General features: G+C 58.7%; 92 protein-coding genes and 1 pseudogene (2 of these 93 running past the window's edge). 45 read left to right on the top strand and 48 right to left on the bottom strand.

What is annotated here, in order from left to right; all coding sequences use genetic code 11:
• From peaB to exaC, 3 genes are all read right to left on the bottom strand, one after another.
• Positions 1-836 carry the 5' portion of a quinohemoprotein amine dehydrogenase maturation protein gene (gene peaB, locus AC1RP7_RS14330; RefSeq protein ID WP_493182040.1) on the bottom strand. It extends 607 nt beyond the left edge of the window, so 836 of the gene's 1,443 nt are visible here — the first part of the coding sequence; its start codon is at positions 834-836; the stop codon falls past the left edge of the window.
• 18 nt (positions 837-854) lie between these two features.
• A complete protein-coding gene (gene peaA / locus AC1RP7_RS14325; protein WP_493182038.1) occupies positions 855-2,462 on the bottom strand; it encodes a quinohemoprotein amine dehydrogenase subunit alpha in 1,608 nt (535 codons plus the stop codon).
• A 509-nt stretch (positions 2,463-2,971) separates the two neighbouring features.
• Positions 2,972-4,492, bottom strand: a complete 1,521-nt coding sequence (gene exaC / locus AC1RP7_RS14320) for an acetaldehyde dehydrogenase ExaC (protein WP_493182036.1) — start codon at positions 4,490-4,492, stop codon at positions 2,972-2,974.
• A gap of 400 nt (positions 4,493-4,892) precedes the next feature.
• On the opposite strand from exaC, the gene AC1RP7_RS14315 reads away from it, so the two are divergent.
• The 6 genes from AC1RP7_RS14315 to AC1RP7_RS14290 all read left to right on the top strand — a co-directional run bounded on the left by AC1RP7_RS14315 (position 4,893) and on the right by AC1RP7_RS14290 (position 12,800).
• Positions 4,893-5,912: a helix-turn-helix domain-containing protein gene (locus tag AC1RP7_RS14315; RefSeq protein WP_493182035.1), complete on the top strand. Its 1,020-nt coding sequence runs from the start codon at positions 4,893-4,895 to the stop codon at positions 5,910-5,912.
• Positions 5,913-6,270: 358 nt separating this feature from the next.
• A complete protein-coding gene (locus AC1RP7_RS14310) occupies positions 6,271-7,287 on the top strand; it encodes an AraC family transcriptional regulator (RefSeq protein WP_493182034.1) in 1,017 nt (338 codons plus the stop codon).
• Positions 7,288-7,616: 329 nt separating this feature from the next.
• Entirely contained in the window at positions 7,617-8,963 is a 1,347-nt protein-coding gene (locus tag AC1RP7_RS14305; RefSeq protein ID WP_493182032.1) for an MFS transporter, read from the top strand.
• Positions 8,964-9,025: 62 nt separating this feature from the next.
• Positions 9,026-9,766 (top strand): nitroreductase, encoded by a 741-nt coding sequence (locus tag AC1RP7_RS14300; RefSeq protein ID WP_493182030.1) that lies wholly within the window; start codon positions 9,026-9,028, stop codon positions 9,764-9,766.
• Entirely contained in the window at positions 9,763-11,415 is a 1,653-nt protein-coding gene (locus tag AC1RP7_RS14295) for an AMP-binding protein (RefSeq protein WP_493182028.1), read from the top strand. The genes AC1RP7_RS14300 and AC1RP7_RS14295 overlap by 4 nt, the downstream gene beginning before the upstream one ends.
• Before the next feature lie 122 nt (positions 11,416-11,537).
• The gene (locus tag AC1RP7_RS14290) at positions 11,538-12,800 is read left to right on the top strand and encodes an OprD family porin (protein WP_493182027.1); all 1,263 of its coding nucleotides are present in this window, start codon (positions 11,538-11,540) and stop codon (positions 12,798-12,800) included.
• 133 nt (positions 12,801-12,933) lie between these two features.
• On the opposite strand, the gene AC1RP7_RS14285 is transcribed toward AC1RP7_RS14290, so the two are convergent.
• From AC1RP7_RS14285 to AC1RP7_RS14275, 3 genes are all read right to left on the bottom strand, one after another.
• The gene (locus AC1RP7_RS14285; RefSeq protein ID WP_017337415.1) at positions 12,934-14,577 is read right to left on the bottom strand and encodes an acetolactate synthase large subunit; all 1,644 of its coding nucleotides are present in this window, start codon (positions 14,575-14,577) and stop codon (positions 12,934-12,936) included.
• A 269-nt stretch (positions 14,578-14,846) separates the two neighbouring features.
• Positions 14,847-16,268, bottom strand: a complete 1,422-nt coding sequence (locus tag AC1RP7_RS14280) for an amino acid permease (protein ID WP_493182025.1) — start codon at positions 16,266-16,268, stop codon at positions 14,847-14,849.
• Between the two features lie 397 nt (positions 16,269-16,665).
• A complete protein-coding gene (locus AC1RP7_RS14275; RefSeq protein ID WP_493182024.1) occupies positions 16,666-17,472 on the bottom strand; it encodes a gamma-glutamyl-gamma-aminobutyrate hydrolase family protein in 807 nt (268 codons plus the stop codon).
• Positions 17,473-17,555: 83 nt separating this feature from the next.
• On the opposite strand from AC1RP7_RS14275, the gene AC1RP7_RS14270 reads away from it, so the two are divergent.
• Positions 17,556-18,260: a FadR/GntR family transcriptional regulator gene (locus AC1RP7_RS14270; protein ID WP_493182023.1), complete on the top strand. Its 705-nt coding sequence runs from the start codon at positions 17,556-17,558 to the stop codon at positions 18,258-18,260.
• 648 nt (positions 18,261-18,908) lie between these two features.
• Complete coding sequence (locus AC1RP7_RS14265; RefSeq protein ID WP_493182021.1) at positions 18,909-19,655, top strand: GIY-YIG nuclease family protein; 747 nt, start codon at positions 18,909-18,911, stop codon at positions 19,653-19,655.
• A gap of 243 nt (positions 19,656-19,898) precedes the next feature.
• Here AC1RP7_RS14265 and AC1RP7_RS14260 read toward each other — a convergent pair whose 3' ends face one another.
• Complete coding sequence (locus AC1RP7_RS14260; RefSeq protein ID WP_493182019.1) at positions 19,899-22,991, bottom strand: TrlF family AAA-like ATPase; 3,093 nt, start codon at positions 22,989-22,991, stop codon at positions 19,899-19,901.
• Between the two features lie 357 nt (positions 22,992-23,348).
• On the opposite strand from AC1RP7_RS14260, the gene AC1RP7_RS14255 reads away from it, so the two are divergent.
• A complete protein-coding gene (locus AC1RP7_RS14255) occupies positions 23,349-24,038 on the top strand; it encodes a DUF5677 domain-containing protein (RefSeq protein WP_493182017.1) in 690 nt (229 codons plus the stop codon).
• A 507-nt stretch (positions 24,039-24,545) separates the two neighbouring features.
• Here the strand turns inward: AC1RP7_RS14255 and AC1RP7_RS14250 are convergent.
• The 5 genes from AC1RP7_RS14250 to AC1RP7_RS14230 form a co-directional block, all read right to left on the bottom strand.
• Positions 24,546-27,266: a hypothetical protein gene (locus AC1RP7_RS14250; protein WP_493182015.1), complete on the bottom strand. Its 2,721-nt coding sequence runs from the start codon at positions 27,264-27,266 to the stop codon at positions 24,546-24,548.
• Positions 27,263-28,498, bottom strand: coding sequence for an SIR2 family protein (locus AC1RP7_RS14245; RefSeq protein ID WP_493182013.1), 1,236 nt, complete (start codon positions 28,496-28,498; stop codon positions 27,263-27,265). Before AC1RP7_RS14245 ends, AC1RP7_RS14250 begins: the two co-directional genes overlap by 4 nt.
• 403 nt (positions 28,499-28,901) lie before the next feature.
• On the bottom strand, positions 28,902-29,714 hold the full coding sequence (locus AC1RP7_RS14240) for an inositol monophosphatase family protein (RefSeq protein ID WP_493182012.1): 813 nt from the start codon (positions 29,712-29,714) through the stop codon (positions 28,902-28,904).
• A 735-nt stretch (positions 29,715-30,449) separates the two neighbouring features.
• Complete coding sequence (locus AC1RP7_RS14235) at positions 30,450-31,223, bottom strand: SIR2 family NAD-dependent protein deacylase (protein ID WP_493182010.1); 774 nt, start codon at positions 31,221-31,223, stop codon at positions 30,450-30,452.
• 31 nt (positions 31,224-31,254) lie between these two features.
• Positions 31,255-31,683, bottom strand: coding sequence for a hypothetical protein (locus AC1RP7_RS14230; RefSeq protein WP_493182273.1), 429 nt, complete (start codon positions 31,681-31,683; stop codon positions 31,255-31,257).
• 299 nt (positions 31,684-31,982) lie between these two features.
• On the opposite strand from AC1RP7_RS14230, the gene AC1RP7_RS14225 reads away from it, so the two are divergent.
• On the top strand, positions 31,983-32,438 hold the full coding sequence (locus AC1RP7_RS14225; RefSeq protein ID WP_493182008.1) for a helix-turn-helix domain-containing protein: 456 nt from the start codon (positions 31,983-31,985) through the stop codon (positions 32,436-32,438).
• Positions 32,439-33,136: 698 nt separating this feature from the next.
• Here AC1RP7_RS14225 and AC1RP7_RS14220 read toward each other — a convergent pair.
• Positions 33,137-34,009: pseudogene (locus tag AC1RP7_RS14220) on the bottom strand (cation:proton antiporter); the annotation flags it as partial.
• 150 nt (positions 34,010-34,159) lie between these two features.
• Here AC1RP7_RS14220 and AC1RP7_RS14215 point away from each other — a divergent pair.
• The 4 genes from AC1RP7_RS14215 to AC1RP7_RS14200 all read left to right on the top strand — a co-directional run bounded on the left by AC1RP7_RS14215 (position 34,160) and on the right by AC1RP7_RS14200 (position 37,343).
• Entirely contained in the window at positions 34,160-34,522 is a 363-nt protein-coding gene (locus AC1RP7_RS14215) for an ArsC family reductase (protein ID WP_008052792.1), read from the top strand.
• Between the two features lie 32 nt (positions 34,523-34,554).
• Positions 34,555-35,589, top strand: coding sequence for a 2,3,4,5-tetrahydropyridine-2,6-dicarboxylate N-succinyltransferase (gene dapD, locus AC1RP7_RS14210; RefSeq protein ID WP_102669823.1), 1,035 nt, complete (start codon positions 34,555-34,557; stop codon positions 35,587-35,589).
• 147 nt (positions 35,590-35,736) lie between these two features.
• The gene (locus AC1RP7_RS14205; protein WP_493182005.1) at positions 35,737-36,942 is read left to right on the top strand and encodes an aminotransferase class V-fold PLP-dependent enzyme; all 1,206 of its coding nucleotides are present in this window, start codon (positions 35,737-35,739) and stop codon (positions 36,940-36,942) included.
• The gene (locus AC1RP7_RS14200; RefSeq protein WP_223502395.1) at positions 36,939-37,343 is read left to right on the top strand and encodes a SufE family protein; all 405 of its coding nucleotides are present in this window, start codon (positions 36,939-36,941) and stop codon (positions 37,341-37,343) included. The genes AC1RP7_RS14205 and AC1RP7_RS14200 overlap by 4 nt, the downstream gene beginning before the upstream one ends.
• 117 nt (positions 37,344-37,460) lie before the next feature.
• Here the strand turns inward: AC1RP7_RS14200 and tcdA are convergent, their stop codons facing one another.
• On the bottom strand, positions 37,461-38,279 hold the full coding sequence (tcdA, locus tag AC1RP7_RS14195; protein ID WP_493182003.1) for a tRNA cyclic N6-threonylcarbamoyladenosine(37) synthase TcdA: 819 nt from the start codon (positions 38,277-38,279) through the stop codon (positions 37,461-37,463).
• 264 nt (positions 38,280-38,543) lie between these two features.
• Here tcdA and AC1RP7_RS14190 point away from each other — a divergent pair, with 264 nt between their 5' ends.
• The 4 genes from AC1RP7_RS14190 to AC1RP7_RS14175 all read left to right on the top strand — a co-directional run bounded on the left by AC1RP7_RS14190 (position 38,544) and on the right by AC1RP7_RS14175 (position 43,792).
• The gene (locus AC1RP7_RS14190) at positions 38,544-41,135 is read left to right on the top strand and encodes a glycosyltransferase (protein WP_223502396.1); all 2,592 of its coding nucleotides are present in this window, start codon (positions 38,544-38,546) and stop codon (positions 41,133-41,135) included.
• Between the two features lie 237 nt (positions 41,136-41,372).
• Positions 41,373-42,524, top strand: a complete 1,152-nt coding sequence (gene dapE, locus AC1RP7_RS14185) for a succinyl-diaminopimelate desuccinylase (protein ID WP_057716181.1) — start codon at positions 41,373-41,375, stop codon at positions 42,522-42,524.
• Positions 42,524-43,333: a putative RNA methyltransferase gene (locus AC1RP7_RS14180; protein WP_493182001.1), complete on the top strand. Its 810-nt coding sequence runs from the start codon at positions 42,524-42,526 to the stop codon at positions 43,331-43,333. The genes dapE and AC1RP7_RS14180 overlap by 1 nt, the downstream gene beginning before the upstream one ends.
• An 81-nt stretch (positions 43,334-43,414) precedes the next feature.
• Complete coding sequence (locus AC1RP7_RS14175; protein ID WP_057716183.1) at positions 43,415-43,792, top strand: hypothetical protein; 378 nt, start codon at positions 43,415-43,417, stop codon at positions 43,790-43,792.
• A gap of 136 nt (positions 43,793-43,928) precedes the next feature.
• On the opposite strand, the gene AC1RP7_RS14170 is transcribed toward AC1RP7_RS14175, so the two are convergent.
• Positions 43,929-44,138: a cold shock domain-containing protein gene (locus AC1RP7_RS14170; RefSeq protein ID WP_007954750.1), complete on the bottom strand. Its 210-nt coding sequence runs from the start codon at positions 44,136-44,138 to the stop codon at positions 43,929-43,931.
• 236 nt (positions 44,139-44,374) lie between these two features.
• Here AC1RP7_RS14170 and plsB point away from each other — a divergent pair, with 236 nt between their 5' ends.
• From plsB to AC1RP7_RS14155, 3 genes are read left to right on the top strand one after another with little or no spacing between them, the layout of a single operon-like run.
• On the top strand, positions 44,375-46,867 hold the full coding sequence (gene plsB, locus AC1RP7_RS14165) for a glycerol-3-phosphate 1-O-acyltransferase PlsB (RefSeq protein WP_349733513.1): 2,493 nt from the start codon (positions 44,375-44,377) through the stop codon (positions 46,865-46,867).
• Positions 46,868-46,927: 60 nt separating this feature from the next.
• Positions 46,928-47,326, top strand: a complete 399-nt coding sequence (locus tag AC1RP7_RS14160) for a YbaY family lipoprotein (protein ID WP_493181999.1) — start codon at positions 46,928-46,930, stop codon at positions 47,324-47,326.
• A gap of 27 nt (positions 47,327-47,353) precedes the next feature.
• The gene (locus AC1RP7_RS14155; protein ID WP_493181997.1) at positions 47,354-48,043 is read left to right on the top strand and encodes a DUF4197 domain-containing protein; all 690 of its coding nucleotides are present in this window, start codon (positions 47,354-47,356) and stop codon (positions 48,041-48,043) included.
• A 67-nt stretch (positions 48,044-48,110) separates the two neighbouring features.
• Here the strand turns inward: AC1RP7_RS14155 and AC1RP7_RS14150 are convergent, their stop codons facing one another.
• The 3 genes from AC1RP7_RS14150 to AC1RP7_RS14140 form a co-directional block, all read right to left on the bottom strand.
• Positions 48,111-48,392: a DUF6124 family protein gene (locus tag AC1RP7_RS14150; protein WP_154909610.1), complete on the bottom strand. Its 282-nt coding sequence runs from the start codon at positions 48,390-48,392 to the stop codon at positions 48,111-48,113.
• Between the two features lie 901 nt (positions 48,393-49,293).
• Positions 49,294-52,359, bottom strand: coding sequence for an efflux RND transporter permease subunit (locus AC1RP7_RS14145; RefSeq protein ID WP_057716189.1), 3,066 nt, complete (start codon positions 52,357-52,359; stop codon positions 49,294-49,296).
• A gap of 6 nt (positions 52,360-52,365) precedes the next feature.
• Positions 52,366-53,466 carry an efflux RND transporter periplasmic adaptor subunit gene (locus AC1RP7_RS14140; RefSeq protein WP_057716190.1) on the bottom strand — a complete coding sequence of 367 codons (1,101 nt, stop codon included), beginning with the start codon at positions 53,464-53,466 and terminating at the stop codon, positions 52,366-52,368.
• Between the two features lie 93 nt (positions 53,467-53,559).
• On the opposite strand from AC1RP7_RS14140, the gene AC1RP7_RS14135 reads away from it, so the two are divergent.
• On the top strand, positions 53,560-54,198 hold the full coding sequence (locus tag AC1RP7_RS14135; protein WP_057716191.1) for a TetR/AcrR family transcriptional regulator: 639 nt from the start codon (positions 53,560-53,562) through the stop codon (positions 54,196-54,198).
• A 112-nt stretch (positions 54,199-54,310) separates the two neighbouring features.
• Here AC1RP7_RS14135 and AC1RP7_RS14130 read toward each other — a convergent pair whose 3' ends face one another.
• Positions 54,311-55,093 (bottom strand): class I SAM-dependent methyltransferase, encoded by a 783-nt coding sequence (locus tag AC1RP7_RS14130; RefSeq protein WP_150812883.1) that lies wholly within the window; start codon positions 55,091-55,093, stop codon positions 54,311-54,313.
• 93 nt (positions 55,094-55,186) lie between these two features.
• Between AC1RP7_RS14130 and AC1RP7_RS14125 the strand changes: the two genes are divergently transcribed.
• Complete coding sequence (locus tag AC1RP7_RS14125) at positions 55,187-55,807, top strand: energy transducer TonB (protein WP_349733518.1); 621 nt, start codon at positions 55,187-55,189, stop codon at positions 55,805-55,807.
• A 22-nt stretch (positions 55,808-55,829) separates the two neighbouring features.
• On the opposite strand, the gene AC1RP7_RS14120 is transcribed toward AC1RP7_RS14125, so the two are convergent.
• The 6 genes from AC1RP7_RS14120 to ppc all read right to left on the bottom strand — a co-directional run bounded on the left by AC1RP7_RS14120 (position 55,830) and on the right by ppc (position 62,443).
• Entirely contained in the window at positions 55,830-56,651 is an 822-nt protein-coding gene (locus AC1RP7_RS14120) for an isocitrate lyase/PEP mutase family protein (protein ID WP_493181994.1), read from the bottom strand.
• A 34-nt stretch (positions 56,652-56,685) separates the two neighbouring features.
• A complete protein-coding gene (locus AC1RP7_RS14115; RefSeq protein WP_493181993.1) occupies positions 56,686-57,546 on the bottom strand; it encodes a DUF72 domain-containing protein in 861 nt (286 codons plus the stop codon).
• Positions 57,546-57,851 (bottom strand): hypothetical protein, encoded by a 306-nt coding sequence (locus AC1RP7_RS14110; protein ID WP_057716196.1) that lies wholly within the window; start codon positions 57,849-57,851, stop codon positions 57,546-57,548. The genes AC1RP7_RS14115 and AC1RP7_RS14110 overlap by 1 nt, the downstream gene beginning before the upstream one ends.
• Positions 57,852-58,107: 256 nt before the next feature.
• A complete protein-coding gene (gene tsaB / locus AC1RP7_RS14105) occupies positions 58,108-58,782 on the bottom strand; it encodes a tRNA (adenosine(37)-N6)-threonylcarbamoyltransferase complex dimerization subunit type 1 TsaB (RefSeq protein WP_057716197.1) in 675 nt (224 codons plus the stop codon).
• A 94-nt stretch (positions 58,783-58,876) separates the two neighbouring features.
• Entirely contained in the window at positions 58,877-59,524 is a 648-nt protein-coding gene (gene adk, locus AC1RP7_RS14100; RefSeq protein ID WP_057716198.1) for an adenylate kinase, read from the bottom strand.
• Positions 59,525-59,812: 288 nt separating this feature from the next.
• The gene (gene ppc, locus AC1RP7_RS14095; protein ID WP_493181992.1) at positions 59,813-62,443 is read right to left on the bottom strand and encodes a phosphoenolpyruvate carboxylase; all 2,631 of its coding nucleotides are present in this window, start codon (positions 62,441-62,443) and stop codon (positions 59,813-59,815) included.
• Between the two features lie 202 nt (positions 62,444-62,645).
• Here ppc and AC1RP7_RS14090 point away from each other — a divergent pair, with 202 nt between their 5' ends.
• The 3 genes from AC1RP7_RS14090 to lptF all read left to right on the top strand — a co-directional run bounded on the left by AC1RP7_RS14090 (position 62,646) and on the right by lptF (position 64,576).
• Positions 62,646-62,990, top strand: a complete 345-nt coding sequence (locus tag AC1RP7_RS14090) for a hypothetical protein (protein ID WP_056721034.1) — start codon at positions 62,646-62,648, stop codon at positions 62,988-62,990.
• A gap of 329 nt (positions 62,991-63,319) precedes the next feature.
• The gene (locus AC1RP7_RS14085; RefSeq protein WP_090453344.1) at positions 63,320-63,733 is read left to right on the top strand and encodes a DUF4398 domain-containing protein; all 414 of its coding nucleotides are present in this window, start codon (positions 63,320-63,322) and stop codon (positions 63,731-63,733) included.
• A gap of 45 nt (positions 63,734-63,778) precedes the next feature.
• Positions 63,779-64,576 (top strand): lipotoxin F family OmpA-related lipoprotein LptF, encoded by a 798-nt coding sequence (gene lptF / locus AC1RP7_RS14080; protein WP_349733527.1) that lies wholly within the window; start codon positions 63,779-63,781, stop codon positions 64,574-64,576.
• 138 nt (positions 64,577-64,714) lie between these two features.
• Here the strand turns inward: lptF and AC1RP7_RS14075 are convergent, their stop codons facing one another.
• From AC1RP7_RS14075 to AC1RP7_RS14005, 15 genes are all read right to left on the bottom strand, one after another.
• On the bottom strand, positions 64,715-65,044 hold the full coding sequence (locus AC1RP7_RS14075; RefSeq protein ID WP_102669805.1) for a PA3694 family proteiin: 330 nt from the start codon (positions 65,042-65,044) through the stop codon (positions 64,715-64,717).
• Entirely contained in the window at positions 65,041-65,955 is a 915-nt protein-coding gene (locus AC1RP7_RS14070) for an alpha/beta hydrolase (RefSeq protein WP_218495024.1), read from the bottom strand. The genes AC1RP7_RS14075 and AC1RP7_RS14070 overlap by 4 nt, the downstream gene beginning before the upstream one ends.
• 146 nt (positions 65,956-66,101) lie before the next feature.
• Positions 66,102-67,379, bottom strand: a complete 1,278-nt coding sequence (locus AC1RP7_RS14065; RefSeq protein WP_057716204.1) for a flavohemoglobin expression-modulating QEGLA motif protein — start codon at positions 67,377-67,379, stop codon at positions 66,102-66,104.
• Positions 67,380-67,411: 32 nt separating this feature from the next.
• Positions 67,412-67,966 (bottom strand): hypothetical protein, encoded by a 555-nt coding sequence (locus AC1RP7_RS14060; protein ID WP_349733531.1) that lies wholly within the window; start codon positions 67,964-67,966, stop codon positions 67,412-67,414.
• A 50-nt stretch (positions 67,967-68,016) separates the two neighbouring features.
• Complete coding sequence (locus tag AC1RP7_RS14055) at positions 68,017-68,733, bottom strand: TetR/AcrR family transcriptional regulator (protein WP_090453336.1); 717 nt, start codon at positions 68,731-68,733, stop codon at positions 68,017-68,019.
• Between the two features lie 98 nt (positions 68,734-68,831).
• Complete coding sequence (gene lysS / locus AC1RP7_RS14050; RefSeq protein WP_057716207.1) at positions 68,832-70,334, bottom strand: lysine--tRNA ligase; 1,503 nt, start codon at positions 70,332-70,334, stop codon at positions 68,832-68,834.
• Positions 70,335-70,448: 114 nt separating this feature from the next.
• Positions 70,449-71,544, bottom strand: a protein-coding gene (gene prfB, locus AC1RP7_RS14045) for a peptide chain release factor 2 (protein ID WP_109790603.1) whose coding sequence is annotated in 2 segments (ribosomal slippage) — positions 70,449-71,471 and positions 71,473-71,544 — 1,095 coding nt in all. Because the reading frame shifts where the segments join, the coding sequence is not laid out codon by codon here.
• Between the two features lie 208 nt (positions 71,545-71,752).
• On the bottom strand, positions 71,753-72,754 hold the full coding sequence (locus tag AC1RP7_RS14040; RefSeq protein ID WP_057716208.1) for a response regulator: 1,002 nt from the start codon (positions 72,752-72,754) through the stop codon (positions 71,753-71,755).
• 48 nt (positions 72,755-72,802) lie between these two features.
• Positions 72,803-73,813 (bottom strand): chemotaxis response regulator protein-glutamate methylesterase, encoded by a 1,011-nt coding sequence (locus AC1RP7_RS14035; RefSeq protein WP_218495021.1) that lies wholly within the window; start codon positions 73,811-73,813, stop codon positions 72,803-72,805.
• Positions 73,810-76,089 carry a hybrid sensor histidine kinase/response regulator gene (locus AC1RP7_RS14030; RefSeq protein WP_493181989.1) on the bottom strand — a complete coding sequence of 760 codons (2,280 nt, stop codon included), beginning with the start codon at positions 76,087-76,089 and terminating at the stop codon, positions 73,810-73,812. The genes AC1RP7_RS14035 and AC1RP7_RS14030 overlap by 4 nt, the downstream gene beginning before the upstream one ends.
• The gene (locus AC1RP7_RS14025) at positions 76,086-76,766 is read right to left on the bottom strand and encodes a chemotaxis protein CheW (RefSeq protein ID WP_493181987.1); all 681 of its coding nucleotides are present in this window, start codon (positions 76,764-76,766) and stop codon (positions 76,086-76,088) included. The genes AC1RP7_RS14030 and AC1RP7_RS14025 overlap by 4 nt, the downstream gene beginning before the upstream one ends.
• A complete protein-coding gene (locus AC1RP7_RS14020) occupies positions 76,763-78,040 on the bottom strand; it encodes a CheR family methyltransferase (RefSeq protein WP_057716212.1) in 1,278 nt (425 codons plus the stop codon). The genes AC1RP7_RS14025 and AC1RP7_RS14020 overlap by 4 nt, the downstream gene beginning before the upstream one ends.
• Positions 78,037-78,573, bottom strand: a complete 537-nt coding sequence (locus tag AC1RP7_RS14015) for a chemotaxis protein CheW (RefSeq protein ID WP_493181986.1) — start codon at positions 78,571-78,573, stop codon at positions 78,037-78,039. Before AC1RP7_RS14015 ends, AC1RP7_RS14020 begins: the two co-directional genes overlap by 4 nt.
• Entirely contained in the window at positions 78,573-80,195 is a 1,623-nt protein-coding gene (locus AC1RP7_RS14010) for a methyl-accepting chemotaxis protein (protein ID WP_218495018.1), read from the bottom strand. The genes AC1RP7_RS14015 and AC1RP7_RS14010 overlap by 1 nt, the downstream gene beginning before the upstream one ends.
• 177 nt (positions 80,196-80,372) lie before the next feature.
• Positions 80,373-81,065, bottom strand: a complete 693-nt coding sequence (locus tag AC1RP7_RS14005; RefSeq protein ID WP_057716215.1) for a tellurite resistance TerB family protein — start codon at positions 81,063-81,065, stop codon at positions 80,373-80,375.
• A 195-nt stretch (positions 81,066-81,260) separates the two neighbouring features.
• Here AC1RP7_RS14005 and AC1RP7_RS14000 point away from each other — a divergent pair, with 195 nt between their 5' ends.
• From AC1RP7_RS14000 to AC1RP7_RS13965, 8 genes are all read left to right on the top strand, one after another.
• Positions 81,261-82,175 carry a LysR family transcriptional regulator gene (locus tag AC1RP7_RS14000; protein ID WP_057716216.1) on the top strand — a complete coding sequence of 305 codons (915 nt, stop codon included), beginning with the start codon at positions 81,261-81,263 and terminating at the stop codon, positions 82,173-82,175.
• A 105-nt stretch (positions 82,176-82,280) separates the two neighbouring features.
• Positions 82,281-83,780, top strand: a complete 1,500-nt coding sequence (locus tag AC1RP7_RS13995) for a gamma-aminobutyraldehyde dehydrogenase (RefSeq protein WP_493183989.1) — start codon at positions 82,281-82,283, stop codon at positions 83,778-83,780.
• Between the two features lie 83 nt (positions 83,781-83,863).
• Positions 83,864-85,015 carry a putative ABC transporter substrate-binding protein YdcS gene (gene ydcS, locus AC1RP7_RS13990; protein ID WP_057716218.1) on the top strand — a complete coding sequence of 384 codons (1,152 nt, stop codon included), beginning with the start codon at positions 83,864-83,866 and terminating at the stop codon, positions 85,013-85,015.
• A gap of 256 nt (positions 85,016-85,271) precedes the next feature.
• Positions 85,272-86,309 carry an ABC transporter ATP-binding protein gene (locus AC1RP7_RS13985; RefSeq protein ID WP_057716219.1) on the top strand — a complete coding sequence of 346 codons (1,038 nt, stop codon included), beginning with the start codon at positions 85,272-85,274 and terminating at the stop codon, positions 86,307-86,309.
• Between the two features lies 1 nt (position 86,310).
• On the top strand, positions 86,311-87,258 hold the full coding sequence (locus AC1RP7_RS13980; RefSeq protein ID WP_015093713.1) for an ABC transporter permease: 948 nt from the start codon (positions 86,311-86,313) through the stop codon (positions 87,256-87,258).
• The gene (locus tag AC1RP7_RS13975) at positions 87,248-88,057 is read left to right on the top strand and encodes an ABC transporter permease (RefSeq protein WP_057716221.1); all 810 of its coding nucleotides are present in this window, start codon (positions 87,248-87,250) and stop codon (positions 88,055-88,057) included. The genes AC1RP7_RS13980 and AC1RP7_RS13975 overlap by 11 nt, the downstream gene beginning before the upstream one ends.
• Before the next feature lie 176 nt (positions 88,058-88,233).
• Positions 88,234-89,658 carry a gamma-aminobutyraldehyde dehydrogenase gene (locus AC1RP7_RS13970; RefSeq protein ID WP_493181982.1) on the top strand — a complete coding sequence of 475 codons (1,425 nt, stop codon included), beginning with the start codon at positions 88,234-88,236 and terminating at the stop codon, positions 89,656-89,658.
• 439 nt (positions 89,659-90,097) lie between these two features.
• Positions 90,098-90,604: a BRO-N domain-containing protein gene (locus tag AC1RP7_RS13965; RefSeq protein WP_493181980.1), complete on the top strand. Its 507-nt coding sequence runs from the start codon at positions 90,098-90,100 to the stop codon at positions 90,602-90,604.
• A gap of 150 nt (positions 90,605-90,754) precedes the next feature.
• Here the strand turns inward: AC1RP7_RS13965 and AC1RP7_RS13960 are convergent, their stop codons facing one another.
• The gene (locus AC1RP7_RS13960; RefSeq protein ID WP_046041279.1) at positions 90,755-90,940 is read right to left on the bottom strand and encodes a hypothetical protein; all 186 of its coding nucleotides are present in this window, start codon (positions 90,938-90,940) and stop codon (positions 90,755-90,757) included.
• A 416-nt stretch (positions 90,941-91,356) separates the two neighbouring features.
• Here AC1RP7_RS13960 and AC1RP7_RS13955 point away from each other — a divergent pair, with 416 nt between their 5' ends.
• The 7 genes from AC1RP7_RS13955 to aauR all read left to right on the top strand — a co-directional run bounded on the left by AC1RP7_RS13955 (position 91,357) and on the right by aauR (position 99,968).
• The gene (locus AC1RP7_RS13955; RefSeq protein WP_057716224.1) at positions 91,357-92,985 is read left to right on the top strand and encodes a glucan biosynthesis protein D; all 1,629 of its coding nucleotides are present in this window, start codon (positions 91,357-91,359) and stop codon (positions 92,983-92,985) included.
• Between the two features lie 277 nt (positions 92,986-93,262).
• A complete protein-coding gene (locus AC1RP7_RS13950; protein WP_046041277.1) occupies positions 93,263-94,177 on the top strand; it encodes a glutamate/aspartate ABC transporter substrate-binding protein in 915 nt (304 codons plus the stop codon).
• A gap of 193 nt (positions 94,178-94,370) precedes the next feature.
• Positions 94,371-95,117: an amino acid ABC transporter permease gene (locus AC1RP7_RS13945; protein ID WP_057716225.1), complete on the top strand. Its 747-nt coding sequence runs from the start codon at positions 94,371-94,373 to the stop codon at positions 95,115-95,117.
• Positions 95,117-95,788 carry an amino acid ABC transporter permease gene (locus AC1RP7_RS13940; RefSeq protein ID WP_057716226.1) on the top strand — a complete coding sequence of 224 codons (672 nt, stop codon included), beginning with the start codon at positions 95,117-95,119 and terminating at the stop codon, positions 95,786-95,788. The genes AC1RP7_RS13945 and AC1RP7_RS13940 overlap by 1 nt, the downstream gene beginning before the upstream one ends.
• On the top strand, positions 95,785-96,519 hold the full coding sequence (locus AC1RP7_RS13935; protein ID WP_057716227.1) for an amino acid ABC transporter ATP-binding protein: 735 nt from the start codon (positions 95,785-95,787) through the stop codon (positions 96,517-96,519). Before AC1RP7_RS13940 ends, AC1RP7_RS13935 begins: the two co-directional genes overlap by 4 nt.
• 222 nt (positions 96,520-96,741) lie before the next feature.
• Positions 96,742-98,643 carry a two-component sensor histidine kinase AauS gene (aauS, locus tag AC1RP7_RS13930; protein ID WP_493181978.1) on the top strand — a complete coding sequence of 634 codons (1,902 nt, stop codon included), beginning with the start codon at positions 96,742-96,744 and terminating at the stop codon, positions 98,641-98,643.
• On the top strand, positions 98,640-99,968 hold the full coding sequence (gene aauR / locus AC1RP7_RS13925) for a two-component response regulator AauR (RefSeq protein ID WP_340315431.1): 1,329 nt from the start codon (positions 98,640-98,642) through the stop codon (positions 99,966-99,968). The genes aauS and aauR overlap by 4 nt, the downstream gene beginning before the upstream one ends.
• Positions 99,969-100,098: 130 nt before the next feature.
• Here the strand turns inward: aauR and AC1RP7_RS13920 are convergent, their stop codons facing one another.
• Positions 100,099-101,130: an alpha/beta fold hydrolase gene (locus tag AC1RP7_RS13920; RefSeq protein ID WP_218495014.1), complete on the bottom strand. Its 1,032-nt coding sequence runs from the start codon at positions 101,128-101,130 to the stop codon at positions 100,099-100,101.
• Positions 101,131-101,337: 207 nt separating this feature from the next.
• Here AC1RP7_RS13920 and AC1RP7_RS13915 point away from each other — a divergent pair, with 207 nt between their 5' ends.
• Complete coding sequence (locus AC1RP7_RS13915; protein WP_493181976.1) at positions 101,338-106,554, top strand: dermonecrotic toxin domain-containing protein; 5,217 nt, start codon at positions 101,338-101,340, stop codon at positions 106,552-106,554.
• A gap of 117 nt (positions 106,555-106,671) precedes the next feature.
• A complete protein-coding gene (gene metR / locus AC1RP7_RS13910; protein ID WP_007985733.1) occupies positions 106,672-107,589 on the top strand; it encodes a transcriptional regulator MetR in 918 nt (305 codons plus the stop codon).
• 130 nt (positions 107,590-107,719) lie between these two features.
• Here the strand turns inward: metR and AC1RP7_RS13905 are convergent, their stop codons facing one another.
• The 5 genes from AC1RP7_RS13905 to AC1RP7_RS13885 form a co-directional block, all read right to left on the bottom strand.
• The gene (locus AC1RP7_RS13905) at positions 107,720-108,217 is read right to left on the bottom strand and encodes a GNAT family N-acetyltransferase (RefSeq protein ID WP_090453308.1); all 498 of its coding nucleotides are present in this window, start codon (positions 108,215-108,217) and stop codon (positions 107,720-107,722) included.
• A 2-nt stretch (positions 108,218-108,219) separates the two neighbouring features.
• A complete protein-coding gene (locus tag AC1RP7_RS13900) occupies positions 108,220-108,858 on the bottom strand; it encodes a LysE family translocator (protein ID WP_493181974.1) in 639 nt (212 codons plus the stop codon).
• Positions 108,859-108,881: 23 nt separating this feature from the next.
• The gene (locus AC1RP7_RS13895; RefSeq protein WP_057716233.1) at positions 108,882-109,316 is read right to left on the bottom strand and encodes an NUDIX hydrolase; all 435 of its coding nucleotides are present in this window, start codon (positions 109,314-109,316) and stop codon (positions 108,882-108,884) included.
• Between the two features lie 155 nt (positions 109,317-109,471).
• Complete coding sequence (locus AC1RP7_RS13890) at positions 109,472-110,797, bottom strand: APC family permease (protein WP_489339867.1); 1,326 nt, start codon at positions 110,795-110,797, stop codon at positions 109,472-109,474.
• A 226-nt stretch (positions 110,798-111,023) separates the two neighbouring features.
• Positions 111,024-111,845: a carbon-nitrogen hydrolase family protein gene (locus AC1RP7_RS13885; protein ID WP_493181971.1), complete on the bottom strand. Its 822-nt coding sequence runs from the start codon at positions 111,843-111,845 to the stop codon at positions 111,024-111,026.
• 124 nt (positions 111,846-111,969) lie between these two features.
• Here AC1RP7_RS13885 and AC1RP7_RS13880 point away from each other — a divergent pair, with 124 nt between their 5' ends.
• Together AC1RP7_RS13880 and AC1RP7_RS13875 are read left to right on the top strand one after the other, a co-directional pair.
• On the top strand, positions 111,970-112,770 hold the full coding sequence (locus AC1RP7_RS13880; protein WP_223503236.1) for a helix-turn-helix transcriptional regulator: 801 nt from the start codon (positions 111,970-111,972) through the stop codon (positions 112,768-112,770).
• Between the two features lie 164 nt (positions 112,771-112,934).
• A complete protein-coding gene (locus AC1RP7_RS13875) occupies positions 112,935-114,554 on the top strand; it encodes an FMN-binding glutamate synthase family protein (RefSeq protein WP_493181970.1) in 1,620 nt (539 codons plus the stop codon).
• 27 nt (positions 114,555-114,581) lie between these two features.
• Here AC1RP7_RS13875 and AC1RP7_RS13870 read toward each other — a convergent pair whose 3' ends face one another.
• Positions 114,582-115,343, bottom strand: the 3' portion of a protein-coding gene (locus tag AC1RP7_RS13870; RefSeq protein ID WP_218495010.1) for a glucosyltransferase domain-containing protein. 747 nt of this gene lie beyond the right edge of the window; 762 of the gene's 1,509 nt are visible here — the last part of the coding sequence; its start codon lies off the right edge, out of view; the stop codon is at positions 114,582-114,584.

Genomic DNA, 115,343 nt, shown 5'->3' with positions numbered 1-115,343 from the left:
TCATGAATACCAACGACATCTGTATGACCGGCAGTTAACGTTACTCGTACTCCTACAGGCTTGGATCGGTATCGGCTGAGAAGCATCCGCGCCTTCGCCGCCACTACCTGATACGTGCCCTGGCCACCCACTGTAATTCGACGCCGGTCATGGACGGCCTGTGGGCCGTCCATACTGATTGATATCCCAAATCGATGACTGTCTAGGTAGTCAACCACCTGCTCATTCAATAACGTGGCATTCGTGGTCATAGAGAAGTCAGCTTTTTTCCCCAAATCTGCGCAACGCTTCTCGGTATACTCAACGACTTCCTTAATCAGTTTCAAATTCGTCAGCGGCTCACCGCCGAAGAAGATGACATTGAGTTGCTCACGCGAGTCACCTTGTTCCAACAAAAGCTCAATACTTTTCCTGGCTGTTTCAAAGTTCATCTTCTGGCCCTTTGACGGAATAGCCAGATCTTCTTTATAACAGTACGTACAACTCAAATTACAACCAGTATTTACGTTAAGGATAATTGTACTCAACGGAAATTCTCGGATTTCCACCTTCATTCCCGCATCCGGCTTTGCGGGCTCATCGCCTAGAATGGAAAGTTCTTGGAAGCTACCGATGGTTTCTACAATCTGATCCGGTGATATGACTCCACCAAACCTTTCTCGTAGAGCCTCAAACGAAACCTTTTCGTGATCTTTCAGGTAATCGATTAACGCTGCTCCAACATCATCCAGCTGAAACAATCCGCTAGAGGGAATATGAAACAGCATCCGCCGCCCGTCGACTGCCACATCATGAAAACTGTAGCGATTTACATAAAACATATTGGTTATAGACATCACTGCGTCTCCAACTTGTTAACGGACGGGTGGATCATTCCAGCGCTGGACTGTCACAATCAACGGCTTGGATGCTTTAACTACGCGCCCCGCATCATCAACGCTTGCTGTAACTTCAAGCTCGCCAGCGTTATTGGTGGAGTACTTACGTTTTGGATTTGGGCCTGCATCGCCTGGAATAAATAAACCACCTGACCCCAAGTTCCCGGCGAACTCAAGATCTTTCATTTCCTCAGCACCCGGATTGAGATTGGCTACAGTCCAGATCGCTGGCACATAATCTAGCCGCAAATCATCGTCAGTTCCTTTTTTGCCATCTGGACCTACAGCGTATGCAACAGCTTCGAATTGCACCGGAACTTTCGGTCTCGAGCCTCCTCCGTCTCCAACACGCGCCATAGCTGAATCAGGTTCGATGCTGACATAGTCGATCTTGTTGTAGACCGCGATCCCTCGCTCATCTGTGACACCGCCTACATCAACTCGTCGAATGCCATCTTTCGCACCAACATCTGCCATAACCTCTACAACAACCTTGTCAGAGGATTCTTCAACTACACGCTTCACGGCCAGACCCTGGCCCAGGTTAACCTTGCCACTCAATCCGGTACCATAGATGGTCACTTCCTTAGTCGAACCGGTCTTGATGGCCTTTGGCTCGATCGCAAGGACCTGAGCAGCGACACTTCCATCGATCCGCACCGCCTTGAATTGTCCCCCGATGGAATCCACACCTATTTCATGCCAACGTCCGCTTAAGGACGTTCCATCCTTGGAAAGCTGGAAAACTTGAGCAACCTGCAGTTCACCCTGCTTGATATTGGCGCGCCACTCGTAGCCTGTGTAGACAATCGCCTTTCCGTTGCCCTTCTCGGTTTTGCCGTTGGCATAGTTGATTTGCATATCCAACGTGTAGTGATCGTTCTCCCCAGTGATAGTCGCAACACCTTCGTATGAACCCCAACCTGGACGATGACCCACTACACGCCATTTGCCGGCAGCGCTCGATTTCGCTTCAGCAGCCCATCTGCTCCAGACATCCGACTGATACGAATAGAGATTGCCAAGAGTTTTTGGCATTTCTTGCGAAGCGATTTGCCACCAATCGCGATCACGACCGCCTTGTTGGATTTCAATTGTTGGGTACTGGCCGACATGGAAGTTGGCGAGCTTTTTCCAGTCTTCTGGCGTCCTGCGCTGCAAAGCAATCCGCGCGTATGAGTGGCAACGTGCGCACGTCTCGGCGACTTTCTTGTCATCCGGGTCTTCGATCCGAGTGAAATCCCGCTCGAGGATATAACGACGCTTCTGAGTTTCTTCCGGAGCTAGCCCGTGTGTATCAGCTAGATACTTCACGAGTGTCTGCCTCTCATCGGCTTCCAAACGGACACCATGCGCAGCGATCATTCGACCTATCGTCATGTCCCAACCTTCAGGAGTCCGACGGGACTGGTCTATACGGTTCAGACCGCCTTCTACAGGTAGGTGACACGCCGCACATTTACTCGACAAAAGCGCTTTAGCGTCGGCGGAGGATTCAGCATGAACAACCACAGGCATGAGTGCCAGTGAGATAGCAAGCGCAATGGGTTGCAGAGTTACGGCTAATGCACATTTATCGCGCATTGTTGGCTCCCTAGTTTTTTGTTTATGGGGTAGCACGTACTGACATTTAAAGTCAGCGAAGTTTTCACGGTACTTGGAGGTACGTTTGGACAGGTATCAAAAAACGGCAAGAGGTTGATGAGCTACTATCCAGGTTCGACAAGGTGGTTCGAAGTCATATATCCCCGAACGACTTTAATTTCGGGGAAAACGCTACAAAGCACTACATCTAAAGCCTCTAGACTCGCACCAACCTCACTCAACTCTTTAATGATCCGATTCAACCCCTTGTCATTCGACGGATAGTTCGGCGACTCTTTTTCCATACTCCCCTCACTTATAGAGTTTTGACATAACTGGCTATCAGTAGACATTTAAGCCTCCGAGTCCAAAAGCCAAAGCCAACGCGGTGGCTGTAATCACTGCAACGAGGCTTGCAAGAAAGAAAACGCTAAAGCATAGAGTTGAATAGATCTTATTGTTCATGACTTGCACTTCCCAGATGCGATCTCTAGCGCACCTCTGCCAACTTAGAAGAAACCAAGTGGATTGATGTCGTAGCTCACCAGCAGGTTTTTGGTCTGCTGATAGTGGTCGAGCATCATCTTGTGGGTTTCCCGACCGACGCCGGACTTCTTGTAGCCACCAAACGCCGCGTGCGCCGGGTACAGGTGGTAGCAGTTGGTCCACACGCGCCCGGCCTTGATCGCCCGACCCATGCGGTAGGCGCGGTTGATGTCGCGGGTCCACAGGCCGGCGCCGAGGCCAAACTCGCTGTCGTTGGCGATGGCCAGGGCTTCAGCCTCATCCTTGAAGGTGGTGACACCCACTACCGGGCCGAAGATTTCTTCCTGGAACACACGCATCTTGTTGTGCCCCTTGAGCAGCGTCGGCTGGATGTAGTAACCGCTGGACAGGTCGCCCTCCAGACGTTCCGCCGCGCCACCGGTGAGCAGTTCGGCACCCTCCTCCTGGGCGATGGTCAGGTACGAAAGGATTTTGTCGTATTGCTGCTCGGAAGCCTGGGCGCCGACCATGGTCTCGGTGTCCAGCGGATTGCCGCGCTTGATCTTGACGATCTTCTTCATCACCTCGGCCATGAACGGCTCGTAGATCGACTCCTGCACCAGCGCCCGGGACGGGCAGGTGCAGACTTCGCCCTGGTTGAAGAACGCCAGCACCAGGCCTTCGGCGGCTTTTTCGATGAACGCCGGCTCGGCACTCATGATGTCTTCGAAGAAGATGTTCGGCGACTTGCCGCCCAGTTCGACGGTGCTGGGAATGATGTTCTCGGCGGCGCAATGCATGATGTGCGCGCCCACCGGGGTCGAACCGGTGAAGGCGATCTTGGCGATGCGCTTGCTGGTGGCCAGCGCCTCGCCGGCTTCGCGACCGAAGCCCTGGACGATGTTCAGTACGCCCGCCGGCAGCAGGTCGGCGATGAGCTCAGCGAAGACCATGATCGACAGTGGCGTCTGTTCGGCAGGCTTGAGCACGATGCAGTTGCCCGCCGCCAGGGCCGGGGCGAGTTTCCAGGCGGCCATCAGCAGCGGGAAGTTCCATGGAATGATCTGCCCGACCACGCCCAGCGGCTCATGGAAGTGATACGCCGTGGTCAGCTCGTTGATCTCGGCGGCGCCGCCTTCCTGGGCGCGGATGCAGCCAGCGAAGTAACGGAAGTGGTCGGCCGCCAGCGGCACGTCGGCGTTGAGGGTTTCGCGCACGGCCTTGCCGTTGTCCCAGGTTTCGGTGACGGCCAGCACCTCAAGGTTCTGCTCAATGCGATCGGCGATTTTCAGCAGCACCAGGGAACGATCCTGGGCCGAGGTCTTGCCCCAGGCGTCGGCGGCGGCATGGGCAGCATCGAGGGCCTTGTCGATGTCAGCGGCGCTGGAGCGCGGGAATTCGGCAATCACCTCACCGGTGACCGGCGAGGTGTTGGTGAAGTACTCACCATTGATCGGCGCGACAAACTCGCCACCGATGAAGTTGCCGTAGCGCGGTTTGAAAGAAACGACGGAGCCGGGTGTTCCGGGTCGTGCATAGATCATATGAGCACCTCATTCGTGCCGGAATGCCGTTAAGCGGCAAATTATTGTTAGTAGGAACGAGCCCATCAGGTTTCATCGAAAGGACAGTCACCAGACCGAACCTATAAAGCCAACTGACTGCATACCACGCGTTCCGGCTATAACTGTACTGGCGAGGGACCAATAGCGTTATCAAGGAACGGCAAGCCCGCTCAACCGACTATCAGAAATCGGCAAGATCTGATCAACGCCTCAGCCCAGTGCTTGCGCGCCTAGATTCAATGCCAAATACTGATTTCCAATGACGCGTGCACAAGGCAAATTTCGCCTCTGTAAGATTGGAAGTACCGCGGTGGCTCGCGGAGGCAGAGATGGATTGACCGGGATGAAACTGAGCCACTCGTGGCTGGTGAGGCCGTAAATGAACAGCTATTGCAGTAGCCCCAAAACAAAAAGCATCAAACTTACAGACTCGGTTCGATCGGCAGAAATTTTTCATTTAATTACCCGCGATGTCTTTCAACAGGCTGATGCACTGTCGAAGTGGCAGCAAGACTATGTACAAATAAGTGCAGGACAGTTTTCCGGATCGCTCACAGAAATTTCATTAGGACCCATTCAAATATTTAGGGAAGCCATGAATAAAGCGGTTGATCAGCACGGACGTCCTTGGGAAAACAGCTTTGCTGTCGGTGTTCCGTTAGTGGTTGAAGGTGAAGGATTCTGGTGTGGTGATCGCTTAGAAAAAAACTCTATTTTCTTTCTCAGACCTAATTCAGAACTAAACTTTAAGACGCCAAAAAATTCTGACATTTGTGTCGCGGTTATTGATTCAAGCGTACTCCAACAGTATGCAGAGGAAGTAGAAGAGATCTGCATAGATCACATCTTGCAACTCAATGGAGCCTCAGAAGTACCTGAGTTGATCTGCAACAGCTTTCGCCATACCTTCCTGAAAGTTATCAATGGCATAAACTCAAACCCCAACGCTCTTACTTGCCCCTCGACTCGCTTGACGTTACTTGACGACGTAATGAGCAGTTTTTTCAGTGGCTTCATTTCGCTCAACAAACTACCTAAAATAACTCATGCGCAATTCGTCCATCGACATATCGTCGAAAAGGCTCGCGAATATATCCTTTCACGCAAGAGTGAACCGCCCTCGGTGCTGGAAATATGTGAAGAATTACGCATAAGTCGTAGGACCTTGCACTACGGTTTCATTAAGGTCCTAGGTATAAACCCGGTTACTTTTCTGCGTTATCTTCGCTTGAATGGTGCTCGCCGTGAGTTGCTAACCGCTGACCCTACGCTATCAATGGTAAGTGACATTGCAGCACGCTGGGGCTTCTGGCACATGGGAATGTTCTCGACCTACTATAAAGAGCTTTTTGGCGAGTTGCCTTCATGCACTCTTCGCCTGAAAAAAATAGCCGACTAACGTCTGCGTCCATCGGTTTGTCACGGTAAAAGGCCACGCCATACGCCAGGCTTTTGCCACAGTAAGTTCAGGCCGAATGACCACGGATCGTTTACGTAACCCCCTCACCCGCGAAACCCATCGCGAAGGCCACTTCGCGCGCACACTTTAGCTCGGCGCTTCTGAAGCGTAATTCATTGTTGAGTACCTGATACCTTAGATCCATATGGGCGAGCCCCTCGCGCAACGTGATCCTCGAAATGTACAGTAGGGCCGGCCAGTCTTCGAACGCCGGGTTTGCAAGATGACTGAGTACCCGATATCGATATTTTCGGCACCAGCCACAGATTGCGTACGACCACACATCCCCGGAGAGCTCATGGCTTACACCCTTGACAAAGGAACCACATCAATCGTACTGGTGCATGAGGCCCTTCACAGCGCCAGGCAACGAGGCATAGATCTGGCACCTGCGTTAGTGAATGCAGACATCGACCCTCAATTGCTTGATGCCCCAAGAGCTAGAGTTTCCGCCGTGTCATTTGCTCGGTTGTGGGTAGAGCTGGCAGATTTGCTGGATGACGAGTTTTTCGGCATCGATAGTCATCCGATGCGTCGAGGCAGCTTCAAACTGATGTGTCACGCACTTCTCGATTGCTCAACCTTGGGTCAGGCGTTACCTCGGATGCTCTCGTTCTTGCGGTTGGTACTCGATGACATTCATGGCGAACTACACGTCAAGGAAGATCAGGCGTATATCGTCCTGCGGGATCAGGGAGTCTTGCGACGACTCTTTGCTTACGGCACCTGGTTTATCCTAGTACATGGCCTGTCATGCTGGCTGGTAAACCAACGCATCCCATTACGTGCGCTCAGTTTCCGCCCCCCTAAGCCTGTCGATGAAAGCGACTATCGAATGCGTTTTTGTGAAGACATTCAATATGACGCGCCCATGACTGAAGCCCGCTTCGACAAAAAATTCCTGGACATGACAATTGCACAGACACCTGCCAGCCTCAGCGTATTTTTGAAAGAGTCCCCAGCGAGTCTTTTGGTCAAATACCGCAATGACGACAGTATCAGTGCGCAGATAAGACGACGTTTGCGAGGGTTGAGCCCTGATCAGTGGCCAGAAAGAGACGAGTTGGCACTTGTGCTTTGCATGTCCAACTCGACCTTGCAGCGCCGGTTGCAAGCAGAAGGTACCCATTACCAGAATCTCAAAGATGATTTACGTCGTGATATGGCCATCGACCTGCTCTCGCGCGGTGACCTGACTGTTACCCAAGTCGCGGCAGAAACCGGCTTTCAAGAAACCAGCGCATTTCACCGCGCGTTCAAAAAATGGACGGGAGTCAACCCAGGCGCTTATCGGCGCAACCATTCAGACGAGTAACACCGCTTAATAGATCGACGCGCTCCTCTTCCCCCGCGCCATACAACTCGGCCAGGAACTGTCCTGGCGGTCGCTCTTGCCAACCCTTCGCTATGTCACTGGCGTTCAATTCGCTGGTGCCCCCAGACATGCCCAAACAGCTCACACAAGTTGGTGCCGCCAGGCATGGGCGGCACCAAATCGCCTGCCTAGAATCGCCAACAACCAGCTGTCTTCCGATAAATAAACGGCTAGAGGTCGACGATATCAAGCTGCGGTTTCGGCCTCAGTTTTGATGTAGGCAAGCAAGTGCACTTCACAAACAACAATAAAATCGAAGGAGACACGATATGCAACCAGTGAACGTCTATACGCTCGCAGGCGAATCAAAATTCAACAGTTTCCATCGGCTGATACTTTTCTGGTGTGTGCTGATATTGGTCATCGATGGCTACGACCTTGCCGTTGTCGGGGCAGCATTGCCCGCCATCATGCAGGACATGGGTATCGACCCCACCAGCGCAGGCATCATGGCCGGCTCAGCCCTGTTGGGAACCATGCTAGGCGCGATTTTTCTGGGGACGTTATCCGACCGTATCGGTCGCCCCAAAATGATTGCCATCTGCGTCGCTTTGTTTAGCCTGTTCACAGCGGCTGCGGGGCTAACCAGCGACCCGATCAGCTTCAGCATCGCCCGATTCATCGCAGGGCTTGGAATCGGCGGCGTCCTACCGATCGTGACCGCACAAATGGGCGAGTTTTCACCGGCGAAGCTTCGTACCCGACTTGTCACCTTAGTGTTTGCGGGCTACTCCGTGGGCGGCATTCTAGTTGCACTCACCGGTAAGCAACTGATCGAGAGTCACGGTTGGCAGTCGGTCTTTTACGTCGCCGGCCTCCCTGTGCTGTTGATCCCGTTGATCTTAAAGACCATGCCGGAGTCGATGGCGTTCTTGCTCAAACAAGGACGCCAGCAGGAGTTACGCACCCTCATCAAAAGGATCAGCCCCTCTTATCCAGTGGACGGCCAGACGGTGCTGACCGGAAATCCTGCCGAGAACGATGTCTCGCTCGACACCCCGATCAAAGGACTGTTCAGCGAAGGTCGTGGCTTCAGTACGGTGATGATCTGGGCAGCATTCATGACTGGGCTGTTCATGGTCTACGCGCTCAATTCATGGTTGACCAAACTGATGGCGATGTCAGGCCACAGCCTGGGCTCAGCGCTCAATTTCGTCATCGTTTTCAACGTAGGTGCGATTGTCGGTGCGCTCGGAGGCGGATGGCTTAGCGACAAGTTCAACATCAAGTATGTGCTGGTTTCATTCTATGTGGTGGGCGCGGTGGCGTTGACCGTGATGGGCTTCACACGCTCGACCGAGTTGTTGTTCGTGGTCGTGTTCATTGTTGGCGCCTCCACCCTCGGCACTCAATTGATTGCCTACGCCTATGCAGGCGATTTCTACCCGACTTCAATCCGCTCTACGGGCGTGGGTTTCGCATCCGGTGTCGGTCGCATCGGCGCAATTATCGCGCCAGTTCTGATCGGCTGGCTCGTCTCGCTGGCCTTGCCACTTGAACAGAACTTCATGGTGATCGCTCTCGCGGGTCTTATTGGTGCCTTGGCGGTCACGTGTGTAAACCAAGCACGGGCAGACTCCACACAGGTCAGCAAAGCGCCAGCTTTGTCTCGCTGATCGACCGTCTACAGTCCAGATCCCGTAGTCGTCCGCCTCAAATCAGTTGAAGGATGTGTCCATTGAATCGCTTGTCACTACCGCCGCTGTCAGCGCAAGAACTAAAGCGCACCGTCGACTGGGCAATCGCCTCACGCCGCAGTGTCAGAGCCTTCCTGCCGACGGCCGTGTCGCGTGAAGAAATCGAAGCGATTCTGGATATAGCTCGCTTCAGTGCCTCGGGGGTCAACATGCAGCCGTGGCGCGTTCACGTCGTCACCGGTGATGTGAAGGAGCGTCTATCGATGGCGATCGAAGCCATCGACAACGATCTGCAGCTCAGTAGCGATATGCAAGACCCCTACGAGTACTACCCGCGAGAGTGGGTCACACCTTACATAGATCGCAGGCGTAAAGTTGGCTGGGATCTCTATGGGTTACTGGGGATCGCCAAAGGTGACAAGCAACGCATGCATCAACAGCACGGGCGCAATTACCGGTTCTTCGATGCACCAATAGGCCTGCTGTTTACGATGGACAAAGTGCTTGAGCAGGGCAGCCTCCTGGATTACGGCATGTTCCTGCAAAGCGTGATGGTGGCGGCTCGTGGTCGAGGCTTGCACACATGTCCGCAAGCCGCGTTTCTCAAGTACCACAAAGTCATTTCAGAAATTCTGGGAATTCCAACCGGGCAAATGTTGGTCTGCGGCATGAGCCTAGGCTACGCCGATCCCACGTCCATTGAAAACACGCTGGTCACCGCTCGTGAGCCAGTCAGCGCCTTCACCACTTTTCACCATAATAATAAGGAGACCTGTCCATGATTACCGGCGCATACGCACACGGACTCGATCAAAGTCCGGCGAACCATGTCCCTCTGACCCCTCTCGGTTTTTTGGATAGGGCCGCCTTGGTTCACCCTGAACGTATCGCTATCCTCCATGGCGAGCTACAGCAGACTTGGGCGCAAACTCGCGACCGTTGCTATCAACTCGCTTCGGCGCTGGAGGGAAGAGGCATCCATCCAGGTGATACAGTTTCGATCCTATCGCCTAACACGCCAGCAATGGTCGAGGCACATTTCGGCATTCCGTTGTCAGGAGCCATCCTCAACACGATTAACCATCGCTTGGACGCCGAAGGCATCGCGTTTATTTTGCGCCACAGCGAATGCAAGTTGCTGCTGGTTGATTGTGAATACATGGCCGTTGCCTGTGCGGCAATTGAGCGACTCGAATGCCGCCCAGCATTGATCAACATTCGCGATCACCTAGCCGCCGTGTGTGCTGACTCGCAGGTACTCGACTACGAAGCACTTCTCGCCGAGGGCGACGCGACATTCGAAGGAGTTTGGCCAAGTACCGAGTGGCAACCTATCGCCCTCAATTACACTTCAGGTACCACGGGAGACCCGAAAGGGGTCGTGGTCAGTCACCGTGGTACCTACCTGATGAGCCTGTTGCAGATGACCAATTGGTCGCTCCCTCAAGCACCTCGATACTTGTGGACGTTACCTATGTTCCACGCCAACGGTTGGTGCTTTACATGGGCGATCACTGCTGCGGCTGGGACACATGTGTGCCTGCGCAAGGTATCGGCAGAATCGGTGTTCGACGCAATTGCCAAACACCAGGTTAATCATTTCTGCGCAGCCCCCACTGTGATGGCCATGATCGCCAATGCATCCAATTCCCACGCCCTTCCCCACCCGGTTCGCGTATTGACGGCAGGTTCCCCACCACCTGCAACTGTGCTGGACGCGGTGGTATCCATGGGGTTCCAGGTTGACCATGTGTATGGCATTACTGAAGTAGCGGGCACGCCGATTAGCTGCGTCTGGCAGGACGGATGGGATGACCTCCCCGACCAAGAGAAAGCGAAAATGCGTGTTCGACAAGGTGCACGTGCTGCAGCATTCGAAGGCTTGATGGTCGCTGATGCGCAATCGCTACAACCCGTCCCCCATGATGGCCAGACCACCGGTGAACTGCTGCTGCGAGGCAATACCGTGATGATGGGTTACCTGAAAAACCCGACAGCCACGCAACAGGCATTCGAGGGCGGCTGGTTCCATACCGGTGACGTTGCGGTGGTTCATGCAGATGGCTACATGCAGATCACTGACCGCTGCAAAGACGTCATTATTTCAGGTGGTGAAAACATATCTTCCGTCGAAATCGAAGACATCCTCCATAGTCATACGGCGGTACTTCATGCCGCCGTGGTCGCTCAGCCAGACGATAAATGGGGCGAAGTACCCTGCGCTTTTATCGAACTGAAAAGCGAAGCCATCTCCCCTACGGAAGCCGAACTTATCGCTTATTGCCAGGCACGCTTGGCCCGCTATAAGTGCCCAGGTCGGGTGATCTTCATGGAGCTTCCGAAAACAGCCACCGGGAAAATCCAGAAGTTCATTCTTCGCCAACAAGCGGGAAGTCGTGAAGCAATCATAAGACTGGCTTCAGGCGGCTGATAACCCGCGACAAGATTTCACATTGCACAAGTCTATCAACATGCGGAGCGCGGTCGCGTCATTCCCTCAGGGAGTTGCGCGCGCTGCAAACACCAAAAACAACAACAAATGGTGCATTAGAGATGGCAAAAACAAGTATGACGTCGGTCTCGGCAATCCTGTTCACTTGCGCGGTTCCCAACGCCTTTGCAGACTTTATCAGGGATACGCAAACAAGCCTTGAACTGCGTAACTTCTACTACAACCGTGACTTTCGCAACGACGGGGCCAGCCAATCCAAACGTGATGAGTGGGCTCAAGGCTTTATCTTGAATGTACAGTCTGGCTTCACTGAGGGCACGCTTGGGTTTGGCGTCGATGCGCTCGGACTTCTGGGGGTAAAACTGGACTCCAGCCCAGACCGAACTGGATCGGGCCTACTGTCCTTTGATTCACAGCGCAATGTAGATGACGAGTACAGCAAATTTATTCCAACCGCCAAAGCACGCCTACGCCGCAGTGAACTACGCATTGGTGGCCTCAACCCGGTACTCCCGCTGCTATCCAGCAATAACAGCCGCCTGCTCCCGCAAGTATTTCGCGGCGGTATGCTGGTATCAAAAGACTTGGAGCCTCTAAGCTTCAGCGCCTTGCGAGTTAACGCCGTGAAGCAGCGAAATTCGACGGACTTTGAGTCACTGACTGCTTTTGGGTACAAACCAGTCAAGGCCGATCACTACACCTATCTGGCCTTTGACTACAAAGTGATGCCACAACTTTCGCTCAGCTACCATGTGGCCGAGCTGGAAGACCTCTACCGCTCGAATTTTTTCGGTTTGAAGTTCGAACGTGCGCTGGGCGTCGGCTCGGTGATCTCCGACCTTCGATATTTTTCAGCCAGCGAAACCGGGGATGAGAGCTTGGGCGAAGTGGACAACCGCACACTCAGCACACTGCTCTCCTATCGTCAGAGCGGCCATACGTTCGGTGTTGGCTTCCAGAAAGCCTGGGGTGAAACATCGTTCGCCATGGTTAACGGTGCTGATACCTATCTATTTGGCGAGTCGTTGGTCAGTACTTTTACAGCACCCAACGAGCGTGTCTGGATAGTTCGCTATGATTTCGATTTCGCAGCCACCGGTTTGCCGGGGCTCATTGTGGGGCTGAAATATGTTAAAGGTGATGAGGTCGATCCTACACTTTTGGGATCGACCCAGGCTGCTAATCTGCGATCTCAAGGGCAAGATGGTAAAGAGTGGGAGCGCGTTACCGACATCACATACACCATACAAAGCGGTCTGTTTAAGAACGTGTCAGCCCAGTGGCGCAACTCCACGAATCGCTCCACTTACGCCGATAGCGCCAATGAAAATCGTCTGATTTTTCGATACACGTTCAAATTCTGATGCGGTCGGTCGATGGCCGCACTTAGCGTCTGCGTGCGGTTGAGCCACGATATTTCGGAGTCGCTGTTAATGAGCTAGAACAGAGGTGGCAGTGGATAAGTGCCACCTCTATGACAAGGCGCAACTCGATGTATCAAACCAGCGTGCTTCTCCTCTTGAGCTCGCTGTTCAGTATGAAATCGTTCTCCGAATAATCTACGGGGCAATCGATTACATGCACGCCTGGCTCGCTGATGCAGCGTTCTAGAAGTGGCAGGAAATCTTCGGCACTTTCCACTCGGTACCCCTTGGCACCGTAGCTCCGTGCGTACATTACGAAGTCAGGATTGCCATAGTCCAAGCCGAAATCGGTAAAGCCCATGTTCGACTGTTTCCAGCGGATCATGCCGTACCCATCGTCGCGGAGAATGATGACCGTGAGATTCATCTTCAGGCGCACGGCGGTTTCCAGCTCCTGGCTGTTCATCATGAAGCCACCGTCACCGCACACTGCAACAACCGGCCGGTCTGGGTAGACCAAGTGCGCAGCCATCGCCGAAGGTAAACCCGCGCCCATGGTCGCCAAAGCGTTGTCCAGTAACACCGTGTTCGGTCTATGGGCCTTGTAGTTACGCGCAAACCATATCTTGTAGATACCATTGTCCAAAGCCACGATGCCCTCGGACGGCAGGGCACGACGCACGTCGGCGACAAAGCGTTGTGGATAGATCGGAAAGCGGTTGTCGTTCTCGCCCTCGATCACCTGAGCCTCGTTGGCTTCACGGATCGCCAGCAGCCGACTGAAATCCCAGTGCGACTGAGGCTGTAGAGCCTCCTCGATCTGCCAGACCGCATTGGCGATATCGCCCACCACTTCGATCTGAGGAAAATACACCGGATCAACTTCGGCCGAGCGGAAGTTGATGTGAATCACCTCAGTTCCGCCACGCACCATAAAAAACGGCGGTTTCTCGATAACGTCATGGCCGACATTGACGATCAGGTCCGCTGCCTCAACAGCACGGTGGACGAAGTCACCGGACGAAAGCGCAGCGTTACCGAGGAACCGCGGGTGACGCTCATCGACCACGCCTTTGCCCATTTGGGTGGTTACGAATGGAATACCAGTCTTGTCGATAAGCTGCTTAAGCACCTTGGCGGTCATCTTACGATTAGCACCAGCACCGATCACCAGAATCGGATTACGAGCAGCCTGGAGCTTTTCAACCGCAGCTTCAATCGCTTTATGCTCCGCCAGCGGACGACGGTGGAGGCTCGGAATAATTGGCGTGGTATCGGTTTGCTCGGCAGCGATGTCTTCCGGAAGTTCCAGATGCACAGCACCAGGTTTCTCTTCCTCAGCCAGACGGAAGGCTTCACGTACACGTGAGGGAATATTGTCGGCGGACGCAAGCTGATGAGTGTACTTGGTCAAAGGTTGCATCATGCCGACTACATCAAGGATCTGGAAGCGCCCCTGCTTAGACTTCTTTATGGGCTTCTGGCCGGTAATCATCAACATCGGCATGCCCCCCAAAAAGGCATAGGCACCTGCTGTGACCAGGTTGGTTGCCCCTGGCCCAAGGGTCGATAGGCTGACACCCGTCTTCCCAGTCAGACGACCGTAGGTGGCAGCCATGAAACCAGCCGACTGTTCGTGACGAGTCAGGATCAGTTTGATGTTGGAACGACGCAACGACTCCAGAAGATCTAGGTTTTCCTCTCCCGGAATGCCAAACACGTATTCAACACCCTCGTTTTCCAGGCATTGCACGACGACATCTGCAGCCTTGGCCATTTATCCACCTCGATTTCCGTAAGCGCGTGATCGCGTTTGTACAATTTCTAATTGAATGCGCCGGCCTTTTGATATTCTCGACGCAAAGATAGCTGGCTAGTCGTTATGGGCCGACGCGGCATCAACATTTTTCCTTCTCGATACGAGAAGTGCTCTGAGACATATTGCACTGATCACAAGCTAACAAGATCTACCCCTCTATAATGGTGATCTAGCCAGATTGAAACCTGATCTGATTGCAAACATGTCCTTGACTAGACGCGCGCTCTTCAGGCACATGAGTTGGGTATGGCTTTGCGCGACTTTTCTTTAAACTTCCAACGATAGGCAACAACTAAAAACATAAACCAGAACGGCATCGCAAATAAAGCTTCCCTAGTGTCTGCTTCCAGCGCAAGCAATCCGAGTACAAACATGAGAAACGCTTGAGTGATAATCGCCAGAGGAATGCCCCCTCGGAACTTGAACTCAGATTTCTCGTGCAATTCAGGATTTTTCTTCCTGTATACCACGTAGGAAAGTGTAATCATCGACCAAGTGAAAAGAACGATGATTGCAGACACCGTTGAGACCAGAGTAAAAATAGTCATTACTTCTGGAATGACAAAAAGAAGTGCCAGCCCACCAAGGATAGTGACACCGGTAAACATGATAGCGTTAGCAGGCGTTCCTTGTTTTGTTGCGTGCCCAAGTGAAACAGGAGCATTCATTTTTTTGGACAAGCCAAAAAGCATCCGCGCTCCAGAGTAGATACCACTGTTTGCTGACGAAGCAGCTGACGTGATGACAACGAAGTTGATCATCCCGGCAGCAGCAGGAAACCCTGCGAGAAGAAACAGCTCAACAAATGGACTTTTATTCGCAGGTATCATCCCCCACGAAACCACGCTGATGATACAGGCCAGGGAAAGGACATAAAACAGAACAATCCGAACTGGAATTGTATTTATTGCTTTTTTCAATGTGCGTTCTGGGCTCTTGGCCTCAGCCGCAGTCGTTCCGATTAGCTCGGTTCCGGCGAAAGAGAATATGGCGATTTGAAAACCAGCGAAGAACCCACTAATGCCATGGGGAAGCATGCTGCCTCGTTCAATTAGATGAGACATTGAAGCGGTGACGCCGTTTGGTGAAGTATAAGAAATCGCAATCAATACAAACCCTGTAACAATTAACAGAACGATCGCAACAACCTTTATCAGACCAAACCAGAACTCAACCTCACCAAACACCTTCACAGCAAGCATATTCAAGCCGACGAGCGTGAACAGTGTCAAAATTGCTGGTGCCCAAGTAGGGGCATCTGGATACCAATATTGAAAAAAACCAGCAACCATGACCATATCTGCAATTGCCGCCACGCACCAGCTTAGCCAATAAGACCAACCAAGCACGAAGCCGACTTCTGCTCCAAGGTACGTCGCGACAATATCTGCGAATGACTTAAAGCGAAGATCGGAAAGTAGCATCTCACCCATCGCTCGCATGACACAGAACACAAAAAAACCGATGATCGCATAAACAAGGATGATAGAGGTTCCAGAAAGTGCAATAACCTTTCCTGCCCCCATAAACAACCCAGTACCGATCGCTCCGCTAATAGATATCAGTTGAACGTGGCGATTTTCAAGCCGACGTTTTAATTCATTACCAACACCAGGCTCTTGCGTTGATTCATCGAGAACACAAGCCATAATAACCTCTTATTATTTTTCCAGACAATAAAATGCCGTAGGCACAAATGCGAAACCAAACTGGAAACCCATATGCGCCGTTGTTAAAACCACATAGCCACTGGCATTCAACTATCAAAAGGGATATAGGGCTTTACTCCTACAATCGCCTTATGCGTAACGAAACTGAGAGCGCCTTCCTGAGCTCAATACTCAGCCAAAATGCCAGTTGTAGAGAGCGCAAATCTTAGGCACCAAACCTCCAGCCCCTAAGACAAGTCTCCCCCTGCACAAGATCAAGCTCCTTTGAGAACTACCAAATTGCAGAACCATCCAGCCTTGCTTACAACAAAAAAAACATTGGATATCCAATGATAGGTAACTCATTGAAACGAGCAGTGCCTTCCACTAAAAACCTTTAAACGGTACACGTCTTATTTTTTGTTAGCGTAGATTGAGGTCTATTTTTCTGACGAGCTGCGTTCAAGAACGCGCCCATAAGTAAGTCGAGATCACTTTGTGAGGCCATTGGATCCTCTGGATGCCATTGCACTCCAACAATCCAATTTTTTTCGTTTGCTTCGATAGCTTCTACGACGCCGTCGGCTGCTCGTGCAGTGACTGTTAGCCCTTCACCTACCCGCAAAACGGCCTGGTGATGGCCGGAACGGATCGTGATTTCACAATCCAAGTATATTGACTGCAGCCGCGAACCTAACGTAAGCGTGACGGGGTGAGAAACCATAACCGAGTTATCAACCGTACCACTATGGAGCCCTGCGCCAATATCTTGAATTAGCTCTCCACCAAACGCGATATTGATCAGCTGCATACCTCTGCAGATCCCAAGGATTGGCAGATTTTTAGTACTTCCTTGTCGAATGAGGTCGAGCTCAAATTGGTCTGCTTTTGGGTTGATCGCATACATCGTTTCGACAATTGGGTCTTGACCGTAGCACGCTGGGTCTGCGTCCCCACCTCCTAGAATCAACAGCCCGTCTGCTTGACGGAGCAGCTCTTCTGATGACGAATTCGCCGCAGAAGCATCCACAAAAATATACTCAGCTCCACCTCGATGGATCGATGAGAAGACTCCATCCGAAAGCTCGCGCAGCGTTTTTTTAAGCCATTCGCCTGCATCTGGAGGGGTCAAAGATCCAACGACAAGAATTTTTGCCGAGGCTACTGAGAGGTTCTTATTGGTCGAACTGGCCATTTCAGGCATGATTTCCTCGTCAACTAGCTGAAAATACGGCGCACCAGGCCGCGAAAGCATCACGAGATTAACATCTATACTCTAGAGGTCAAATGAAATTTCTATCCCCTCTTCCCGGATCAGTTCGATCTGCTCCAGACCTCGTGGCGCTGCGCTTACGGGAAGCAATCTTCACGGGCGAGCTTCGCCCAGGGGATCAACTCCCTCCTGAGACCGACCTGGCGCGAGGATTTGGCATTGCCCTAATGACGGTACGTGTGGCTCTCAATGCACTTAAAGATATGGGGCTGCTCGCAACCGTTAGAGGCCGTAATGGCGGCACTTTCGTTACCAATGACGTAGGGGAGCGCATTGCCGAAGCTGCACGTCAGTCACCTCTCACCAAATCAGAACTACGAGACCTGACTGATTGGCGACGAGCAATTTCAGGAGAGGCATGTTTTCTCGCCGCGAGTCGGGCAGCGCCGGAAGAGCTTGTGGCTATACAGACTGCCGGCGACCAATTTGACCAACTGCTACCAAAATTCCCTGATGTGCGTTTTGCCGATGCAAGACTCCATAGCTTGATTGCTGAAACTTCAAAGTCAGACAATCTATTGCGCGGAGAAATTGAGATCCAGCGAATACTTACCGAAGTAATTCTCGCCATAGAAAAACCCCGAGGAAGTAAACATCTAACTAGTTTCAGCCACGACCCAATAATCACCGCTATAGTTCAGGGTAATGGGAATGCCGCTAGAGAGGCCATGCTGAACCATGCTGAAGATACTTTTACCTGGGTTACACTGTTACTATAAACAGAATTAACATAATATTAATATCATGAATAAATGAGCACGTCATAGTGCATCACTTTCCGTATTTAGAATCGGGCTTCGAGCAAGGCCGCAATCACTAACAGAGTCAGTTTTTGACGGCGGCCGGCTGGCAATTCAATCGCCTTTCTAATAACGATGCGCTTTAAGAAATCACAAAATCCATCAGTCCCCCTCCTTGGTCAGATCAGTGCTGATCAAATGGACAGATCAGATACGCGCGCTCGAAACACTGCGTCAAAACTCGAGGCTGCGGGACTTACTCGCCTATAGACGCTTACGGCCAATTGCCACCCGTGGTGAGTGACAGCAATGGGTCGGCTGCCGTCTGTAGCGACAGAGTGGAGCCTATCCACCGCTGGCGGGGAAGTCCGGGCGAAAGAACCCCATCTGACCCGCATTGGCGGGTAACACGCCTAGTACAGAGCAGGACTTAAATTTCTTGAATGTTGTTCGCCAGACCAATGACGTTGTCGAACAGAAAAAGATAACGCAATGATCACAGCCAGATGGAGTATTAATGTTGCCTAGGGGCGTTAAAAAATTTGGCTAGGTTTCTGGTGCTGTACCCCAAGGCTCAACACACCTTGCTACCATTAGGTTCCAATCAGAGCCGAGTGGAAACAAGGGATGGGACAGGATTTTACAGCACTATATCGGCACTTTGATGCCGAAAAGCGACTGCTCTACGTGGGTATATCACTGAGCGCCTCGCGCAGGCTTTCTCAGCACATGCGCGACTCAAAGTGGGCGCGCACTATTACCTCCATCGAGATCGAACACTTTGAGACCAGGAGCCAGGCGGTTGAAGCAGAGCAGCGTGCAATCGTAGACGAAAAGCCGCTGTGGAACGTGCTTCACAACTTGGCCGAAGCTGCCCAAAGCAGCCCTGCCTCCATTGGAAACACTCGAAAGCTCCGACCTGAAGAGGTGATGTTTGATTATGGTAATGTTGCCCGAAACATCGTGACTACCGGAGCGAAGGTCGAACAGATTCTGGAGTTGGTTACGGAGGCAAGAATTGACGGTTTGCTCGAAACCGACCGGTTCATTTCGCTCCGTTTAAAGATGCGTGAGGGGCTTGTCGCTGAAGATGTCGGCCTTGAGGAGCTTTTCAATCTTCGAGCGCCGCGTCCTACCCCCTCCTCGGCTTTCCTGATGGTTACTGGCGTTTCGGCGTTCGAGCCCGGGCAAGTTGTCGATCAGGCCGAAATCACCCTGATTACACCGAAAGGGCTTGCAGACAGCTGCCGAGAATTCCTGAAGAGGAGTGAGCGTTATGCGGCGGTCTACCAGTCAGAAGTGCTCCCGGCAATCCATCAGTTCAAGTATGCGTATCTGAAAATAGAGAAACTGAAATCCTCGAATTTTCTCTGATTGTCGGGTCAAAGCTCGACTCAAACCGAGGTGTCCCGTTCCCATCGTAAGATGCTGGCTCTGGTTCAGCTCGGCGCAACGCAGCTCCTGAGTACACAGAATTTAGTTGTGTTGCATCGACCGGTTGAATCCACAGCCAATAGTCGACATTCGCAAATGGCAGATCACCCGGCCCAAACCTTAGCGTCAACTCCCTCAGGAGCCGAGCAAATTGCAGAATGGACCAAGCGCGGCGACTATTTCTCAGTGGTATTTGAACCTACGGTTATCAAATGCAGGCTTTGTCCCCTCCAGCACCTTGACTACATGGCCGTTGATAGCAGGACTTTCTATGGCGCCTGCTGTGTAAGATATTTTCTGGCCGTTCGCCCGGTCGAAGTGAGACCAAATGATCTGCTCAGCATCGCAGACAACAGCAAGGTTAGGGTTGTGCGTGACCATGATGATTTGTCGACGTTTCTTAGCATCAGTGAGAACAGGCACCAAAAGGCTCACCACCGTCTCGTTGTCCAGGTTCTCTTCCGGCTGATCCAGGATGATGGGGTTACGTCCCTTGTCCACCAACAGGTAGAAAATCAGGAGCAGAGCGCCCCTTTGGCCAGGCGAGAGCTGCTCAATCTCTGCATCCTGAAACAGTAGTGAATACCGAGGCTCAAGATACGAAAGATCGAACAGCAGGTCGTAAACCTCGTTCGCGCTCTTGTCTTTGCGTAGCATTGAGTCGATTCCGTACTCGACTTTTTCTCCAATCGTAGCTGCCGCTGCCGAAATCTTGTCGTGCAGGTCTTGGGCAAACGCGATCGCATCTTCACGGTTGTCAAAGTCCACAGCTTCGCCCAACCGCCTGATCGTATTGAAGCTTTCATCTTCACCTCGGAATTCACCAACGTTCTGCTTCAGCAAGCTAAACAGGCTGGTGGCAAAGGCGTCAATTGAGCCTCCGAGTTTCGCTTTGAACCCCAGCTTGTACTCGTCGCGAATCAGGCTGTTGCTCTGGATGAGTTCCTGAACCGGCTTGAACAAGGCCTCTCTCGCCCGTCGTTGCTCATCAAGAATGTCGTAGACATCACCTGCTAGCTTTTGCCGGTGAGCTCTCTGGGTCTTCAGCAATTCCGGCAGAGCTTGGATCTGCGCGATCCTTGCCTCCAGCCCTTTCACTGTTTCCGGGGCATCTGCGGTACCAACCAGCTCCTGATGCTTTCGCTGCCACTCATCAACCGCGAGCAGATAATTTTGATAAATCAGCTGCGGCTGATCCAGCCGCGCTTTGGCCTCGGTCTGCTGCTCCAACAATTTCTGACGCGCATCTTCTCCCGCTTTGGTGCTAGTGCCTACGGCGGCTTGGTCAGCCAGTACCGCTTCTGCCAATTGCTCCAACGGGTCGTAATTGATCTCGACTTTCACAAGGTCGATAACTGGCACGCCTAACAGGGCGAGGTCTTTACTCGTGTCTGCGACAAACTGGTCATGAGTGCGTTGGAGCATCCGAACCTGCTCTTTCACATCCTTCAAAGCCTTGCTTTTGGCGGCCAGCTGAGAGGCCGCATCATTGGCTGCGGTTCGCTCCTCTTCCAGACGCTTGAGTTCGGCAGCGATCTTTTCAAGAGTCACAGCTGTCACTTGTTGATCAGGTGATAGATCAGCAGATGGCTTTTCCATTTCCGCTGGCTTCACGACTTCGTGATCGGCGAGCTGCCGCAGCTTGAGGCCCAGCTGTTCGACCAGGCTTTTTTTGATCAGTGGATTCAGCTGATTTTCATAACTTGCAATCTCAAGATTGACCCTCTTGAGATCTTTTCGAAATTCGTTTAGTTGAAGGCGGAAGGTGCTTTCTTGCTGCTCGATCAGCTGATTGAAATCCAATGCGCCTAATCGGATGGCGTCGTCGGTATGAGAGAAAATGACCGACCGAAGCTCATCCTCGAAGGCATTGGACTGGCCGGTGACATGGGCATTACAGAGTTCTTCAAAGTGACCTTGTGGGATGTACCTCACCATCTCCACCTTCTCGGCAGGTGGGTCGATGTTTAGATTGGAGATGGTGACGGTCCCGTCATGCCAGACGAGAGAGCCTTCGAACTGGCGGGCAGGCTCGCCACTTTTGCCCCGAAACCTTTCTTTGCGAAGGAAGGAGAAGTGGTTGGTCTGCCGAGAATGGCCCAGAAGAGCCAGAACATCGGCCAGGGCACTTTTACCACTCCCCTTGTTGCCGATGATCGCAACCAGATCGGAACTTAGAGGAAGATGCACATCGCCCAGCCACTGTGAAGCCAAAACAGAGTCCTTCACCTTGTTGATCATGACTTGGTCGATGAAATTCGTTTTGTTTCCGGCAATGTGCTCAAGCTTGGGAGGCGTTAATCCTATGAACGAACGCTTCGCAGGTTCTCGGATCGCCTGCTGCAAACCCCGGAAGGTGGGATCAGCTTTGATCCAAGTTTTCTTGTCTGAAGGAAAATCTCCATATCCACGCTTGTCAGGATTACCCGCACCTACGAAGCAGTGCGCGTCACTACCTGCCACAACAAGCCGCGAGACGTCGTTCAAGCCTTTCCTGATGCCCGCGTAAAACCCAGCATTGCCAGGCGTTTTCTCTCCAACGAACGCCGAGCGTAAATCAGTGTTCCGACTTTCGAAAATGGGCGAGCACCTGACTAACCCAAGAAAATAGGCATAGTGTTCGGTCCACTTCACATCACTCAAGCCATCGTTGGTGTCGTAGGGCATGAAACCGATAGCCTGGTCATCGGGGACTTTAGCAATCGCTTCTTTATAGCTTTCACACGTCAGTTCGATGATTTTCGCGCCTGCCACATAGGCCAGCTCATCATCATCTGCGATCTGTTCGAGTTTGATGCCATGCGGCTTCAGCAAACCTTCAGGTGCTTCTCGCGCAAAGGCTATAAGGGCTGCATCAGACAAGATTCTGCCGTTCAGTGCGATACGGAGATGAGCCATGAAATCTTTCAAGATCTGGTCATCAATCTCGTTTGAGAAAAGCACGTGAGCGTTCAGACGCCCTTTCATTGGAGCCGCGAGCCTTAGCTCTATGCCAGGGAAAACGGTCTTCGTAAGCTTCGGGGCGTCCGGCTCAGCCAATCTGCGCTTGAGCGCAAACCATCCGTCAAACGTCCAATAATCCATAAGGGCAAAAACTGCGGGCTCCGCTTGGTTAAGCGCTCTGATCATTTCATCAACAAGCGCTTTGTTCGCAGCTGAGTCCGGGGCTTTCCGGTCGAACTTCGCTCCTCGCCATTCGAATGAAGCTGGCGTGTGAATATGCAAATCCCATTGACGCCATACTGACCCGCGTTCGCTGCCGCTTTGAATTGCCATTTCACACCTTCCATTGCGTTGGACTGCCCCTGCCCGTCCACCTGATGTTTCGGGGATAGCCAGATACTATGTCGCAATGCCAGCATCGACAAGTCAGGCAGAGAGCAATGCAATCTCTTCTGGAAGCCCTATTTCTCCACTGGTTGGGTGAGGGTGAGGTGGTCGAACCGGCGTAGCCGAAAGGGGCCAGTGGAGCGTGCTCGGCTGGCTTGATGCGAGAGTTCTGTAAATCGTGCGCTTACACGTGCTGCGCATGGGTGGGAAACGCCTGAGGTATGATCGCCGCTACCAGGTGGATAAAAGCGTTTCCATTGAATATTGTCCTGCATCCCAAAGATTAGAAGGTCTTGGAACCGAATGAGCATCCCCTCAGCAGATATGGATGGACTGGTTGAGTCGTTGAATACCCAATCCACGTTCCTAATTGCCTCATCCCAGATGAAGGCCTCTGAATCGGCTGATCCGCGTGACACCTTTGTTCGTCAGCAGTTGAAGCGTGCGGCAGATCTGGTGAGTGGAGCAGCGGCGTTAGGCGCTGCTCGAAATGCCGCCTGCTTGGGAATCTTGAGCCGTAGCTTGCTTGAACAATTGATCACGGTTTCCTGGAGCATCAGATCGGTCGAAAATGCGGAATCTCAGATCGGTGCAGGTCCAGCGGAAATGGCGAAAGCCTTAAGGATCAATTTGAAAGCAGGCACCGCCAAGATCCGTGACCGCCATACGGGAGAAGACGTGACAGCCGACTACTTGGCCAATGAGCAGGCAAAGCAGAGCCGCAAACGCAGAAGCGTCGAGGAGCAAGCAAAGGAAGCTGGCATCCTGGACTTGTATACGGTGTTTTACCGACTGTTATCTCTTGAAACGCACGGCCACAATGAGACTCCGTCAGAGAAGTCCGAGAGTGACAAGCTGTGCGCCATCCACCTTCAAGGCATAGGGGGCATTAGTCGGGCCATTGGCCAAGCATGCGTTTGGTGGTTGATGCATCGGCACTGGCCGGATAACGAATCCTTACGAGATGTGTTGGGTCTGAATACGAAGGCTTAACGCAGCTCGGTTCAAACGAACTGGCCCGCGATCATGGTATCAGGTGTCCCTGAGCTGCCCGTGATTAGAGGCAAATTCTGATTGGTGAGCTTTCTCGGACGTCCGTGTTGGTCACGTCGGACTTAAGGTTCACAGTAGTACTCCTTGTCATGATCAGAGAGCGCCGATGCGGCAGGCCGCTATCGTTTATTTGTGGGTACATGGTGTGCTCAATAAGTTGGCAAAGAAATCCCGGCTAGGCCAGCGAATGTTAGGACAGGCAGATGAGGGTCGTTTGTAGCCCTTTGAGACAGGCAGTAACCGGCCCGCAGCAGACGGTCACGACCGACCGCTTCTGGCCGTTCTTTGCCGGTCATGGCCACGCAGCGTGATGGTCAAATCCGACGCAAATGATTGGTCAGGTCGAATGCAAATGGGTGGGCATGTGGGTGTAATTACCCACCACCCATAGCTGCCTGTCACTACCGGAGGAATTAGACTACAAGCGGAAAGGCTACTCTCAAATCGTTAGCGTCTGGCCGCAGCTGATAGCCGGCGGTAAATCTGATTTTTTATGAGTTCAGGTGCAACAAATCGGATTTGATCAAGTGCCTCGGAGAGCTCGTAAGGAATTACTGCCACATCTGAACTCCCAATAGTTAAGTCAAGCAAACGGAGTAACGCCGTAGCTTTAGCCTCGCTATTAATGATTGCAAACTTTTCGTCACCATAGAAACCGTATTCATTCATCGACCAGCATTTGAAGGGGACGAGGAAGCGTTCGATGGCATGCACAGCCTCGACAAAGGCATCCTTCGACGTCGCTGGGAGATCGGCAAACCCGCCACTAACACCAGGCGTGGCTAGCGAACGCTCTTGTGGCCAAACCTCTCGAAGGAAAGGCGCAGCCGCAGATCGGAACAGCTCAGCGGCCTTGGGAGCTTCAGTCGCTTCAGGTTCATTTACAGAAAGGTCTCGGATAAATTGTTGGACCGAGTTTGCAGCAAAAGCGCGAACCTCGTCCTCAATAGATCGAAGCATTTGTTGAATCTGCGAGTATGGCACCGCTGGTGCACGGCTCTCTCGGAGGGCATGTAGACTTTCTATGATCAGGCTGAACACCAGCCCTTGCCGAGTTTCGCGCCCAAGTCGGCTATCAGTGGCTCTTAGGGCCATTGCTCCGCCGATGATCTCCAAGACTTTGGTAAAGTATGTGCGTCGAGCAATAGCACTCCAAAGGGCTAGCGATGCCACATCATCCTTTAGCAGAGGCGCGAAAAGGTATTCCTGGGCCCATTCTTGATCAGCTTGCAGGAAGTACGGCAGAGCTTCTATGAGCCGATGCCGCACAATTAAGCCGCTACGGCCTAAGGCACTGATCACCGCATCCCGCATCTGGCGCGCGCTGTTGTAAGAGTCGAACGGAGCCGACACCTCTTTGAGCGACGGACAAGCGTTCAGGAAGACTCCAACTAGCTTCCCTGCGGGGGGATTCAGCGTGTCGATCTCCATTGGCTCATGACCATCGTCGGAGGACCGATCTGTGACATTAAGATCGATATCATCTGCGGCTTCTGACGTCGAATTGGTCGCTTCGACAGCAATTGGCCAAATCCGAAGCCAGACTGGCAAACCCAGCGCAGCGTGAATGACCTGTTTCTCCCAAGCACACAGCCAGTCACTAATACCCTCGATTGCAGCCGATAGGCACTCTTCGGAAAGCTGATTGAGTAGTGTGAGTACACGATTAGCTTCCGATTGCAGTTCTCTCTGCGGAGTATCTGGAGAATCTTGCCCTCTCGGTGAATGTGCCCAGCCGAAACGGTTCCAAACATGTGGGAACTCGTCTCCGCCATTTTCCGCGGTCTCAAAATCGCGGAGAACAAGCAAGGTATTGTCTGGTTGTCGGATCCAATCGCTGGCCCGATCAGCGGGATCTTCATTCCAACTACCGCGGCTGGACGTAAGTGCGGTTTCTAATGCACGCAGTCGAGCTGTGCCGGCAAGCTCGTCGTACAGAGTGTCTGGATTAGGTAAGACTCTAGAAACCATTGAGGCAACTGGAAACCCTTCGTTAAAACTCATCACCGCCAGATCGGCAAATTGTTGGATATTGGCGTTTATCCATGCTCGCTCATCCGGAGGTAAGACACCTCCGCCGATTTCGATCCTCTTGAGCTCGCGAACAGCCCGATAGGTCTGCGAAATCTTGATTTTCGCCGCTTCTATTTTCCTGGGCCAATAATTTCGCGGCGGGCCTTTGCGTATTCGTTTGGCAAGCGATTTCTGGGCTTGATACCCAAGATCACCAAAACGTAATGCACGGAGTTCCGCGACTTCGGGAAACCCACTCAAATCCCAGAAATGACGATCAGGCAGATCGGAGAGAAATTCGTTCACTTGCTCTGGCGATGCAAGTTCGGGATCTCGAGCCGCTGCAGCCCATAGCCGAGTATGGATAGGCGATAGCGTTGATTGCCATCGTTGGACGAAAGGCAGTGCCTCTTTAGCGCTTAACTCAGCGATCCGAGCGACAACTGCATCAAGAAGTTTGACCGAGGGTGCTATGCCACGGTGGTAAGCATCAGGATCCCCACCTTCACCGGAAATGGTGTTGATGTAGGCTACACGCGCCAAACCGCCAAGCTGCCAAAATCCCTGCTGCCCCCCCCATCCAAGTCGGCGCGCCATTTCAAGACCGTGATTAACCGCGGATTCCAACCCACTTCCCAGCGCCTTCAGAAAGGCTATGTCATTAAGGGGCGCGAGTCCGAGGACATCTAAATCCACTAAGTTACCGCTTGTCAGCTTCGCTGAAAGCAGATGATCAAATGTTCTGGGACGGCGCGGTTTCTTAATAAGTTTCCATCGCCAAGAGCCGATCCGTTCGACCTTTAGGCCTGGTGTAACGAGACGAACAATATGCGAAATTATTGCGCCTGAACGATCGCCTGCGCGAAGCCGCTCTCGGATACCGTAGATCGCTGTCGATGGGCCTTCTTCCGTTAAAGGAGCAGACCAGCTTTCTTCGATCAATCGCCACGCTGTTGCCCAGGGTTCATCAAGAACCTGCCCACTAGAACTGCCCAGCAGATGCTCGATGGCAAGACGCTCTACGCGCTGAGCTGGTATCAAACTCAGCGCCCAATCAATAGTCGCTTGTTCTTTTAGTCGTTTATCTAGGAATGCGACTATCGCTCGAAGCGCCGCAAGATCCTGCTCATCGAGATAGCTCCAAGCCAGGGTCATGATCTGCGCTCTCGCTCTTTTTCTGTGCCGATCTTTATGATCGCATCGAGCCAGCCGATATCAGCCTTCGCGTCGGATGCCAAAGCAGATAATCTCACGCGCTCACTTGCATTGCTTCGCCTAATCAGGTGATCGAACAAATCGCGACTTTCTTCAGGAGCGACTGCTCGGGGGGTCTTTACGATCCGTCGAATTTCAGCATTCAGGTGGTCTTTCCTACCGTTGATTGCTGAAAGCTTTGCCCATCGTTCAAGTGTATTGAGTAGCGCGGAATGATCATTTTTGGCGTCGTAGTGGATAGGGGTGATGCCGCGCGCTTTCCAGTCCTCAATCGCAACCGGATCAGGTGTAGTTGCCCCGAAAAAGGTAAAACGCTCCTTCAAGTCGTCGAAACGAGTACCGTCTGCAGCAACTGCATTTAACAGATAGCGCATTGGAGGATCATTGGCGCTATAGCCAACCAAGACTAGGTTGAACAGGCGAGCAGCGTCGTAGATGAAATCTGGCACGACTCTACGTCGAAGGTAAAATTCGCCGAAATCTTGGTCTGAGAGAATCAACTCAGAAACCCTATGCGTATTTGGATCGAGTGCGCCATGAATATGAAGCACTCCGGCGAAGTCTGTCTGGCGCGTGGGTCTAGGGATCGACCCAAGCGAGTAGGTCTGGATAACGGAGCCGCGACGCTTTCCTGCACGCTCAAGAAGCAAATCAAAGTTGGTAGTAACAATTGTGCTAGCACCACCTCGTTCCGCAAGACGCATTAGCGCCCGATGAATGGGAGCAGGCTGGCTCCCACCAGCCCGCAGGCGGTTGGCTACAGTGTGGCGTACTTGACTGTCTCCACGTGTTTGGCCATCAAGACGTCTTTCAAGCATGCCAAGCACCACATCGTAATCGCCGATGAGAAATCGCTTAACCTCCGCCTTCTGTGGGTCATTAAGAGTTGAGACATCGGCTTCCCACAGGTTGCACGTGCCCTTGGGCAATCCAGACAGAACGGAGTGAACTCCGGCATCGAGAACGCGGTAGACGTCGATTACAAGCTCACGAAAGTCTGGCAACGCTGCGGGGCGTGACACTCCCGCACCGCAAATGAAGAGAACTTCACCACGCGCATGGGCAAGCAATAAGCGTTCGGGAATTGTCGCCAAATTGCTGCCGAGTGAGATTACGCGATCTTCCGCAGATGTATCAGTTTTCAAATCAATGCCCGTGGATGAGAATCGCAATTTTTGGTCAAGCCACTTTTTCAGACGGCACAGAGTACATCTAGGGCGCTAAGGTCGGCATTATGGATGTGCACTCCATTTTGAACCAGTCACATGAAACCCCAGCGTACTAGTTTGCGGCTCGAGTATAGAAGGACCAACTCAATTATGATCATACAGGGCTATTCAGGCCTCTTGCGAAGGGCGGTTCATGGCCGTTCTCTGCCGGTCGTGGTTGCAAAGTGTACTGGTCAAATCCGATGGAATTGTTAGTCAATGCAAATGACTGCTCAGGTCGAATGCAAACGGGTGGTCAAGTGGAGTGCAATTTTGCACACAATGGAACGTCGAGCGTTGATGACACTACACGGGGTATGCATGCAGGTTGTACTCGGAACACGCCGCTGCGCTTTCGTAAGGAATGTTATCGAAGCACTCGTTCCCATTCACGAGTTGTTAATTTGTGACACGCTGAAGGTGATCCGCCAAAGCAGCGTTTCGATACAGTCGCCATTTCGGCCTCTGTCGTGTAACGGATACAGACTCCGTTTTCGTCCAGCAACACCCCTCCTGCACCTCTCAATAGCGCATGCCCGGCTACGACGTCATGAGCTGAGACAGGATAGAGCGAGACACCACATACACCATCGCCTACGGCGACTCTTGCTAGTCTGTATGCAATTGACGGCATAGCATGAAAGCACGCCGGTGCGCACAGCTCACGATTGAGCCCCGGTTTATTCACCGCCGCGGCGCTGACCATTACTGTGCTGCCTTTCGAGAGCTTTTTATCAGTAAGACGTACGCATATTGGTTGGCCGTTGCGAATCAAGTGTGGAACACCTTCCGCCCAACCAATGCAATCAGGAAACCCCTCAGGAGTGACAGGGGCATACACGACCCCGAGCACGGGGATATTTTCGTACAGCAGACCCACCGACAGAGCAGACCCCTTCAGCCCCTTCAAGAAATCACTTGTGCCGTCGTGTGGGTCTACAACCCAACACCAGGCATGCCCCGTGAGCAAGTGCCCCGTCTCTTCACCCCAAAAATCGCACCAAAGTAGGTTGAGAAGTTCAGGCCTCAGAATATCTTCGATTTCTACGTCAACTAAGGCCTTGTCGCCGTGGCCACGGGGTCCATCCGTACGATTCCACTCCTTCGAGAGCAAAACGCCTGTGCGTTCAACAATCTGGATGACTTGAGCGAGAAGATTTGAAAGATTTTGACTTGCCATAACGCTCCGAAAAAATGACGACTGCCGATGAATTCCTCAAACGCAGCCGATACATTATAGGTCATGAGCACACGCAGCTTCATGCATGAAATACCTTATAAAACAGTTAGTTGCATGGTATTTACCCAAGCGATTGCATTCGATCTGAGCAGAATATTGGGCATCACCGGTCGTAAACGCTTTTGACGCGCCCTCCGACAGCTTCAACCCCTCACTTGGCGACCCATTCTGACCGGCTGACTGCTACCGGGCGCCTGCAAGGGCGTACTGCAATCCACGCTGCAAAGGACATAAGACAGCGACTGTACTTATGCGTTGTGCGAGGACCAGCTGTTGAGGATGACTCGGGGTTTACCCCGAATCGATGAATAGACTGAACATCGCAGGGAAAGCTTGCTTCAAAAGATTCCGTGCTCAAGGCAGGTCAAAACGTCGATGACAAGGACGAAGTCCTTGGCATTCATCATCAGCGTGCAGGGCTGTCGCTTATCCAAGCTTCGAATTTGACTCCCAGACCAATTAATTGCTCTTGCTTGAGATCCGAGGACTCGGGTCGCACGTAAGAGAACTTGGGCTCGAGCTGAAGTGAAACACCGATGTCCAATGCAAAAGCACCCCATCTGTTGTGCAGGCGCTGCCAGGCCCAAAATTTGAAGTTCAGTTGCCACAATATCGCCCTCTGTGCCTGGAATGAGCATGCTCCAGTCACGCCGCCTGTCCACTCATAAACAATTGCTATAGCGCGTGCAACTCACCTTGAATCAGAGCGTATAGTTTCGTGAGCACCTCAGTCGCTTTACCGATCAGCATGAGCTCATTTTGCTCGCCAGTGCTGACATCAGCCGTGTTGACGTGAATCACAGTCGCGCCAGAAGAAAGCGCAAGCCTAGGAATGTCAGCCGCGGGGGTGACGATTCCAGATGTACCAACTGAGATCAGAACGTCACAGCCTTTCACCAATGCGATCGCTAATTTCCAAACGTCCGACGGCAAATCCTCGCCGTACCAAACTACGCCAGGACGAAGCTTTCCGTTGCATCTAACACATCGAGGCGGCTCCACCAGTACGCCTTCGGATGGAGAGGTCGACTGTGGTAGAGGTATTTCTGATGGTCGATGGCACGCGAAGCACTTAGGAATAGCCAGGCTCCCATGCAGATGCAGGACCCCCTCGGATCCGGCTCTTTCGTGCAAATCATCAATGTTTTGAGTAATCACGGAAACCTTGCGCCCCAAGTAGGCCATTTGACTTAACGCAAGATGGGCGGCGTTGGGTTTCACGCTCGCGACCTGGTGACGGCGCCACAGGTACCATCCCCATATCAACGGAGGGTTTTCGCGAAAGGCTCTGGCCGTTTCCAAAGCCTGCGGATCATGCTGAGCCCAGATCCCCGTCAATGGATCACGGTAGGTGGGAATGCCGCTTTCAGCTGAAATTCCCGCCCCCGTGAAGACGACGATCTCGCGAGCATTCAACAGAGCCTCAGCGGCATATTCGAAGTCTGACATCGAAAAAGTCCTGGGAGATTTGAAACGAACCTTACCCCTGCCTAAAAGCTCGTGCTGACTTTTGGTATAGGGGGGCGTACATCTGATGATCGGCAGACTCGGGGACCGACTCTGAAGCACGCGGGCGATGAGCCTCCAGGCGTTTTCTCGAAAACCACACCTGAGATGTCTTCTTCTTGCGAAGGTCCAGCTCTCCCATTTTGTAGGTACGCTGCGAGGTGCGATACACCACAGCACTCTCTCGTGTCTCTACGCCTTGGAAACAGGTGATCTGGACTAAATCCTCCAAGGCCCACTTACGAGATCGCGTTAGGGCCGGCGGACACAACATCTGTACATCGCAGATCTCTACATCTGTGGCAACGTTCACGTAGTACTGAAGTTCATACGCGCAGCTGACCATAGCTGCACGATCGCACATCCCGGTTCTGGCTGAGGTAATAGTGAGGAGAAAGCCTATGCCCTCTAATTCACAGTGTGTTCTAGTGAAAACTGTCCGCTGTGCAGGGTCAAGTACGTATATCAATTGCCTAAACCATTCCCAATTCAGTCGGTGCCGCATGTAACCCCCTGCTGAGGAAATGCATTGGATTTCGGCAGGATGTTTTCTCGGTTGTATATGAGTATTTGCGAATTTGTACTATTTCATAGAGCGATGAGGCCTACAAATCAGCGCACTATTAGTGAATGGTATACCCCCACGATGAGAGGCGTCAAAGCGTGGCTTTATTATCTCTTTTGTGAGTGCACGGAAGAGAGATGGACTATTTGGAGGCTTTGGGGCAGGTCTTAAGGGAGGTTCGAGTCGCTGCTGGGCTCAGTCGAGAGGGCTGCGCAGAGGTGCTGAATCGAGATCATCTCGCCAAGGTCGAGCAAGGGCGTCAGGCCATCTCGGTACTCAAGTTCAATTCGTTATGCGAGTACCTAGGCATCTCTCAAAGCTTAGTACTTACGGCTGTTGAGGCGCGACTGATTGGTATCGATTTGAAAGCGTATCGGTACCAGCAAGAAGATGACTTCAACCGACTGGTCGACGATGGCGTACTGAGCAGTGATGTCAATCATGAGGCGATCCGCGGGGTGCGCGGCAAACGGGCTGAAGATAATCGCTTGGCCATCCAGGCGCTGCAGGCTGAGGGACTAGCGAAGATGGAAATTGTTCGCAGGCTGGGTCTCAGTCGCGCTACAGTCGACCGATACTGGCACAAGCCCTGAGCTATTCAGCCCCCTCTATAAACGGCCAATAGGATTTGTAACGATCTCAATGTTGGTGGCATTTCATGCCTGCTGAGGCGTCATTGCGCTGTCCTTTGTACTTTGCTCATTATAGCGTCAAAAAAATCATGGCTACATTTCGTATGGCCAAGTATCCAACCATCAGCTTTGTCGACAAGAGAGTGCCAGGAGTTGCAATAAGCTGCGCTCCGATGGCCTGGATGTTCATGACCACCGACTTCGAGGAGCGGAGAATGATGCGTGATCACAGTCCGCGTGCGGCTGGACTAATGGCTTGAAGAACAGCACCCGAGTAGCACATAGCCTCTCAGCGGCTACGAGTGTGTGGCCGGATGTCACTCAGGTCGATGGGGCACGGAAACGGCTTCTTTCGATGAGCTCGTTCAGAGGCAATGTAAACCTTGAAGGCCACGGAATTCGGGCTACGTTTAAATTTGCAACCTCTTCCTTCATCCATGAAAGGCAATTTGTCTCGATCTGGGTTTACACGCACGAAAAAAAACGCTGAAATCAGGCTTGTTTACATCTGGAATTTGATTCAGGATAGATTTGTGATCGTGCTTAGCCGCTTTGCTTGGTTGCCCCCCTGATATTATGGACTTCTGGACTAAGCAGAGATGGCAGACGATTACATACTCTTAACCCGCAATGGGTTTACCTGTGAAGGTAGGAAAAACTAAGAGTGCGTTGAACGCGAACTCCAGCAGCGACCAGACACTTCGGTTGAGCAAGCGCGTGTTGGTCTGGCGCGGCAACAGGTCGAGCCAGCTCTGCATCATTCCCGCCGCCACCGCCGAGAGGATGCCCGACACTTCCATGCGCTCGGCCAGCACGTAGGCCGCAAACGGCAGCAGCAACATGAACACCACATGCGTCGCCGGATCATCCCAGCCCCGCTCGATCATCCACGCCCGCAGACGGCCGACCAGCCAACTCAAGGCCACCCCGACCGCCAGGCCACCGACAGCGACCAGCACGAACGTCAGGCTGGCATTGGCCAGCGAGAACACACCGGTCACCGCCGCCACCAGGGCAAACTTGAATGTCACCAGGCCCGAGGCGTCGTTCATCAGCGCCTCGCCCTGCAAGATGTGCATCAAGGGGGTCGGCAGTCTGTTGCGGGAAATGGCCGACACCGCCACCGCATCCGTCGGTGACAGCACCGCCGCCAGGGCGAACGCCACCGGCAACGGCACACCGGGCAGCAACCAGTGAATGAAATACCCGGCGCCGACCACGGTGAACAGCACCAGGCCCACTGCCAGGGTCAGGATCGGGCCGCGCAAGTGCCAGAATTCGCGCTTGGGCATGCGCCAGCCGTCGGAGAACAACAGTGGTGGCAGGAACAGAAACAGGAACAGTTCGGGATCGAGGGCTACATGGAGGCCGAGCGTCGGCCAGGCGAGCAAGGCCCCAGCGGCAATCTGCACCAACGGCAACGGCAGCGGAACCACCCGTCCGATCAGGCGCGAAACGCCAACCAGCATCAACAGGATCAGGACGGTATAAGCGGTTTGCATAAAGCGTGGTTCCCGGACGATCAACAGCATTGAAGTGCCATATTAGCCGCTTAGACTTCGGGCGACCCTTGCACCTATGTCGCACGCAGGTCACCGAAGCACCGTATTCCCGCAGGATTTGCGCTTCCATGGCATAATCCGTCACCTTTTATTTACGGCACCTGCAAAGGGGGCAATTCCTTGACCGTTTCAAGCAAAACGTTGCACCTTTTCGGCATCAAAGCCTGCGACACCATGAAAAAGGCGCGCACCTGGCTCGATGAACACGCTGTCAGCTATGACTTTCATGATTACAAGGCGGTCGGTATCGACCGTGAACACCTGACCCAATGGTGCAACGAGCACGGCTGGGAAGTGGTGTTGAACCGTGCAGGCACGACCTTTCGCAAGCTCGACGACGAACGCAAAGCCGATCTCGACCAGACGAAAGCCATCGAACTGATGCTCGCACAACCCTCGATGATCAAGCGTCCGGTGCTTGATCTCGGTGACCGAACCCTGATTGGCTTCAAGCCAGATATCTACGCGGCCGCGCTCAAGTAAGCAGCCCGTTTCAATTTGCTAGAGGTATCAACATGTCTACTACCCTGTTCAGCCTGGCCTTTGGTGTCGGCACTCAAAACCGTCAAGGCGCATGGCTGGAAGTGTTCTACGCCCAGCCACTGCTCAACCCGCCCGCCGAACTGGTCGCCGCCATTGCGCCGATCCTCGGTTACAGCGAAGGCAACCAGGCCATCACCTTCACCACCGCGCAGGCCGCGCAACTGGCTGAAGCCGTGAAAGGCATCGACGCGGTACAAGGCAAACTGCTGACCCGCCTGGCCGAGAGCCACAAGCCGCTGGTTGCCACCTTGCTGGCCGAAGACGCCCAGCTGTCGTCCACCCCTGAGGCCTACCTCAAGCTGCACCTGCTGAGCCATCGCCTGGTCAAGCCACACGGCCTGAACCTGGCCGGGATCTTCCCGCTGCTGCCGAACGTGGCCTGGACCAGCCAGGGCGCTGTCGACCTGAGCGAACTGGCCGAACTGCAACTCGAAGCCCGCCTGCGCGGCGAACTGCTGGAAGTGTTCTCGGTGGACAAGTTCCCGAAAATGACCGACTACGTGGTTCCGGCCGGCGTGCGTATCGCTGACGCCGCGCGTCTGCGCCTGGGCGCTTACGTGGGCGAAGGCACCACCGTGATGCACGAAGGTTTCATCAACTTCAACGCCGGCACCGAAGGCCCGGGCATGATCGAAGGCCGCGTATCCGCTGGCGTATTCGTCGGCAAGGGTTCGGACCTGGGCGGCGGCTGCTCGACCATGGGCACCCTGTCGGGCGGCGGCAACATCGTGATCAAGGTCGGCGAAGGCTGCCTGATCGGCGCCAACGCCGGTATCGGTATCCCGTTGGGCGACCGCAACACCGTCGAGTCGGGCCTGTACGTGACCGCTGGTACCAAAGTCGCGCTGCTGGACGAGAACAATCAACTGGTCAAAGTGGTCAAGGCCCGTGAACTGGCCGGCCAGCCGGACCTGCTGTTCCGTCGCAATTCGGAGACCGGTGCCGTGGAATGCAAAACCCACAAATCGGCCATCGAGCTGAACGAAGCGCTGCACGCTCACAACTAAGCCACACGACCACCCGCCCCCCTGTAGGAGCGAGCTTGCTCGCGATGGACGATTAGACGACACGTGCTGTCTGGTGCACCGCGTTATCGTTGACGCCCATCGCGAGCAAGCTCGCTCCTACAGGGGGCAGGCGTACAGGCGAACAACATGATGATTCTCTCCCCCTGGCGTGCCGATTTTCCGGCCATCGCCGCCCTGCAACGGCAAGACCAGACCTATCTGGACAACGCCGCCACTACGCAAAAACCTCAAGCCCTGCTCGATGCCCTGGCGCACTACTACGCCAACGGCGCGGCCAACGTGCATCGGGCGCAGCATTTGCCCGGCGCCCACGCCACCCAGGCGTTCGAGGACAGCCGTCGCAAAGTCGCACAATGGCTCAATACTGGCGATTGCGGGCAGATCATATTTACCCACGGCGCGACGTCCGCGTTGAATCTCCTGGCCTATGGCCTGGAACATCTTTTCAATCCGGGCGACGAGATTGTCATCAGCGCCCTGGAGCATCACGCCAACCTGCTGCCCTGGCAGCAACTGGCGCACCGTCGCGACCTGAAACTGGTGATCCTGCCGCTGGATACCGACGGCGTGATCGACCTTGAAGCCGCCGCCGGTTTGATCGGTCCACGCACGCGTCTGTTGGCGGTCAGCCAGTTGTCCAACGTAATTGGCGCATGGCAGCCGCTGTCTGAATTGCTGGCACTGGCCAAGGCGCACAACGCCCTGACCGTGATCGACGGCGCTCAGGGCGTGGTCCATGGTCGCCACGACGTGCAAGCGCTGGGCTGCGATTTCTATGTATTCTCCAGCCACAAGCTCTACGGCCCCGATGGCCTGGGCGTGCTGTTCGGGCGCAATACAGCACTGCAACAACTGCGTCCCTGGCAGTTCGGTGGTGAAATGGTGCTCGATGCCAATTATCACGACGCACGCTTTCGCCCGGCACCGCTGGGTTTCGAGGCCGGGACGCCGCCGATTGCCAGCGTGATCGGCCTGGGAGCGACCCTGGACTACCTCGCCGGGCTCGATCAGGACGCCGTGTCTGCCCATGAAGCCGCGTTGCACGCCTGTCTGCTCAAGGGCCTGGAGGCGCGCAACGGCATTCGCCTGCTGGGCAAGCCGCAAGTGGCACTGGCCAGTTTCACCGTCGAGGGTGTGCATAACTCCGATCTCGCGCATTTGCTGACCGAACAAGGGATCGCGGTGCGTGCCGGCCACCACTGCGCGATGCCGCTGCTCAAACGCTTCGAACTGGCCGGAGCGATTCGGGTGTCGTTGGCGCTGTACAACGATTCCGAAGACCTGGAGCGGTTCTTTGAAGCCCTGGATCAGGCGCTGGAGCTATTGCGATGAACCTGCCTGCCGATGCCGTGACGGCACTCGATATCTTTCAGAAAGCGGCAGGCTGGGAACAACGCGCACGCCTGCTGATGCAATGGGGCGAGCGCCTGCCCGCGTTGAGCGACACGCAAATGTGCGACGCCAATCGGGTACACGGCTGTGAAAGCCAGGTGTGGTTGGTGGGCGAGTTGCGCGACGGTCATTGGCAGTTCAGCGCCAACAGTGATGCACGGTTGATTCGCGGGTTGGTGGCGTTGCTGCTGGCGCGGGTCAACGGCTTGTCCGCGGCCGAGTTGCAGCAGGTGGATTTGCCGGACTGGTTCAATCAGCTGGGGTTGGGACGGCAGTTGTCCGAGTCCCGCAGCAATGGCTTGAATGCGGTGCTTCAGCGGATGCGGGAGTTGGCCGGTTAATCGCCTTCGCGAGCAAGCCCGCTCCCACATTGGACTTCGGTCGTACACAAAAACTGTATTCACTGAAGATCAAATGTGGGAGCGGGCTTGCTCGCGAAGAGGCCATCAGCAACAACCTCAGGCCTGCGACTTGACCCGCTCCGCCGGCCGCCGCACACCCGCGACAATCTTGTCCACAGCCTTGGTCACCGCGACCATGCCGAAGGTCGCCGTCACCATCATCACCGCGCCAAACCCTCCGGCACAGTCAAGCTTCACCCCATCACCGACAAAACTCTTCTGCAGGCAAATGCTGCCGTCCGGTTTCGGGTAGCGCAGTTGCTCGGTGGAAAACACGCACGGCACGCTGTAGTGACGGGTCACGGTACGTGAGAAGCCGTAGTCGCGGCGCAGCGTGGAGCGCACCTTCGACGCCAATGGATCATTGAACGTGCGATTGAGGTCGCAGACCTGGATCAACGTCGGGTCAATCTGCCCGCCCGCGCCGCCGGTGGTGATGATCTGGATCTTGCGCCGCTTGCACCAGGCGATCAGCGCGGCCTTGGCATTGACGCTGTCGATGCAGTCGATCACGCAGTCGATGTTCGGCGTGATGTACTCGGCCATGGTGTCGCGGGTAACGAAGTCAGGCACCGCATGCACCGTGCAGTCCGGGTTGATCCCGCGCAGACGCTCGGCCATCACCTCAACCTTGGGCTTGCCCACCGTGCTGTCCAGCGCGTGCAACTGGCGGTTGGCGTTGCTAACGCAGACGTCATCGAGGTCGAACAGCGAAATTTCGCCAACACCACAACGGGCCATGGCTTCCGCCGCCCAGGAACCGACGCCACCGACGCCCACGATCGCCACATGGGCCGCTTTCAGGCGCTCAAGGCCTTCAATGCCATACAAGCGGGCGATGCCAGCAAACCGCGGATCTTCTGTACTCATGACCATTACCCCAAAAACCGGCGCGCATTATAGGGCCGTCGGCGCCCAAGAGCATCATTGCGCTATGAACGGGCAACATCCACGAAAAATACATCGAACAAAGATTCGTCCTACACGCTCTAAAGAAAGAACTTAAACCGACTTGGATTGCCCAATGTCCGGCAATTCCCTGTCCGCTGTACGACCAGAGAATGCCCGGTGTAGGATGCGCGCCCCTTGGCGACCGCCAACCGTTCCTTCGTTCCACAGTCTTTGGAACCCGAAATAACTATGTCATCGCGTAAATTTGGACTCAACCTGGTCGTGGTGCTCGCCATCGCAGCCTTGTTTACCGGCTTCTGGGCGCTGATCAACCGCCCGGTCACCGCCCCCAACTGGCCTGAACAGATCTCCGGCTTCTCGTACTCGCCATTCCAGCAGGGCCAGTTCCCGCAGAAAGACCAGTACCCGACCGACGATCAAATGCGTCGCGACCTGGAGATCATGAGCAAGCTGACGGACAACATCCGCATCTACTCGGTCGACGGCACGCTGCAGAACATCCCGAAACTGGCGGAAGAGTTCGGCTTGCGGGTGACCCTGGGGATCTGGATCAGCCCGGACCTGGAACGCAACGAACGGGAAATCACCCGTGCCATTGAAATCGCCAACTCCTCGCGCAGCGTGGTTCGTGTGGTGGTCGGCAACGAGGCCATTTACCGCAAGGAAATCACCGCCCAGGAACTCAGCGTCATGCTCGATCGCGTGCGTGCCGCCGTGAAAGTGCCGGTGACCACGTCCGAACAGTGGCACGTGTGGGAAGAACACCCGGAACTGGCCAAGCACGTCGACCTGATTGCCGCGCACGTCCTGCCTTACTGGGAATTCGTCCCGATGGACAAGGCCGGGCAGTTCGTCCTCGACCGCGCCCGCGACCTGAAAAAGATGTTCCCGAAAAAACCACTGCTGCTGTCCGAGGTGGGCTGGCCGAGCAACGGCCGCATGCGTGGTGGCGCCGACGCCTCCCCGGCGGACCAGGCGATTTATCTGCGAACCCTGGTCAACAAGCTCAACCGCCAGGGCTTCAACTACTTCGTGATCGAAGCGTTTGACCAGCCGTGGAAAGCCAGCGACGAAGGTTCCGTCGGCGCCTACTGGGGCGTGTTCAACGCCGCGCGCCAGCAGAAGTTCAACTTCGAAGGCCCGGTGGTAGCGATTCCGCAATGGCGCGTGTTGGCCATTGGTTCGGTGGTTTTGGCGCTGTTGTCGCTGACCCTGCTGATGATCGACGGCTCGGCCCTGCGCCAGCGTGGCCGTACCTTCCTGACCTTCATTGCGTTCCTGTGTGGTTCGGTACTGGTGTGGATCGGTTACGACTACAGCCAGCAATACAGCACCTGGTTCAGCCTGACGGTGGGCTTTTTGCTCGCCCTCGGTGCGCTCGGGGTGTTTATCGTGCTGCTGACCGAAGCCCATGAACTGGCCGAAGCGGTGTGGGTGCACAAGCGCCGGCGCGAGTTCCTGCCGGTGGAAGGCGACTCAAGCTACCGCCCGAAAGTGTCGATTCACGTGCCCTGTTACAACGAGCCGCCGGAGATGGTCAAACAGACCCTCAACGCCCTGGCCAACCTCGACTATCCGGACTTCGAAGTCCTGATCATCGACAACAACACCAAGGACCCGGCGGTCTGGGAACCGGTGCGCGATTATTGCGAAACCCTCGGCCCGCGCTTCAAGTTCTTCCACGTGGCACCACTGGCCGGCTTCAAGGGCGGTGCGCTGAACTACCTGATCCCGCACACCGCCAAGGACGCCGAAGTGATCGCGGTGATCGACTCCGATTACTGCGTGCACCCGAACTGGCTCAAGCACATGGTGCCGCACTTCGCCGACCCGAAAATCGCCGTGGTGCAGTCGCCGCAGGATTACCGCGACCAGAACGAAAGCACCTTCAAGAAGCTCTGCTACGCGGAATACAAAGGCTTCTTCCACATCGGCATGGTCACCCGCAACGACCGCGACGCGATCATCCAGCACGGCACCATGACCATGACCCGTCGCTCGGTGCTCGAAGAGCTGGGCTGGGCCGACTGGTGCATCTGCGAAGACGCCGAACTGGGCCTGCGGGTATTCGAAAAAGGCCTGTCGGCAGCGTATTACCACACCAGCTACGGCAAGGGCCTGATGCCCGATACGTTCATCGACTTCAAGAAACAGCGTTTCCGCTGGGCCTACGGAGCGATCCAGATCATCAAGCGCCACACCGCCAGCCTGCTGCGCGGCAAGGACACCGAGCTGACCCGTGGCCAGCGCTACCACTTCCTCGCGGGCTGGTTGCCGTGGGTGGCGGACGGCATGAACATATTCTTCACCGTCGGCGCGCTATTGTGGTCGGCGGCGATGATCATCGTGCCGCAACGGGTCGATCCGCCGCTGCTGATCTTCGCAATCCCGCCATTGGCGTTGTTCGTGTTCAAGGTCGCCAAGATCATCTTCCTCTACCGTCGTGCGGTCGGGGTGAATCTGAAGGACGCCTTCTGCGCGGCGCTGGCCGGTCTGGCGTTGTCCCACACCATCGCCAAAGCGGTGCTGTACGGCTTCTTCACCAGCAGCATTCCGTTCTTCCGTACACCGAAGAATGCCGACAACCACGGCTTCTGGGTGGCGATTTCCGAAGCCCGGGAAGAGATGTTCATCATGCTGCTGTTGTGGGGCGCGGCGCTGGGGATCTTCTTGGTGCAGGGTCTGCCGAGCAACGACATGCGCTTCTGGGTCACCATGCTGCTGGTGCAGTCGCTGCCGTACGTCGCGGCGCTGATCATGGCGTTCCTGTCGTCGCTGCCGAAACCGGCCGCCGAGCCTGAAACGGCACCTGTCGTCTAAATCTGCGCGGATGCACTAAACGGCGGCCAATGGTCGCCGTTTTGCTTTAAGATAAGCGCCATTTTGCGGGGCCTGGCGTGTCGGGGTTTACAGAACGAACCCGATACCTGTGGGAGCGAGCTTGCTCGCGATTGCGATGTAACAATCAAAGTTTATGTTGACTGACACAACGCCATCGCGAGCAAGCTCGCTCCCACATTTAGCCCGCGCCCACATTCATGATTTTCGGAGTTTTCCATGACGGCCCACGCCGACCTTTCGCCGACCCTCCAACTCGCCATCGACCTGATCCGCCGTCCGTCCGTGACGCCGATCGACGCCGATTGCCAGAAGCAGATGATGCAGCGCCTGGGCGATGCCGGTTTCACCCTGGAACCGATGCGCATCGAAGATGTGGATAACTTCTGGGCCACCCACGGCCAGGACGACGGTCCGGTGCTGTGCTTCGCCGGCCACACCGACGTGGTCCCGACCGGCCCGGTGGCGGCCTGGCAGATCGAACCGTTCAACGCGCTGATCGACGAACACGGCATGCTCTGCGGTCGTGGCGCCGCCGACATGAAAGGCAGCCTCGCCGCCATGACCGTCGCCTCCGAGCGTTTTGTCACCGACTACCCGAATCACAAAGGCAAAGTCGCGTTCCTGATCACCAGCGACGAAGAAGGCCCGGCGCACCACGGCACCAAGGCCGTGGTCGAACGCCTCGCCGCACGCAAGGAACGTCTGGACTGGTGCATCGTCGGCGAACCGTCGAGCACCACCCTGGTAGGTGACGTGGTCAAGAACGGTCGTCGCGGCTCCCTCGGCGCCAAGCTGACCGTGCGCGGCGTTCAAGGCCACGTGGCCTACCCGCACCTGGCCAAGAACCCGATCCACCTCGCTGCCCCGGCCCTGGCCGAACTGGCAGCCGAGCACTGGGACCACGGCAACGATTTCTTCCCGCCGACCAGTTTCCAGATCTCCAACGTCAACTCCGGCACCGGTGCGACCAACGTGATCCCGGGTGACCTGGTGGCGGTGTTCAACTTCCGTTTCTCCACCGAATCGACGGTCGAAGGCCTGCAAAAGCGCGTCGCCGACATCCTCGACAAGCATGGCCTGGACTGGCACATCGACTGGGCGCTGTCCGGCCTGCCGTTCCTCACCGAACCAGGCGCACTGCTCGACGCGGTATCGGCGAGCATCAAGGACATCACCGGTCGTGAAACCAAGGCGTCCACCAGCGGTGGTACCTCCGATGGCCGCTTCATCGCGACCATGGGTACCCAGGTTGTTGAGCTGGGCCCGGTCAACGCGACCATCCACCAGGTCAACGAACGCGTGCTGGCAGCCGATCTCGACGTGCTGACCGAAATCTACTACCAGACCCTGATCAAGTTGCTCGCCTGATGCTTGCGTGCCCGATCTGCAGTGAGCCGCTCAATGCGGTGGACAACGGCGTAGCCTGCCCCGCCGGGCATCGTTTCGACCGTGCGCGCCAGGGTTACTTGAACCTGTTGCCGGTGCAGCACAAGAACAGCCGTGACCCTGGGGATAACCAGGCAATGGTCGAAGCCCGTCGCGACTTCCTGAATGCCGGGCACTACGCCCCGGTGGCCAAGCGTCTGGCGGAGCTGGCTGCCAGTTATGCACCACAGCACTGGCTGGACATCGGTTGTGGCGAGGGTTACTACACCGCGCAAATCGCCGAGGCACTGCCAGATGCCGAAGGTTATGCCCTGGACATCTCCCGCGAAGCGGTCAAACGCGCCTGCAAACGCAACCCGCAGCTCACCTGGTTGATCGCCAGCATGGCGCGGGTGCCGTTGGCTTCCGGCAGTTGCCAGTTCCTGGCCAGCGTCTTCAGCCCGCTGGATTGGGAAGAAGCCAAGCGCCTGCTCAGTGTTGGCGGTGGCCTGATGAAAGTCGGGCCGACCAGCGGCCACCTGATGGAACTGCGCGAGCGGCTGTACGACGAAGTCCGTGAATACACTGACGACAAGCATCTGGCCCTGGTGCCGGAAGGCATGGCGCTGGCCCACAGCGAAACCCTGGAATTCAAACTGACGCTGGAAAGCAGTCAGGACCGGGCGAACCTGCTGGCCATGACGCCCCACGGCTGGCGCGCCAGTGCCGAGCGCCGTGCTGCCGTTATCGAGCAGGCCGAGCCGTTCGAGGTCACCGTGTCGATGCGCTACGATTATTTCGTACTTCAATAACCTTAATTTTTGGTCTCGGGCAAATGCTCAAGACCGGCTAAATCCGCGAATGGATTTTTCAGACCCGCAGTGAGGACATCCATGCGCCAACCCGATATCGAGATTTACCTGAAAGACGCCGACGTCGACCACAAAGCCATTGCCGCCTGGCTCGGTGCGGCATTGGGTCCGTGCACCGATTGGGTCCAGAAGGGCCAGACCTACAAGTGCAAGGCTGGCAACGTGCCAGTGACCTGGCTGCCAAAAGCCGTCGGCAAATGGAACAGCCTGTATCTGGAAAGCGACCAGACCCCGTGGGACGACGACATCGCCTGCGCCCGCGCCGCGTTTGCCGCGCTCAACGTGGAAGTGCGTTGTGCACCGGGCACCTGGGTCGAGGAAGAAGGTGAAGAGACGGCGGACCGCTGGATTCGCATCAGCGCCGATGGTGAAGAAGAAATCACCTGGAAAACCGCGTAAAAACCTACACACCAAACCTGTGGGAGCGAGCTTGCTCGCGATGAGGCCCTTTCAGTCAACATCCATGTTGAATGTCAGACCGCTATCGCGAGCAAGCTCGCTCCCACAGTGTTTTTGGGCGTTCTGAAGATTCTGGTTACAGACCTACAACATCCTCAGCCTGCAACCCTTTCTGCCCTTCCACCACCGCATATTCAACCTGCTGGCCTTCGGTCAGCGAACGGTGGCCTTCACCGCGAATCGCGCGGTAATGCACGAACACGTCCACCCCGTCCTCGCGCTGGATGAAGCCGTAGCCCTTGGCGTCGTTGAACCACTTCACGTTGCCGGTTTCGCGTGTTGCCATTTGTTCATACTCCCTTTTTATTATTGGTCGGGCTTTTCGCAGGAAAGCCTCGGGAACGTCAGCCTGCGCATACCGGTCCCATGAGGGCAACGGCGACAGAGCGCCGAGTATATGACAGACGTTAAAACTCTCAACAGGAGTTTACTTCCACGCTTTTTTGCCGATTTTCGACGAATCCGGCACACTATCGGCCGCCCAAGCAATTGCTTGGTTTTTTCCACTCACGCAGAAGCCGTATGACCCGCTCCCCGTTCCGCCGTCTTGTGTTTGGCACCCTGCGCCGACTGTTGTACCTCTGGGTTCGCTCCGAGACGATCAACCAGTCGTCGTTCACCCTCAACCTCGACCGCAGTCGTCCGGTGTTCTACGTCCTGCAAAACCCTTCGCTGACCGACCTCGCCGTGGTCGACACCGAATGCAGCAAGGCCGGCCTGCCACGCCCGGTACTGCCGGTATCGGTGGGCAACCTGCTGGAACCTGCCGCGTTCTTCTACCTGACGCCGGACCCGGACTGGCTCGGCCGCCAGGACAAGCGCGGAGCGCCGCCGACACTGACCCGCCTGGTCAGCGCCCTGAGCCAGAACGCCGCCGAAGATGCGCAGATCATCCCGGTCAGCGTGTTCTGGGGGCAGTCGCCGGACAGCGAAAACAGCCCATGGAAACTCCTGTTCGCCGACAGCTGGGCCGTTACCGGGCGTCTGCGTCGGTTACTGAGCGTCATCGTCCTGGGACGCAAGACCCGCGTGCAGTTCTCCGCGCCGATCCACCTGCGCGAACTGATCGAGCACGACAAGGGCCACGAGCGCACCGTGCGCATGGCCCAGCGCATCCTGCGGGTTCACTTTCGCAACCTGAAGGCTGCGGTGATCGGCCCGGACATTTCCCACCGCCGCAACCTGGTCAAAGGCCTGCTGAACCAGCCACAGGTCAAACAAGCGATCCTCGACGAAGCCGAGCGCGAGAACATCTCGCCGGAGAAAGCCAAAGCTCAAGCGCTACGCTACGGCAACGAAATCGCCTCGGACTACACCTACACTGCGATCCGTTTTATGGAAGTGGTGCTGAGCTGGTTCTGGAACAAGATCTACGACGGCATCAAGGTCAACCACATCGAAGGCGTGCAGAAGGTCGCCCAGGGTCACGAAGTGATCTACGTGCCGTGCCATCGCAGCCACATCGACTATCTTCTGCTGTCCTATCTATTGTTCCGCAACGGCCTGACCCCGCCGCACATTGCCGCGGGCATCAACCTGAACATGCCGGTGATCGGCGGCCTGCTGCGTCGCGGCGGTGCGTTCTTCATGCGCCGCACCTTCAAGGGCAACCCGCTGTACACCTCGGTGTTCAACGAATACCTGCATACCCTGTTCACCAAGGGTTTCCCGGTGGAGTATTTCGTCGAGGGTGGCCGTTCGCGCACCGGGCGCATGCTGCAGCCGAAAACAGGGATGCTGGCGATCACCCTGCGCAGCTTCCTGCGCTCATCGCGCATGCCCATCGTCTTCGTGCCGGTGTACATCGGCTATGAGCGTGTGCTGGAAGGCCGGACCTACCTCGGCGAACTGCGCGGTGCGGCCAAGAAGAAAGAGTCGATCTTTGATATTTTCAAAGTCATTGGCGCACTCAAGCAGCGCTTCGGCCAGGTGGCGGTGAACTTCGGTGAGCCGATCAAACTGGCGGAATTCCTCGACAGCGAACAGCCAGACTGGCGCCAACAGGAACTCGGCCCGCAGTTCAGACCCGCCTGGCTCAACGAAACCACCAACCGCCTCGGCGAGAAAGTCGCACAACATCTCAACGAAGCGGCGGCGATCAACCCGGTCAACCTGGTGGCACTGGCGCTGCTGTCGACCACCCGACTGGCGCTGGATGACCGGGCCATGGCGCGTGTGCTGGATCTGTACCTGGCGCTGCTACGCAAAGTCCCCTATTCGCCACACACCACCTTGCCGGAAGGCGATGGCCGGGCGTTGATCGAGCATGTGAAGGACATGGACCTGCTGTCCGAGCAAAGCGATGCCCTGGGCAAGATTCTCTATCTGGACGAACAAAACGCCGTCCTGATGACCTACTACCGCAACAACGTACTGCACATCTTCGCGCTGCCGGCGTTGCTGGCGAGCTTCTTCCAGAGCGCCTCGCGCATGAGTCGCGAGCAGATCCTGCGCTACACCCGCGCGTTGTATCCCTACCTGCAAGCGGAGCTGTTCATTCGCTGGTCGCTGGACGAACTGGATGCGGTGATCGATCAATGGCTGGAGGCGTTCGTCGAGCAAGGCCTGCTGCGCTTCGAGAACGACGTGTACTTGCGCCCGGCGCCAAGCTCGCGGCATTTCGTGCTGCTGACCTTGCTGTCGAAAAGCATCGCCCAGACCTTGCAGCGTTTCTACATGACCGTGTCCCTGCTGCTCAACAGCGGCCAGAACAGCATCAGCGCCGAAGAACTGGAAGACCTGTGCACGGTCATGGCCCAACGCCTGTCGATCCTGCATGGCCTGAACGCCCCGGAATTCTTCGACAAGAGCCTGTTTCGCCACTTCATCCAGACGATGCTCGACCTTGACGTGCTCAAGCGCGATGAAGCGGGCAAGCTGAGCTATCACGAACTGCTCGGTGAACTGGCCGAAGGCGCGGCCAAGCGCGTATTGCCGGCGGAGATTCGTTTGTCGATCCGTCAGGTGGCGTTGCATCGCAGTGAAGATGCAGCCGACGCCACCCCACCTTTGTAAACCGTCTAGATTGATCAGGGCGCCAGTCGGTTCTGGCGCCCTCGATACGGAGATTGACCGATGAAAAAACTGCCACTGATCGCAGCCGCCATCCTGCTGACAGCCTGCCAGCACCCGACACCGGCGCCCAAGGCTTCCCTTGATGGAGAAGTCTTCTACCTGCAACGCATCGCCCTGCCACCGACGGCGGTCCTGAGTGTCAGCCTGCAGGACATTTCACTCGCCGATGCCCCGGCGAAGGTCATCGACGAACAGCGCGGCCAGGTCAAGGGGCAGGTGCCGCTGGCCTTCCATCTCAGCTACGACCCGCTGAAGATAGAGCCCAGCCACCGTTACTCGGTGAACGCGCGCATCGAAGTCGACGGCAAACTGATGTTCATCACCACCGAGAATCATGCCGTGCGCCTGGACGGCACCGATCCACAACCGCTGAAGGTCCGTGTCGACCCGGCCCGCTAAGTGTCTTTTTCGAAAAAGGAAGTTGCCATGTTCCGCCCTACCCTCCGCTTTGCCGGCCTGTGCGCAGGCTTGATGATCTGTGCCAACGCCCTGGCGCTATCCCTCACCGACCTGTCGCAGAAAGACGCCACCGGCGGCCTCAAGGACGCACTGACCCAAGGCGCGCAACTGGCCGTCAAACAACTCGGCGCCCCGGGTGGCTTCAGCAACAATCCCGATGTGAAAATCGAACTGCCGGGCAAACTGGGCAAAGTCGCGAGCAAAATGAAACAGTTCGGCATGGGTGATCAGGTCGATGAGCTGGAAGCCAGCATGAACAAAGCGGCGGAAACCGCCGTGACCCAGGCCCAGCCAATCCTCGTCGATGCCGTGAAGAAAATGACCGTGGAAGATGCCAAGGGCATCCTCAGCGGCGGCAACGACTCGGCCACCCAATACCTGAACAAGACCAGCCGCGAACAGATCCGCGCCAAATTCCTGCCCATCGTCAAGCAAGCCACCGACAAGGTTGGCCTGGCCCAGCAGTACAACTCGTTCGCCGGGCAAGCGGCGACCATGGGCGTAGTGGATGCGAAAAACGCCAACGTCGAAAACTACGTCACCGAGCAAGCGTTGAATGGCTTGTTCGAGATGATCGGCAAACAGGAAGAAACCATCCGCCAGAACCCGGCGGCTGCGGCGACCAGTTTGGCGAAGAAGGTGTTTGGTACGTTGTAATTCTTAGCTGACGGCAACACCAGAAAGCCCGCTGACCTTCACAGGTTCAGCGGGCTTTTTCGTTGTGCTATTGAGGTGAATCGAGTTGATCCAGCACGCGATTCACCGATAGCTGCGCCAATACGATCATCTGCTGAATGCCGAGTGCCAGATTGGAGGTGGGGCCGGTCAGGATGGATGACAGTTCGGTTGCCATTACATTCGCTGAGGCAAGGGTTTCGTAGGCATGGACCAGCAGGGTTTCGGAATTGATGCCGGGGCGGATGGTGAAAATTGGGCAGGGGCGACTTGAAGCGCCGATATGTTCTGCGGTTTCTGAAGCCGGGGGGTTTGGGCTGGGTTTGATCATTGTGAAGCTCCTAACGAAAGTTGGAGCAGCCAGCATCACTTGCAGATGATGGGTGGCAGCTGTGTGCAGGTCTGCAAGACCGAGTCGTTAGGCAACCTCGGCAGACCCGAAGATCTCCCGCACACAGCCACCATAAATCGGTGGTCGCTAAAAAAGCGCCACGATTATAGGTGCGCCAGTGGGCGCCTAACAAACTATTGGCGGGCTTGCAGTCCCGGTCACTGAATTGGCAGCGACGGGCGAAGGCTAGAGATCGTGCTTCCGACGGGCAACCTGAAAGTCTTGTGGGAATGGTCTGAATGGTTGGCTTGGGCGAAAAACATTGTTGACTGTTGGGCGGCCATCGCGAGCAAGCTCGCTCCCACAATTGAGTCGGGTACATCCGTGAGGGATTGGTTGGCTGGCAGGCCGCCATCGCAGGCAAGCCAGCTCCCACAATTTGACCGAGTACATCCGGTAGAAACAGGTCGGCTGTCAGGCCGCCTTCGCGAGCAGGCAGCTCCCACAATGGGTCGGCGTACACCCACTGATTTTCACCACTCATCAGGTCGAGCGTTAGCTCGCCTGCAGCTTTTGATCTTGATCCACCCGCCCCCTCGGGAGGCTGAGTGGAGGTGTTCATCCGGGGATTGGCGCGCAGCGCCGTTCGACGCAGTCGAACTCATTGCATGTAGGTCGAAGCGAAGCCGACCGGAGGGCAATGCCCCCGGATGAATACCGCAGCGAAGGAACCCCGAGCCTTGGCGAGGGGCCGGACGTTCGGGGCGAGACCTTTTGGTTCCTTTTGGGGCGCTTGCCAAAAGGGACTCGCCGTAAGGGCGAAACCGCCAGTGGCCGTTACCGCAGGAATGGATATGTACACCATCAAAAAACAGCCTGGTCGGCCCGAAGGCCGCCAAGGTCAAACCGACTCTTTGCGAACCCGAAACCAGGCGGCATAAAGGGCAGGCAAAAACAGCAGCGTCAACGCCGTAGCAACGATCAACCCCCCCATGATCGCCACCGCCATCGGCCCAAAGAACACACTGCGCGACAACGGAATCATCGCCAACACCGCCGCCAGCGCCGTCAGCACGATCGGCCGGAACCGCCGCACCGTCGCCTCGATGATCGCCTGCCAAGGCTTGAGCCCCGCCGCAATATCCTGCTCGATCTGATCCACCAGAATCACCGAGTTACGCATGATCATCCCGGACAAGGCGATAGTCCCCAACATGGCCACGAAACCAAAGGGCTGGCGGAACACCAACAGAAACAGCGTCACTCCGATCAACCCCAGCGGCGCCGTCAGGAACACCATCGCCGTGCGCGAAAAACTTCGCAGCTGCAGCATCAGCAAGGTCAGCACCACCACGATGAACAACGGCACGCCGGCCTTCACCGAATTCTGTCCCCGCGCCGAGTCTTCCACCGTGCCGCCGACATCCAGCAAGTAGCCATCCGGCAGTTCGGCGCGAATCGGATCGAGGGTCGGCATGATCTGCTGCACCAGCGTCGCCGGTTGCTCCTTGCCATAGATGTCGGCGCGAACCGTCACGTTGGGCAGGCGGTTGCGGTGCCAGATGATGCCCTCCTCGAAGCCGTATTCCAGGGTCGCGATCTGCGACAGCGCGACACTGCGCCCGTTATCGGTCGGTACCGCCAGGCTCGGCAGCAATGACAACTCGGTGCGCTCATGCACGGTGCCGCGCAACAGGATCTCGATCAACTCGTTGTCTTCACGGTACTGACTGACACTGGAACCGGTCAGGGAGCTTTGCAGGAACCTCGACAGGTTGGCCGTGCTCACGCCCAGCGCCCGCGCACGGTCCTGATCGATGTTCAGGTACACCACCTTGCTCGGTTCTTCCCAATCCAGGTGGACATTGACCACATGCGGGTTCTCGCGAACCTTGGCCGCGACCTTGCGCGCCAGCGCCCGCACCTCCTCGATGTGCTCCCCGGTCACGCGGAACTGCACCGGGTAGCCAACCGGCGGACCGTTTTCCAGACGCGTGACCCGCGAACGTAGTGCCGGGAATTGCTCGTTAAGGGTTGAAATCAACCAGGTGCGCAGGGCTTCCCGTTCTTCGATGGTTTTTGCCAGGACGACAAACTGGGCGAAGCTCGCAGCCGGCAGTTGCTGATCCAGCGGCAGGTAGAATCGTGGCGAACCGGTACCGACATAGGCCACGTAATTGTCGATCCCGGCCTTGTCCTTGAGCAGTGCTTCGAGACGTTTGACCTCGTCGGCGGTGTTGCTCAGCGAAGCGCCTTCGGCCAGTTTCAGATCGACCATCAGCTCCAGGCGACCCGATGCCGGGAAGAACTGCTGCGGCACAAACTTGAACAGCACGATGGAAGCGATGAACAACAGCACGGTCGCCAGGATCACCGTTTTGCGCCAGCGCACGCACCACTCCACCAGACGCCGGACGCGCTGATAAAACGGCGTGGCATAGGGATCGGGTTGGCCGGCACCGTGTTTGGCGGCATGAATCTTCGCCAGGTCCGGCAGGAGTTTTTCCCCGAGGTACGGCACGAAGACCACCGCGGCCACCCACGACGCCAACAGCGCGATGGTGACCACCTCGAAGATCGAGCGGGTGTATTCGCCAGTGCCCGATTGCGCCGTGGCAATCGGCAGGAAGCCGGCCGCGGTGATCAGCGTACCGGTGAGCATCGGGAACGCGGTACTGGTCCAGGCATAACTCGCCGCTTTGACCCGGTCGAAGCCCTGCTCCATTTTGATCGCCATCATTTCCACGGCGATGATCGCGTCGTCCACCAGCAAACCCAGGGCCAGTACCAGCGCGCCGAGGGAGATCTTGTGCAGGCCGATGCCCAGGTAATACATGCACGCGAACGTCATCGCCAGCACCAGCGGAATCGCCAGGGCCACCACCATGCCGGTGCGCACGCCAAGGGAGAAGAAGCTCACCAGCAACACAATGGCCAGCGCCTCGACCAACACTTGCACGAACTCACCAACACCGGTCTTCACCGCCGCCGGTTGGTCGGAGACTTTGCGCAACTCCATGCCGGCCGGGAGGTTTTTCTGTATGCGGGCGAACTCGATTTCCAGCGCCTTGCCCAGTACCAGGATGTCACCGCCGTTCTTCATTGCCACCGCCAGGCCGATGGCGTCTTGCGCCATGAAGCGCATGCGCGGCGCCGGTGGATCGTTGAAACCACGGCGCACGTCAGCCACGTCGGAGATGCGGAAGGTGCGATCACCGACCCGGATCGGGAAGTTCTTGATCTCGTCGACCGTTTGAAAATTCCCCGTCACCCGTAGCTGCAAGCGCTCGCTACTGGTTTCGAAGAAACCTGCCGTCGATACCGCGTTCTGTTCTTCAAGGGCTTGCTGGACGACCGCCAGCGGCAAGCCGAGGGTGGCGAGCTTGACGTTGGAGAGTTCGATCCAGATTTTCTCGTCCTGCAACCCCAGCAGCTCGACCTTGCCCACATCCTTGACCCGTTGCAGTTGGATCTGGATGCGGTCGGCGTAATCCTTGAGCACGGCGTAGTCGAAACCCTCGCCGCTCAGGGCGTAAATATTGCCGAAAGTGGTGCCGAATTCATCGTTGAAAAACGGTCCCTGAATCCCCGGCGGCAGGGTATGACGGATGTCGTTGATCTTCTTGCGCACCTGATACCAGAGCTCCGGGATCTCCACCGAGTGCATGGAGTCGCGCGCAATGAAGGTCACCTGGGATTCGCCGGGGCGGGAGAACGACACGATGCGTTCGTATTCGCCGGTTTCCATCAGTTTCTTTTCGATGCGTTCGGTGACCTGACGCGAGACTTCCTCGGCGGTCGCCCCCGGCCAGTTGGTGCGAATCACCATGGCCTTGAAGGTGAACGGCGGGTCCTCACTCTGGCCGAGCTTGGTGTAGGAAAGTGCGCCGACGATGGCCAGCAACAGCATCAGGAACAGGACGATCTGGCGATTACGCAGCGCCCATTCGGAAACGTTGAAGCGCATCGGGGCTTACTCCTTGTCCGCCAGATTGACCACGCGATTGGAGCGATCCACCGGGCGCACCTGCTGCCCTTCGAGAAGCACATGAACACCGGCGGCCACCACCCAGTCGCTGGCGCTGAGCCCTTCAAGCACCGGTACGGTTTTTTCGCCGAAGGCACCGACCCGCACCGGGGTCCTTTGCAAGGTGTTGTTGGCGCGGACGACCCAGACATAGGTCACGCCGTTTTCCGCCGTCAGCGCAGACAGCGGAACGGACAGTGGAACCACGTCGGCGGCCTGCACGAACACTCGGGCGCTCTGGCCCAGTTCGACAGGCACAGTGCCGGTCTTGAAGGCGATACGCGCCGCGAAGGTACGCGACTTGGGGTCGGCTGAGGGCGACAATTCACGGATGCGCCCGGCGAGACGCTGGTCGGGCTGGGTCCAGAGTTCCACTGACACCGGCTCACCGACCTTGAAACGGCCGAAGTTCTGCTCCGGCAGGCTGATCAAGACCTCACGCTCGCCATCGGTTGCCAGTGTGAACACCGTTTGCCCGGCTGCCACGACTTGCCCGACTTCCACCAGGCGCTTGGCCACGACGCCGTCCTGTGGCGCACGCAACACGGCGTAGCTGGCCTGGTTATTGGAAACGTTGAATTCGGCTTTGATTTGCTTGAGGCGCGCTTCACCGGAACGGTAGAGGTTTTCGGCGTTGTCGTATTGCGAACGACTGACCAGTTGGCGCTCCATCAGGGTCTTGTAGCGATCACGCTCGGATCGCACCAGGTTCAGATTGGCTTCGGCGGCTGCGACCTGAGCGCGAGTGGCCTCCAGTTGCAGCCGCACGTCCTGGGGGTCGAGCTCCGCCAAGGGTTGATCGGCCTTGACCCGCTGCCCCTCCTCGACCAGTCGTCGGCTGACTTTGCCGCCGATGCGGAACGCCAGATCCGGTTCATACCGCGCGCGAACTTCACCGGGATAGCTTTCCATGGCCTGCGCCGAAGGCTCTGGCTGGACCACCATGGCCGGACGCACGCTGACTTGCGGCGCCTCTTCATGACCACACGCAGACAATAAAAAAGCCAGGGTGACTGGCAACGCGAGGGACAAGGCATAGCGGAACATGGTGAAGGACCTTTCGCTAATGGTGCTTTGAATAATTATACTGAGCAGTATGTTATTAATAGCAAACTCACCAGTCCAGTAATAAAAACGAATATGCCAAACAATCTTTCAGCACCCAATGGCCCAGGCAGACCCAAGGACCTGGTCAAGCGCCAGGCAATTCTCGATGCAGCGAAAGTGCTGTTTCTGAGTAAGGGTTATGCCAATACCAGCATGGATGCCGTCGCGGCCGAGGCCGGCGTGTCGAAGCTGACGGTCTATAGCCACTTCAACGACAAGGAGACGCTGTTCTCCTCCGCCGTGATGGCCAAGTGCGAGGAACAGTTGCCACCGCTGTTCTTCGAACTGCCGGAAGGCGTGGCCGTGGAAACCGTGCTGCTGAACATCGCGCGCGGTTTTCATCAACTGATCAACAGTGATGAATCAGTGAACCTGCACCGCTTGATGATGACCCTGGGCAGCCAGGATCCGAAACTCGCGCAAATCTTCTTCGAGGCCGGGCCGCAGCGCATGCTGCATGGCATGGAGCGCCTGCTGAGCAAGATCGACGAAAGTGGTGTGCTGCGCATCGACAAGCCGCACAACGCGGCCGAGCACTTCTTCTGCCTGCTCAAGGGCGCCGGGAATTTCCGTTTGCTGTATGGCTGCGGCGAGCCGCCGGTTGGCGAAGAGGCGGAGAGCCATGTGCGGGAGGTGGTGGGGTTGTTTATGCGGGCTTATCGGCCTGAGTGAGCCTGATGGATTGTTGGTGTCTGAACTGACGCCATCGCGAGCAAGCTCGCTCCCACAAGGTTTTCACCGTACCTGTGGGAGCGAGCTTGCTCGCGATTGGGGCGACTCGGTCCTACGGCTTGAGCGCCTTCTTCGGATAGATGTCATACCGACTGGACTTGCCATCCAGCGCATGACTCGGCTTCGGCCCTTCAATGCACGGTGCCTTGCGCGGACGCTTGACCACCACCCGGTGGCTGGCCAGGGCCAACGCGGCTTCGAGCAATGCCGGCGCATCCGGGTCATCGCCCACCAGCGGCCGGAACAGGCGCATTTCCTTCTTCACCAGCGCGGTTTTCTCGCGGTGCGGGAACATCGGGTCGAGGTAGATCACCTGGGGCGGTTCGCCCTCCCAGTTGCGCATGACCTCGATCGAATTGCCCTTGAGCAAGCGCATGCGCGCCACGATCGGCGCCACGTCGAAATCTTCCGCGCCACGGGCCAGGCCGTCTTCCAGCAAGGCACCGATCAGCGGCTGACGCTCGATCAGGCTCATCTCGCAACCGAGGCTGGCCAGCACGAACGCATCCTTGCCCAGCCCCGCCGTGGCATCCAGCACCCGCGGGCGCACGCCTTGGGCGACGCCAACAGCCTTGGCGATCATCTGCCCACTGCCGCCGCCGTACAGTCGGCGATGGGCCGCACCACCCTCGACGAAGTCCACCCGCACCGGCCCCGGCGCATCCGGCCCCAGCTGTTGCAGCTGCAAGCCCATGTCACCCACCTGCAAGGCAAATTCGCCGTCCGCTACTTGCATTGGCAAGCCCAGGCGCTCGGCCCATTGCAAGGCTTGTGGCTCGAAAGCCGCGTCGAGGGCCTGGACATGGATGCGGCAGGCCGCAGGTTGATCAATCATCGGAAAACACGCTCAAAAAATTAATGATCGGCAAAAACTGCCGATAACAAAACTATCGAGCATTTTGCCAGAGCTGAGCGTCTACCGAGAGAAATGTCAGACATTCAACCCACAATCACAGGTTTTATCTCGCCCTACGGCGACTACAACCTGCGAAACACCCAGGCACTGAGCGGCGTCAGCCACATCTGGCAGGATTTCTTTGCCCGAGCGCTGGCCGAACAGTCGGGTGAAGTGCTACCTGAGTCTCTGAATTTTCCACCGGTCGATCTCGAAAGCCCTGTTGAACCCACGGTCGGCAGCGACCTGCTGGCCCACATCGTGTCCCAGCGTGAATGCGACGTGAAGGACAACGTAATCCGCCCGCCCGAGCCGCTGTTCCTGCCGATTGCCGAATTCGAAATGGACCTGGCGGACAAGCCGTTCCCACCGTTCCCGGCGAACGAAATCGTCGCCCAGCAAAAACAGCAGGACTTCGAAAGCGGCTGGGTTCGCCCGATCGTATTGAACGCCGGTCAACCGCTGCCAGAAGCTGGCCCTGCCCCGCAACCGCGTCCGCTGCACCTGCCCATCGCCGAGTTCGAACTCGAGCTGCTCGACAAGCCGTTCCCGCCGTTCTCGCCAGAAGAACGGGTGGAGCAGCAGAAACAACTCGATTTCGACAATGGCTGGGCGCGCCCGATCATCCTGCAGAACCTGCGCATCGCCGCCTGAACCTCAGCCGCGCCCTCTTCCCTCAACCTTTAAAAAACTGATTCGCCTTCTGATACGGCATCGACCGGGATGTGAAACCGAACGTGCCTGACGTCTGGATTTCTTCGGCGGCGCGGAAGAATTCGCCATAGGCCGCCAAGGCCAGCGCCGAACCGACGCTGATACGTTTGACGCCCATTTCACCCAACTGCGCGACCGTCAACTTCAAGCCGCCCGACATCAACACATTCACCGGTTTTGGCGACACGGCGCGCACCACCGCCAGCACATCCTCGGCACTGCGCAGGCCCGGTGCGTAGAGCACATCGGCACCGGCCTCGGCGAATGCCTGCAAACGGCGGATGGTGTCGGCCAGATCGGGATTGCCGTGCAGGAAGTTTTCCGCCCGGGCAGTCAACGTAAAGTGGAACGGCAGACTGCGAGCGGCAGCCACAGCGGCTTCGATGCGCGCCACGGCATGTTCAAAACAGTAGATCGGGCCTTCTTCGCGGCCGGTGGCATCTTCGATCGAACCGCCGACCGCTCCGACCTCTGCCGCGCGCAAGATACTTTTGGCGCAATCAGCCGGGTTGTCGGCAAAACCGTTTTCCAGGTCGACGGCAACCGGCAGGTCGGTGGCGGCGACAATCGCCTGAACGTTCATCAGGGTATCGTCGAGGGTCAATCCGCCATCGGCACGCCCCTGGGAAAAGGCATAACCGGCACTGGTAGTCGCCAGCGCCTCGAAGCCGAGGCTGGCAAGCATTTTTGCCGAACCGGCATCCCACGGATTGGGAATCACAAATGCCCCGGGGCGTTCGTGAAGGGCTTTGAACGCCTGGGCTCGAAGGGTTTGCGCATCCATTGGGCAGGCTCCTGAAGAGGGGAAAGAATCCGCCTCAGAGCAGGCCAAGTTGCTCGGCGACGGGCTCTCTGTATAGCTCAGGCAGCGCCGGCAAGCCAGGCAAACGCAGCATCAGCCGGGCGTGAAAACGCTGCGCCAGTTTCGCGGCCAGCAGGTTGTCGGCCGTGTGCAGGAAGATGTACGGCGTACGACCTTCTTCGATCCATAACGCGATTTTCTCGACCCATGGTTCCAGGAACGTATCGTTGGCCTCAAGCGTCGGATGGCCGATAAAACGCACCTGCGGAAATTGCGTGAATGCCGCCGGCCGCGGTGGCACACGGGGTTTCTTCGACTGGGCGTGGAGCACCGAAGGCTTGGTCGAGGTGCAACTGAACAGCGCACGGGGATCGAGACAGATGCGTTCGACACCGCGATCCAGCAGCAGCCGGTTGAGCATTCGTTCGCTGTCACCCTTGGCGAAAAACTCGTCATGCCGCACTTCAACGGCCAGTGGTCGCTGCAGGGCATCGATAAATCCGGCCAGCTCAGGCAAACGTTGGGGCGTGAAGCTTTTCGACAACTGCAACCACAACGGCGACACCCGTTCACCCAGAGGGCTGAGCAATTGCAGGAAGGTTTCGGCGGCGGTCAGTTGCTCGCGCAGATCGCCACCGTGGCTGATCTCGCCGGGAAACTTGGCAGTGAAGCGAAAATGTTCGGGCATGGTTTCGGCCCAACGCTGCACGGTGCTGGCAGCCGGGCTCGCGTAGAAGGTCGTGTTGCCTTCCACGGCATTGAAAACCTGGCAATAGAGATCAAGAAAGTCGGCGGGTTTGGCGTCCGGCGGATACAGGTAGTCGCGCCAGGCGTTTTCGCTCCAGGATGGGCAACCGAGGTAATACGGCAGCAACATCAGATGTACAGGTCGAGACCCAGCACATCCGCTTCCCAATCGACGAAACCGGCGGTGCTCAGGTAGCTGGCCAGGGCTGTCGCCACGCTTTTGCTCATGGCACGGTGGTAAATCATGTCTTGCTGACGAGCGGGAAGATTGCTCAGTTTTTGCGCAGAGGCTTTGGCGGCACGGGCAGCCAGTTGCTCTTCAGTCGGGAATTCCAGCTCGCCTTCGATATCAATGGCGTCGTCTTCCACCACGCGGCCTTTGCGGGGTTTGCGCTTGATGGGGTAGGACTGAGAGGAAACGCCGTCTATACGCATAAGTGCATACTCGGAATCAGTGATGGCAGTTTAGTGGCGCAATATCCACTTCGCAAACCGCCGAGTGATAACTAGAACACATAAAAGGCAAAAGGTTTAAAAGCCGGATTAGAAAATGACGATTGGCTGCGTCCGATAGATCGCCATCGCGGGGCAAGCCCGCTCCCACAGGGTCTTCGGTGCTCCAGACATTGAGCCCAACACAAAACCTGTGGGAGCGAGCTTGCTCGCGATGGGAGCACCCCGGTCCAGTAGATTACCGCGCCTTGGGTGTCGCCACTTTATCGCGCAGATACACCGGCTGCGCCTCATCGGCCACGATCGCCTCGCCGCGCGCCCAGGCAAATCGCGCCAGTGTCAGCAAGTCTTGCGCGTGGGGCAACATGCCAGCGTCCTGCCCGCTCAGGCTGACGGCGATACGCTCGCCATAGCCCCAACCGGTGCCTGCGCCGAACCATTCGCCGCCAGCATCGGCCGGCAATGCAGCGGACTCCGGCGGCAGTACCGCTTCCGCCCCCACCAGGCGCATTTCCCCGGCCGTTTCGCGGTAGCAACCCCAATACACTTCATCCATGCGCGCATCGATGGCGGCGGCGACCTGCGTGGCGCCGTGTTCGCGCAGCGCACGTTGCGCCAGCACGGCCAGGTTCGACACCGGCAGCACCGGGCGATCCAGGGCAAACGCCAGGCCTTGCACCACGCCGATGGCGATGCGCACACCGGTGAAGGCGCCCGGGCCACGGCCGAACGCAATGGCATCGACCGCTTGCAGCGTGGTGCCCGCATCGGCCAGCAATTGCTTGATCATCGGCAACAGCTTCTGCGCGTGCAGGCGCGGGATCACCTCGTAATGGCTCGTGACCTTGCCGTCATGCAGCAAGGCAACGGAGCAAGCTTCAGTCGCGGTGTCCAGGGCCAGCAAGGTGCTCATCGATGTATCCACAAGAGAGATCAGAAAAAAGTGCGTCAGTATAAACAACTACGGCCCGCAAGCGGGCCGTGGATGATGCAGCGGGTCAGACTTTTCAGCTCAGGGCTGCAAGCACCTTGGCGGTGATCGCTTCAACCGAACCGACGCCTTCGATGTGGCTGTACTTCGGCTTGCCATTGGCAGCCGACAGCTTCTGGTAGAAGTCCACCAGCGGCTTGGTCTGGGAGTGGTAGACCGACAGGCGATGACGCACGGTTTCTTCGGTGTCGTCCTTGCGCTGCACCAGCTCTTCACCGGTGACGTCGTCAATGCCAGCCACTTTCGGCGGGTTGTAGACGATGTGGTACACGCGGCCGCTGGCCTCGTGAACACGGCGACCGGCGATACGCTGGACGATTTCTTCGTCTTCAACGGCGATTTCAACCACGGCATCGAGCTCGACGCCTGCAGTCACCAGGGCTTCAGCCTGGGGAATGGTGCGCGGGAAGCCATCGAACAGGAAACCGTTGGCGCAGTCGGACTGGGCGATGCGGTCCTTGACCAGTGCAATGATCAGGTCATCGGACACCAGGCCACCGGCATCCATGATGCTCTTGGCCTTGATGCCCAGCTCGGTGCCGGCCTTGACCGCTGCACGCAACATGTCGCCGGTGGAGATTTGCGGAATGCCGAATTTTTCGGTGATGAACTGTGCCTGAGTACCTTTACCGGCCCCGGGAGCTCCCAGCAGAATGACGCGCATCGATGTGCTCCTCAATTTTTTATATGGATAACGTCAGATTCGCCTCGTGGGGCCAATCTCAAAAATAGGGTCGTGACCGCCCAAACGGTCAAAGGCTGATCAAGATACACAGCAGGCTGCGCCCACACAAGACGCCAAAAGTCGGAGAAACCGCTGCCTCCTGCGACCATTGCGCACAGTTTCCCAAGTCGCAACCCCGTCATTAACTGTCGCCTGGCAGCACTTTTGCACCCGTCAAACGGCGGCATCCGGCTCACCTGCCGGACGCCTGCCCCCATGGCAAAGACCTTAGCCGGTGTTGCGCAAACCGGCGGCAATCCCCGCCACAGACACCAGCAAGGCCTGTTCTACCGGGCTGCCCTGCGCCACGTCCTGCACTCTTGAACGGGCCAGCAACTCGGCCTGTAATAGATGAAGCGGGTCGAGGTAGGTGTTGCGCAAGCGGATGAACTCAAGGGTCGCTGGGCTATGTGCCAGTAGCTGCGACTGCCCGGTCAGGCCGAGAACGATGGTGCACGCCTGCGACAATAGGTCGCGTAAGTGCGCACCCAATGGCAACAGATTCGGCTCTACCAGACGCTCATCGTAGGACTGTGCAATGTCGGCATCGGCCTTGGCCAGGACCATTTCCAGCATGTCGATGCGGGTGCGGAAGAACGGCCACTGCTCGCGCATTTGCCCCAGCAGTTCGCCTTCGCCACGCTCCAGCGCCTTGCTCAGGGCCGCCTCCCAACCCAGCCAGGCCGGCAGCATCAGGCGCGTCTGGGTCCAGCCGAAAATCCACGGGATCGCCCGCAGGCTTTCGATCCCCCCGGCCCGGCGCTTGGCCGGACGACTGCCCAGCGGCAAACGGCCGAGCTCCTGCTCCGGCGTGGACTGGCGGAAGTACTCCACGAACTGCGGGTTTTCCCGCACCACGGCGCGGTAGGCGCTGACACCGTCTGCGGCCAACTCGTCCATCAAATGCCGCCACTCGGGCGTAGGTGGCGGCGGAGGCAGCAAGGTCGCCTCAAGCACGGCGGCCAGGTACAGATTGAGGTTTTGCTCGGCGATGTCCGGCAGGCCGAATTTGAATCGAATCATTTCGCCCTGTTCGGTGGTGCGGAAACGCCCCGCCACCGAACCCGGTGGCTGCGACAGGATCGCCGCGTGGGCCGGGCCGCCGCCACGCCCCACCGTGCCGCCGCGACCGTGGAACAACAGCAGCTCGACGTCGTGCGAGCGGCAGATATCCACCAGTCGCTCCTGCGCCCGGTACTGCGCCCAGGCCGCCGCGGTGGTGCCGGCGTCCTTGGCCGAATCCGAGTAGCCGATCATCACTTCCTGCGGCCCTTGCAGGCGTGCGCGATAGCCCGGCAACAGCAGCAGCTTCTCGATCACCGGCCCCGCGTTGTCGAGGTCGGCCAGGGTTTCGAACAGCGGCACCACACGCATCGGCCGCAACACGCCGGACTCTTTGAGCAGCAATTGCACGGCGAGTACATCGGAAGCCGCACCGGCCATGGAAATCACATAGGAACCGAGGGATGCCGGCGGCGCAGCGGCGATTTCCCGGCAGGTCGCCAGCACCTCGGCGGTGTCGGCGCAAGGCTTGAAGTAGTTCGGCAACAAGGGCCGACGATTGCTCAATTCGCGCATCAGGAAGGCGATGCGCTCCTCCTCGCTCCAATCCTCGTAGCGTCCCAGGCCGAGGTAGTCGGTGATTTCGGTCATCGCGGCGGTGTGTCGCGACGAGTCCTGGCGCACATCCAGACGAACCAGGAACAGACCGAATGTCACTGCCCGACGCAGGCAATCGAGCAACGGCCCATCGGCGATCACGCCCATGCCGCACTCGTGCAGGGAGTGGTAGCAAAGCTCCAGTGGATCGAGCAGTTCGCGGTTGTCCTGCAACACATCGATCGGTGCCGGTGCGGACGTCGACAAGGCGGCATGTGCCCAGTTACGCGTTGCCCGCAGGCGTTCGCGCAGGTGTTTGAGCACTGCCCGGTAGGGCTCGGCGCTGTCTCCCGCCCTGGCTTTCAATTCATCGCTGGCCTGCTGCATCGACAGCTCAGCGGCCAGGCGATCGACATCGCGCAGGTACAAATCGGCCGCCATCCAGCGCGCCAACAGTAAAACCTCTCGGGTCACCGCCGCCGTCACGTTCGGGTTGCCGTCGCGGTCGCCGCCCATCCACGAGGCAAAGCGAATCGGTGCCGCCTCCAGTGGCAGGCGCAGGCCAGTGGCGGCATACAGGGCCTGATCGGCCTTGCGCAGATAATTGGGAATGGCCTGCCAAAGCGAATGCTCGATCACCGCGAAACCCCACTTGGCTTCGTCCACCGGCGTCGGGCGCGTGCGGCGGATCTCCTCGGTGTGCCAGGCTTCGGCGATCAGGCGTTGCAAGGTGGTCTTGATCTGCTCGCGCTCGGCACTGGTCAGGTCACGGTGATCCTGAGCCGCCAGTTGCGCGGCGATGGCGTCGTACTTCTGGATCAGTGTGCGGCGTGCAACTTCGGTAGGGTGCGCCGTGAGTACCAGCTCGATCTCCAGCCGGCCCAGTTGCCGGGCCAGCGCGTCGGCGCCATGCCCTTCGGCGCGCAGGCGCGCGAGCAACTCCGGCAGCACCCGGGCTTCGAACGGCGCCTCCCGGGATTCCTCGCGACGGTGAATCAACTGATATTGCTCGGCGATGTTGGCCAGGTTGAGGAACTGGTTGAACGCCCGCGCCACCGGCAGCAACTCGTCTTCGGTCAACTGATTGAGGCTGGCGCTGAGCTCGGCGTCCATGGAGCCGCGCCGGTCAGCCTTAGCGCCTTTGCGGATCTGCTCGATCTTGTCGAGAAAACCGTCGCCATATTGTTCACGAATGGTGTTGCCCAACAGCTCGCCCAACAGGTGAACGTCCTCGCGCAAGCGTGCATCAATATCGGTCATCAGCAGGTCTCCAGCAAAAAATCCGGGCGGCTAAGAAACAAGAGAGTGCCGCCCCAGACAGGTTCTTACAAGCAAGACGACGAAGGGACTGTAAACCTTGCCTGTTGAGGCTAGTCTGAACGGTAAGCCGTACAACGGTTGTCGCCGGCCAATGCCGGACACTCACTCTGCCTGCCACGAGCGGGAGCGCAATGAGGTCAATATGAAAATCCGCGAGCTTGCCCACCACTGGGAAGAAAACGCCAAGGGTCGCCTGACCGACACCGGCTACTCGATTCATCTGGACGTGGAGTCTGCCGCACGCCTGGCCGCGCTCGTCGAGATGTATCCCAAACGGCATCCTGAAGAACTGCTCGGCGATCTGATCGGCGCCGCACTGGAAGAGCTGGAAAGAAGCTTCCCGTACGTCAAGGGCACAACCGTGGTCGCCACCGATGAAGAAGGCGATCCGCTGTACGAAGACATTGGGCCGACCCCGCGCTTTCTGGCGCTGTCCCGTCGGCATTTGCACGATTTGTCGGTGCCTGAGGACAAACAGAAACACTGATTTTCCACAGAACTTGTGGGAGCAGGCTTGCTCGCGAAAGCGGTTTAACATTCGACATCTACGTTGACTGATAGACCGCTTTCGCGAGCAAGCCCGCTCCCACATCAGCCCGTGTGCCAATTCAAAAAATTGCGCTTCTCCTGCCCGATAGGGCGCTGTCGACTCGATCCAGGTTTTTCGATAGCCGGCTAAATTCTCTGAACTTTCAAAAAAAGCCTCGGGTCAACCCAAGTAACCACGCCTGGGACGAGCGTTTCAAAATACCCCGCAATTGATGGTTTCAGCGCCCTGCCCAGGGTGGACTTCGACGTTTTTCAGGAACTGGCCCAATGGAGTTGAAGACCATGAAAACCCGAATCGGAAGTCCCTCATTCACCTGTTCGCGTAGCCTCAGACTGGCGGCGTTGGCCCTGGGCAGCAGCCTGGTCCTGGCCGGCTGCGCCGGTAACCCGCCGACCGAGCAGTACGCTGTCACCCAATCGGCCGTCAACGACGCCGTGAGCGCCGGCGGCACCGAGTTCGCCGCCGTGGAAATGAAGTCGGCCCAGGACAAGCTCAAGCAAGCCGAAATCGCCATGCACGACAAAAAATACGACCAGGCCCGGATGCTCGCCGAACAGGCCGAGTGGGACGCTCGCGTGGCCGAGCGCAAGGCCCAGGCGATGAAGGCCGAACAATCAGTGAAGGACGCGCAGAAAGGCGTTCAGGAATTGCGTCAGGAAAGCCAGCGCACCGTTCAGTAAGCGGCGCGGCACCACGCATTCCCACTCGACTAAAAGGACGAAATCATGAAATCCAATCAATTGATGATCCCTGCCCTGCTGGCTGTCACCGTAACCCTGGCAGCCTGCTCCACACCACCGAACGCCAACCTCGAACAGGCCCGCACCAACTACACCGGCCTGCAAACCGATCCGCAAGCGGCCAAGGTTGCGGCCCTGGAAACCAAGGAAGCCAGCGACTATCTGGACAAGGCCGATAAGGCCTACAGGGACAAGGAGGACGTGACCACGGTCGACCAGCTTGCCTATTTGACCAACCAGCGCGTCGAAGTGGCCAAGCAGACCATCGCCCTGCGCACCGCCGAGGCCAGCCTGAAAGATGCCTCGGCGCAACGGGCTCAGGCGCGCCTCGACGCCCGTGATCAGCAGATCAAACAGTTGAAGGACAGCCTCAACGCCAGGCAGACCGATCGCGGGACACTGGTGACCTTCGGTGATGTGCTGTTCGCCACCGACAAGGCCGAGCTGAAATCCAACGGCCTGGCGAACATCAACAAACTGGCGCAGTACCTACAGGAAAACCCCGAGCGCAAAGTGATTGTCGAGGGCTATACCGACAGCACCGGTACGGCGTCGCACAACCAGTCGCTGTCGGAACGTCGCGCGGGTTCCGTGCGTGCGGCACTGGTGAAGATGGGTGTTGATCCTGCGCGTATCGTCGCCCAGGGTTACGGCAAGGAGTATCCGGTGGCGGATAACAGCAGCACTTCGGGCCGGGCGATGAACCGTCGGGTGGAAGTGACGATTTCCAACGATAACCAACCGGTGATTCCGCGTTCGGCGGTTAGCTCTTACACCCAGTAATTTGCCTCAATGCAAAACCTGTGGGAGCGAGCTTGCTCGCGATGAGTCCATAACATTCAACATCCATGTTGACTGCTACACCGCCATCGCGAGCAAGCTCACTCCCACATTGGTTCTTTATTGCCAGCCAGAATCGCGTTACGGCTCCAGCTTCTGCGGCGTCTCCTGCCCCATGCAGCGCACGGCTTTTTTCTTGCTGTCGACCAGCACGCCGGTCAGGCCTTTCTGTTCGGTGTCGAACAGCACCAGCACGCCATCGATGCACTGGGCCACTTGGGCCGCCGGCGCCAGGGAAACCTTGTAGTCCTCGCCCGGCACGGTCTTGAGCATGGTGAAGTCGCTGAGCAGCAACGCATCCTCGGGCTTGGCGAAGTGCAGGTAGCCGTACCACCACAGGGCACCGACGGTGCCGAGGATGCTGCAGATACCGGTGATGATCAGCGGGATGGCGTTGCGTTCTTCACTCATTGCGGACTCTCTGGTGGTTCATCTTCTGAATTCGGGGGCGCCGGGTAGTTGGGGATTTCACCCAGGCGGCGCAGGCCGTTGAAATGTTGCGGGTCATCGAGATAACGCAGCATGACCTTGCGCCAGACCGGGTCGGCGAACGTCTGCACATGACCGCCACGGGTCAGTTGCAGCACCCGCGGCGGCGGCGCAGCTTGATACAGTCGGATGCCGTTGGAAAGAGGCACGATCGGATCGTCGATGCTGTGGTAGATCAGTTTCGGCACGTCCTTGAGTTGCGTCATGGAGTTGATCGCGCTGTCGCCATCCGGCACCAGCCACGACAGCGGCACCTGGAACGTCCAGAACACCCATGAATTACTCAGCGCATACCGGCCGACACTGCGATAACTGGCGGGCACGCCGTCGAGGACAAAAGCCTTGAGTTGTTTCTGCCGCTCGGGGTGTTGAACGAGGTAGTGAACAGCCATCGAACCGCCAAGGCTTTGGCCGAGCAGGATCAGCGGCTTGCCCTTGACCTCGGGGGCCTGGTCGAGCCATTTGAACGCCGCATCGATGTCCTGATAGATCGCCGGCAGGCTGGGTTTGCCTTCGGACAAGCCATAACCGCGATAGTCCACCAGCAGCACTTGATAGCCCTGTTCCGGCAACCACCAACTCCCGCCCAGATGCATTGGCAGATTGCCGCCGTTACCGTGTAGGTGCAGCACCGTGCCTTTGACCTCGACACCCTGCTTCACCGGCAGCCACCACGCGTTCAGCTTGAGGCCATCGGCGGTGTTCAAGGTGACGGTGCGGTATTCGAGCCCGGCCTTTTCCGGCGTGAACAACTGGCCGGGTTCGGGGTAGAACAGCAGCGAGCTGCAACCGTTCAGGGCCAGGAGAAGGCAGACGATGCCGAGGATTCTCATCCGGTGAAACCTCGCGAAATAATGGATTGGAACACAATCCCCTGTGGGAGCGAGCTTGCTCGCGATTGCGATCTGTCAGCTTGCACCCATGTTGAATGTAAAGCCGCCATCGTGAGCAAGCTCGCTCCCACAGGGGAGTTCTTTGTTCACAAGATGTTCGAGTAATCCGCCTCGATCCGGTCCAGGCTCAGGTGGTTGAGGAAGTTGGAGAAGCACATCCACGCCGACAGCGCGTTCATGTCGCGGAACTGTTCCGGCAGGTACTTGGGCGGAACCACCAGACCTTCATCCACCAACTGGCGCAAGGTACGCATGTCTTCCAGGGTGGTCTTGCCGCAGAACAACAGCGGTATCTGCTCCAGCTTGCCTTTACGCACGGCCAGTTGAATGTAGTTGTAAATCATGATGAAGCCCTTGAGGTAGGACAAGTCTTTGGTAAATGGCAGACCTGTCGGTACCGAGCCGCGGAAAACGCGACTGGCGTTGCTGTAACTCTCGGGCATTTCGAAGCCTTGCTCGCGGAAGAACTCGAACACCTGCAGGAAGTCGGCACCCTCCTCCACCATATGAATGGCCCGCGTGCGGTTGGTCAGTTTGCGCAGGCGACTGGGGTACGAGGCGAAGGTGATGATTTCCATCAGGATCGCCAGGCCTTCCTGGGTCACCGTCGACGAGGGCGGCCCCTTGGAAAGGAAGGTGCAAATCGGCTGGTTCAGGCCGTTGAGGGTGGTGCCGACATGCACCAGCCCTTCGTGGACCTCCAGGGCGCGCACATCGCGCTGATTGAACATCGCATCGGAGCGGATCTTGATGTAGTCGGCGCCGGCCGCCGCATCGGCGACGATGCCGTCGGACTCGAACACCCGGATGGTTTCCTCGGCTTCGCCAAATACCTTGTTCAAGCGATGCTGCAACAGATCGACCGCATCCTTGGCCGTCAGCGTCTTCGGCTCATCCTTGAGATCGCCACGGCCGTCGATGTTGTTCAGGTATTCGGACAACATCATGCCCAGGTCGGACAGCGTCGGGTCGCCAGCGTGGAACGCGTCGGAGGCGGCACCGTACAACTCCTGCGAGATCAGGCCGAAATCCTCGGTGCCGCGCGCTTCGAGCATGCGCACCACCATGCGGTATTCCTTGCACATGCGGCGCATGATCTGGCCGACCGGGTTGAACTGGCCGAGCTGGCGGGTGATGTCGCGCTCGATGTTCTGGAACTCCAGCTTCACTTTGCTGGAATCGAACGCCAGCGGCCGGTTGAGGTAGTAGTCGCGGTCCACCGCCGGCATTTCCTTGCCTTTGGCCTTGAGGAAGCCCTTACGAATGTTGTCGTCCCACTTGACCGCATCGAGGACGCGGATCGGCGTCTGCGCGAGCACGATGCGATCGGACAAAATGCGTATCGACTGTTGGTAATCGTCCACCCGAAACTCCTGTAGAAACCTGATTGTGCTGCTTACTTGGCTTTGGCCTGACGCTGGTAGCGTACGGCTTCGACGAACACATCGGAATTGGCCGGGTCGTCGAGGTAGGCGGCGACTTGATCCATGGAGCTGTTGATCAGCACGCCTGCGCCGTCGTCAGTCCGAAACGCCTCTCCGCTCAGGGCGTTTTGCTTCAGCGCCTGGTTGATCTGTTCGAGGTCGAGGTTGTACAGCACCAGTTCACGCTGGTCGGTCAGCTCGAAGCCGCCGATGATGAAATACCCGCCGAACTGCGCCGGCACCTTCGCCGACAAGTACCAACGGTTGCCATGGCGCGATACGGTGAAGGGGTAGGCTTCACGCTCCTTGGGTTTGGCCTTGAAGTAGCTGACGGCCTGGTAGCGATTGTCGGCGATGCGGGTCAACTCCAGATTGACGGGCTCGCCCCAGGCGCTGGTGCTGGTCCACTTGCCGAGCAACCCTTTGGGCGCGGGCTCGCTCGTGGGCAGCGGTTCCTTGAAGGTCACCAGACAGCCACTCAGCAGCAGGAACGACAAGGCGATCACAACGACACGCCAGGCTTTCATTCAATACTCCCTATGAACACACCGCTCCTACAGGGCAACTTCGCCCGGAATCACACCGACGCCAGCACCAGGTGCATGTAGCGCGTCAGGATGCCGAGCATTTCCTCTTCGGCGGCAGGCTCGTCTACGTTGAGCAGGCCCTGATATTCCATCCGGCCGATAATCGCCGTCAACACTTTGGCATCCTGATGCGGCTCGCGCGAGCCCAATACCTGGAACAGCTGGCAAGAGCCCTGCAACAGGATTTGCTGATGCGAGCGCACCAGTTCGGCCAGGCGCGGGTTGAGCAACGCCTCCTGACGGAACGCCTGCTCGGCCATCAAATGTTCGCGACGATTGACCAATTGCCGGTGAACGTAATCGGTCATCAGCCGCGCAATGTCGTCCGCCAGTTTCGAGCGCGCCTGCGGGCTGCCGTCGCCACTGTCGATCATCTCGCGCAGCAGACCCTCGTTGTTCACCCACAGCTTGCCCATGTACGCCGCACTGCGTTCCACGTATTGGGCGAAGGTATCGGTGAGCAGGTCATCGATATCCTTGAAATAGTAGGTGGTCGCCGACAACGGCACTTGCGCCTCGGCGGCCACCGCGCGGTGTCGGACGGCACGCACGCCGTCACGCACGACAATGCGCATGGCGGCGTCGAGAATGTCCTGTCGACGCTGCTCACTGCCCTGTCGGCTGGCCTTGCGGCCCTGGTACTGAACGCTTTCAGCGACCGCAGTGGCGATACCCGCTGCACCTTCTTGAGCTATTGCACGAATCACGACAGGTATTTCCTCTCAGATGAAACTAACAAGTTGATACGTTTGTACCAGACAGGCAATAAAAAGCCGCCTCAAAGGCGGCTTTTTATTTGAAACACTTACGCTTGCGGCCGCATGTGCGGGAACAGGATCACGTCGCGGATCGACGGGGAGTTGGTCAGCAGCATCACCAGACGGTCGATACCGATGCCTTCACCCGCCGTTGGCGGCATGCCGTACTCCAGCGCACGAACGAAGTCGGCGTCGTAGTGCATGGCTTCGTCATCGCCGGCGTCCTTGTCGGCCACCTGGGCCATGAAGCGCTCGGCCTGGTCTTCCGCGTCGTTCAACTCGGAGTAGGCGTTGGCGATTTCACGACCACCGATGAACAGTTCGAAACGGTCGGTGACGTTCGGGTTGTCGTCGTTACGACGGGCCAGCGGCGACACTTCGAACGGGTACTGGGTAATGAAGTGCGGCTGCTCCAGCTTGTGCTCGACCAGCTCTTCGAAAATCATCACCTGCAGCTTGCCCAGACCTTCGAAGCCCAGCACCTTGGCGCCGGCCTTCTTGGCGATGGCGCGAGCCTTGTCGATGTCGTTCAGATCATCGGCGGTCAGCTCAGGGTTGTACTTGAGGATCGAGTCGAACACCGATAGACGCACGAACGGCTCGCCGAAGTGGAACACCTTGTCGCCGTACGGCACGTCGGTGCTGCCCAGAACCAGCTGCGCCAGTTCGCGGAACAGTTCTTCGGTCAGGTCCATGTTGTCTTCGTAGTCGGCGTAGGCCTGGTAGAACTCCAACATGGTGAATTCAGGGTTGTGACGAGTCGAAACGCCTTCGTTACGGAAGTTGCGGTTGATCTCGAACACCTTCTCGAACCCGCCAACAACCAGGCGCTTGAGGTACAGCTCCGGCGCGATACGCAGGAACATGCCCATGTCCAGCGCATTGTGGTGGGTTTCGAACGGCTTGGCTGCCGCGCCGCCAGGAATGGTCTGCAGCATCGGCGTTTCCACTTCCAGGAAGTCACGCTTCATCAGGAAGCTGCGGATGTGGGCGATGACTTGCGAACGCACGCGGAACGTCTGGCGCACGTCTTCGTTGACGATCAGGTCGACGTAACGCTGGCGGTAGCGCTGTTCGGTGTCGGTCAGGCCGTGGTGCTTGTCCGGCAGCGGGCGCAGGGATTTGGTCAGCAGGCGCACGCTGGTCATTTCGACGTACAGGTCGCCCTTGCCGGAACGGGCCAGAGTGCCTTCGGCGGCAATGATGTCGCCCATGTCCCAGGTTTTCACCGCGGCCAGGGTTTCTTCGGACAGGGTCTTGCGGTTGACGTAGACCTGGATACGACCGGTCATGTCCTGGATCACCATGAACGAGCCACGGTTGAGCATGATACGACCGGCAACCTTGACCGGGATCGCAGCCTCTGCCAGCTCTTCCTTGGTCTTGTCCGCGTACTGTTTCTGCAGTTGTTCGCAGTAGTTTTCGCGGCGGAAGTCGTTCGGGAAGGCATTGCCCTTGGCGCGCTCGGCAGCAAGCTTTTCCTTGCGCAGGGCGATCAGGGAGTTTTCTTCCTGTTGCAGGGCTTGCGGGTCGAGTTCTAGGTCGCTCATGTCTTTAAATATTCCATCACAGGTTCGTTGCCCCCAGGCCTGCGGCCTGGGGATCGCCAGCAAGCTGGCTCCTACAAGGATCGCGCCGGGTCAGCCGATCCTGTATTGCATTGCTTACAGCCCGGACTTCAGGCTCGCTTCCAGGTATTCGTCGATGTCGCCGTCGAGCACCTTGTCGCAGTCGCTGCGCTCGATGTTGGTGCGCAGATCCTTGATCCGCGAGGCATCGAGTACATAAGAACGGATCTGATGACCCCAGCCGATATCGGACTTGGTGTCTTCCAGCGCCTGGGACGCCGCATTGCGCTTCTGCATTTCCTGCTCGTACAACTTGGCCCGCAGCATTTTCATGGCGGTGTCCTTGTTGGCGTGCTGGGAACGTTCGTTCTGGCAGCTGACCACGGTGTTGGTCGGTACGTGGGTGATACGTACGGCCGAGTCGGTGGTGTTTACGTGCTGACCACCGGCACCGGAGGAGCGATAGGTGTCGATCCGCAGGTCTGCCGGATTGATCTCGATTTCCACCTTGTCATCGATCTCTGGCGAGACGAACACCGCGGAGAACGAGGTGTGGCGACGGTTGCCGGAGTCGAACGGGCTCTTGCGCACCAGACGGTGCACGCCGATTTCGGTCCGCAACCAGCCAAAGGCGTATTCGCCCTTGATGTGCACGGTCGCGCCCTTGATCCCGGCGACTTCACCGGCGGACAGTTCCATGATGGTCGCGTCGAAGCCGCGCTTGTCGGCCCAGCGCAGGTACATGCGCAGCAGAATGTTGGCCCAGTCCTGGGCTTCGGTGCCGCCGGAACCGGCCTGGATGTCCAGGTAGGCGTTGTTCGGGTCCATTTCGTGGCTGAACATGCGGCGGAATTCCAGCTTGGCCAGACTTTCCTCGAGACGGGCCAGCTCGGCGACGACATCGCCCACTGCGCCTTCGTCGTTCTCTTCGACGGCCATGTCCAGCAGGTCGCGGCAATCGGCCAGACCGGTGTTCAATTCGTCCAGGGTATCGACGATCTGCGCCAGCGCAGCGCGCTCGCGGCCCAGTTCCTGGGCGTATTCAGGTTTGTTCCAGACACTCGGATCTTCAAGCTCGCGATTGACTTCGGTCAGACGCTCATGCTTTTGATCGTAGTCAAAGATACCCCCGAATAGTTTCGGAGCGCTCGGACAGGTCCTTGATGGTGTTCAGGATCGGGTTGATTTCCATGACGGGCAGCACTCGTTGGCGAACTTTTGAAAGCCGGCGAGTATACCGGGAAACAGCCGAAAACGGCAGTCCGCCTGGCCGAAAAGCCAAGCCCTTGTAGGAGCGAGCTCGCTCGCGAAAAACGCTCAGGCACCGCGTTTATTCAGATAGCCATCGTCATCGTTGACGACCATCGCGAGCAGGCTCGCTCCTACAGGGGGGAGGCTGTTCAGCCGATGCCCACCTGATTACGCCCATTGTTCTTCGCCGAATACAGCCCCTTGTCCGCCGCCAGGATCAGGTCGCGGCAGTTGCTGCCCGCTTTCGGGGTAATAGTCGACAGGCCGATGCTGATGGTCAGGCTCGAACCTTCGGCCGGCGAGTTATGCGGGATCTTCAGGGCTGCCACGGTCTGGCGCAGCTTCTCGGCCACCAACCGTGCACCGCCTTGGGAGGTGTTGGGCAGCACCAGGGCGAACTCTTCGCCGCCGTAGCGGGCCGGCAGGTCCGAAGGCCGGGCACTGGCGTCCTTGATCGCCGCGGCGACCTTGCGCAGGGCTTCATCGCCTTCCAGGTGGCCGAAGCTGTCGTTGTAGGCCTTGAAGTAGTCGACATCGATCATCAGCAACGACAACTGGCTCTGCTCACGCAGCGAACGGCGCCACTCCAGTTCCAGGTATTCATCGAAGTGCCGACGGTTCGACAACCCCGTCAGGCCATCGGAGTTCATCAGGCGTTGCAGCACCAGGTTGGTGTCTAGCAGTTGCTGCTGGCTGACTCGCAACGCGCGGTACGCCGCATCCCGTTGCAGCAGGGTCATGTAGGAGCGCGAGTGATAGCGGATGCGCGCGACCAGTTCGATATTGTCCGGCAGCTTGACCAGATAATCGTTGGCCCCGGCCGCAAAGGCCGCGCTCTTGATCAGCGGGTCTTCCTTGGTCGACAGAACGATGATCGGAATGTCCTTGGTCGCCGGGTGATTGCGGTATTCGCGCACCAGGCTCAGACCGTCAAGACCCGGCATGACCAGATCCTGCAGGATCACTGTCGGCTTGATGCGCACAGCGTGGGCGATGGCCTGGTGCGGGTCGGAGCAGAAGTGGAAATCAATGTTCTCTTCGTTCGACAGGCCGCGACGCACGGCTTCGCCGATCATGGCCTGATCGTCCACCAGCAACACCATGGCGGCGTTTTCGTCGGTCTTGAAGTCGTCGAGCTGTAATTCAGTCATGTGCGGTCACCTGAGTACTACCTGAGCCAGGAATGAGGGAAAAGGTGCTCATTTGGCGAAAATCTCCAGCAATCGTGGCGCTATCTTGTCCAGCGGGCGAATCTCCACGGCAGCGTCGATGGCTGCGGCCGCCTTCGGCATGCCGTACACCGCACTGCTGTTTTGGTCTTGTGCGATGGTCAGGTAGCCCTGTTGGCGCATGAGTTTAAGCCCTTGGGCGCCATCACGCCCCATGCCGGTGAGCAAAACCCCCACGGCATCACCGCTCCAGTTATTGGCCACGCTCTCGAAGAACACATCGATGGAGGGCCGGTAGATCTCGTTGACCGGTTCGGCGGTGTAGGCCAGCGTGCCGTTTTTCAACAAGCGAATATGGTGATTGGTGCCGGCCAGCAATACCGTGCCGCTTTGCGGCGGCTCGCCCTCCTGGGCCAGGCGCACATCAAGGCCGCTGGCAGTGCCGAGCCATTCAGCCATGCCGGCGGCAAACACCTGGTCAACGTGTTGCACCAGCACGATGGCCGGAGAGAAATCACGCGGCAGCCCCTTGAGCAAGGCTTCCAGCGCTGCCGGCCCACCGGCGGATGAGCCAATGGCGATCAGGCCCTGGCGTGAGCCCGAACAGCGCAAGGGTGCCGGTGCCGAGCGCGGGCGGTTACCCTTGTCGCCGATCAGCCAGACGATGTTCAAGATCTTGCGCAACAACGGCGCCGCCGCTTCCTGGGCATTGCCGGCGCCGAGGGCCGGGGTGTCGACCACGTCCAGCGCACCGTGGCCCATGGCCTCGAACACCCGGTGCACGTTCTGCTGGCGATCCACGGTGACGATGACGATGGCACACGGGGTCTCGGCCATGATCCGCCGCGTGGCCTCGACGCCATCCATCACCGGCATGATCAGGTCCATCAGAATCAGGTCCGGCGTGTCCAGCGCGCACTGGCGCACCGCCTCGGCACCATTGCCGGCGACCCAGACCACCTCGTGGGCCGGCTCGAATGCCAGGGCGCGGCGCAGGGCCTCCACCGCCATGGGCATGTCATTGACGATTGCGATCCTCATGCCCGCGCTCCTCCGATGAGCTCGACCACTGCATCGAGCAAGGCGTCGTCATGAAAACTGGCCTTGGCTAGATAATAGTCGGCCCCGGCATCCAGTCCACGGCGCCGGTCCTCTTCACGATCCTTGTAGGACACCACCATCACCGGCAGCGATTGCAGGCGATTGTCCCGACGCAGCAGCGTGACCAGCTCGATGCCGTCCATGCGCGGCATATCAATGTCGGTGATCAGCAGATCGAAATCCTCCGAACGCAGCGCGTTCCAGCCATCCATGCCGTCCACCGCAACCGCCACGTCATAGCCGCGATTGAGCAACAGCTTGCGCTGCAACTCTCGCACGGTCAGGGAATCATCCACCACCAGAATTCGTTTGCGGGCCGCCTCGACCACCTGATTGCTGTGACGGGCAATGCGCTCCAGACGCCCGGTGTTGAGCAGTTTTTCCACCGAACGCAGCATGTCTTCGACATCGACGATCAGCACCACCGAACCGTCGTCGAGCAGGGCCCCGGCGGAGATGTCCTGCACCTTGCCCAGACGCTCATCCAGCGGCAGCACCACCAAGGTCCGCTCACCGATGAACCGCTCCACGGCCACGCCGTAAATCGCATCGCGCTCGCGAATCACCACGACCTTCAGGGTTTGCCCGCTGTTCTGGCTGGCCGGACGTTGCAACAGCTGACTGGCCGCCACCAGACCGACATGCCGGCCTTCGTGCCAGAAATGCTGGCGGCCTTCGACCTGCACGATATCCGCCGGCTCCAGGTCGCACATGCGCTCAATGTGCGCCAGCGGGAAGGCATAGGCTTCGTCGCCGACTTCCACCACCAGGCTGCGCACCACCGACAGGGTCAGCGGCACCTCAAGGTGGAAACGACTGCCCTCGCCCGCCGTCTGCTCCAACACCACCGCGCCGCGCAGCTGCCGGACCATATGCTGCACCGCATCCAGGCCGACGCCGCGACCGGACACCTCGGTGACCTTGTCGCGCAGACTGAAACCGGGCAGGAACAGGAACGTCAGCAATTCCTCTTCGCTCAACTGCGCGGCGGTTTCCGCGAGGGACAAATTTCGTTCGACGATGCTGCGACGGAGCTTTTCCAGGTCCACGCCGTTACCGTCGTCGCTCAGTTCAAGCACCAGCAGACCGGCCTGATGGGACGCGCGCAGGCGAATCAAACCTTCCGCCGGCTTGCCGGCCAGCAGGCGCTGCTCCGGGGTTTCGATGCCGTGGTCGACCGCGTTGCGCAACAGGTGAGTCAGCGGCGCTTCGAGCTTTTCCAGTACGTCGCGATCGACCTGGGTCTTTTCGCCTTCAATTTCCAGGCGCACCTGTTTGCCCAGATCGCGCCCCAGATCCCGGACCATCCGCACTTGCCCGGTCAGCACATCGGCAAAGGGCCGCATGCGACAGGCCAGCGCCGTGTCGTACAACACCTGCGCCCGTTGGCTGGCATGCCAGGCGAACTCGTCGAGTTCGGCGTTCTTTTCCATGAGCAGTTGCTGGGATTGCGCGAGCAAGCGCCGCGCATCCTCAAGGGCTTCCTGGGCCTCCAGGCTCAAGGCGTGATCCTTGAGATGCACATTGAGATTCTCCAGTGCGCGCAGGCTGTTGCTCTGCATGCGCTTGAGTCGCTGCATGGTCGCCAGGTGCGGTTTGAGCCGCAGGGTTTCCACCAGGGATTTGCTCGACAGATCGAGCAGGCTGTTCAGGCGCTCGGCGGTGACACGCAGCACACGTTCGCCGTTTTCGGTGGTGCGTTTGGTCTTGCGTGGAGCTGGCACCGATAGCGGTTCGACGACAGGCGCCGGCGACTCGACCTTCGGCGCGGGTGCTTCGAGCTGAAGTTCGGCCATCACCGGTGCGGCAGGCGCAACCAGCGGGGCCGCCGGGTCCAGCAACCGCGCCATCAACGCCACATAGGCCTCGATGTCCGCGACTTCCGGGTTGTTGCTCGGTGTGGCGATGCGCATCAGCAGATCGGTGCCTTGCAGCAACGCATCGATATGCTCGGGGCGCAGCAACAGGCGGCCTTCCTGGGCGCTGACCAGACAATCTTCCATCACATGGGAGACGCTGACTCCGGCGTCGACACCGACGATCCGCGCTGCGCCCTTGAGCGAGTGTGCGGCACGCATGCACGATTCGAGTTGATCAGCCAGGGTCGGGTCGCGCTCAAGCGCCAGCAGGCCGGCGCTCAAGACTTGGGTCTGGGCTTCGGCCTCCAGGCTGAACAGCTCCAGCAAAGAAGCGTCGCGCATTTGCTCGGGGGTCATGTGAGGCTCCGGGTCACGGCGCACAACAGCTGCTCTTCATCCAGCCAACGCAGGCTGCGACCTTTGAATTGCAACACGCCACGGGTGTATTTGGCGCTGGCCTGAGCACCTGAGCGCGATGCGGTATCGAGGATGTGCTCGTCGATGGCGTGAATCCCGTCGACTTCGTCCACCGGCACCACCACCGGCCCGCCGTCGGCGGCGATGATCAGCATGCGTGGCATGACCCGTGCATCGGTGGCCACGCTGCTGGCGCCGTCGAGCCCGAGCAGTTCCACCAGCGACAGGCAGGCAACCAGCGCTCCGCGTACATTCGCCACGCCGAGCAAGGCCCGGGAACGTTGATGCGGCAACGAGTGAATCGCTTGCAACGGCGCCACCTCGACCAGGCTGCGGGTCGCAAGCCCCAGCCACTCTTCACCCAGACGGAACATCAACAGCGAGCGGGTTTTCACCTCGCTCTCGACCGCGACGGACACAGTCCCGCGATCTTCCTGCTGCAATGCATAACGATCGAGCAAGCGTGTGGCAGCCGCCGAATACACCGCACAATTGCGGCAATGAATATGGTCGCTGAGCAGCGGGCAGGACTTGTCACCGTGGATACCAATGCGGTTCCAGCAATCGTCGATGGCCTGGGCATCCCGGGTGACGCTGAAGGTATCGGAGGCGATCATCGTTTACGCTCACTGTCGACGGAACGTGCGCTGCGGGCGGCACGCTCCTGCAATCGTCTGGCTCCCATCGCGTCGCCCTGGGCCTGCAGCAAGCCGGCCAGGTGCATCAACGCTTCAGGATGTTGCGGTTCCAGGTACAACGCCTTGCGGTAAAAACCCTGTGCTTCAAGGGTATTGCCAGCCACATCGCTGAGCAGCCCCAACCAATAAAAGACCTGAGCCACCGGCTCATGGCTGCGCAAGTAGCTTTCACACGCTGCTCGCGCCTCGGCGCTTTTGCCTTCATCGGCCAGCACGGCGATATTGGCCAGCAGCGCGGCAGTGTCGGAGCCGGAGGTTGCAGGCGCAGGCGCAGGCCGCAGCGGCGCAACCCGGGCAAACGGACGGCTGCGCACTGGCGCAGGCGGTGGATTGCGCAACGGTTGCGGCACTGGCAATGGCGCAGGAACGAACGTCGGCAAGGGATCAGGGTCCGCAGTTCCCTGTCGACTGAACGCGAAGGACTGCGCGATACCAATCGAGCGCATCCCCAAACGCCCCAGCAGACCGCCTTCGGCCGGGCCGATAAACAGCACGCCGTCAACGTGGGTCAGGCACTTGAGCACTTCGAAGACTAGCTTCTGGGTCGGCTGGTCGAAGTAGATCAGCAGGTTGCGGCAAAACACGAAATCGAATGGCGGTTCACCGGCCAGCAAGGCCGGATCCAGCAGATTGCCTACCTGCAGGCGCACTTGCTCGAGCACCCGCTGATCGAGGCGATAGCTCTCGCCTTCGGCGATGAAATGACGGTCGCGAAACGCAATGTCGTCACCCCGAAAGGAATTCTTGCCGTACAACGCCCGACGGGCTTTTTCCACTGACAACGGGCTGACGTCCAGGCCGTCGACCTTGAACTGGTGCGGTTTGAGCCCGGCATCGAGCAACGCCATGGCGATCGAGTACGGTTCTTCGCCCGTGGAGCATGGCAGGCTGAGAATTCGCAGTGCGCGCAGGCTGTTGATCTCGGCCAGACGCTTGCTCGCCAGTTTCGCCAGGGTGACGAAGGACTCCGGATAGCGGAAGAACCAGGTTTCCGGAACGATCACCGCCTCGATCAAGGCCTGCTGCTCGTCCCGCGAGCCCTGCAAGGTGTGCCAATACTCATCGGCCGACACTGCTTGCGAAACGATGCTGCGCTGGCGCACCGCTCGCTCGATGATCGCAGGCCCTACCGAGGTCACGTCGAGTCCGATAGTTTCCTTGAGAAAGTCGAAAAAACGCTGGTCGCTGTTCATGGCCGCTCCTGCAGCAGTGCCGGATCCATTGGCGGCGAGGGAAACAACAATGCGCGCACCTGATCGTCCAGCAGATCGCCGACCCGCACCCATTGCAGCAACCCCCGCTCGTCCTTGCGCACCGGCCCGAGGTAAGGCGTCTGTCGATTGTCCAGGCCGTAGGGTTGAAAATCCGTCGGATCGCAGCGCAAGGTGTCAGTCGCCTGTTCCAGAATCAGCCCGAGCAGTTGTGCCTCGGCGGTTTCATCCGGGCGATAGTTGACCAGCACCAGTCGCGTGCTGGTACGGGCCTGTGCAGGCATGCCAAAGGTCAGTGCGCTCAAGTCGATCACCGGCACCACGGTGCCCCGATAGGCGAACACCCCGGCGACCCAGGCGGGGGCATGGGGAATGGGCTTCAACGGCAGGCGCGGCAGCACTTCAGCCACTTCGATAGCCTTCAAGGCATAGCGCTCGTTGCCGACGCGAAACACCAGAAACAAGGCATGCAGCGCCTGCTTCACGGCGGAGCGTTTGGCCGTGATTTCGCTCATCAGACTTTGAATCGCGAAACGCCGCTGCGCAGCCCGACGGCCACCTGGCTCAGTTCATCGATGGCGAAACTGGCCTGGCGCAGAGACTCGACCGTCTGGCTGCTGGCATCACCCAACTGCACCAGCGCATGGTTGATCTGCTCGGCACCGGTGGCCTGGGCCTGCATGCCTTCGTTGACCATCAGCACCCGCGGCGCCAGCGCCTGGACCTGATGGATGATCTGCGACAACTGCTCGCCGACCTGCTGCACCTCGGACATGCCGCGACGCACCTCTTCGGAAAACTTGTCCATGCCCATGACCCCGGCCGACACCGCCGACTGGATCTCGCGCACCATTTGCTCGATGTCGTAGGTGGCGACAGCGGTCTGGTCCGCCAGGCGCCGCACTTCGGTGGCGACCACGGCAAAGCCGCGCCCGTATTCCCCGGCCTTCTCGGCCTCGATGGCGGCGTTGAGCGACAACAGGTTGGTCTGGTCAGCGACCTTGACGATGGTCACCACCACCTGATTGATGTTGCCGGCCTTCTCGTTGAGGATCGCCAGCTTGGCGTTGACCAGATCGGCCGCGCCCATCACCGAGTGCATGGTTTCTTCCATGCGTGCCAGGCCTTGCTGACCGGAACCGGCCGCCACGGAAGCCTGATCGGCGGCGGTGGAGACCTCGGTCATGGTGCGCACCAGATCCCGGGAAGTGGCGGCGATCTCACGGGAGGTCGCGCCGATTTCCGTGGTGGTGGCGGCGGTTTCGGTGGCGGTGGCTTGTTGCTGCTTGGACGTCGCGGCGATCTCGGTCACCGACGTGGTCACCTGCACCGACGAGCGCTGGGCCTGGGACACCAGAGAAGTGAGCTCGGTCATCATGTCGTTGAACCCGGTCTCTACCGCGCCGAATTCGTCCTTGCGCTCCAGGTTCAGGCGGCTGCTGAGGTCGCCAGTGCGCATGATTTCGAGGATTCTCACGATGCGGTTCATCGGCGCCATGATGGCGCGCATCAGCAACAGACCACAGAGAGCGGCCGCCAGCACCGCGATCACCAGGGAAATACCCATGATGCCTTTGGCGCTGAGCACTGCATCGTCAATGGCCGCGATGTCTGCGTCCGCCACAGACTTGTTGTGACGCAGGATTTCATTGACCTTCATTCGACCCGCTGTCCAGGTCGGGGTCAGTTCACCCTTGAACATGTTGACGGCCTCGGCGTTCTGGTTGTGTTTATACAACTCGATCACCGCGGCCAGAATCCGGTGGTAGTCTTCATGAAGCTTTTCGAACGCTGCGAACTCGACCCTGTCTTCTTCGTCGGCAATCGTTCCACGGTAGAGGCCCATCTGCTCTTTCAACCGCTCGGCGTAGCCCTTGAAGTTCGCGGCATCCTCGGCAGTGAAGCCCTGCCCTTCCTCCAGGCCGAGCATGGCCTGAATGCGTACATAACTGTCGGACCACGCGCCACGAATCATCGAACTGTAATACAACCCCGGCAGAGCGTCCTCACGCACGCTGGCTTCGCTGATTTCGATCTTCAGCAGGCGCGAATACGAGACAACCACCATCAGCAACATGATGGCGATAATTACCGCAAAGCTCGCCAAAATGCGTTGGCGTAACGTCCAGTTCTTCACAGTCATTCCTCGGAGCCGATTCGAAATGCGGGGAGTATAGCCGAGGGCGGTGTTTCATTTATAAGACGGTTGCGCGCTACTTCTCATCCCGCCAAAAAAGGCGGGATGGGTGCCTGGGGTGATTAGGCAGAAAGGGACCGTAGAATGGTCATTGGGGATGTGGGGCGGACTGAAGGTTTACAAGGAAGCCTGGCGAACCTGCTTCTCAAGCTCGGCCTTCAACCCCGGCTCCAACTTGAGCTGCCGCGCCAGCTCATCGAGATAGGCCTTCTCCATGAAGTTTTCCTCGTCCACCATCATCACGCTGGCGATGTACATCTCGGCGGCGATTTCCGGGGAGCGGGCGGCGCGGGCGACATCGCTCGGGTCCAGTGGCTTGTTGAGCTCGGCGTGCAGCCAGTGTTGCAGCTCCTGATCGCTGTCGAGCCGGGTGAATTCGCCTTCGATCAAGGCACGCTCACGCTCATCCACATGACCGTCAGCCTTGGCCGCGGCCACCAGCGCCTTGAGAATCGCCTGACTGTGCAGCTCGACTTGCGCGTCCGGTACGCGGTCCAGGGTTTGCGGTTGCGCACCGGCCGCACCGCCCTGCTGCGCCTGCCAGTTTCCGTAGGCTTTATAGGCCAGCACGCCCAACGCGGCGAGACCGCCGTAGACCGCGACCTTGCCCCCGACTTTACGGGCCTTTTTGCTGCCGAGCAGCAAGCCCATGGCGCCTGCCGCCAATGCCCCGCCACTCGCGCCGGAGAGCAAACTGCCGAGGCCTCCGTTGCCACCGCTCGCACCCTTTTGCTGCGGGCTGCCGGCCTTGTTCTGCAATAGGTCCTGGCCGGACTTGAGTAGTTGATCGAGCAATCCACGGGTATTCATTTACCGCCTCCACAAGACGTTTAACCTGAAACCAAGACCACCAGCCTAAAACGAAAGTGCCCACGCCCCGTGGGCGAGAGTGCTTCCAGATGTTGCACTCCCCTCAATGCGCCCATTGCCGCTTACGCCGACCCGTCAGAAAAAACGATATACACTCTCGCCAATCGATAAAAACAGCCCACCGGGTGCTTCCCCATGATGACCTTGCGTCAGATCCGTCACTTCATCGCCGTGGCCGAGACCGGTTCGATCTCGGCCGCCGCGCAAACTGCGTTCATTTCCCAGTCGACCCTGACCCTGGCAATCCAGCAACTGGAGGAGGAAATCGGCGTCAGCCTGTTCAGCCGCCATGCCAAGGGTATGACCCTGACCCACCAGGGGCATCAATTCCTGCGTCAGGCGCACTTGATCCTGGCCACGGTGGATAACGCCAAGCGCAGCCTGCAACAGAGCACCGACCAGGTCGCCGGGCAACTGATCGTCGGCGTGACCAGCCTGGTGGCCGGTTATTACCTGGCGGATCTACTCACCCGTTTCCAGCGCGCCTACCCCAACGTGGAAATCCGCGTGATGGAGGATGAGCGCCCGTACATCGAGCATTTGCTGGTCAGCGGCGAGATCGATGTCGGCGTGTTGATCCTGTCCAACCTCGAAGACCGCCACGCATTGCAGACCGAAGTGTTGACCCGCTCGCCGCACCGGCTATGGCTGCCGGCCCAGCACCCGCTGCTGGAACACGACAGCATCAACCTCGCCGACGTGGCCCGCGAGCCATTGATTCAACTGAACGTCGATGAAATGGACCGCAACGCCCAACGCATGTGGTCGGCAGCCTCCTTGCAACCGCGCATCACCCTGCGCACGGCCTCGACCGAAGCGGTGCGAAGCCTTGTGGCCGCTGGCCTGGGCGTATCGATCCAGCCCGACATGACCTATCGCCCGTGGTCACTGGAGGGCGACATCATCGAAGCGCGGCCGATCGCCGACCTCAGCCAGACCCTGGATGTCGGCCTGGCCTGGCGTCGCGGCACCGCACGGCCGGCGCTGGTGGACCCGTTCCTCACGGTCGCGCGTGAACAACCCCACGGCGGGCGCAAGCCATCTATTTAATCGAACGCTACCTTCAGTATTTAGTATTTGTTGTCCTCGGGTCCGCGAACTAGTCTTGTTGCATCTAATAAAGACGGCCGGGCCCCAGTCACAGGGAGCGCTGCCATGTCTACACAACAAGCCACACAAAAAACGAGAACCCGAAAAATGGCTGGCGCGCAGACCCCGTTGTTCACCGCCTTGTTGATCGATGGTGAATTAGTCGCAGGGCAAGGCTGTGCCGAACCCATCATCAATCCGGCCACTGGCGAAATCCTGACGCAGATCGCCGAAGCCGGCACCGAACAAGTCGAAGCAGCCATCCTCGCCGCCCACCGCGCCTTTGCCGGTTGGTCGCGCACCACGCCACAACAGCGCTCAAACCTGCTGTTGGACATCGCCAACGCCATCGAAAAAAACGCCGACCATCTCGCCCGTCTCGAAGCCCTGAATTGCGGCAAGCCGTTGCACCTGGCCCGTCAGGATGACCTCAATGCCACGGTCGACGTGTTCCGCTTCTTCGCCGGTGCCGTGCGTTGCCAGACCGGCCAGCTCAGCGGCGAATACCTGCCGGGTTACACCAGCATGGTCCGGCGCGATCCTATCGGGGTCGTGGCGTCGATTGCGCCGTGGAACTACCCGATCATGATGGCCGCGTGGAAAATCGCCCCGGCCCTCGCCGCCGGCAACACCCTGGTGTTCAAGCCGTCGGAACACACGCCGCTGTCGATCCTGGCCCTGGCGCCAGCGCTGGCCGAGATCCTGCCGCGCGGTGTAATCAACATTATTTGCGGTGGCGGCGAAGGCGTCGGCAGCCACCTGGTGAGCCACCCTAAAGTGCGCATGGTGTCGCTGACCGGCGATATCGTCACCGGCCAAAAGATTCTCCAGGCCGCGTCGAAGACACTCAAACGCACCCACCTCGAACTCGGTGGCAAGGCCCCGGTGATCGTCTGCAACGATGCCGACATTCAGGCCGTGGTCGAAGGCGTACGCACCTACGGCTACTACAACGCCGGACAGGATTGCACCGCCGCTTGCCGCATTTACGCCCAGGCCGGGATTCATGACCGCCTGGTGGCCGAGCTCGGTGCGGCCGTCAGTAGCCTGCGTTTCGCCGGCAAGCGCGATGCCGACAACGAAATCGGCCCGCTGATCAGTACCCGCCAACGCGACCGCGTAGCCAGTTTCGTCGAACGTGCCTTGGGCCAGCCGCACATCGAGCGGGTGACCGGCGCAGCGGTGCACTCCGGCGCCGGCTTCTATTACCAGCCGACCCTGCTCGCCGGTTGCAAGCAAAGTGACGAGATCGTCCAGCGCGAAGTGTTCGGGCCGGTGGTTACCGTGACCCGCTTCGATGAGCTGGGACAAGCGGTGGACTGGGCCAACGATTCGGAATACGGCCTGGCCTCGTCGGTCTGGACCCAGAACCTCGACAAGGCCATGCAGGTCGCGGCGCGCTTGCAGTACGGCTGCACCTGGATCAACAGCCACTTCATGCTGGTCAGCGAAATGCCCCATGGTGGCCTGAAACGTTCGGGCTACGGCAAGGACCTGTCCAGCGATTCGCTTCAGGACTACAGCGTGGTGCGGCACATCATGGCCCGCCATGGCGAGCATCTCTGACTAAGCTAATAACAAGCCGCCAACGGCATGCTTCACCACGTTCACAACTGCCCCGACCATAATTTAAAGAAGAGGGAATTCCCATGTTCGTGCACAAGACCGCACTGCTCAGTGCAATCACCACCGCGCTGCTGGCCAGCGCCAGTGTCCAGGCCGCCGAGCCGCTCAAAGCTGTCGGGGCGGGCGAAGGCCAACTGGATATTGTGGCCTGGCCCGGCTACATCGAACGTGGCGAGAGCGACAAGGCCTACGACTGGGTGACCGGTTTCGAGAAGGAAACCGGCTGCAAGGTCAACGTCAAGACCGCCGCCACCTCCGATGAAATGGTCAGCCTGATGGCCAAGGGCGGTTACGACCTGGTCACGGCGTCCGGCGACGCCTCCCTGCGCCTGATCGTTGGCAAGCGTGTGCAACCGATCAACACCGCGTTGATCCCGAACTGGAAGAACCTCGACCCGCGCCTCAAGGATGCACCCTGGTACGTGGTCAACAAGCAGACCTACGGCACCCCGTACCAATGGGGCCCGAACGTGCTGATGTACAACACCAACGTGTTCAAGACTGCGCCCACCAGCTGGGGCGTGTTGTTCAACGCGGAAAACCTGCCGGACGGCAAGCCGAACAAGGGTCGCGTGCAGGCCTATGACGGCCCGATCTACATCGCCGACGCGGCGCTGTACCTGAAGTCCGCCAAGCCGGAACTGGGCATCCAGAGCCCGTACGAACTGACCGAAGCCCAGTACAAGGCCGTGCTCGATCTGCTGCGCGCCCAGCAGCCGTTGATCCACCGCTACTGGCACGACACCACCGTGCAAATGAGCGACTTCAAGAACGAAGGCGTGGTCGCCTCCGGTGCCTGGCCGTATCAGGTCAACGGCCTGATGAACGAGAAGCAGCCAATTGCCTCGACCATCCCGAAAGAAGGCGCCACCGGGTGGGCCGACACCACCATGCTGCATGCCGAAGCCAAGCACCCCAATTGTGCCTACAAATGGATGGACTGGTCGCTGCAACCGAAAGTCCAGGGTGACGTAGCGGCCTGGTTCGGTTCGTTGCCAGCGGTGCCGGCAGCGTGCAAGGGCAGTGAATTGCTCGGCGCCGAAGGCTGCAAGACCAACGGTTTCGACAATTTCGACAAGATCGCCTTCTGGAAAACCCCGCAGGCTGAAGGCGGCAAGTTCGTGCCGTACAGCCGCTGGACCCAGGACTACATCGCGATCATGGGCGGCAGGTAACACACCGCTTCTGTGGCAAAAACGCTTTTGTGGCGAGGGGGCTTGCCCCCGTTGGAGGGCGAAGCCCTCCCCTAGTCCGTCACTGCGGTCTGGCAGACCGCGTCCACCGTTTTCAGGGCTGCTGCGCAGCCCAACGGGGGCAAGCCCCCTCGCCACAGTCAGTATTCCAGCCACACATGCGCGAACACGATTCAGTTTTTTCAGAAGTCCAGGCAGGGCCGCTGCGACGGCCTTCGCCTTTTTGGAGCATCGCACCATGACGCTTGCAGTCCAGTTCACCAACGTTTCCCGTCAATTCGGCGAAGTGAAAGCCGTAGACCGGGTTTCCATCGACATCCAGGACGGCGAGTTTTTCTCCATGCTGGGGCCGTCCGGCTCGGGCAAGACCACCTGTTTGCGCCTGATTGCCGGTTTTGAACAACCGAGCGCGGGCTCCATCCGTATTCATGGCGAGGAGGCCGCCGGCCTGCCGCCGTACCAGCGCGACGTGAACACCGTGTTCCAGGATTACGCGTTGTTCCCGCACATGAACGTTCGCGACAACGTCGCCTACGGCTTGAAAGTCAAAGGCGTCGGCAAGGCCGAACGCCTCAAGCGCGCCGAAGAAGCCCTCGACATGGTCGCCCTCGGTGGCTACGGCGAGCGTAAGCCGGTGCAACTCTCCGGCGGTCAGCGCCAGCGTGTGGCCCTGGCCCGCGCCCTGGTCAACCGTCCACGGGTGCTGCTGCTCGACGAACCCCTCGGCGCCCTCGACCTGAAGTTGCGCGAGCAAATGCAGGGCGAGCTGAAGAAGCTGCAACGCCAGCTCGGCATCACCTTCATTTTCGTCACCCACGACCAGACCGAAGCCTTGTCGATGTCCGACCGCGTGGCCGTATTCAACAAGGGCCGCATCGAACAAGTCGATAGCCCGCGCAACCTGTACATGAAACCGGCCACCACCTTCGTGGCGGAATTCGTTGGCACCTCCAACGTGATTCGCGGTGACCTGGCCTGGCAGCTCAGTGGCAATCCACAGCCGTTCTCGATTCGCCCGGAACACGTGCGCTTCGCCGAAGGCCCGCTGGCCAGCCACGAAATCGAAGTCAGCGGACTGCTGCACGATATCCAGTACCAGGGCAGTGCGACTCGCTATGAGCTGAAACTGGAAAACGGCCAGACCCTGAACATCAGCAAGGCCAACAACCAGTGGCTGGACACCAGTGCACAGCACCAGACCGGGCAGCGTATCAGCGCACGCTGGGCGCGCGAGGCAATGATTCCGCTGCACGATACCGTTGCAGGCGGGGTGTGAGATGAACACCGTGGCTATCCCTCAATCTCCGGCCAGCGGCTCGCTGCTGCGCAGGTTTTCCAACCTGCTGTATCGCCGGCCGAATTTTTACCTGTCGCTACTGCTGGTGCCGCCGCTGCTGTGGTTCGGCGCGATCTACCTGGGTTCATTGCTGGTCCTGCTGTGGCAAGGTTTCTACACCTTCGATGACTTCACCATGGCGGTCACTCCCGACCTGACCCTGGCGAACTTTACCGCGCTGTTCCAGCCGTCGAACTTCGACATCATCCTGCGCACCCTGGGCATGGCGATTGCCGTATCGATTGCCAGCGCCATCGTCGCGTTCCCGATTGCCTACTACATGGCGCGCTACACCACCGGCAAGACCAAGGCGTTTTTCTACATCGCAGTGATGATGCCGATGTGGGCCAGTTACATCGTCAAGGCCTACGCCTGGACACTGCTGCTGGCCAAGGGCGGCGTGGCGCAGTGGTTCGTGCAGCACCTGGGGCTGGAGCCGGTCCTGCAGTTCGTACTGGGCATTCCGGGAGTTGGCGGCAGCACCTTGTCGACCTCGCACCTGGGGCGTTTCATGGTGTTCGTCTACATCTGGCTGCCGTTCATGATCCTGCCGATCCAGGCCTCGCTGGAACGCCTGCCGCCTTCGCTGCTGCAAGCCTCCGCCGACCTCGGCGCCAAGCCGCGCCAGACCTTCATGCAAGTGATTCTGCCGCTGTCGATCCCGGGCATTGCCGCCGGTTCCATCTTCACCTTCTCGCTGACCCTGGGCGACTTCATCGTGCCGCAACTGGTCGGCCCGCCCGGCTACTTCGTCGGCAGCATGGTGTACGCCCAGCAAGGCGCGATCGGCAACATGCCGATGGCCGCTGCCTTCACCCTGGTGCCTATCGTGCTGATCGCCATTTACCTGTCCATCGTCAAACGACTGGGGGCCTTCGATGCACTCTGACAAAGCTTCCCTGGGCCTGCGCCTCGCCGCCTGGGGCGGGTTGGTGTTCCTGCACTTCCCGATCCTGATCATCTTCCTGTACGCCTTCAACACCGAAGACGCAGCGTTCAGCTTTCCGCCCAAGGGTTTCACCTGGAAGTGGATCGGCGTGGCGTTCTCGCGGCCGGACGTGCTCGAGGCCATCAAGCTGTCGTTGCAGATCGCCTCGATTGCCACCCTGATCGCCATGGTCCTTGGCACATTGGCTTCGGCCGCGTTGTACCGCCGGGACTTCTTCGGCAAACAAGGCATCTCGCTGATGCTGATACTGCCGATTGCCCTGCCGGGGATCATCACCGGGATCGCGTTGCTGGCGACCTTCAAGACACTGGGAATCGAGCCGGGGATGTTCACCATCATCGTCGGCCACGCGACCTTCTGTGTGGTGATCGTCTACAACAACGTCATCGCCCGCTTGCGCCGCACCTCACACAGCTTGATCGAGGCCTCGATGGACCTCGGCGCCGACGGCTGGCAGACCTTCCGCTACATCATCCTGCCGAACCTCGGCTCGGCATTGCTGGCCGGCGGCATGCTGGCGTTCGCCCTGTCGTTTGACGAAATCATCGTCACCACCTTCACCGCCGGCCATGAACGCACCCTGCCGCTGTGGCTGCTCAACCAGCTCAGCCGCCCACGGGACGTGCCGGTGACCAACGTCGTGGCGATGCTGGTGATGCTGGTGACCATGCTGCCGATCCTCGGCGCCTATTACCTGACCCGTGGTGGTGAAAGCGTGGCGGGGAGTGGTGGTAAGTAACTGACAACTCAATTCCCAATATGGAAACCGGAACCTGTGGGAGCGAGCTTGCTCGCGATGGCTGACTGACATTCAACATTGATATTGCCTGACACACCGCTATCGCGAGCAAGCTCGCTCCCACAGGGGGTCGGTTTCCACCGAGAAAAAACAACAGTTCCGAAGAGGACATGAACATGCAAACCAAACTCCTGATCAACGGCCAACTGCAAAGCGGCGAAGGCCCCGCCCAACCTGTGTTCAACCCGGCGCTGGGTAGTGTGCTGGTGGAAATCAACGAAGCCAGCGAAGCCCAGGTCGATGCCGCCGTGCGCGCCGCCGACGCTGCGTTCGACAGCTGGTCGCATACCCCACCGAAAGAGCGCTCGCTGCTGCTGCTCAAACTCGCCGATGCCATCGAAGCCCACGGCGAAGAACTGGCCAAACTGGAATCGGACAACTGCGGCAAGCCTTACAGCGCTGCGCTGAACGACGAGATCCCGGCAATTGCCGACGTGTTCCGGTTCTTCGCCGGCGCCAGCCGCTGCATGAGTGGTTCAACCGGTGGCGAGTACTTGCCGGGTCACACCTCGATGATCCGCCGAGATCCGGTGGGCGTGATCGCCTCCATTGCGCCGTGGAACTACCCATTGATGATGGTCGCCTGGAAAATCGCCCCGGCCCTCGCCGCCGGTAATACCGTGGTGCTCAAACCGTCGGAACAGACTCCGCTGACAGCCCTGCGCCTGGCTGAACTGGCGTCGGATATCTTCCCGGCCGGTGTACTCAACCTGGTGTTCGGCCGTGGTCCTACCGTCGGCAGCCCATTGGTCACTCACCCGAAAGTGCGCATGGTGTCGCTGACCGGTTCGATTGCCACCGGCTCGAACATCATTTCCAGCACCGCCGACACCGTCAAACGCATGCACATGGAACTGGGCGGCAAAGCCCCGGTGATCATCTTCGACGACGCCGACATCGATGCCGCCGTCGAAGGCATCCGCACCTTCGGTTTCTACAACGCAGGCCAGGACTGCACCGCCGCCTGCCGCATCTATGCCCAGGAAGGCATTTACGACAAGTTCGTGGAGAAGCTCGGCGCCGCCGTCAGCAGCATCAAGTACGGCTTGCAGGATGATCCGTCGACCGAACTCGGCCCGCTCATCACCGCACAACACCGCGACCGCGTTGCCGGCTTCGTCGAGCGCGCCATCGCCCAGCCACACATTCGTTTGATCACTGGCGGCAAGGCGGTTGAGGGCGATGGTTTCTTCTTCGAGCCGACCGTGCTGGCCGATGCGCAGCAGGATGACGAAATCGTGCGCCGCGAAGTGTTCGGGCCAGTGGTGTCGGTAACCAAATTCACCGATGAAGCCCAAGTGCTGGGCTGGGCCAACGATTCGGACTACGGCCTGGCCTCCTCCGTGTGGACCAGCGACGTCGGCCGCGCCCATCGCCTGTCGGCCCGTTTGCAGTACGGCTGCACCTGGGTGAATACGCACTTCATGCTGGTTAGCGAAATGCCCCACGGCGGTCAGAAACTGTCCGGTTATGGCAAGGACATGTCCATGTATGGGCTGGAGGACTACACCGTTGTGCGGCATGTGATGTTCAAGCACTAAAGCATCGCGAGCAGGCTTGCTCCCACATTTGGAACGCATTCCCCTGTAGGAGCGAGCCTGCTCGCGATGGCGCCACCGCAACACTGCAAACAGTAAATTCCTACAGATTCAGCCTGCCTGAAAAACCCTCGATTCCTACAACAAGCGTCGCCAGAGTAGACTTGGCGCCGCGAGCGCCTGACCGATAGGCTTTGTTCCGTCGCTGCCAAATCAGCGGCCCGGAGTCGAAGCCGGAACAAGTCAAAACGGTGCTCGTGTGCCCCCATAGAACTGTGGCTGTTTTATGCCTTCAGTTCTGCATTATGGCGGGCCGTGTGGCGCGGGCCTTTCGGCTTCCGTTTTGACTTGGAAGTGTCCCGACTTCGAACGCCACTCGGTCCGCCACCCAACCTGTCGAAGGGTTGGTGGCGACTTTCCAGGCCAAAACGGAAATCACGCCATGCCAATGCATCCTCAAAGCTCGCCTCTTCCCTATTTCGATCCCACCGTCTTCACCCGCCACAACCGCTTCCTCCACGCCTTCATGCAAGACAACCAAGCCTGGTTCTGCGTTCAGGACCTTGGGCGCCTGATGGGTAAACCCCTGAATGAACGGCTCACCCTGAAACTCGACTCCGACCAACGTCGCACCGTCTGGCTGCGCAAAGACGGCAAAACGGTCGAAACCCTGATGGTCAGCGAATCAGGCGTGTACACCTTGCTGGTTCACCACTTCGTCCCGGAAAACCGCAATCTGCGCCAGTGGTTGAGCAACGAGGTCATACCCTCGCTGCGTGATGCGAAATCGGAGCCTGTGGAAAACCTGCCAAGCCTGAGCTCCTTGAATTGGGCGGGAGTTTCGGTGCCCTTGCTGCATTACCAACATCACGCCTGGATCAAATGGCGCGACATGCCTGAATTGATGCAGGTGCAGCGCCCCTTCCCAATCGCTGGCACTTGCCGTTGAAGGGATAAATCGAGCGGATAAAAAAGGGAAACTGTAGGAGCGAGCCTGCTCGCGATGGACTCAAAGACACCGCGTACATCCAGAACGGACGCGTCATCGTTAACGACCATCGCGAGCAGGCTCGCTCCTACATTACTGCTCCAGGTCCACTCAAAACCGCGAAACACTCCTCATCGCGTCCACCAGATACCTCATCGCAATCCTGTCGCTCTCCGACAGCTCCCGATAGCGTTCCACCAGTTTCATTTCCTCGCTGTTGAGCCGGCGTCTTCGTCGCCCCAGGGCCAGACACGGAAAGATTCCCAACATTTCGGTGATGCCTTGTACTTTCGACATGGACGATGTCCTTCTAAACGTCAAAGAAAACTGCAAAAAACCGCATCGCCCTACCCCTTTTCGGCAGCCGCATCGTGCCGACTGAACCGCACCGGTCTTTCGGGCTTAAACCGGTCATGTGCACAGAATAGAAATAATCCGGGCGCTGAAAAGCGGTTTTTAGAGTAATTAGTCGAAAAAAGCAGAAATGCCCTCTAAATCAGAAACCCCTGTCGGAATTGTTTCCCGACATGTCTTGTTTCATTGCCGAGCCAGCGCAGTGCCATCAATCAATTTTGCTCCGCATTCGAACGGTTTAAGCTGTCGGGCATCTGTTTATAAGTCCGTTGCGTTTGGCCGAAGGCATGTCCGAACCGATATTTCTGATCCAGCACGTGCCAGGAACGGCGCGGGATTGCTCACGACAGGTTGTATTTATGCACCGCAGGAACTTGCTCAAAGCCTCCATGGCCATCGCGGCCTACACCGGTTTGTCCGCCACGGGCCTGTTGGCCGCCAAGGCCTGGGCCGCCAGCGGTGGCACCGCTGATGGTGAGGCCACCGCGTTCGATTTCGAGGCGCTGAAACTCCAGGCCAAACAGCTCGCCAGCAATCGCTACCAGGACACCAAGCAACAGTTGCCGCCGACCCTGGCGACCATGACCCCGCAGAACTTCAATGCGATTCGCTACGACGGCAATCATTCGTTGTGGAAAGAAAACAAGGGGCAGCTGGACGTGCAGTTCTTCCACGTCGGCATGGGGTTCAAGCAGCCGGTGCGCATGTACAGCGTCGATCCGAAAACCCGGATGGCCCGCGAGGTGCATTTCCGCCCGTCGCTGTTCAACTATGAAAACACCACGGTCGACACCGCACAGCTCAAGGGCGACCTGGGTTTCTCCGGCTTCAAGTTGTTCAAGGCCCCGGAACTGGACAAGCACGACGTCGTGTCCTTCCTCGGCGCCAGTTACTTCCGTGCGGTAGACGCCACCGGCCAGTACGGTTTGTCGGCCCGCGGTCTGGCGATCGACACCTACGCCAAGAAACGCGAAGAATTTCCCGACTTCACCAAGTTCTGGTTCGAGACACCGAACAAGGACAGCACCCGCTTCGTGGTCTACGCCCTGCTCGACTCGCCGAGCGCCACCGGCGCCTACCGCTTCGATATCGACTGCCAGGCCGAGCGCGTAGTGATGGAGGTCGATGCCCACGTCAACGCACGCACCGCCATCGACCAGCTAGGCATCGCGCCGATGACCAGCATGTTCAGTTGCGGCACCCACGAGCGCCGGATGTGCGACACCATTCACCCGCAAATCCACGACTCCGACCGCCTGGCCATGTGGCGCGGTAACGGCGAGTGGATCTGCCGCCCGCTGAACAACCCGGCCACCCTGCAATTCAATGCCTTCGCCGATACCGACCCGAAGGGCTTCGGCCTGGTGCAGACCGACCACGAGTTCGCCAGCTATCAGGACACCGTCGACTGGTACAGCCGTCGCCCGAGCCTGTGGGTAGAACCGACCACGGCGTGGGGCGAAGGCTCGGTCGATCTGTTGGAGATCCCGACAACCGGCGAGACCATGGACAACATCGTCGCCTTCTGGACGCCGAAGAAACCGGTGGCGGCCGGCGACTCGCTGAATTACGGCTACAAGCTGTACTGGAGCGCATTGCCGCCGGTCGGAACGCCGCTGGCACGGGTCAATGCGACCCGCTCCGGGATGGGCGGCTTCACCGAAGGCTGGGCGCCGGGCGAACACTATCCGCCAGTCTGGGCCCGTCGTTTTGCCGTGGACTTCACCGGCGGCGGCCTGGACCGCTTGCCTGAAGGCACGGGCATCGAGCCTGTAGTCACTTGCTCGAACGGCGAGGTCAAGGATTTCAGCGTTCTCAAGCTCGATGACATCAAGGGCTACCGCATCCTGTTTGACTGGTACCCGACCAATGACAGCGTCGAGCCTGTCGAGCTGCGCCTGTTCATCCGCACCAACGACCGCACGCTGAGTGAAACCTGGTTGTACCAGTACTTCCCGCCAGCACCGGACAAGCGCAAGTACATTTGATGATCGGGTAGCACCCTGCCACCATTCGGTTTTCCGAACGCGACCTGCGGGTCGGTTCGGTTAACCGGATCATCCCAGTGAAATCCCAACGCAAAAAATATTTAATTTCCTTGTAAATCAACGCTTTGACCAATTCACACTGGTCTGGCACGAGTCATGCTCTACACTTCATCGACGAATGTCCTTTGCGCCGACTCATCGTAGCGCTCAGGTGTTTTGCAGCACAAAAGGGCCGGTGAACTGGCTCCATAAAAAAAACAATGTCGAGGAAAATTTGATGCGCATCGTTCCCCATATCCTGGGCGCAGCCATTGCTGCCGCTCTGATCAGCACGCCAGTTTTCGCCGCCGAACTCACCGGCACCCTGAAGAAGATCAAAGAGTCCGGCACCATCACCCTGGGCCATCGCGACGCTTCCATTCCGTTTTCCTATATCGCGGATGCTTCCGGCAAACCGGTCGGCTACTCCCACGACATCCAGCTGAAAGTCGTCGAAGCGCTGAAAAAAGACCTCGACATGCCGAACCTCCAGGTCAAGTACAACCTGGTGACTTCGCAAACCCGTATCCCGCTGGTGCAAAACGGCACCGTGGACCTCGAGTGCGGCTCCACCACCAACAACGTCGAGCGTCAGCAGCAAGTTGACTTCTCCGTTGGCATCTTCGAAATCGGTACTCGCCTGCTGTCCAAGGCAGACTCCAAGTACAAGGATTTCCCTGATCTGGCCGGCAAGAACGTTGTGACCACCGCTGGCACCACGTCCGAGCGCATCCTCAAGGCGATGAACGCCGACAAGCAGATGGGCATGAACGTCATCTCCGCCAAAGACCACGGCGAGTCGTTCCAGATGCTGGAAACCGGCCGCGCAGTGGCCTTCATGATGGACGACGCCCTGCTGGCCGGTGAAGCAGCCAAGGCCAAGAAGGCAAGTGACTGGGCCGTTACCGGCACTCCACAGTCCTACGAAATCTACGGCTGCATGGTGCGCAAAGGCGACGAGCCGTTCAAAAAGGCTGTGGATGACGCCATCAAGGCCACCTACGCATCGGGCGAGATCAACAAGATCTACGAAAAATGGTTCATGCAACCGATCCCGCCAAAAGGCCTGAACCTGAACTTCCCGATGAGCGACGAACTCAAGGCCCTGATCGCCAAGCCGACTGATAAAGCGGCTGACGACAAGAAGTCCTGATTTCTGACTAACCTTATCTCCTGAGAGGGCCCTGGCCCTTTCAGGAGGTGGTCAATTCCTGCTGGCATTTTTGGAAACACTCGAACCGGTGGCTGTCGAGCCGAGCGCGTGTGCCTGTCCCTCAAGGACAGGAGGGAACGGAGCTTCCCCCAAGCGGGCACTTGTACATCGATTGAACTGAGGGGAGACCCTAATGAATTACAACTGGGACTGGGGCGTGTTCTTCAAGTCCACCGGCGTGGGCAGCGAGACCTATTTCGACTGGTACGTGACCGGTCTGGCCTGGACCATCGGCATCGCCATCGCGGCCTGGATCATCGCCCTGACACTGGGCTCGATCCTGGGCGTCATGCGTACCGTGCCGAACCGCATCGTATCGGGCATCGCCACCTGCTACGTCGAACTCTTCCGTAACGTGCCGCTGCTGGTTCAGCTGTTCATCTGGTACTTCCTGGTACCCGACCTGCTGCCGGCCGACCTGCAAGAGTGGTACAAGCAGGATCTGAACCCGACCACCTCGGCCTTCCTCAGCGTCGTCGTGTGCCTGGGCCTGTTCACTACCGCCCGGGTTTGCGAACAGGTGCGCACCGGTATCCAGGCTCTGCCAAAAGGCCAGGAATCCGCCGCCCGCGCCATGGGTTTCAAGCTGCCGCAGATCTACTGGAACGTGCTGCTGCCCCAGGCCTACCGGATCATCATTCCGCCGCTTACTTCGGAATTCCTCAACGTCTTCAAGAACACCTCCGTGGCCTCGCTGATCGGTTTGATGGAGCTGCTCGCGCAGACCAAGCAGACCGCCGAGTTCTCCGCCAACCTGTTCGAAGCCTTCACCCTGGCAACGCTGATCTACTTCACCCTGAACATGAGCCTGATGTTGCTGATGCGCGTGGTCGAGAAGAAAGTCGCCGTACCGGGCCTGATTTCCGTAGGGGGTAAATGATGGAATTCGACTTCTCGGGCATCATCCCGTCCCTGCCGGGCCTGTGGAACGGCATGATCATGACCCTCAAGCTGATGGCCATGGGCGTGATCGGCGGCATCATCCTGGGCACCATCCTTGCCCTGATGCGCCTGTCCCACAACAAAGTGCTGTCGAACATCGCCGGCGCGTACGTTAACTATTTCCGCTCGATCCCCTTGCTGCTGGTGATCACCTGGTTCTACCTGGCCGTACCGTTCGTGCTGCGCTGGATCACCGGCGAAGACACGCCGATCGGCGCGTTCGCCTCGTGCATCGTGGCCTTCATGATGTTCGAAGCGGCGTACTTCTGCGAAATCGTCCGCGCCGGTGTGCAGTCGATTCCCAAGGGCCAGATGGGCGCAGCCCAGGCGCTGGGCATGTCTTACGGCCAGATGATGCGCCTGATCATCCTGCCGCAAGCGTTCCGCAAGATGACGCCGCTGTTGCTGCAACAGAGCATCATCCTGTTTCAGGACACCTCGCTGGTCTACGCCGTCGGCCTGGTGGACTTCCTCAATGCTTCGCGCGCCAGTGGCGACATCATTGGCCGCTCCAATGAGTTCCTGATTTTCGCGGGTCTCGTGTACTTCATCATCAGCTTTGCCGCCTCGCAGCTGGTCAAGCGTCTGCAAAAAAGGTTCGCCGTATGATCTCTATCAAAAGCATCAACAAGTGGTATGGGGACTTCCAGGTACTGACTGATTGCAGCACCGAGGTCAAGAAAGGCGAAGTGATCGTGGTGTGCGGGCCATCCGGTTCCGGCAAGTCGACCCTGATCAAGTGCGTCAACGCCCTGGAACCGTTCCAGAAAGGCGACATCGTGGTCGACGGCACCTCCATCGCCGACCCGAAGACCAACCTGCCGAAACTGCGTTCGCGCGTGGGCATGGTGTTCCAGCATTTCGAGCTGTTCCCGCACCTGACCATCACCGAAAACCTGACCATCGCGCAGATCAAGGTGTTGGGCCGCAGCAAGGAAGAGGCCACCAAGAAAGGCCTGCAACTGCTCGAGCGCGTCGGTCTCTCGGCCCACGCCCACAAGCACCCGGGCCAACTGTCCGGCGGTCAGCAGCAGCGTGTGGCGATTGCCCGTGCGCTGGCGATGGACCCGATCGTCATGCTGTTCGACGAACCGACCTCGGCGCTCGACCCGGAAATGGTCAACGAAGTGCTCGACGTGATGGTGCAACTGGCCCACGAAGGCATGACCATGATGTGCGTGACTCACGAAATGGGCTTCGCCCGTAAAGTGGCCGACCGCGTGATTTTCATGGACCAGGGCAAGATCATCGAAGACTGCAAGAAAGAAGAGTTCTTCGGTGACATCAATGCCCGCGCGGAGCGTACGCAGCACTTCCTCAACAAGATTCTGCAGCACTAAGCAAACACCGTTCCCCTAATGTGGGAGCGGGCTTGTGTGGCGAGGGGGCTTGCCCCCGTTGGGTGCGGAGCGGCCCCAGCATTGCAAAGTCGAACCGCGTGTGTAGGGTTTACGACTGCTTCGCAGCCGAACGGGGGCAAGCCCCCTCGCCACAGAGCTCGCTCCCACAGGGGCCGGCGGTGGCTTGCAGATTTGTGTTGTGGTTGACCCAAGGCATCTGTGATGAAATGCGACCCCACTCTTTATCGCGCCACGTCGCCATCACTCGCCGTGAAACCCCGTCTGGTTCGTCATTTGTTCCTGCCGCCACTGATCATCGCCATGATGATCGGCCTGGGCTATATCGGCTTCTGGATCAGTGAGCACTACGGCATCCGCAGCCTCAGCGAAAACGGCCAGCGCCAGCTGGAACTGCACGCGCGCGCCGTCGAAAGCGAAATCAGCAAATACACCTACCTGCCCAGCCTGCTGGAACTCGAAACCAGCGTTTCGCAGTTGCTGGCCGACCCGACTCCGGAATACCGGCAGACGGTCAACGATTACCTCGAAGGCCTGAACCGGCGCAGCCGCAGTCGGGCCATCTACGTGATGGACACCACCGGTCGCGTCATGGCCACCAGCAACTGGCGCGATGTCGACAGTTACCTGGGTGAAGACCTGTCCTTTCGCGCCTACTTCCAGAACGCCGTGCGCGGTCAGCCGGGGCGTTTCTACGGCATTGGCAGCACCAACGGCGAACCCGGTTACTACCTGGCCCATGGCCTGGAAGAACATGGCAAGATCATCGGCGTAGCCGTGGTCAAGGTCCGTCTGGAAGCCATGGAAGAACGCTGGCAACGGGCTCGCCTGGAAGCCTTCGTCAGCGACGAAAACGGCATCATCATTCTTTCCAGCGATCCGGCTCGGCGCTTGAAATCGGTGGTGCCGCTGAGCGAAGAAACCAAGGAAAAACTCGCCCGCAGCCTGCAGTACTACTGGTTCCCGCTCAACGAACTGCAGCCGCTGGCCCGGGAAACCCTGTCCGAAGGCGTGGAAAAACTCACGTTCCCGGCCAACAGCGAGCTGGTGTCCGACGATGAAAACATCAGCTATCTGGCGCAAACCCGGCCGTTGAGCGATACACCGTGGAATTTCACCCTGCTCACGCCACTCCAGGACTTGCGCCGCGAAGCGATCAACCAGGGGATCCTGGTGGCCGTGGCGTTTGCCCTCCTGGCGTTCCTTTTGATCGCCTGGAACGAGCGGCGCAAGGTGATCGCCACCCGCCTCGCAGCCCGGGAAGCCTTGCAGGAAGCCAACAATCAGCTGGAGCGTCGGATTACCGAACGCACCACCGACCTGCGCGCCAGCAACGAACGGCTCAAGGGCCAGATCCGCGAACGCCGGCTCGCCGAAGAGACTTTGCGCCGTGCCCAGGATGAACTGGTGCAGGCCGGAAAACTCGCGGCCATCGGCCAGATGTCCACCAGCATCGCCCACGAACTGAACCAGCCGCTGGCGGCGTTGCGCACCTTGTCCGGCAATACCGTGCGCTTCCTCGAACGCGGCCAGCTCGACGTGGCCAGCACCAACCTCAAGACCATCAACGAACTGATCGACCGCATGGGCCGGATCACCGCCAGCCTGCGCTCGTTCGCCCGGCGCGGAGACAACAAAGGCCAGGCCTGCCTCGGCAAAGCGGTGGACGCGGCCCTGCAATTGCTAGGCGCCCGGGTGGAAAATATTCAGCTGCAATTACACCGCGACTTCACCGATGTGCAGGTGCAGATCGACCAGACCCGCCTGGAGCAGATTCTGGTCAACCTGATCGGTAACGCCCTCGACGCCATGCAAGCGCAGCCGCAACCCGAGTTGTGGCTCGAAGGCGAAACGTTCGATGGCAAATACCGCCTGCGGGTGCGTGACAACGGCCACGGCATCGACGCCGAAGCGCGCAAGCACCTGTTCGAACCGTTTTTCACCACCAAACCCGGCGAACAGGGCCTGGGCCTGGGCCTGACCCTTTCCGCCAGCCTCGCCGCCGCCACCGGCGGTCACCTGGGTGTCGAGCACCCGGCCAGCGGTGGTACTGCATTCGTCCTCAGTTTACCGTTGGTAAGCCCCACTCTCGCCGAGCCAATATGAACAACGACCTTAGTGTATTGATCGTCGAAGACGACCCCCATGTGCTGCTCGGCTGCCAACAGGCGCTGACCCTGGAAGACATTCCCTGCATTGGCGTGGGCAGCGCCGAAGAAGCCCTGGAACGGGTCGGCGACAACTTCGCCGGCATCGTCGTCAGCGACATTCGCCTGCCGGGCATCGATGGCCTGGAACTGCTGACCCGGCTCAAGGCCCGCGACCGCAGCCTGCCGGTGGTGCTGATCACCGGGCACGGCGACATCTCCATGGCCGTCGGCGCGATGCAGAAAGGCGCCTACGACTTCATGGAAAAGCCGTTCTCCCCGGAGCGCCTGGTGGACGTGGCCCGCCGCGCACTGGAGCAACGCAGCCTGGCGCGGGAAGTCTCGTCGTTACGTCGGCAACTGGCCGAGCGCGACTCCCTCGAAGGGCGGATCATCGGCCGTTCGCCAGCCATGCAGAACTTGCGCGAACTGATCGCCAACGTCGCCGACACCTCGGCCAACGTGCTGATCGAGGGCGAAACCGGCACTGGCAAAGAACTGGTCGCTCGTTGCCTGCATGATTTCAGTCGGCGCCACACCAAACAGTTCGTCGCACTGAACTGCGGCGGCCTGCCGGAAAACCTGTTCGAAAGCGAAATTTTCGGCCACGAAGCCAACGCCTTTACCGGCGCGGGCAAACGGCGGATCGGCAAGATCGAACACGCCGACGGCGGCACGCTGTTCCTCGACGAAGTGGAAAGCATGCCCCTGCCCTTGCAGATCAAACTGCTGCGGGTACTACAGGAGCGCACCCTCGAACGCCTCGGCTCTAACCAGAGCGTTGCGGTGGATTGCCGCGTCATCGCTGCGACCAAATCCGACCTCGTCGAGTCGAGCAAGGCCGGCGAGTTCCGCAGTGACCTGTATTACCGCCTCAACGTGGTGACCCTGGAACTGCCGCCGCTGCGCGAGCGCCGCGAAGACATCCTGCAACTGTTCGAACACTTTTTGCAGCAGTCGTCCCTACGCTTCGACCGCACGGTGCCGGAGCTGGACAACCAGACCGTTTCGAACCTGATGAGCCACGACTGGCCGGGTAACGTGCGTGAACTGCGCAACGTTGCCGAGCGCTTTGCCCTGGGCCTGCCGGCGTTCAAGAAAACCGGTGCCGGTGGCGGCAATCAGGGTCTGGCGTTTGCCGAAGCGGTGGAAGCGTTCGAGCGCAATCTGCTCAGCGACGCCTTGCAACGCAGCGGCGGCAACCTGACCCAGGCCAGCCAGGAACTGGGCATGGCCAAGACCACTCTGTTCGACAAAGTGAAAAAGTACGGCCTGAGTCATTAGGGGGCTTGCTCAAAGCGACCCAGAACCTGTGGGAGCGAGCTTGCTCGCGATGGCGCCGGGCCAGTCGACATCATCGTTGGCTGAAACACCGCAATCGCGAGCAAGCTCGCTCCCACAGGTGATCGGGGGGTTACAGGAGGTTGCGATCGGCCACAGGCTCGATTTGCGCCCAATGTGAAGTGTCTTCTCGGTGCTCGCGCAAGTACGGCAACACCGCCGCCAGCAACGGTGCCTTGAACGCCTCCTGAAAGCGATGGGCCAGCCCCGGAATCAGGATCAACTGACTGCCGCGCAGATGCGCCGCCAGATGCACCCCGTGCATCACCGGCAACAGCGGGTCGGCGGTGCCATGCACCACCAGCGCCGGCACCCGCAACTGATTGAGCAGGGTTACCCGGCTCGGCTCGGCGAGAATGGCCATGATCTGGCGTTTCACGCCCTCGGGATTGAACGCCCGGTCATAGGACTGCGCCGCCTGATGCAGCAACGCCTGGCGATCGTCGGTCACTATCGGGCTGCCCAGCGCCGCCAGCAGGTCGGCCTGTTGCTCCAGGGCCACTTCGCGGTTCGGTGCGCCGCGCCGCGCCAACAACTGCACCAGCGCCGCACTCGGGGCCGGCAAGCCTTCGGCGCCGGAGGTGGTCATGATCAGGGTCAGACTCTCGACCCGTTGCGGTGCCATGGCAGCCATGTGCTGGGCAATCATGCCGCCCATGCTGGCGCCCAACACGTGGAATTGATCGATGTGCAAGGCGTCCATCAAGCCCAGGCCATCGTCGGCCATGTCGGTCAGCGAGTACGGTGACGACACCGGCAATCCGAGTTTGTAGCGCAGCACTTCGAAGGTCAGGTTGGCGTCGGCCGGTGCTTGCCGCCAGGTCGACAGGCCGACATCGCGATTGTCATAGCGGATCACCCGGAACCCCTGCTGGCACAGGGCGACAACCACCTCGTCCGGCCAGTGAATCAATTGCCCGCCCAGCCCCATCACCAACAGCAATGCCGGATCCGACGCACGGCCAATGCTCTGGTACGCCAGGCTTACCTGGGCCAGATCCACCCGTTCGGTCGGAACATTGACATCACAACGCGAAGCCGCCAATGACGGCAGGCCGAATAAAAAGGCGGCCAAAAAAACAAATCTTGATAAGAAAACACGCATGAAGAAACACCGAAACGCAGAACCCCAGTAGAGCGCGAGTCTGATGAAGTTTGTTCAAGCGCGCTGCCACAGTTACGTGACAGTTTGATGAAGAGTGCCGGACGGTCATCAGACCAGACAGCAGCACGCGATAACTATGTACCACCATGCCTCTTCTCGAACGAACTTTAATGGCCCCGATTTTTTCACCCATCGGAGTCCTTCTTCATGCACGAATCACCTACCGCACCGCTGGCCGACTTCGGCCACGTCGCCTCATTGGCCCGAGGCACGGATGAAAACCTGTACCTGAGCGCCTCGGCGCGCTGGAACGACTGCCGCGATCAATGGCTGGCCCTCATGGCGCAGAACCCGCAAGTTCCCTTGACCACGAACTGGTGGCAGGCACGCGCACGCGGTACCGACGTTTCACGCCAGGCACAGGCCCTTCGCTTGTATCGCCAGCATTTCGAAGCGTCGTGCCAATTGGCATTTGCCCAAGACACCTTGAATGCCGAGCAGCTCGGCGTTCTGCTGGATCTCGTCAACCCGGCAGCGCAGACAACCTCCGCCGAGATCCTGATTTACGTCGAGACCCTGTCGCTCAGGGGCAACAGCGGTCTGACTGACGAACTGGCGGGTGCCCTGGTCATTACCCGCAATACCGACCAACCGGTCACCCAGTTGCTGTATCTGCCGTCTCGGCAAGCGCCCTGGATGACCTTTGAAAATCGCAACAGCCTGGAACGCTGGTTGACCCAGCAGCAACCCGAACCCGAGGCCAGCCACGTCACGGTCGATTACACCGTATTGGACACCCCGCAGCTGACGAAAAGTGCCGAGTCCCTGTTGGCGGGATTGGCCACGGCGCCTGCCGAGCGGCAACGCAACGACCGAATTTTTGCCTCGCCCGCCGACCTGCCCCTGCCGGATACAAGCAACGACATCGCCCCGTTCGGGCAACTGAGCCCCGACGTTCCCTTCAGCCTGCGCCACAGCGCTTTAGTGCAACAGCAAACGGCACTGCAAAACTTTCTGGGGCTGGACTTTGCAGGCACCACCGACGACCCGCGCATGCAGAGGCTGCAACAGCAATTCGACGCTCTGCGCGCCGCCGAACAGGCCAGCAGCGAGGCCGCAAGTGCCCTGTTAAGCGCCGACGATGCACCGCAACTGCTGGAACTGCGCCACGCGTCGGGCACACATTACAAGGCCCTGTACCAGGCGCGCCTGAGCGGCCTGCGTGCCGAAGCCGACCTGCAATTGAACCTGAATCAGATCAGCAGCGATGAATATCAGTGGCTGACGGCCGTGCTCGACGCGCCCGAAAAACCTCGACCGGCCGATGTGGTGGTCGCCCGACTGGTGTTGACCGCGACTGACAGCGAATGCGACACCCTCCGCACGCAGACCCAGGAGCTCGACGGTGTACTGCTCTTTGCCCGGCCATCGGCATTGCTGCCGTCCGCCAGCGACAGCGTGTTGCTCTACTGGCCCGGACATTTCGGCGGCCTGCAACGGTTCGCCTCCCGCCAGGCACTGGAGCAGAAGATGTTCAGGCAGCCGGCCAACGACGACACGCAAGCGCTGCAGCTTTTGCCGCTGGCCGGCAACCCGTTCGAGTACGCCCTGCAAACCCAGCTTCACAGCTGTGAACAGCATGCGACGCGGCTGATGACCGCCAACCCCGTGCCCTCCCATGCCGGCCAACGCGCGGCGGAACTGGAAAAACTGCGTGAACAGACGCTCGCCCGCCTGACCGTCCCCACTGTCTCCGCGCGGGAGCTGGCCTTCGCACAAATCGTCGAGCAAAACCGCAGCGCCACGCTGGCAACACGCTTGCCGTCCTCCCTCAGCGCACTGTCCGCGGCCGAACGCGATCGGCTCAAGGCGTTGTTCACCGCCTACATCGCGGCGATGAAGCGCTCCCATCAACTGCTTGAACGGGAACTGCCACTGCGCGAGTCATTCAGCAAAAAGGCCATCGACGCCCGCCTGCGTAAAGACTTCGCCCTGACGCAAACCGCTGAAGTGATGCTGGACATCCCCGACACCACCACGTGGCGCAAGGTGCTGATCGAGGGCGCAGCGCCGGGAACACCGCAAAAGAATGTACTGACCGGCAGCGAACAGCGCAGCTTGTTGTCCCTCGCCGAACTGGCGCAAGGCAATATCGATCAGTCGATGTGGTATCGGGTGTCGTTGATGCGGGTCCAGATCAGCGGCGCCGACGAGGCGCAACGGCAGAAACTGAAAACCGGCATCACCCAGGACTACCTGCGCAACATGGTCACCGAGCTGGATCTGGCCGGGAAATACGAAAGGCTGATTCGCGAGACCTTCCTTGGCGCCCCTAGCGCCTCGGCCTTCAGCAATGAATTTCGTCGTGAATGCCTGAACGAACCGTGGCGGTTGATGCTCCAGTTGCACGGCGAATTCGCCGTGCTGGCCAAGGACATCGACGTCTCGGGCCAGCGCGTGCTGCAGATCGCCATCGACGCCAACAGTCGTGAAGCCTTTGCGGTCGACGGCAAGCGCATCGTGTTGTTGCCCGCGCACCTGACCGTTGGCGGCACGGACACGCCGGGCGAGGGGGCGAGCACCCTGGCCGGGGTGACCTTTATCGTCGAGCAGATCAGCGGCCTGACCCTGCTCTATCGGCCTGACTGCCCCGATGGGGTGTTTGTGCGTCAGTTCGACAGCCTTGAACAGGCGCGGACGTTCCTCTTCAACCAATGCCTGAACAGCACGATGGTCAACTACTTGGCCGGTCGCGCCCTGACCGGGGAATTTGCCTCGCACGTCAGCCGGATCAACCAGGCCCGGGTGAAAAACTTCGATGCCCTGATCGGCGTCGGCACCGCCTGGCCGGCCAGCACATCCCTGGCAGCGCATCTGCTCAATGTGCACATGGGCCGTTTGCTGGAGGCGCATCGGTCGACATCGCGCTCCAACGATGCCTTGTATCTTGAGCACGTCGCGCTGCGCTCCGGGGCCATGTTCAATTACCTGAAAATGGCGCTGGGCGTCGTGCCTTTCATCGGTACCGCCATTGCCCTGTACGACGCCTGGAACAGCGCCAACCAGGCAGCGGCGGCCTTCCTGCGCGGTGATGTCGGCCATGGCCTGGCCGAGGTGGAAGCCGTGTTGCTGTCGTTGATCGACGCTGCCATGGATGTACTGCCCGTTGTTGGCGCCACTTCCAGTGCCGCGCGCGCCGCCACTCGCGGGCGACAATTGCGCGCCCTGACCAAACAACCGGGCGCCTTGCAGGTTTCGACCCCGCAGCAGGTCCGACGCACCCTCGAACGCTTCAGGGGCTATGAGTACGAACACGAGATTTCCTTCGCCGGCCTGCAACCGGGCACCGAAGGGATTTATCGCAACGTTTATCGCCACGCCGACGGCGACTTCATGGTCAGCCAGGGTCGTATCTATCGCATCGAATTGACCGACAACCCACCGCAATGGCGCTTGAGTGCAACCAGCACCCGAACCTACAAACAACCCATCGCCCTGGATGAAACCGGCAACTGGAACACCCATTACGCGGTGTACGGCACCGTGACGGCAGGAGGCGGTGCCGGTGGCGGCGCGGTGCTCGGTCATATGGCTGACGGCCTCGACCCGCTCTGGCCCGCCGCCATTCGCCGCTGGCTGCCACGCTGGTGGACGGATCGGGCGTTGCGACGCCAGTTGACGCTGACCAACACTGCCGATGCCTACTCCCGGCGACTCGGGACCCAGACCCGCAGTTCCAACACTGTGCTGGAACATTACTTCAGCCTTGACCGGGAGCAGCGCCAACCGCTTCGAGCCAATGCCGACATTCTTTGCGTGAACGACATCGAGCTGGCGCAGGCCCAGTACCTGAACCTTGAAGAACTGATGCTGATCAGCCACGGCCGCAGACGCATGCTGGTCGAAGATGCTCAAAGCCGCTGCGCCTGGGTCATCGTCGACCGATGGGTACGGCGGATCGCTTTGGTCAAGGAGCGCCTGGTGGAGCACCTCAACCGCATCGATCAAATGATTGCCCGTTCGGAGGCCACGCCGTTCAGCAATACCACCGCACACATTCAACTGATGGCGCAACGCAAGGAAATCCGAATCGAGTTTCTCAAGGACTTCGACCGGCTTCACACTCAGGTCGCAGAAGCCAATCGATGGAACGGACGGATCACCAACCGCGTGCAAAAATCAAAGATGGCCCTGGATATGGCCACGGTTAACGAAAAATTCAGCGATGCCAACTACTACTATCTGAAAACGGCAAATGAGCTGGAGATCATCACTCACTACAACGCCGTCACCGACCAGTCCTGGGTCTACTTTCACGTACAGTTGAAACAGGCCCGCGACAAAGTCGGGCGAGCGCTGCTGACCCAACATCAATTGCCTGAAGTACAGGCCACGTTTACCCAGCGCAACAAGGTGCTCGAAGATTGCCTGGCGACCTATGCCGAATTTCGTCGCAACCTCGGGGCCTGGTCCCTGGGTTATCCGCAGCATCTGGATCTGGAGCAGGTCACGGCGTTTCTCGGCAATCTGGCAGAAGTCGAAGCGGCGGCTCGCCATGCCATCAAGACTCGCCCGTCCAAAAGTGCGAAAGCGGGAAATGCGTCAAAGCAGCTGTTCGAGACGGAAGACAATCAGTTGCTCATCGGCATCGCCAGCACGGATACCGCAACCCGCCAACAGCGCTTCACCGTCGAGGGTGCAAATGGGTTCAGGGAAACCTGGCTACCCCGTTCCTCCAGCGGCAAGTACCACCTCAGTGAACCCGTGGCGGCAGCGCCAACGGAACTTGTGACCGATATCACGCCGTTGCTGGTGGAGGCCAGGAAAAGGCTCGGCACCGTGGACGCCTACAAAAGCAAAGTCGAAGGCCACGCCCGTCAGGACATGTTGCCGGTCGATCTGGAACACATGATGATCAGTGAAGCCGAGGAACTGAACATGCGAGCCCGGGCCATCGAACGCCTGTCGCCCACGGAGACGGTCGCGCTGCAATTGCGCAATCGCGCGAATGAATTGACCCGTGCCGGCCGCACGTTGCGTATTGAGCAGACCCTGAACAGCAAAACCCCGACCGAGGGCTATCTGGACTATCTGCTTGAACAACGCGTGGTGGACATCAGCAAGGAGGGCGGCCTGCGCGATCTGGGTAAACGCACGGATGGACGCAGGGATTTCCTCCAGGAGTACGAGGTGCGCGACCTGCGCAGCGAACCGGCGCAAACCCTGTGGTACGCACACTTCCACTACACCTCGGCCAAGCCCCAGTTCAGCGACTTCGTCAAAGGCCATCTGAAACTGCCGGAACAACGCAACCTGGGCCTGCAATGGCAGAAGGACGTGGCCGCCAGTGGCGGTACGGTCGAGGCAATCTGGCGCGGAGACATTGGCAAACCGCTGGGCAACAAACACTTTTCCTCGCTGTAAAGTAACAACGGCGGAGCATGCCATGTGCTCCGCCGTGCTTGTGGTCGACAGCGGCACCAACATGAGACAAACTCAACCTTTTCGATTTATCGACAAGTTTTCCTCATGGAGCCTCCGGTGCTTGAAATCCGTCACCTCAAGACCCTGCACGCCTTGCGCGAAGCCGACAGCCTGGTGGATGCGGCCGATCGCCTGCACCTGACCCAGTCAGCCCTGTCCCACCAGTTCAAAGAGCTGGAGGAGCGCATGGGCATGCCGCTGTTCGTGCGCAAGACCAAACCGGTGCGCTTCACCAGCGCCGGTTTGCGCCTGCTGCAACTGGCCGACGCTACCTTGCCGCTGCTGCGCGCCGCCGAGCGTGACATCAGTCGCCTGGCCGGTGGCACCGCCGGTCGTCTGCACATGGCGATCGAGTGCCACAGTTGCTTCCAGTGGCTGATGCCGACCATCGACCAGTTCCGCGACGCCTGGCCGGAAGTCGAACTGGACCTGGCCTCAGGGTTTTCCTTCGCCCCGTTGCCTGCCCTGGCCCGTGGCGACCTGGACCTGGTGGTGACCTCCGATCCGGTGGACCTGGCCGGGATCACCTATGTCCCCCTGTTCACTTATGAAGCGATGCTCGCGGTGGCCAACCAGCACCGCCTGGCCAGCAAGGCTTATATCGTTCCCGAAGACCTGCTCCCGGAAACCTTGATCACCTACCCGGTGGAACGGGACCGGCTGGACATCTTCACCCGCTTCCTCGAACCCGCCGACATCGAACCGGCCCAGGTCCGCACCTCGGAACTGACAGTGATGATGATGCAACTGGTGGCCAGCGGTCGCGGCGTGTGCGGCATGCCCCATTGGGCACTGCATGAATACAGCTCGCGAGGCTATGTGAAAGCCAAGCGGCTGGGTGAGAAAGGTTTGTTCGCCACACTGTATGCGGCGATCCGCGCCGACATGCTCGATGCGCCGTACATGCGCGACTTCTTGCTGACGGCCAAGGACACGTCGTTTTCGACGCTGGATGGGGTCAGCGCCGTTCGCTAGAACACCAACCCCCTGTAGGAGCGAGCTCGCTCGCGATGGTCGTCAACGATAACGCTGGAAACCGGGCACCCCGTGTCGCTCTCAGGTTTATCGCGAGCGAGCTCGCTCCTACAGGGGATCTATGTGATGGTTATATCTCACGCCACATGTGGATCTTGTCGAAGTAATCCTCGCCCACCCGCACGGCCATCGGCTCCAGGCCAAACTGGATGAAGCCGCAGCGCTGGTAGAGGTTGAACGCGGCATCGTTGCCGGCGGTGATGGTCAACTGGATCAGGCGCAAACCCGCATGGTTCTGCGCCTCGGCCAATGCCGCCTGAACCAGTTGATAGCCGAGCCCACGCTGGCGGACCTTGGCGGTCACGTACATGCCAAACAGTGTCACCTTGTGCCGGGCCTTTTCCCGAGGCTCGAACGCGAGGCCGACAATGCCGGCCAACCGGCCCTCTTCGAACGCCCCGAGCACCACGTCCAGCTTGCCGGTCAGGCGCGACTCCCACCAACTCAGCGGCATCGCTGCCCGCTCACGCACGCTCGAGGTAAAGGCCTGCGGGTGCAGGTCGTAGGCTTCGAGCATCAGCGCCCGGTAGTCCAGGGCATGGCTGGCATCAAGTCGTTCGATCCACATCCTCAGGCCATCCGTTTTTGCTCAAGCATCAGCCGCAGCGCCAGCCCCGACAATACAAAGCCCATGAAGTAGCGCTGCATCGCCAGCCAGGTCGGATTGTTGACGAACCACGAAGCGATGCCCGCGGCAAACATGGCGATCAGCAGGTTGACGCAGAAACTGACGCTGATCTGGGTCAGGCCGAGGATGATGCTCTGGGTGAACAGCGAACCGTGCTCCGGCGTGATGAACTGCGGAAACACCGACAGATAGAACACCGCGATTTTCGGGTTCAGGGCGCTGGTCAGAAAGCCCATGGTGATCAGCTTGCGCGACGAATCCGGGGGCAACTGCTGTGCCTCGAACGGCGAGCGCGCACCGGGTTTGACCGCCTGCCAGGCCAGCCACAACAGGTACAGCGCACCGGCCCACTTCAACACCTCATAAGCCATCGGCACCGCCAGGAACACTGCAGTCAAACCCGCGGCGGCGGCAAACAGGTGCACGAAGAATCCGGCGACCACCCCAAGCAGCGAGATCACCCCGGCCTTGCGCCCCTGGCAGATCGAACGGGAGATCAGGTAGATCATGTTCGGCCCCGGTGTCACTACCATCAGCAACGCGGCAGCAGCAAAAATCAGCAGGTCTTGAAGCGGGATCATGGGCGAGGTCCTTTGCGTGATGATCAGGCGATCGCGGTCAGCGATGCTCGATAAAACGGCAGAATCAGGTCCCGTGTCAATGGCGCCAGGCTGACATCGCCGTCGGTGGCCGGGTCGATCCAGAGCACCTCTTCGATCTCCGCCGCCGGGGTGACGTCGCAATGAATATTCAGTTGAAAGAGCTCGGCGTGTACGACAAACCCCGGTTCGTTGGCGGCCGGTGCCGAAAAGTGACCGAGGTAAACGGCCTGCGCCGGGTCGATGTCCAGACCCAGCTCTTCTTCCAGCTCCCGGGCCAGGGCGTGGACCGGCAATTCATGGGGCTCGATCTTGCCACCCGGCTGCATGAACGCCGTGGTGCCGCGCTTGCGCACCAGCAACGTGCGGCCGTCAGGGCCGATCAACAGGGCGGCGGCGATGCGGATAATCCCGGAGGCAGGCATGGAAAACGTCGACATAAACAGAAGGCCCTTGACTCAAAAACGCTAAGGATCACATGTCCGCCCTGTAGGAGCGAGCTTGCTCGCGATGGTCGTGAACGAAAACGCGTAAAACCAGATGCCCATCGGCGCCCTCAGGTTTATCGCGAGCAAGCTCGCTCCTACAGTTTCCTTTATGCGGCTTCCTGGAAATCCATCTCCGGCGGCTGCCGACGGAAACCACCGGTCAATACCGCCAGGTACACCACGCCAATCGCCAGCCAGCTCAACCCCAGATAAACCGCCAGATGATCGAGGCTGACCATCAACCACAAATCCGCTGACAGGCCGATGAACGGAAACAACAGGAACAGCACGAATTCGCGCGGGCCCTTTTTCTCGCCACCGATCCAGTAATGGAAGATCACCGACAGGTTGACCAGACTGAATGCCAGGAACGCGCCGAAGTTGATGAACGAGGTCGAGGTGGTGACGTCCAGTTTCAGTGCCAGCAACGCCACCACCGCGCACAGCAGAATGCTGTTGATCGGCGTACCGAAGCGTTCGTGCAAGGTCCCGAAAAACGACTTCGGCAACACGCCGTCACGGCCCATGGCGTACAGCAGCCGCGAACCGCTGGCCTGGGCTGACAGCCCCGAGGCGAACTGGCCGACGATCAGGCCAATCAGAAAGATCGACACGAACAGGTCACCACCGATGTTGCGGGCAATTTCATAGGCCGCCGAGTCGACGCTGTCGAACTGGAACGACGGATGAGCGATCTGCACGAAGTACGACACGCCGACGAAAATCAGCCCGCCGATCAGGGTGATCAGCATGATCGCCCGGGGAATGGTGCGGCGTGGATCGCGGGTTTCTTCGGTCAGGGTGCTGACCGCGTCGAAGCCCAGGAACGAGTAACAGGCGATGGCCGCGCCGCTCATGATCAACGGCATCTGCATGTCGCCATTGAAGAACGGCTTGGTCGACCACAACGGCGTGCTTGCATCACCGCCGACGTAATGCACGCACAGCGCGACGAAGGCAATCAGCACCAGGAACTGCACCAGCATCAACAGGGCGTTGATACCGTTGGCCAGCTTCAGGCCGACGATGTTGATCGCGCTGGTGATACCGATAAACGCCAGTACCCAGACCCACTGCGGCACCGCCGGAAATGCGGAGTTGAGGTAGGCCGCGCCGATCAGCCAGATCGCCATGGGCAGGAACAGATAATCGAGCAGCACCGCCCAACCGGCGATGAACCCGAGTTTCGGGCTGATGGCCTTGCGCACATAGCTGTAGGCCGAGCCGGCCACCGGGAACGCCGAAGCCATCCGCCCATAGCTCATGGCAGTGAAGAACATCGCCACCAGCGCCGCGAGATACGCGGCCGGCACCATGCCGGCGGTGGATTGAGCGAGGATGCCAAAGGTGCCGAGCACAATGATCGGCGTCATGTAGGCGATGCCAAACAGCACCACCGAGCCCAGTGACAGGGTGCGTTGCAAACGAGCCATGAGCGACTACTCCGGATTTTATTGGATTTATGGCAGAGCCGAGTTCGGCGCAGGATTTTCGGGTGTTGCGTTGTTGTTCTTGGGTCAAGGATCGAGCATGTGTGTTGTTTGTGCCGGCCTCTTCGCGAGCAAGCCCGCTCCCACAGGGGATCTCGGGCGTTCACAAGACCAATGTGGGAGCGGGCTTGCTCGCGAAGGCGACAGCCCGGTCAACACAGAATCCGGATCAGCGCACAGGAATCAGCAGCTCCCGCAGCCCACCCGCCTGCTCAACCACCTCCCCCGGCAACCTCAGCCGCTGATCATCCAGATACCGATAATCCTGGCGCGCCGCCCTCAGCTGGTTCAGGTCCAGCTCGACCGCAAACTGCCCTTCCTCGCGTCCGGCTTCGAACAACAAGGTGCCCAGCGGATCGACCAATGCGCTGCCGCCGGCAAACAACAAACCGCCATCGCCCTCTTCCACCCGGTTGACCATCAGCGCAAACGCCTGGTTTTCCTGGGCGCGGGCCATGATCGCGGTGCGATGGGTCGGACCGTAGGGATCCATGTTGCCGTTGGTGACGATCAACAGTTCAGCCCCCAGTTGCGCCAGGGCGCGGGCGCTCTCCGGGAATTCGATGTCGTAGCAAATCAGCAGGCCCACGCGCACGCCGTTCCACAGGCAGGTGGTGTAGCGATCGCCCGCCTCGTAGACACCGCGATCCGAGGCCCACAAGTGAGTCTTGCGGTACTTCAGCGCGATGCCTTCAGGAGTGATCAGCAGCGTGGTGTTGTAGAAACGGCCGTTGTCGTTTTCGGCCATGCCGATGGCCACGGAGATTTTGTGCTGGCGGGCGGCGGCGATCACTGCGCTGACGGACGGGCCGTCCAGCGGCTCGGCCACCTCGGCCACGGACTCGGCCGAAGGGAAGCCCATCAAGTGGCCTTCGGGGAACAGGATCAGCTGCGTATCGGCCGCGCATGCAGCCATCGCCGCCAGAGTGCGTTCGAGGTTGTAGGCCGTGTCGTTGTCACGGCCTGCCAATTGGGCGAGTTCGACCTTCATGGGTATTCCTTGTTATGCGCCGGGCGGCAGAAAGATTGCCCGGTCGGTGTCTGTGCGCCAGTATGCGCAGCAAGCAACCGGGCGGGGAATTACGCCGCCGGGGTAACACGATAGGGGTAGATGCATGACACTCTCGTTGGACGACATCGCCTGGCACCGCTCGGTGGGGCAACTGATCGACGCCCTGGACAAGCCCAATTTCTGGACCCAGCTTGTACGCCTGCTGGACCAGTACGTGCCCTTCGACAGCTGGGTGGCGCTGCTTTTCAGTGCCGATCAGCGCCCCCAGGTGTTCGCCGAATGCCCCGGCGAAGACGGCATCCCTGACCAGTTGTTCCAGGATTACCTGCGCGGTCTGTACCTGCTCGACCCCTTCTACATCGCCTGCCGCGAGCAGTCGCGCACCGGGCTGTATCGCCTGTCGGAAGTGGCCCCGGAGCACTTTGAGCTGACTGAGTATTACCAGCGCTACTTTCGTCTGAATGTGGTGGCCGACGAAATCCAGTTCAATTGCCAGCTCGAAGGTGACCGCACGCTGTGCCTGTCCCTGGGCAGCACCCAGCGCTTCAGCGGCCAGCAGATCGCCTTGCTGTCGTTGATCCAGCCGTGGGTGCTCGGCCTGTTGCGCCAGCGTCTACCCTATGAAATCAACGAAGTCGTAGCCTTGGCCCCCGCACCGCCGCAAGCTGATTGGCGGGTACAACTGGAAGCCTCGGTGCAGCAACTCAAAGGCGCGCAGCTGACGGCCCGGGAGCTGGATGTCGGGCGTTTGATGCTCAGCGGTTGCTCCAGTAAAGAAATCGCCCGCAAGCTGGAAATCTCGGTCGAAACCGTGAAAGTCCACAAGAAACACATGTACAGCAAGCTGGGGATCAAATCCCAGTCCGAGCTGTTTTCGATTTTTCTCCAGGCACAAAATGCCTGAATGCCCTGTGGAGCACTTTGCTTTTATGTGGGAGCGAGCTTGCTCGCGATAGCGGTTTCATATTCAGCATTGATGTTGACTGACCCGCCGCCATCGCGAGCAAGCTCGCTCCCACAGTGTTTTGTGTTTTGCCCAAATATTGAGTCCGAACCCAAGGAAACCGTATGAGCCTGTCACTCCTGAGCCGCTACGCCTTCTTTGCCGTCTGTGTGATCTTCACCCTCGCCAGCCTGCCGTTTCTTGAATACGACTGGCTCTGGCCGATTACCGCCGTCACCGCCGTCCTCAGCCTGATCGGCCTGTTCGACTTGCTGCAAAGTCCGCACGCAGTGCGGCGTAACTACCCGATCCTGGGCAACATCCGCTACCTGGTCGAAGGCATCCGCCCGGAAATCCGCCAGTACCTGCTCGAATCCGACAGCGAGGCCCTGCCCTTCTCCCGGGCCCAGCGCTCGCTGGTCTACTCCCGGGCCAAGAATGAAACCGCCGACAAACCCTTCGGCACGCTGATTGACGTGTATCAGTCGGGTTTCGAATTCATCGGCCACTCCATGCGCCCCGCGCCCTTGAGCGACCCGAGCAGTTTCCGGGTGACGGTCGGCGGCCCGCAATGCACCCAACCGTATTCGGCGTCGGTATTCAATATCTCGGCCATGAGTTTCGGCTCCCTCAGCGCCAACGCCATCCGTGCCTTGAACCAGGGTGCCAAGCTCGGCAATTTCGCCCATGACACCGGCGAAGGCAGCATCAGCCCCTATCACCGGGAAAACGGCGGCGACCTGACCTGGGAACTGGGCAGCGGCTACTTCGGCTGCCGCACCAGCGACGGCCGCTTCGACCCGGAGCGCTTCGCGGCGCAAGCCCGGACGCCACAGGTGCGGATGATCGAAATCAAGATGAGCCAGGGCGCCAAGCCCGGCCACGGCGGCATCCTGCCCAAACACAAGGTCACCAAAGAAATCGCCGAAACCCGCGGTATCCTGATGGGCGAGGACTGCGTGTCACCGTCGCGCCACACCGCGTTTTCCACGCCGATCGAAATGATGCATTTCATCGCGCAACTGCGTGAGTTGTCCGGCGGTAAACCGGTGGGCTTCAAGTTCTGCCTTGGCCATCCGTGGGAGTTCATGGGCATCGCCAAGGCCATGCTGGAAACCGGCATCCTCCCGGACTTCATCGTGGTGGACGGCAAGGAAGGCGGCACTGGCGCCGCGCCCGTGGAGTTCACCGACCACATCGGCGTGCCGATGCGCGAGGGCCTGTTGTTCGTGCACAACACCCTCGTTGGGCTGAACCTGCGGGACAAGATCAAACTCGGCGCCAGCGGCAAGATCGTCAGCGCCTTCGACATCGCCAGCGTGCTGGCCATCGGCGCCGACTGGGCCAACTCGGCGCGCGGCTTCATGTTCGCCATCGGCTGCATCCAGTCGCAGAGCTGCCACACCAACAAATGCCCGACTGGCGTCGCCACCCAGGACACCCTGCGCCAGCGCGCGCTGGTGGTACCGGACAAAGCCCAACGCGTGTTCAACTTCCACCGCAACACCCTCAAGGCCCTGGCGGAAATGCTCGCCGCCGCCGGCCTCGAACATCCATCGCAGTTGTCCGCCAAGCATCTGGTGCGACGTATGTCGGCAACCGAGATCAAGCTGTTCTCGCAGTTGCACGTGTTCCTCAAACCGGGTGAGTTGCTGACCGGCGAAGTGAACGGTGAGTTCTACTCGCGGATGTGGCAGATGGCCCGGGCCGATAGTTTCGAGCCCAGTGAAATAGCGGCGGCATAACCTCGCCACCCCGAGCAGAATCGCGCGTCACCAGCGCAGTGTTTTGCTCGGGGCCGGTTCCTTCATCACGATAAAACCGTAATCGCCGATCAGGTAAATCCGGTAGAACCGGCTTTCGACCAACGCCGGATAGCCCTGATAGCCGACCCGCGTCGCATTACGCCGCTCCTGCTCCGCCACCACGTTGGTGATGCCTGCTTTCGGCAGATTTTCGGCCAGCATGTAAAAGTCGGTATTGAGCAAGTAGTGCAGCACTGGCAGCTGTTTGAATGAGCCTGCCGCCGCCACCAACCAATAGTCGGAGTAACTCACCGAGAGGTAGATCCGCCTGGCCTCGCGCAGCGACTGATGGCTGGCGATGTCGTACGCAAGACCGGCCAGTGCCGTGGACGCAAAGGTTTTCTGCACCGTCAGCACCCGGCCATAAGCGAACGACAACGACAACATGGCCAGCAGGGGAATCATCAACAGCAGCGGCAACCGCTCATGGATCGACGCCAGCGCCAGATGCCCCAGGTAGAACAGCAATACCAGCAGCACGGCGAAGCCCATCAAGGTGCGGGCACCTTCGTTGAAGTCGCGGAAAAACAACGCGACACCGGACACCAGCAGCGTCACGACGGGCAAAGTCAGCAAACACATCAGGCCGATCAACAGCTTCTTCGGCCCGCTGTCCTGGCGCGCCGCTACGTTCAATCCCAACCGCACCGCCCCGGCTATCGCGAGCAACAGCAACCCGCCGGACACCCAGAGCCATCCGCCATGGAACAGCAGCACGACTTTTTCCAG

Source organism: Pseudomonas sp. GW822-FHT01E03 (assembly GCF_058802985.1).
Note: the sequence above shows the minus strand (reverse complement) of the source record. Positions and strands in the feature narration are given on the sequence as shown.

Bases quoted from the DNA above. Each gene is read 5' to 3' on its own strand.
- AC1RP7_RS14020 (WP_057716212.1), bottom strand. From the start codon at position 78,040: ATGAACAGCGACCAGCGTTTTTTCGACTTTCTCAAGGAAACTATCGGA.
- AC1RP7_RS14265 (WP_493182021.1), top strand. From the start codon at position 18,909: ATGGGACAGGATTTTACAGCACTATATCGGCACTTTGATGCCGAAAAG.
- AC1RP7_RS13940 (WP_057716226.1), top strand. From the start codon at position 95,117: ATGGAATTCGACTTCTCGGGCATCATCCCGTCCCTGCCGGGCCTGTGG.
- AC1RP7_RS14060 (WP_349733531.1), bottom strand. From the start codon at position 67,966: ATGAAAGCCTGGCGTGTCGTTGTGATCGCCTTGTCGTTCCTGCTGCTG.
- AC1RP7_RS13970 (WP_493181982.1), top strand. From the start codon at position 88,234: ATGCAAACCAAACTCCTGATCAACGGCCAACTGCAAAGCGGCGAAGGC.
- AC1RP7_RS14190 (WP_223502396.1), top strand. From the start codon at position 38,544: ATGTCATCGCGTAAATTTGGACTCAACCTGGTCGTGGTGCTCGCCATC.
- AC1RP7_RS14140 (WP_057716190.1), bottom strand. From the start codon at position 53,466: ATGTTCCGCTATGCCTTGTCCCTCGCGTTGCCAGTCACCCTGGCTTTT.
- AC1RP7_RS13965 (WP_493181980.1), top strand. From the start codon at position 90,098: ATGCCAATGCATCCTCAAAGCTCGCCTCTTCCCTATTTCGATCCCACC.
- AC1RP7_RS14235 (WP_493182010.1), bottom strand. From the start codon at position 31,223: ATGTCAGACTTCGAATATGCCGCTGAGGCTCTGTTGAATGCTCGCGAG.
- AC1RP7_RS14175 (WP_057716183.1), top strand. From the start codon at position 43,415: ATGCGCCAACCCGATATCGAGATTTACCTGAAAGACGCCGACGTCGAC.
- AC1RP7_RS14130 (WP_150812883.1), bottom strand. From the start codon at position 55,093: ATGATTGATCAACCTGCGGCCTGCCGCATCCATGTCCAGGCCCTCGAC.
- AC1RP7_RS14110 (WP_057716196.1), bottom strand. From the start codon at position 57,851: ATGCGTATAGACGGCGTTTCCTCTCAGTCCTACCCCATCAAGCGCAAA.
- AC1RP7_RS14145 (WP_057716189.1), bottom strand. From the start codon at position 52,359: ATGCGCTTCAACGTTTCCGAATGGGCGCTGCGTAATCGCCAGATCGTC.
- AC1RP7_RS14280 (WP_493182025.1), bottom strand. From the start codon at position 16,268: ATGGCTTGTGTTCTCGATGAATCAACGCAAGAGCCTGGTGTTGGTAAT.
- AC1RP7_RS13920 (WP_218495014.1), bottom strand. From the start codon at position 101,130: ATGCGTGTTTTCTTATCAAGATTTGTTTTTTTGGCCGCCTTTTTATTC.
- AC1RP7_RS14260 (WP_493182019.1), bottom strand. From the start codon at position 22,991: ATGGCAATTCAAAGCGGCAGCGAACGCGGGTCAGTATGGCGTCAATGG.
- AC1RP7_RS14070 (WP_218495024.1), bottom strand. From the start codon at position 65,955: ATGAGAATCCTCGGCATCGTCTGCCTTCTCCTGGCCCTGAACGGTTGC.
- AC1RP7_RS13875 (WP_493181970.1), top strand. From the start codon at position 112,935: ATGAGCCTGTCACTCCTGAGCCGCTACGCCTTCTTTGCCGTCTGTGTG.
- AC1RP7_RS14305 (WP_493182032.1), top strand. From the start codon at position 7,617: ATGCAACCAGTGAACGTCTATACGCTCGCAGGCGAATCAAAATTCAAC.
- AC1RP7_RS14285 (WP_017337415.1), bottom strand. From the start codon at position 14,577: ATGGCCAAGGCTGCAGATGTCGTCGTGCAATGCCTGGAAAACGAGGGT.
- AC1RP7_RS14170 (WP_007954750.1), bottom strand. From the start codon at position 44,138: ATGGCAACACGCGAAACCGGCAACGTGAAGTGGTTCAACGACGCCAAG.
- AC1RP7_RS13945 (WP_057716225.1), top strand. From the start codon at position 94,371: ATGAATTACAACTGGGACTGGGGCGTGTTCTTCAAGTCCACCGGCGTG.
- AC1RP7_RS13915 (WP_493181976.1), top strand. From the start codon at position 101,338: ATGCACGAATCACCTACCGCACCGCTGGCCGACTTCGGCCACGTCGCC.
- AC1RP7_RS14120 (WP_493181994.1), bottom strand. From the start codon at position 56,651: ATGGATGCGCAAACCCTTCGAGCCCAGGCGTTCAAAGCCCTTCACGAA.
- dapD (WP_102669823.1), top strand. From the start codon at position 34,555: ATGTCTACTACCCTGTTCAGCCTGGCCTTTGGTGTCGGCACTCAAAAC.
- AC1RP7_RS14270 (WP_493182023.1), top strand. From the start codon at position 17,556: ATGAAATTTCTATCCCCTCTTCCCGGATCAGTTCGATCTGCTCCAGAC.
- AC1RP7_RS13880 (WP_223503236.1), top strand. From the start codon at position 111,970: ATGACACTCTCGTTGGACGACATCGCCTGGCACCGCTCGGTGGGGCAA.
- plsB (WP_349733513.1), top strand. From the start codon at position 44,375: ATGACCCGCTCCCCGTTCCGCCGTCTTGTGTTTGGCACCCTGCGCCGA.
- AC1RP7_RS14310 (WP_493182034.1), top strand. From the start codon at position 6,271: ATGGCTTACACCCTTGACAAAGGAACCACATCAATCGTACTGGTGCAT.
- AC1RP7_RS14150 (WP_154909610.1), bottom strand. From the start codon at position 48,392: ATGATCAAACCCAGCCCAAACCCCCCGGCTTCAGAAACCGCAGAACAT.
- AC1RP7_RS13895 (WP_057716233.1), bottom strand. From the start codon at position 109,316: ATGTCGACGTTTTCCATGCCTGCCTCCGGGATTATCCGCATCGCCGCC.
- AC1RP7_RS14295 (WP_493182028.1), top strand. From the start codon at position 9,763: ATGATTACCGGCGCATACGCACACGGACTCGATCAAAGTCCGGCGAAC.
- AC1RP7_RS13960 (WP_046041279.1), bottom strand. From the start codon at position 90,940: ATGTCGAAAGTACAAGGCATCACCGAAATGTTGGGAATCTTTCCGTGT.
- ppc (WP_493181992.1), bottom strand. From the start codon at position 62,443: ATGACCGATATTGATGCACGCTTGCGCGAGGACGTTCACCTGTTGGGC.
- aauS (WP_493181978.1), top strand. From the start codon at position 96,742: ATGAAATGCGACCCCACTCTTTATCGCGCCACGTCGCCATCACTCGCC.
- AC1RP7_RS13950 (WP_046041277.1), top strand. From the start codon at position 93,263: ATGCGCATCGTTCCCCATATCCTGGGCGCAGCCATTGCTGCCGCTCTG.
- AC1RP7_RS13905 (WP_090453308.1), bottom strand. From the start codon at position 108,217: ATGTGGATCGAACGACTTGATGCCAGCCATGCCCTGGACTACCGGGCG.
- adk (WP_057716198.1), bottom strand. From the start codon at position 59,524: ATGCGCGTCATTCTGCTGGGAGCTCCCGGGGCCGGTAAAGGTACTCAG.
- AC1RP7_RS14025 (WP_493181987.1), bottom strand. From the start codon at position 76,766: ATGATCGCCTCCGATACCTTCAGCGTCACCCGGGATGCCCAGGCCATC.
- AC1RP7_RS14255 (WP_493182017.1), top strand. From the start codon at position 23,349: ATGAGCATCCCCTCAGCAGATATGGATGGACTGGTTGAGTCGTTGAAT.
- AC1RP7_RS14040 (WP_057716208.1), bottom strand. From the start codon at position 72,754: ATGACTGAATTACAGCTCGACGACTTCAAGACCGACGAAAACGCCGCC.
- AC1RP7_RS14250 (WP_493182015.1), bottom strand. From the start codon at position 27,266: ATGACCCTGGCTTGGAGCTATCTCGATGAGCAGGATCTTGCGGCGCTT.
- AC1RP7_RS13985 (WP_057716219.1), top strand. From the start codon at position 85,272: ATGACGCTTGCAGTCCAGTTCACCAACGTTTCCCGTCAATTCGGCGAA.
- AC1RP7_RS14000 (WP_057716216.1), top strand. From the start codon at position 81,261: ATGATGACCTTGCGTCAGATCCGTCACTTCATCGCCGTGGCCGAGACC.
- AC1RP7_RS14225 (WP_493182008.1), top strand. From the start codon at position 31,983: ATGGACTATTTGGAGGCTTTGGGGCAGGTCTTAAGGGAGGTTCGAGTC.
- aauR (WP_340315431.1), top strand. From the start codon at position 98,640: ATGAACAACGACCTTAGTGTATTGATCGTCGAAGACGACCCCCATGTG.
- lptF (WP_349733527.1), top strand. From the start codon at position 63,779: ATGAAATCCAATCAATTGATGATCCCTGCCCTGCTGGCTGTCACCGTA.
- AC1RP7_RS13955 (WP_057716224.1), top strand. From the start codon at position 91,357: ATGCACCGCAGGAACTTGCTCAAAGCCTCCATGGCCATCGCGGCCTAC.
- ydcS (WP_057716218.1), top strand. From the start codon at position 83,864: ATGTTCGTGCACAAGACCGCACTGCTCAGTGCAATCACCACCGCGCTG.
- AC1RP7_RS14125 (WP_349733518.1), top strand. From the start codon at position 55,187: ATGTCAGACATTCAACCCACAATCACAGGTTTTATCTCGCCCTACGGC.
- AC1RP7_RS14275 (WP_493182024.1), bottom strand. From the start codon at position 17,472: ATGCCTGAAATGGCCAGTTCGACCAATAAGAACCTCTCAGTAGCCTCG.
- AC1RP7_RS14035 (WP_218495021.1), bottom strand. From the start codon at position 73,813: ATGAGGATCGCAATCGTCAATGACATGCCCATGGCGGTGGAGGCCCTG.
- dapE (WP_057716181.1), top strand. From the start codon at position 41,373: ATGACGGCCCACGCCGACCTTTCGCCGACCCTCCAACTCGCCATCGAC.
- AC1RP7_RS14240 (WP_493182012.1), bottom strand. From the start codon at position 29,714: ATGGCAAGTCAAAATCTTTCAAATCTTCTCGCTCAAGTCATCCAGATT.
- AC1RP7_RS14085 (WP_090453344.1), top strand. From the start codon at position 63,320: ATGGAGTTGAAGACCATGAAAACCCGAATCGGAAGTCCCTCATTCACC.
- AC1RP7_RS14115 (WP_493181993.1), bottom strand. From the start codon at position 57,546: ATGTTGCTGCCGTATTACCTCGGTTGCCCATCCTGGAGCGAAAACGCC.
- tcdA (WP_493182003.1), bottom strand. From the start codon at position 38,279: ATGGTCATGAGTACAGAAGATCCGCGGTTTGCTGGCATCGCCCGCTTG.
- AC1RP7_RS14075 (WP_102669805.1), bottom strand. From the start codon at position 65,044: ATGAGTGAAGAACGCAACGCCATCCCGCTGATCATCACCGGTATCTGC.
- AC1RP7_RS14005 (WP_057716215.1), bottom strand. From the start codon at position 81,065: ATGAATACCCGTGGATTGCTCGATCAACTACTCAAGTCCGGCCAGGAC.
- AC1RP7_RS13885 (WP_493181971.1), bottom strand. From the start codon at position 111,845: ATGAAGGTCGAACTCGCCCAATTGGCAGGCCGTGACAACGACACGGCC.
- tsaB (WP_057716197.1), bottom strand. From the start codon at position 58,782: ATGAGCACCTTGCTGGCCCTGGACACCGCGACTGAAGCTTGCTCCGTT.
- AC1RP7_RS14205 (WP_493182005.1), top strand. From the start codon at position 35,737: ATGATGATTCTCTCCCCCTGGCGTGCCGATTTTCCGGCCATCGCCGCC.
- lysS (WP_057716207.1), bottom strand. From the start codon at position 70,334: ATGAGCGACCTAGAACTCGACCCGCAAGCCCTGCAACAGGAAGAAAAC.
- AC1RP7_RS13995 (WP_493183989.1), top strand. From the start codon at position 82,281: ATGTCTACACAACAAGCCACACAAAAAACGAGAACCCGAAAAATGGCT.
- AC1RP7_RS14315 (WP_493182035.1), top strand. From the start codon at position 4,893: ATGAACAGCTATTGCAGTAGCCCCAAAACAAAAAGCATCAAACTTACA.
- AC1RP7_RS13935 (WP_057716227.1), top strand. From the start codon at position 95,785: ATGATCTCTATCAAAAGCATCAACAAGTGGTATGGGGACTTCCAGGTA.
- AC1RP7_RS14155 (WP_493181997.1), top strand. From the start codon at position 47,354: ATGTTCCGCCCTACCCTCCGCTTTGCCGGCCTGTGCGCAGGCTTGATG.
- exaC (WP_493182036.1), bottom strand. From the start codon at position 4,492: ATGATCTATGCACGACCCGGAACACCCGGCTCCGTCGTTTCTTTCAAA.
- AC1RP7_RS14015 (WP_493181986.1), bottom strand. From the start codon at position 78,573: ATGAGCGAAATCACGGCCAAACGCTCCGCCGTGAAGCAGGCGCTGCAT.
- AC1RP7_RS13890 (WP_489339867.1), bottom strand. From the start codon at position 110,797: ATGGCTCGTTTGCAACGCACCCTGTCACTGGGCTCGGTGGTGCTGTTT.
- AC1RP7_RS14180 (WP_493182001.1), top strand. From the start codon at position 42,524: ATGCTTGCGTGCCCGATCTGCAGTGAGCCGCTCAATGCGGTGGACAAC.
- AC1RP7_RS14160 (WP_493181999.1), top strand. From the start codon at position 46,928: ATGAAAAAACTGCCACTGATCGCAGCCGCCATCCTGCTGACAGCCTGC.
- AC1RP7_RS14090 (WP_056721034.1), top strand. From the start codon at position 62,646: ATGAAAATCCGCGAGCTTGCCCACCACTGGGAAGAAAACGCCAAGGGT.
- peaA (WP_493182038.1), bottom strand. From the start codon at position 2,462: ATGCGCGATAAATGTGCATTAGCCGTAACTCTGCAACCCATTGCGCTT.
- AC1RP7_RS14200 (WP_223502395.1), top strand. From the start codon at position 36,939: ATGAACCTGCCTGCCGATGCCGTGACGGCACTCGATATCTTTCAGAAA.
- AC1RP7_RS14030 (WP_493181989.1), bottom strand. From the start codon at position 76,089: ATGACCCCCGAGCAAATGCGCGACGCTTCTTTGCTGGAGCTGTTCAGC.
- AC1RP7_RS14135 (WP_057716191.1), top strand. From the start codon at position 53,560: ATGCCAAACAATCTTTCAGCACCCAATGGCCCAGGCAGACCCAAGGAC.
- AC1RP7_RS13900 (WP_493181974.1), bottom strand. From the start codon at position 108,858: ATGATCCCGCTTCAAGACCTGCTGATTTTTGCTGCTGCCGCGTTGCTG.
- AC1RP7_RS13975 (WP_057716221.1), top strand. From the start codon at position 87,248: ATGCACTCTGACAAAGCTTCCCTGGGCCTGCGCCTCGCCGCCTGGGGC.
- AC1RP7_RS14290 (WP_493182027.1), top strand. From the start codon at position 11,538: ATGGCAAAAACAAGTATGACGTCGGTCTCGGCAATCCTGTTCACTTGC.
- AC1RP7_RS13980 (WP_015093713.1), top strand. From the start codon at position 86,311: ATGAACACCGTGGCTATCCCTCAATCTCCGGCCAGCGGCTCGCTGCTG.